The following is a 112,774-nucleotide window of genomic DNA, read 5'->3' as shown; positions in this document are numbered from 1 at the left end:
TTCACTCTTGGCGGTTGAGTCAGAGTTCGAATCAGAAATTGACGTACTTGCCGACTTGGACGCTGACTTTGAGCCAGAAGTTGAATCAGAAACCGAAACACTCGTTGAAGCCGATTGACTAGCAGAGTCTGAAATCGAAGTTGACTTGGATGAGCTGTTCGAAATTGAAGTACTCATCGAAGCCGTTGAAGCTGAGTTAGAAATTGACGTCGAAACTGATTCACTCTTGGCGGTTGAGTCAGAGTTCGAATCAGAAGTCGATGTACTTGCCGACTTGGAAGCTGATGTTGAACCAGAAGTTGAATCAGAAACCGATACACTCGTTGAAGCTGATTGACTAGCAGAGTCTGAAATCGAAGTTGACTTGGATGAGCTGTTCGAAATTGAAGTACTCATCGAAGCCGTTGAAGCTGAGTTAGAAATTGATGTCGAAACTGATTCACTCGCTGCCTTTGAATCAGCATCTGAAACTGATGTTGAGGTTGAAGCTGATTCACTCTTGGCGGTTGAGTCAGAGTTCGAATCAGAAATTGACGTACTTACCGACTTGGAAGCTGACGTTGAGCCAGAAACTGAATCAGAAACCGAAACACTCGTTGAGGCTGATTGACTCGCTGATTCCGAAGCCGAAGTTGACTTTGATGAACTGTTTGAAAGTGAAGTACTCATCGAAGCCGTTGAATCCGAGTTAGAAATTGACGTCGAAACGGATTCACTCCCTGCCCTTGAATCAGCATCTGAAACTGACGTTGAGGTTGAAACTGATTCACTCTTAGCTATTGAGTTGGAATCCGAATCAGAAATTGACGTACTTACCGACTTGGACGCTGACGTTGAGCCAGAAGTTAAATCAGAAACCGAAACACTCGTCGAAGCCGATTGACTAGCAGAGTCTGAAATCGAAGTTGACTTTGATGAACTGTTTGAAAGTGAAGTACTCATCGAAGCCGTTGAATCCGAGTTAGAAATTGACGTCGAAACGGATTCACTCCCTGCCCTTGAATCAGCATCTGAAACTGACGTTGAGGTTGAAACTGATTCACTCGCCGCCTTTGAATCAGCATCTGAAACTGATGTTGAGGTTGAAACTGATTCACTCTTAGCTATTGAGTCGGAGTCCGAATCAGAAATTGACGTACTCGTCGACTTGGACGCTGACGTTGAGTCAGAAGTTGAATCAGAAACCGAAACACTCGTCGAAGCCGATTGACTAGCAGAGTCTGAAATCGAAGTTGACTTGGATGAGCTGTTCAAAATTGAAGTACTCATCGAAGCCGTTGAAGCCGAGTTAGAAATCAAGGTTGAAACTGATTCACTCTTGGCGGTCGAGTCAGAGTTCGAATCAGAAATCGAAGTACTCGTTGAAGCCGAATTCGAAAGTGACGTCGAGACTGATTCACTAGATACCTTTGATTCAGAGCCAAAAATTGATGTTGAAGTACTTGCTGACTTCGAAGTATCAGCGGAAATAGAAGTTGAAATCGAATTACTTGCGGCCGTAGAACTTGAATTTATAAGTGATGTCGAAGTTGACTCACTTGCTGATTTTGACGCAGGAATTGATGTAGATGTTGAAAGCGAGGCAGAAGTTGACTGAGATTCCGCAATCGAGTAATAGACATAGGTGACCCTGTCAGCACCGTTTGTCATGGTAAAAGTGGTACCAACTGGCACTGTTTTACCATTCAAAACTACGTGGTCAAAGCCGTAATCCTTAACTAAAGGGGCCTCTGCAACGCTAGCTTGACCTCCCGTGATACCCGTAATAGTTATGCCTTCATTTGGCGTCAAGCTCCGACCATTTGTATCTTGATAAGTCGGCTTGATAGCTTGTGTATCACCGACAACATAAATAGTAATCAAAGGATTAGTTGTCGAAACTGTCGAAGTGGTTGCCTGACCATCAATATTAGCATCAAAATGATAGCCAGCTGGTACATTACTCTTCGTATAGTATGAATCGCGCCAATCAATTGTGTTACCAAAGTTCGCTGTCACAATATTATTGGCAATTGATTCGGTACCATTTTGACCTGATAGTACTGACGTAAGTACGTTACCGGTATTCTTATCCACATACTGATAAGTAACATCTTCAGGAACACCATAAACGTAAATATTATAGACATAATTAGTTCCTGCCATTGGAACAATAGCATAGTTTGCTTGTCCAAAAGTATCCCCATTATCACTATCGTTTGTCGGATCTCCACCGTCTTGAGCTTTGGCTTTAGCGCTTGGTGCTACTTGATTGCCAATTGCCCACATATAGCCACTAGGCATATTTACCTTAGCAAACTCAGATGTCTGTAAATTAAGTGTTTTTCCAATAAAATACTTATTTCTATCTGAAACATCGATGTTCATTGAACTTATAGTCTTACCGGTAAAATCAACATAATTAACTTTGATAGTGCCATTATCTAAGGATTGAGTTTGAAATTCTCGAATACTGCCATTAGAGGTTGTTACTTGCTGATTATCTTGAGATGTGTAAACGACATTATTCCCATTTACTTTCATACTAGTAACTGCATATTCAGCATTTCCAGTTGGAGTAGTAGCACTACTATCGGTGCCATTATTCCATACCCGAACATCAGAATTATTTAAGACGAAGCCATAGGGAACAGTGGAATTAGTATAAATGGTAAATACTGATCCTGCAGCCGGCTGTCCAGAAGTTGTTAAACGTGCAATTCGTAAACTTTTAGGTGAAATAAAGGTTACTTGTGAATACCAACCGACAAAAACAACTGACGTATTATTAGTCTGACCTAAATCAAGGGTTGTTCCTGCATTAAAGATTGCTTTCGTCTGTCCATTTAAATAGAACGAATTAGACCCAGTATTATCAGGAGCAATAACCGTCAAATTTTGTCCAAAAACTAACTTACGTCCATTACCACTACCATCTCCATTATAGTTAGCATCGGTAATAAAATTTTGAAAACGATGCTGCTCCCAATGAACATTATCACCAACAGTTATGCCATCATAGCGTGCATAAACCAGTGGATTTCGATTACTCGTATACCCCAACAACTCATTACCAGTGATCCAAGCTCCATCACCAACAGTAAATTGGTGAGCATACCCGGTAGAATTGGTCATTCTATTAGAATACTGTTGCCGTTCTGCTGAAAAGTAGAACATAGAATCACCAATCGTTCCAGAAGTACGATTCATAACTACCTGAGAGCCGTTGGCAATATTAACATTGCTAATTACAACCAGCTCTTCTTTAATATTGGCAGTAATATTTCCGGATAGATTAACTGCGCTTCCTTCGGCCCAGAGCAAACGTCGAGGCTGTGTAGTGGCATCCCCTGAAATACCCTTAGTGCCACTTAGTGAAACGTTATCAATATTATAAATCCAACTACCCATACCTCCAGATTGAGCCCGAGTTGTGATTACCCCTTCATAGTCAGTGGTACTCATACCCTCACCTGACCAGTTAGTTCCTGAAGTTGCTTGCAATAAATTAGCATTAGTAATGGTGAAAGTTGTGCCCACAGTGGTAGCACTGGTACCCGTCCGGAAAGCAGCTTTACCTAAGTTAAGTGTATGACCATTACCGTCGATGATAATGCCATTAGCACGCCAATTCAGGGCTTGGCTACCACTATTGTCTTGATTTGGATTTGAGACATCTTGCTGAACATCAATGTAAGTAATGTTGTTATCATTATAGGCCGATTGAAGACCTGCCCAATCATTAACAGCGGCATAAGTGTTGTTTTGTTGTGCAGTTGCTTTATAAGTCGCTTTATTAGCAACCTGATCAGCTACAGCCACTTTAACAGACGTTGGTGTCGTCTGATGATTCGGATCATCATTGTAAATAGTTTGGCTGTTTAACTGTGCTCGTCCTGTATCTGAATCAGGTGAAACCGTAATACTTTTAGTTGAGTCCTCTGTTGCCAAACGATCTACTAATAGATTTTGGCCAGCATAACTCGCAGCACTATTATTATCGGAACGCAGTAAGTTCGAGAATAATACAGCATCTGCAACAGATTTCGAGTTTACTTGACTAGTTGCCACGCTATTAGCCAAAGAACTTGCTTGACTTAAATCATTGGCCAACATATTACTTTCAGACTGTGAGCTGGCCTGGCTACCATCTTGACTAATTGAGGTACTATTGGCCTCCGAAACAGCCTGACTCAAATCCCGGCTATCTTGAACGTTGGCTGATTGAATTTCAACCTGACTATTAGCTTGACTAAGTGACGTACTGTTCGCCTGCGAAGTAGCCAGACTTAAATCCTGCGTAAATACCCCTTGGCTGTTAACCGCGCCACTAGTAGTTGCGTGAACAGTCTGACTAAATAAAGAACCGGCAGCAGTCGTTGAAGTCTCACTCTCTGAGGTTATTGCTTGTGAAATCGGAGTAGTTGAACTCTGAGGCTTGACCTGGCTATCACTTTGTTGGAGAGATGTATCGTCTCTAGGCTGTTGCGACTGTGAAGCAGTAAAGCTAGTACTTTGCTTCAATAAATCCTGCAAAGATGTCTCATTTTCTAGTTTGATTTCAGCCTGACTAGCACTTTGACTCAAATAATTGCTACCTGAAACAACCACTTGTTCAGATGTTGAATCAGTCTGATTGGTGGTGGAATTTTCTGATGAAAGTACAACCTGTCTTTGCTGTGGCAGAGTTGGATGGTCCTGAACAGCAGTTAAATTTTGGCCATCAGTTGTATCCGTCTTAGCTGTGTTGTCCGCAGCAACCGTTGTTGATCCACCTAGACCAAGTGTGAATAAACTAATCCCAGAAACAAACCAAATCTTTCCAGATTTATACATTTTAAAATGCGTTTTAATCAAATTACTATCAAATATGTTGTTCGATTTCATATAATATCTCCTAATTAGTACGACATACACTCACTACATTTTTTATTATATAATACTTACACAAAAATTAAACCAAAATATCCGCTAATATTATTCTAATATTTCTTATTATAAAAACTTATTTTGACAAATCAAAGAAGTTAAATAACCTGACCAATTTGAATTTTAAAGTTTACCTATTAACAATCTCATTATGTAGAATTTCTTACTGGTAAATTAGTACCTACTCAAGCAAAACTATCCTTACAAAATCAAGTTTTCCAGTAAAAATAATAGGTTTATATGTATACCAAATGAAACTTATTGTTAAAAAGTAAGGTAAACCAATTTATACTACCTTGTACAATTCCAAACTTATTTTTTACATAAAATAAATATAATTTCACGTAAAAAGCCTCATAAAACAATTACTTTAAGCCTTTGATGGTTATTGCTGGATTAACATTGTGCTATTAACAACTTAATCAAAAAACACAAAAAGCCATCCAAGCTAACTTGAATGGCTCTTATTTGTTACACGAAATCGTTGTCTCTCAACTGATAGTGTTTAACATCTTCAATCGTCTGTGTCCCGGCTAATTGCATGACCATCTTCAATTCTTCCGTTAATTTATCAAAGACTTGTTCCACACCACGGCTACCGCCTAAAGCCAAGCCATATATAGCAGGCCGACCGATAGCCACCAAATCCGCACCACTAGCTAAAGCTTTAAAGATATGCTGTCCACGACGAATACCAGAATCATAAACAATTGGTACGCGATGATTGACTGCCTTAGCCACATATTGCAGAGAATCAAAGGCGGCCGGTCCCCCGTCTAACTGGCGACCGCCATGATTACTAACCCAAATACCCGATGCACCAGCATCCAAAGAACGCTCAACGTCTTTAGCACTTTGGACACCCTTCACATAAACTGGCAAACCAGAATAAGCAGCAATAAATTCAACATCCGTAGCGGAAAGCTTTTGTTTGGCCGAACCGTAAACATAGTTCATTGACCTACCGACACCTTCTGGTAAATATTCCTGCACGATTGGCATATTCACAGGAAAAACGAAATGATTGCGAACATCAACTTCTCGATTACCACCAACCGTAGCATCGGCTGTTAAAACAATCTTTTTAACACCTAAGGCCTTTACTCGGTCAATAATATGTTTATTAATTTCGTTATCTTTACTGAAATAAAACTGGAACCATTCCGGCGATCCTGCTAAAGCTTCCGTAATATCGGGCAAATCAACCGAAGAGTAAGAACTAGTAGTATAAACAGTATTAAAGTTATGCACTCCCTGAGCACTGGCGATTTCTCCAGCATCATTGGCTAATTTATGAGCTGCAACCGGTGCCAAAATAATAGGCGCAGTAATTGTATGTCCATCGACCGTCGTGGCGGTATCCGGATTTTCCACATCAGCAAGTACCTGTGGAATAATCAATTTATGATTAAAAGCTCGATCATTTTCTGTTAGGGTAAATTCATCCCCCGCTCCACTGGAAATATAACCAAAGGCATCAGCTGGAATAACTTTTTGAGCCCGTCCTTCCAAATCATACGTATTCACGAAATCCGGAATAAAACCCTCGGCCTGACTAGTTTTAAACTCACTCACCATAAGATAACACCTCCCAAATCTATAACTCTTCACCTGAATTATAACACCGTTAGTTTATTTATAATTATTTCTTCGGGTTAGCTGAACTAACTATTTAAAATCCATTAAAGGATTGGCAAGTTGACAGTATCAGCCAGTTCAGAATGGTATCATCATCTTATTATGTCGTATCGTATTCTAAACATAAACTAAGGAGACATTTAATGCCGATTATCAAGAATAAAAGAATAGCCCTTTCATATGAAGCAATCTTAATTTTAATTGCCATCTACGGGGTCTTCATTAATACCGGACTAGACCCGCGGGCTTTTCTGTATTACACGACATTGAGCAATCTTTTGTGCATGCTGTATTTTGCCTATAATATAGTAAGAACTTTACAAAATAAACCCATTAATCATAATTTTAAAGGAGCCATTACTTTGGCAATTACAGTCACCATGCTTATTTATTGGTGCATTCTAGCTCCATATAATTTTGACGTCCACAATTTTAGCCAATTACTTGGAACCCTCTGTGTCCATCTCTTCGTACCCCTAATGGCCATTTTTGATTGGATTTTATTTGATAAAAAAGGACATTTTTCAAAGTGGGCCCCACTGTCATGGCTAGCAATTCCCTTGGTTTATTATGTTTTTGCAGTCATTGCTGCCTCATGTAATATTACTTTTGCTAACAGTAAACATTATCCTTACTTCTTTATTGATTCTAATCTCCTGGGCTGGGGGCCCGTATTATTAATTGTCTTGGCCTTAACCATCTTCTTTTTAATCTTTGGCTATCTCTTCTACTTTATTGATACGAAGTGGGGCGCTAAAGGTCACAAATAAACATTTAAGTGGCGACTATAGTACTATATTAGATAAATCTAATTTTAAGAGGAGCCATCATTATGTTTACACTATCAACTTTCACTACTGGTCAATTAAAAGTTAAATTAGCCCTAACCGATGAAAAATATGCCCCCGCCCTTTTCAACATCTTAAAACAAGATGCCAACCGACTAATTCCTTGGCTACCTTGGGTCGCTGATATGCAGTCGATTGATCAAGAGGTCGTCTTTATTCAGCAAAGCCGCCTGCAATTTGCCAAAACTACCGCCATTGTCTTAACTATCTTAGTCAATGATCAACCAGCTGGCATGATTGACCTTCATAAAATCGATTTGATGCAACAAAATGCTGAAGTTGGTTACTGGTTGGGGTCTCAATACCAAGGACAGGGCATCATGACGCAGGCTTTACAACAGGTCAGTCAGTACGCCCTAACAGAATTGGGCTTGCACAAACTTCTCCTACTGGCGGATGTGGATAATTATCCAAGTATTCAGGTTGCTCAAGGAGCCGGCTTTACCTTAGAAGCAACTCTTAAAGAACAAGTCCGTAATCATCAGGGCCAATACCGCGATATGCGCCTCTTTGCTCTTTTTAACCATAATTCATCACATCTAAAGGAAAATTAAATTTTATGATTAAATTGTTTACCAACCGTACCATGATTGTAATAGGTGCATTTTTAATTGCCCTCTTTATTTTTGTACTCGGTGATGTTACCAGTGGGATTGCCACTCAATTACTCATTCCCAATCTTCTCAGTAGTTCTACCGCAGCTGAAGACACGATTTCGCTCTGGGCAACAGCTATTACGCCCTTAATATTTATCGGCTGGTATGCCATTAATCGTAACCAGACTCAATTCCAACTTTATTTGCCCTTTCCACGGCAAAAAGTACTAAGTCGTTATCTATCTAGCTGGCTACTAGGAGCTTTGGCTATTATCATCATTTGGCTGATTGGCCTAATTTTTCAAGCTTTTACCATCACTACTGTTTGGCATAATACCAACGGATTTTGGATATTAGCCTTTCTAATCGGTTTTGGTTTCCAAGGGATGAGTGAGGAAATTGTTTGTCGAGGTTATCTGCAGGGAAAACTAACTCAAGCCATTGGTCCTAAAACTGCAATTATTATCTCAAGTATCTTCTTTGCTGCCCTTCATGGCGCCAACAACGGCGTCACTGTGGTTGCCTTATTCAATCTAATCTTATTCGGTCTATTAATGGCCTTAGTCCGTGATTTCACCAAAAATTTATGGCTCTGTGGAGCCTTTCACAGTGCTTGGAATTTTGTACAAGGACCTATTTTAGGCGTCCATGTATCTGGCACTTATCCTTCCGCCAATATCCTTCTATCCCAAGGAACCGCCCACTATACCTGGGCGAACGGTGGCGACTTTGGCATCGAAGGCTCCTTATTATGCTCTATAATTTATGTCATCATGATTGCCGGAGTTATCTATTGGCATAAACGTCAGCAAGCGTGACATAGATTGTCTAAGTGACGATAACTGTTGCTATACTGAGCATAGAGAGAAGTTCTCTTTAAGGAGAAACTTATGATATCAATGGCTCAGGCTTTCAAAAATTTTTGGCGTAATTATCTGAATTTTACTGGTACAGCCACGCGGGCTGAATACTGGTGGATGACGCTCTACCTGATAATCTTTTTCATTTTTTGGATACCAGCTACCACCATGATTATTATTGCATCCCCAGCTCACAGTAATATTAACTTCACCTCTTTTTGGCAAATATTTACTCATTCATCCTTGTTAACCATGATATGGATTTTTCTAACCGTTGCCGTCTTCGTTGCCCTTGCCATCCCTTCTTTATCACTAAATGTGCGTCGCTATCGTGATACGGGATTAAATGAAATTTTGGTCTGGTTAATCTTTATTCTGACAATCATCTTTCACTTCTATTCTCCTAATGATAATGCCTATGTCCGCGTCTTGCCCACGATTGTTACGGTTATTACGTTTATTTTAACTATCTTGCCCACTAAATTTCTTAGCAAGGTTAAAATTTTGGGCCGGACTCATTAAAATTTAAAAGCCCCTGAAAGCTTGGATACTTTCAAGGGCTTTTATAGATGAATTTCTGAAATAATTATTGAAAAAAAGTGAAGCCGAGCACATAATGTAAGCGTATACAGTAAGAAAAGGAGATTTACCGCATGATTGAAAAGTTTTTAATTGGTACCTACACTATTAATGACAGTGAGGGTATTTTTGAAATTGAACTAGACAACGATAAAAAAGTACTCCAAAATGCCCGTCTGGTGGCTAAAATCGATAGTCCAACCTATTTGGCCGAATCAAAAAAACATATAGTTTATGCCGTTGACCGTAACATGGCTCAACCTGATTTAAGGGGTGGCGTGGCAAGCTTTGATTTTAATCAAGAGCCCGCAGTGTTACTACAAGAAGAAATTGAAACTGGTACTTCAGATGCCTATGTCGCCATTGACGAAGGCCGTCAATTGGTTTACACAGCCAATTACCACATGGGGTATATCTCAGTTTATGCCATTCAAGCTGATGGTACTCTGTTACTCAAGGATCGGGTACAAAGCTTAGGCGAAGTTGGCCCTCGACCACAACAAGCCGACGGTGCTCATCCCCACTATGCTAATCTAACCCCCGATGGTCGTTTAATCGTCTGTGATTTAGGTACCGATCGGGTGCATGTTTATGACATTTCTGCCGAAGGTCAATTAAGCCAAGTATCCGAACTAAAAACCGAACCAGGTTTTGGTCCCCGCAACATTTCCTTTGTCAATGAAAAAAATATCGGTTATCTAGTCGGTGAGTTGGCTAGTCAAGTTTCCGTTGTTCGCTATCACCCTGTCGATGGTCAATTAGAAGTGCTGGAAACCTTATCAACCATTCCAACAGACTGGACTGAACACAATGGGGCTGCTGCCATTAAAATTTCTAGTGATCAACGCTTTGTCTACATCACTAACCGTGGTCACGATTCGATTGCCGTTTTTGAAATTCAAGCCGATGGTAGCTTGACTCTGCGTCAGTTAATTCCTAGTGAAGGAGAATTCCCTCGAGATTTCAACTTTAACGCCGACGAAAGCCTCTTGTTAGTTGCCAACCAAAACTCTGACAATATGTCCTTATACGAACGTGATGCCCATAGCGGTCAGCTAACCTTAATTCAAAAAGAGTTTGCTGTACCAGAAGGAACTTGTGTCATGCGTCGAATTTAAAATAATCAAAAAAGGATTCAGCTGCTAAAACAGTTGAATCCTTTTGCTTTTTACTTCTTTTCATCAGCTAAACTTTTACCAATTGCCTTACCTAAAACCACTGATTGTCCTAAGCTGTCAACTTCTTTACCGTTCACCACCACCAAATTACTATCTGATTGAGCTAAAGTAGCAAAGGCGTTAATTGACTGGTTATTGAAGTACTTTTCATCAGCACTGGCCAAGCCAGCTTGCACCGTGTCAATCCGGTAACGCTCGGCATCTGCCTGCGTCTTAGTGGCACTGGCTTGAGCTTGCGCCGTAGCAATCAAAGCATCGTTATTGGCCTTAGTCCGTAATTCGATTGCCTTAGCATCCCCTTCAGCTTTAGAAATTGCCGCTACTCGTTCACGGTCAGCCTTTAGTTGGGTATCCATGGCCTCTTGAATGGCACTACTTGGCTTTAATTCGTCAATGTTGATTCGATCAACATTAATGCCGTAGGTATTGGTCAAATCGCCAATGGCTTCTGCCAATTCTTTGTTAATCTTGGTTGTTGATCCCAACGCCTCGTTTAAATCCATCCGTCCGATAATATCACGTAAGTGTCCACGCACTAATTGCTGCATAGATTCCACAGAATCTGTGTTTTCGTACATATATTTAACAGCATCGGTTACATGAAAGTTCAATGTTACCGTTGTATTAATATCAGCATTATCCTTGGTAATGACCGAATATCCCTGCAAACGCAAAGGCTGCAAAGCTAGACTAACCACTCGAATGCGTTGAACAAAAGGCAAACAAAGATGTAAGCCGGACTGTTTGGTACTACTATATTTTCCAACCGTTTCCAATAAACCAACTTGGTTTTGCGGTACGATTTTAATTCCTAAAGCGATAACAATTATCACCAAAACCACAACAATCCCTAAAATCATAATCATTCTCTCCTATTTTGCTACGGTAGCAATGGTCAATAGATTCCCTTCGACCTGTGTTACCACGTATTCTTGTTCCGCTAAAACATTAACAGCTCCACTGAGAGTATAGCGATAGTAATTTCCCAGTAACTGAACCAAACCGCTTTTAGGATCAATATCTTTTAAAGACAGACGGCGACCGATTAAATTTCGCTGTTCAAAACTTTGTTCGACCTGCAAATTATTGTTCAGTAACTGATTAATGTAATCATCCACTGATCGACCCTCCTGATTTACTTTATTTAACAATAATTGATACAAATGTTCATCCAATTCAACAGAAAACGACATTTTTGATAATCTATCAACCATCGCTACCTCCTATCTTTATCATAGCATACTGACTCACCTGAAATTTCATACTTATATAGTAGAAAAAGTTAAACAAACTATTTTTATAACATTTTTCTTCATATTGTAATGGATAATAATTTTAATTTTAAAAATTACTCGATAAAATTTAGTAAGATAATCAGATTTTGTTCACTTTTAGAAAGCAAAAACGATTATTTTAACTGAAAATTAGATCAAAATTCCATAAATTTAATAAAAAAATTACCCGAATTGTTACATTATCAAATCGCCCATTAGTCAAAAGTTTAATTTTCTTATAAATCTATTCCAGTTGCCTTTACTTGGGAAATTAATGATTCCTAGTTTATCAAAAAAATTAAATTTAAAAAGGCTTTTTTTAGTCTTCAAAAATGAGCTTTGAAAACTTCGTAATATTTAGGAAACAATTACATAATCTCTACGTAATATTACCTTGTTAGTTTATGGGAGTGATATCGAAAGGAAAGACATCAAGCCCAATAAGCAAGATGTACAAATTCAGATGAATAAAACAATTAAGAACACTCTTATGGCTACTACTGCAGCAGCCGCGCTCCTAACTGTTGGTGCATCAACTCAGGCAAACGCCGATGATATTAACGACAATGATAACAACGTTTACACCGTTAAAGCCGGTGACACTTTGAGCGAAATCGCTCAAGCTCATAATACTAATGCTGTACTTCTAGCAAAGAACTCAGGCATCAAGAACATCGACTTAATTTTCATTGGTGAAAAGATTAAGTTTAGTTTTGATAACCAACGAGTTGAAGCCGTAACCACTCCAACTGGTGAAGTTCAAACTGCTAGCCAACCGGTTGCTAGCGCACCAGTTCAAACTGCTACGCCAGCCGTACAAAGCCAGCCAGTTATTTACCAGCCAGTAGCAACTGCTCAAGCAAGTACTACACCAGCTGCTACTCAAACTGTTAGCTACACTGGTCAAAGCTCTGCTGCTAAGGACTATATCGCCAGTGTTGAATCTGGTGGCTCATATGACGCCCGTAACGGTAACTATATTGGTAAATACCAACTTTCATCAAGTTACTTAAACGGTGACTATTCAGCCGAAAACCAAGAACGCGTTGCTGACCAATATGTTCAGTCACGTTACGGTTCATGGGAAAACGCTGCTAGCCACAGTCAACAATACGGTTGGTACTAAGATTTAAAACACCTACGGGTGTTTTTTTTATGCCCTTTTATCGTCAATTATGCCTAATCAACGGCGAGTAAAATAGAATAATGGTAAAATAAGAATGATATGTGTTAATTAACAGAAAGGATTTCCATGCCTCAATACAATTTCATTCTTGCCAGTGCTCGGGTTGAAACCGACGTTAAACTCCCTCAAGTCCCTCAAATTGGTGATGTGATTTCGATGAATTCTGATGTCGACTCACCTCACTACTTAGTTTGTCGGATTGAGTTATTTGCCAACAGCGATATCGTCAATGTCCATGTGCAGCGCTTTGCCAATCAATTATCAGCAAAACTAGCCATTGATGGTTTTCGCAATAATCGCAATTTCATTCAGTAATTCCATATCTACAAACTACGGGAGATTATTTTATGCGCAAAGCCTTCATCGCCCTTGCAGTTGTTATTGCTGGTTTACTGGTTGCTTTATTTCTCTTTAACCAAGAACCTAAATATGCTGGCGTTTCTCTTTCACAAAAGGACTACCAGCACGTTCAAAGCAGTAAAAAACAAGTAAAGGCCATATTATCCGATTTAAAGCTTTTTAATACCCACCAAGATAAAAGCTTAGCTGAACTAAAAAAAGACGCTGACACCTTATTAAAGAGCAATCAGCCGGACCTTGGCCCTCATGATTATGATAAGCTCAAGGAAGCTCTTTATGGTCCTTACGGGATTGTTACCTCGGCTGAAAATGCTAAAGCCCGAAATTATCAAATTGATGTCAGTGTTGCCTCTAGTTTACGTGGTAACTTTGAAACATTGATTGTTAAAAGCATCAGTAGTATTAATAAAAATTCAATCCAACGTGAAACTATCAGCAATCAGTTAATTAAAGATCTGAATTTAGACCAGGTTCTCTATCAAATTGGTAGTGCACAAGAATAATAAAAAAAGCTTACGACTAAGTCGTAAGCTTTTTACTTTAAAAATGAGCTTTAATTTTATAAATCGGTTGTCCTAAAGCTAGGAATTTTTCTTCATATTCAGTTTGAATATTACCGGCCACCTTGTCTTCATCAGCATGTAAATCCAAAGTAAAATCCTCTGGCTGCCAACGCATGCCATAGTCCATAAAACTTACAATCGAATATTCAAAAAGATGGCGATTATCCGTTTTAAATTCAACTTCTCCACCACTTGGTAACACCGCTTCGTAGGATTTTAAGAAACTTTTATAAGTTAATCGACGTGATTCATGACGCGTCTTGGGCCAGGGATCAGAAAAGTTCAAATAAATCTTTTGAATTTCTCCCGGTTCAAAATAGGTTTCGACTCCATTGCCGTTCCCGAACAAATACCGCAAGTTAGGTAATTTACCAAGACGATCAAAGCTTTTACGCGCCGCAATCGCTACCGCAGTTTCTTGAATCTCCATTCCGATATAATTAATGTCTGGATGAGATAAGGCCATTGCCATAATGAACTGCCCTTTTCCCGAGCCAATCTCGACATGAATTGGTTGATCTTGATCAAATTGTTGAGACCAGTGTCCCCGTAATTGCGTTGCTTGATCTTGGGGAATGACTAAATCAGTATGCTCAGCCAGCCAAGGAGCGGCCCAAGGTTTTGAACGTAAATGCATGATTTCCTCCAGTTATTGCCCTTTCTTCAAGAGCCGTGGTATATAAAAATAGTAACAAAAAATCGTCATTAGGCCAGCTCCAGTAATACCAGCCCGCAAAGCTGACCAAGTCGTTACGGTGGCCGCTACAATAATCACGATACTAACTAAGCTAAAGCCAAATAGTAAGCGATTAAAAACTTTTTCTTGATTCGCAAGCGTAATCGGTACTAGCTGCGTCCACAACACTTGGCGAGTTTGTAAGAAAAGTGGATAAATTTGAAAATTAACTAAATAGACCGTCATCGCGGCAATCACAGCAATAAGCCAAGTTGGTGCCGAGTGAACATTAATTAAAATAATGATTGCCACTAACCATAATCGTAATATTAAGGGTAGAATTTCATTATTACGAATCAGTTGCGTTAAATAAAGCCTTTGGATACCGCCCCGCCTAGGTGTCAGCCAAGCAATCAAAGGATCAAGGTAAGCCCGTCGTTTAATACTTTTAGCTTGTTGAGGCACTTCAGCAAATAAAGCATAAAAGTGTAAAACTGCTTGCTCGTGGGTTTGGGCCTGCTGAATCGCTAATGGCCAAGCCAGAGCAGCGCTAACTTGATTGGCCTGGGCATTTAACTTTCTACCAATAATCCATTCTAAGAATAAAGCCACTAGCATAATCCCTAAACCAACAAATAGCGGAAGCCAGAACAGGCTGGCTAAAATGATAATTGGTATCAAGATTTTTAATGTGATGTCATTAATCAGCGGCTTAGCGGTCGTCAAAAGCTGGTACCGCTCGACCACTAGTAAAAAAATCTTATACATCACAGTAAATAGTAAAACTAGCAGCAAACTAAAAATTTGGCGGAAACCAACAGCGATTAAAATTGGCCAAACACTGGCAAAAAAGATTATCTGCCAAACACTGGCAAAACTAGCTGATACTCCTAGGGCTTGCTTTAAATAGCGACTCATTAAAAAATGATCCTGCCCTAGCAAAAATAACCGATCAGCCGGACGAAAATAGGTTACCAGATGTCCTAATTGCAGGCCTATAGTTAACCAGGCTAAGATAGCAAATTTCCACCAAGGATTTTGCCAGATATCACTGCTAGCCGGCACCATTAATAAACTGTGGTAACCTAACACCACCCCGCCAAAGGCAATTAACAAAAATAAAACAAAATGTTCATTAAATAAAAGTCGTAGATATTTAATATTTCGCTGTTGCGCAGTGGCAAAACGTTGCCAAAATAACTTAGTTAGGACCATTGTTTTGTCCTTCCTGACTTAAGTCAAAAAAGTCATCTAAATTAGCTAAGCTAAGATTATGTTTTTGGGCTAGTGCCTCAGGTGAACCAATAAAATCAACCTGTCCGTCCTTTAGAACAACAAAGGTATCAACGTAATTAGCTGCCGATCCAAGCAAGTGGGTCGTTAAGAGTACACCATTACCCTGACGAGCTTGTTCTTCCATTAATCGGACCACATCTTTTTGCGCTAAAGTGTCAAGACCCAAAAAAGGCTCATCAACTACCAGCAGAGGCGCATTTAACATAAAGGCCGCTACAATCATGACTTTTTGTCGCATTCCCTTTGAAAAATGAATCGGTAGCCAGTGTAATTTATTATCCAAACGAAATTTAGCTAGCAAGACCAAAACCCGTTGCCAGTGCTGCTCATCATCTATATTATGACTGGCTAACATGAAGTGCAGATGCTCTTCTAAGGTTAGCTCATCGTATAAAATTGGTTGCTCTGGAATATAGGCAATTTGCTGTTTAAAAGCCGTTGGATCCTGACTAATATCAATATCATTTAACAGAATCGAGCCAGCATAAGGAGGTCGTTGCCCGATGACATGATTAATCGTTGTCGATTTTCCAGCACCGTTTAAACCAATTAAGGCTACAATTTTACCGTTTGGCACCTCAAAGGTGACATTTTTTAACACGTTATTACCAGCATAGCCGCCGGATAAATTATCAATTTTTAGTCCCATGGCTATTATTATAACAGTCGCCTTCGCATTTGTTATAATGAATGTTAGTGACTTTATCAAAGGAGAATGCAAAATGGCAGATGATATTTTTGATCTAATTATTAAAGGCGAAATTCCGTGCTATAAAGTTTATGAGGATGATGATGTACTCGCCTTTTTGGATATTTCACAGGTGACCCCCGGGCATACCCTTTTGGTACCTAAAGCCCATGTGAATGATATTTTTGACTATGATGAACAAATTGCTGAAAAAGTTTTGTTGAAATTACCGAAGTTAGCCCGCGCCATTAAAGCCAGCAACTCTAAAATTACGGGCATTAACATTCAATCTAACAACGGCCCATCAGCTGGTCAAACAGTAATTCACTCTCACTGGCATTTAATTCCTCGATTTGACGATGACAATCTTAATAGCCAACTGGCCCCTGCGATTGATCACAGTGCTGATTTTACCCCTGAGCGCTATCAGGCGATTGCCCAACAAATTGCTACCAATATAAAGGAAGTATAAATGAAATTTTTGGATAACTTGAAAGCCCTTTGGCAGGATGTCAAAACCATCCAGCAACAAAGTCAGCGTCTTTCAGACCAAGTCAATAAATTACAGACACAATTAAATATTCAAGAAAAAAAGCTGCGAGACTTAAACAACGGCGTCAAACGAATGAATTTTAAAAACAAACCACATTTAGATCGTATCCAAGCCACCTCCGAGCATCTTGAACAAGAGCTGGCAAAATATGGCACGAATAACCGCTAAATGTGCTAGAATGTTGTCTGTATCTATTTCGAATTAGAAGGGATTTATTATGCGTCGCAAAATCGTTTGGGGTTTGCTAATCGTCATTTTCTTAGGCGGATTGGTTTACCTATTCTTTAATTCATCCAAGACAGTCATGACATCAACCGCCGGTAAAATTACCGAAAAGGAATATTACGATGATGTCAAAAAATCAGCTGCTGGACAGCAAGAATTTGCAAATATGGTGATTAACAAGGTCTTGAACAAGGAATATGGCAAGGATGTTTCCAAGTCAGACTCCGATAAGGCCTTTGATACCCAAAAAGCGCAATACGGTTCACAGTTTAAGGAAGTGTTGGCTCAAAACAACATGACCGAAGAACAATTCAAAGAGTCAATCCGTAATAAGATGATTATGACTTATGCCGTTAAAGCCAACTATAAGATTAGTCAAAAGCAACTTGACGAGGCTTATAGTAACTACCAACCAGAAACTACGATTTCATTAATTACTGCTAAGAATCAAGATGATGCTCAGGCAGCTATCGATGATATCAACGCTGGTGATAGTTGGGCATCAGTATATAAGAAGTATTCAAGTGAAAACAAGAATGCTAGCGCCACTGGTCAGTTACCTGCTTTTGATTCCACTAACACTAGTGTGGATAGTGAAATCCGTAAAGCAGCCTTTAACATGAGTGGGGTTGGAGCTATTTCTGACTCACCAGTCAAGGGTACTAGTGGCAACTACCATGTCATCAAAATTGACAAGGTTAGTGATAAGCCAGCCCAAAGCAAGGTTGAAAAGAAGTTGAAGGATAAGATTGCTACTGACTTCCTCAACGATTCTAAGAATCAAACTGAAATCCAAAAGATTATCGGTTCAATCCTTCGTAAGGATGACGTATCAGTTAAGGATACTGATTTGAAGAACGCTTTGAGTGGTTACATGACTTCTGGCGTAACTGCTAACTCAAGTAGCTCTAAATAAGTCAATAAAAAACACGTAACTAATTATAGTTACGTGTTTTTTTAGGATTCCGATTCGGTTTTATAAAAGCGTCGATTATCTAAACCAAAAATTCGAGTAGAAAAGCTACCTGGAGCAGTTTTTTCTATGGCCCCAGTCATCATCTGCATGCTAGCATCTAAATTATCCAATTGATTCAACACCTGAGCTTCCATAACCATTGGACGCACCGGGGAACCGTATTCTAACAAACCGTGGTGAGCTAAGACAACATGTCGGAGCAAAATCATCTCTTCACTGTTTAAATCAAAGTGTAATTCATTAGCCGCTAATACGATTTGTTCATCAATTAAAGTAATGTGGCCGATTAAGTCGCCGGCCAAAGTGTATTCTGTGGCAATCGGACCACTCAATTCAATAACTTTCCCCAAATCATGTAAGAGTGCCCCTGCTAGTAAGAGGTCCGCATTCAATTGAGGATATTGCTGACTAACACTTTTAGCTAACTGGGCAATTGATAATGAATGAAAGGCCAAACCACCATTAAAAGCATGGTGGTTTTTTTTAGCCGCTGGAAATTGTAAAAACTGATCATGATATTGCTTAAATAATCGCCTTACCAGCCGATTCCATGTTGGTTGACTAATCATTAGTAAATAATCATTTAACTGGGCATCTAGATCAGCGGTCTTCACTGGAGCATGGGCCATGAAATCAGCTGGATTATTCGGTTCCCCCGCCTGAGTCAGGCGCAAACTAGTAATTTGTACTTGGGGCTGACTTTTAAAGGCCCCCCGTACTCCTTGGAGTTTGACAATTTTTCCTTGAATAAATTCATTAATCTGTTCCTGGCTCGCATCCCATAAATTTCCTGGTAAGTCACCAGATCGATCACTGAAAGTTAAACTAATATAATTTTTCCCAGTTTTAGTTAGCCGGACTTCTGCACTCGTAATTAAGGCAAAATTGTCAACGACATCATTATCCTGATACTGAGTTAATAAGCTTGTCATGATATTACTCCTCTGTTTAACCTAAAGTTAGACTATTTAGCACATCTCCATCAGACTGACTCGTCCAATAAATGATTTGATGCGTCTGGGCCAACTTTTGTAACAATGATAACATCTGTTGTCGCCGTTGTGGGTCAAAGTTAACTAAGGCATCATCAATTAAAATTGGTAGATCAACTACATCCTCCAAAACTTTAACCATTGCTAACCGTAAGGCTAAATATAGCTGTTCCTTAGTTCCCATTGATAGTTGATAGATTGGTAAACGCTGACCAGTCGCGTTAATCACCAATAATTCACCGCTAGTAAAAGAAATCTGTTGGTAGGCATCTAAAGTCATTTGACTAAAATACTCTTGCGCGATGGCCTGCATCCGCGGAAATCGATGGGCTGAATTTTCAGTTAGAACTTGTTCAATCCACTGACTACTTAGTTTTTGACTTAAATAGTCGATTAAGCCTTCAGTTAACTCACTTTGCTGACTAGCCAAATTTTGTTGCAGCGCCAAGTACTGATCACTAGTCACGCCAGCTTGATAATTTGCCTCTAATTGAGCTAATTCTTTTTGTCCCTGTTGAACTGCTGCAGTTAGGTTTTTAACCTCGGCTTGCCCCCTTTGCAACTGGTTATTTAAGCTGTTTTCATCTTTAATATTATGCAAAATAACCTGCAGCTGCTCCTGATCAATTTGCCCTTGAATATCTTGATAACGCTGTTGATAGCGCTGGTAGTTTTGATACTGAGCCAACCCCTGCATTAAATTAGCCATATTGGCAACTTGATAACGACTGAAAATAGCCGCTATTTCCTGATTTAAGGCTGCTAAACGTTCTTGGTAATTAGTTAACAAGGTTAGCTGTTGACTGGCCATATCTGACAAATGACCTTGAAGAATGTCTTGCGTTAAATGAGCTTGCTCTTTTAGCCTTTGATAAAGGACTGGCAATTCCTCCTGATAAGTAATGATACCTACTTTAGCTAATAGACTTTCAATAGTTGGCCTTAACTCGTTCTGTAATTGGCCTAACTCGCTGGTTTGAGTCAATATTTGTGCTTGTTGTCGTTGGGCATTTTGTAATTGATCTTGCTCAGCCAAAATGGCTGCCGGTAGCAAAGGTTGGTATCGAGCTAATAATTGCTGTCGTTGCTGGTATCGGTTAAAACAACGATAGTCTTGCCAGATAGCACCCGCTACTAACAAAACCATCAGCCAGATGGGAAAATGTAAAATTAGGCCAAGAATTATCGCACCATTTAGTCCCAAGGTGATGCCCAGCATTTTATTGTAGTCAATTAAAAGACTGCGTTCATGGGCTTGCAGTGGTGTTGGAATCCACCCCTCAAATTTAGCTTGGATTTGAGCGAGTTCCGCCTTAGTTTCTGACAAACTAAGCTTCAAATAGCTAATGCGCTGAACAGTATCTGCCATCTGATAGACTTGCTGAGCCTCAGTTGCACTTAAGGTTGGGGGGGCAGAGGCTTGACTTTGTTCTTGATTTAACTGATTAATACTAGTCTGCAAGGCTTCAATTTCTAGCGATAATTTTTGTGCCTGCTGATAATCCTGCTGGTCGATTGGCTTAACAGTGACTTGTAAATGCTTTTGTTGAATTTGTTGAGCTTCCTGGTAAAGGCCATACTGCTTTTGAGCTTGACTCAGTTGATTAAGCCCTTCTTCTTGCTTTTGTAAGTCTAATCTTTGTGCTTGTAACTGGTCTTTTTTTTGTTGAATTTGTTGTTCTTGATTGACAAAATCAGCCACCTGCCCAGCCAGACTTTGGAGGGCTTGTTCATCTTGCTGATAAGCATTTAAAGCCCGATTAATAGGGCGTCGACCGGTGGTGCTGACAGTATATTTTTGATTAGCTTGGCGGTCCAATTGTTGTGCATATTGAAACCACCCCTCCCCTTGTCCAGTGCCTAAATTTAGGAGTAGACGTTCTAAATCCTGAGCTGATAATTTTTTAATTTTCTCTAGGGCCAGTAAATCAAAACTATAAATCGCCTGGTACTCTGATACTGACATCTTTCCCAGCTGATTTTCTAACCAAGCACTTGGATTTTCAATTTGACTATGATTATCCAAATTTTCCACGGTTAGTTGAGAACTAGTTCGATCTAAGCGGGTAATTTTATAATGTTGCTTAGCAATACTAACAGTTAAACTACCGCCATAACGGCTACCATCGACTGGTTCATAAAGATTACGACCCTTGGCCTTACTGGGAAAACCAAATAACACCCCTAAAATAAAGGCGTTCAAGGTCGACTTTCCGGCTTCATTTGGGCCAGCAATAACCTGCCAATTTTTCAGGTTATTCAAACTAAATTGGGACCATTTTCCAAAACCTTGAATTGCTAAGGCTTCAATTTTCATGATGATTCTCCTCGAATAATCGGGCCTGCATGGCTTGCTTTAAAGTGGCTTGACCAGCCGGACTCAAAAAGAATTCCCGTAAGGCCACTGGCAAATCAATCCCAAGTAAACTGTTAATGTTATCTGGCTGTAAGACTTGGTTTAGGGCCTTTTGCCAAACACGGTCATCAATATTGACATCCCCCCGCGGCATCACATTGGGTAAATTAAGGATAATTTTAACCAGCCAAAGCTTTTGGCTGACTGCTTGACGAGCTTTATCGAGTAGCAGGCCAGAATTAAATGCCTCCTGTAATAACGCTGGTAATGGCCCTGGCAGGCGAATTGTTAGCAAGGTCGGCTGATCTGGTTGTAGCGTGTTCAATTGGTTCAATAAATCATCAATCTCAGTTAACTGCCCAACTGTTAATTCTTGCCATATAACCGGGGCAACTGCTTTAAACTCGGGAATTAATTGATTATTTTTAGTTTCTACCAGATAAAAGCCTTTCGGGCCAGTTTCTTTAGCATTTAAACCTTGCAGATTACCGGAATAAGCCACATAGGGATGTTCATGCAGAACTTGACGAACATGAATATGGCCTAACGCCCAATAGTCATAATTTTTAGCTAATAAATCACTTAATTTAAAAGCCGCATAGTTGCTCCCAGCACTCCCCAAACTACCATGATAAAGGCCAATCTGATAGTCATAGCTATTATCTTTTAGGGAAAAGTCGGCCATAATTGACGTGGTTTGGCGTTGATCCTGATAGGAAAAACCAGTTAGCCCAATTTTAAGACCCGCTTTGGTTAGTAAAGAATAAGTAGTAACAGCTTGCGGGAACACATGAACATTATCCGGCCAAGCTAAATGTGGTTGCTGATCAGCCTGAAAATCATGATTTCCAAAACTCAAATAAACTGGAATTTGGGCTGCTTGTAATTGCAAAAAAGCCGTCCGTAACTGATCTTGAACGATTGGACTGTTACGTTGTCCATGATAAAGATCCCCAGGGAACAAAACAAAATCTACCTGTTCAGTTAGCGCAACCTGAATCAGTTTTTGAAAGGCAGTTAAGGTCGCCGAACGGATTAATTGTTGAAAATCAGCCGGCATATTACTATCTAAACCAACAAAGGGATTGCCTAAATGGACATCCCCGGCATGAATAAATTTCATTAGAATCCTTTCCAAAGAGAACAAATGTTCGCAAAAATTATACCGAACTTCAGCTACCCCTGCAAGCTTTTAGGAATAAAAAAACTACCAAATGACTTGGTAGTTTCTATTATAAATATTTTTGTAAAAAGTTAGCTAGACTAGTATTAAAATCAACTGGATTTTCCAGATGAGGTACATGTCCAGTCTCTGAAATCATAGCTAACACCCCTTTTGTCAATAAAGCCACGGTTAACTGACCTTGGTCAGCTGGCCAGAGGGGCGAATACTGACCTGTAACGACTAAATGCGGTAATTCTTCCTGTTGAGCAACTGGCCTCCAATCCTGAGGCAAACTATCCAATAATAAAGGTACGTTAGCCATCCAATTAAAGGGCGTGGCCTTTTGGGCCAGAAAAACCTGCAATTCATGGGGTAGCGGCCGATAAGTTAAGGACTGATGTCGCAATTTTTCAATCGCAACAGCCAAATCTTCCTGATTAGCATCAAAGAGACCAATAGGCCAATCCAACGAACGTATGCATTTGGGTGGTAAATCCTCAGTCACCACGGCACTTATATTTTCTTGACCAAACTGGGATAAATAGGACCAGACGGTACTAGCCCCGAGGGAATGACCAATCAACACCGGATTGATTAAATGACAGTAGTCAATTAATTCTTTTAAGTCCTGGCCTTGCCGTTTAATCGTTAAATCTTCCAAAGCAACCTGACTCAATCCCTGGTTACGATGGTCATAGGTAATCACCCGGTACCCAGCGGTTGTAAAATAATCAACCTGTAATTGCCAATTGGCCTGATTAGCCCCAAAACCAGTGCTAAAAACTAGGGACTGTCCGTCATAGGCACCACTAATTTGATAATTAATTTTAACTTGGTCACTGGTTAAAAAGTAAGACACGTCAACCTCTTAAACGTGAATTGGCACACCATCAGCCAATTCAGCAGCATCCATAATCGCTTCACCCAAAGTTGGATGAGGATGAATCGTCAAGGCAATATCTTCAGTAGTTAAGCCGTTTTCAATCGCCAAGGACAATTCTGAAATCAAATCCGAAGCATTGGCTCCAACAATTTGTCCCCCAATCAAAGCCTTAGTTTGCTTATCTTGAATCAAGCGGATAAACCCAGTAGTCGCGTCCATGGATAAAGCCCGTCCGTTAGCAGCCAAGGGGAACTTAACAATGTTGACATCTAGATTATTTGCTTTAACACTATCAGGAGTTTCACCAACAGTCGCCAATTCATATTGAGTATAGGCAACAGCTGGCAAAGCATAGTGCAAATCATGCGCATCGGACTGACCAGCAATTGCGGCAGCCGCAATTTTAGCCTGGAAACTAGCCTTATGGGCTAACTGTGGACCAGGCGTAATATCCCCAATAGCATACACATGGGCTACACTGGTCTTCAATTGATCATCAACTTCAATTAAGCCACGATCAGTAAGCTTAATATCAGTATTATTCAAGCCTAATTGATCAGTATTTGGCCGGCGACCAACAGCAACTAGGAGATAATCCCCCGTCACGGTTTGGGTCTTACCATCAACTTCATATTCCAAGGTCACATCATCATCAGTTTGGCTAGCTTGTTTAGCGGAGGCATTGGTAATAACCTCACCACCGTGGGCCTTAAAGTCGGCCAAAACGGGTGCAACCATTTCCTGATCGAAACCATTTAAAATGTGGTCAGTTCCCTCAATGACGGTCACTTGACTACCCATATTGGCATAGGCACCACCCAATTCAAAGCCGATAACTCCACCACCAATAATCACTAATTTCTTAGGAATCTCGGGTAAGGACAAAGCACCGGTAGAATCAACGATTCGCTTAGAAAGTGGCATGGTAGGAATCACAAAGGGATGTGAACCAGTGGCAATAATTACATTGTTAAACTGTAACAGCTGATGGCCGTCTTCTTGGACAACATTCACCGTTTCATTATCAACAAAACTAGCATCACCCTCAATGACATCAACCTTATGCTTTTTCAAAAGGCTGGCTACTCCACCGGTCAAATGATTAACAACACCGTTTTGTTTCCAATCTTGGGTCTTTTCCCAGTCAAGGGTACTCTCCCCCATGGTTAAACCAAAGGGATTGCTAGCCCGACTTTCACGAACATGATGACCAACATTAATCAAGGCTTTAGAGGGAATACAACCAATATTTAAGCAAACACCGCCGATTTTATCGCGTTCAATCAAGGTTACTTTTTGACCCAATTCAGCAGCACGAATAGCGGCTACATAACCACCAGGGCCCGAACCAATCACAACTGTATCAACCTCTGTTGCTTGTGCACCAACAACCATCTTATACCTCCATCAACATGTATTCAGGATCACCAAGTAGCTGCTTTAGGTAATTCATACCACCTTGACCCAACATACCGTCAATCAAACGGTGATCGTAGGTCAAAGACAACTTCATGTTTTGTCCGGCTACCACGGCACCAGCTGCGTTAACGACTGGTTCAGTACTGATAGTACCCAATCCCAAAATCGCAACTTCATTGGCATTAATGATTGGCGTAAACCAAGAACCACGAGCAGAACCAAGGTTAGAGATTGTAATGGTAGCACCGTGCATTTGATTAGGCTTAATTGTTCCTTCCCGAACAGCTTGAGCCAAATCCTCAATTTCTTGAGCAATCGTCAAAATTGACTTACGATCAGCATCATGAATAACTGGCACAAACAAACCACTTGGTGCATTGACAGCTACACCGACGTTAACGGCTTGATGATAAACTACCGTTTCTTTTTGCATATCTAGGCTAGCATTAAATTCAGGGAATTTCTTAGCCATGGCAGCCAAAGCTTTAACGGCGTAAGCCAAGTAAGTCAAGTGAATATCTTGTTTCTTAGCAACTTCCTTAAAGTGTTGACGGTGAGCTACCAAATCAGAAACTTCCACTTGATCAAAATTAGTAACTGATGGAATTGTCAAGTTCTGGTTCGTCATGGCTTTGGCAATGGCCTTCCGGATACCAGACATTGGTTCAGTCCGATCTCCTTCAGTAGGCGCGATTGCTTGTGGTGCTGGCACACTTGGCGCAGCCGGTGCGACTGGAGTAGCTAGGGCTTCAACAGCTGGCGTAGCTGGAGCAACAGACCCATTAGCCGTAAAGTTACGTACATCTTGCAAGGTGATGTGTCCATGGCGACCGGTAGCTGGCACTTGGGTCAAATCAATATTATTTACCTTAGCAAACTGACGTACCATCGGCATAGCTAAAATATTGCCATTGCTGGCGACACTGGCACCGTTACTTGTAGCAACTGGTGCTGCTGGCGTAGCTGTGGGAGCTGGTTGAGCAGGGGCAGCCGGAGTGGGACTAGCTACTGGCGCAACACTTTGACTATCAGCACTACCAGAGCCATCGCCATCAAATTCAATCAAAGGATCACCAACTGCTACCGTTGTACCATCCGGTACATAAAGCTTAGTAATAGTACCAGAATAAGGCGATAAAATATCTTGCACCATCTTATCATTTTGCACTTCAGCGACTTCATCATCAGCCTTAATCGTATCACCAACTTTTACGAGCCAATGCGAAATCTCACCCTCGGCCATACCTTCACCGATATCGGGCATTTTAAAAATCTCAGTCATAATTCACTACCTCCACAGCCTTAGCCACGATGTCATCAGCCTTGACCATCCAGTCCCCTTCTGCTTGAGGGAAAGGATAAATTGAATCTGGTGCGGCAACAAAACCAATTGGGGCTGCCAAACTCAAGATAAAGCGCTCTGAAATTTCTGCCATTACCTTGCTGCCAACACCAGCTAAGCGTTGCGCTTCTTGGGCAACAACCACTCGACCGGTCTTTTGTACCGTTTTACCAATGGCTTCAATATCCAAAGGTGAAACAGTCCGCAAATCCAAGACTTCAGCATCAATCCCTTGTTCAGCCAAAGTATCAGCAGCCTTTAAGGCCAAAGGTACTGTACCACCATAGGCAATAATTGATACATCCTTCCCTTCACGGGCAACTGCAGCGGTATCCAAAGGTGTCGTGTAATAACCTTCTGGCACTTCACCCTTTAAAGAACGATACAAGTGCAAGTTTTCCAAGAAGATAACGGGGTCATTAGATTCAATCGAACTTAGCAACAATCCCTTGGCATCGGCTGGATTAGCTGGCATCACTACGCGAATACCAGGTACTTGGGCAACGATTCCTTCCAAGTTATCAGCGTGCATTTCTGGTGTCTTAGTCCCACCACCATAAGGAGAGCGGACAACGATTGGCATATGGCGCGTATTGTTGAAACGGAAACGATTACGTGACATTTGACCGGCAATTGAATCCATTACTTCAAAGATAAAACCAAAGAACTGAATTTCCATAATGGGCCGGTAATTTTGGGTAGTTAAACCAATAGCTAAACCACCAATGCCAGATTCAGCCAAAGGCGTGTTGAAAACTCGATCTTCGCCATATTTAGCCTGTAAACCATCGGTAGCACGGAAAACACCACCGTTTTGACCAACATCTTCACCAAAAATTAAGGTATCTGGATCTTTTTCCAAAGCTAAATCCAAGCCCTCACGAATGGCATCAATATAACTTTTAACAGCCATAATTACTTACCCTCCTCTTCAAACTTTTTAATCTGCTCCGTCATTGCGAAACTAGGTACTTCCAAAGTATGCTTCAAGAAATCACTAATCTTTTGCTTTTCAACATTGTCAGCCTTGGCGATATTCTCATCAATTTCTTTATTAACTTGTTCAACATAGGCTTGCTCAATCTCTTCACTCCAGATACCCAACTTTTCCATGTAAGCTCGCATCCGTAGCAAAGGTTCAAACTTCCAATGTTCGTCAATATCAGCTTGGGTCCGGTAACGCAAAGGATCATCTCCAGCCGTTGAGTGAGGTTCCAACCGATTAGTCAAAGTCTCGATGAAGACTGGACCATTACCAGCTACGGACCAAGCCCGGGCTTCTTTAGCTGCCAAGTACACGGCAATGGCATCATTTCCATCGACCACTACGCTTGGCAAACCAGCTGCCCAACCCTTAGCAGCTAAGTGAGGAGCTGCTGTTTGTAACTTACGTGGCGTTGAAATGGCAAAGCCATTGTTTTGTGAGAAGAAGACTGCATTAGCATGGTAAGCACCAGCAAAATCCATTCCTTCGTAAAAATCGCCCTGCGAAGTTCCACCATCACCAGTATAAGCATAGACAACGGCATCCTTTTTACGCTTCTTCAAGCCCAAAGCAATTCCAGCTGCTTCTACATACTGAGCGCCAATGATGATTTGGGGCATCCAAGAGTTAACTGGCTTACCATCTTCGGTTTCAAAGACATTTCCTAATTCATGGCCTCGTGACCAAAGAATTGCTTTCCAAATTGGCCAACCCTTGACCACGATTTCAGGAATATCACGATACCCAGGCATCAACCAATCATCATCGTTAAAGGCATAAGATGAAGCCATTTGAGAAGCTTCCTGGCCGGCAGTTGGGGCAAAGAAACCAAACCGACCCTGCTTAGCCAACTTCGTCGAACGAATATCTAACTGGCGGCTCATAACCATGCGCTTCATAATTTCTACCAAGTCGTCATTAGTTAAATTAGCCCGCTTTAAGGCTTCTTCATCAACAATTTCACCTTCGTTATTTAAAACAGACAAGGTTGGAAAACTTTCGTCTTGCTGCTGTAATTGATAGTCAAAATCTAAAATTTTCTTGTTTGTTTCTGTCGTTGTCATAACGTTTTTCCTATCCTTTCACTTTTCCTTTGTGGTCAAAAATCACTGACAACAATTGGTCATCGGTCACCGAACCAAAGTACTGGCCATCTCGATTTTTCGCTAATATTTGCTTCATGGCCGCTGGGGTATAAGCCTGTCCAATAAAGGAATCTTTAATATCACGCCAATCCCGCACACCTAAGAAATCACCCCGAAACTCAATGTCATCAATCTTACCCTGGTGAACATCAATGTAGACATCAACACTACCGCCATTAAATTTCTCGTGGTTGTGGTAAGTAAATTCAGGACTGTGCCCATAGTTCCAATCCCAAGTGGCAAACTTTTGATCACGCAAATCAAGAATTGATTGTTTTTGTTCGTCGGTTAGCTTGTACTCGCCATCTTTTCCTTCATCGGTTAAATAATAACGAAGCAAATCCATAAACTTCTCGATGCTCATGTTTTCTGGGGCATAGTTCCGAATATTACCAACTCGAGACCGAACTGACTTTGCTGCCTTGGAAATGAATTTTTCATCAGCAACATTAAGTGCCCGAACCATGGCATCAACATCCGTATCCCAAAGTAAGGTTCCATGATGCATCAAATATCCCTTAACATAACGCTGGGCATTCCCAGAAACCTTCTTATCATCAATGGTCAAATCATTACGACCAGAAATTTCCGTCTCAATTCCAATCGACCGAAGCGCATCACACATTGGTTGCACAAACTTCTTAAAGTCAACTTCGGCACTTGATTTAACCGGTACAAAGAAGGTAAAACAGATATTACCCAAATCATGATAGACGGCACCACCACCGGAAACACGGCGGACAACCTGAACATCATGCTCATCAATATACTTTTGGTTAATTTCAGCAAAAGTATTTTGGTTACGGCCGACAATCACTGCCCGTTTATTACGCCAAAGCGAAAAAACTGGTTCTGATAAATCTAAATTTTCTAATAACCAGGTGTCCATAGCAATGTTAGTATAGGCATCTGTTCCAAAATAATTAATGTACTGCACGCTAATCCTCCTTTGCATGTAAGCGTTATCATGTCTGACTTAATTATAACGCCAAATGGATCTTTTAGATAAAAAATTTACTAGATTGTCCAAAAAATAACAAAACAACATCCCCATCAGTTTAGGAATGTTGGTGATTGACAATTGAATTTTGAGCCTGATTAAAAATAACGGACAGTAGCTCCCCGTCGCTAATTGAACCAAAGTATTGACCATCATGATGTTCTTGCAATAGTTGCTTAACAACAGCTGGGCGATAGGCCTGTCCGATAAATTTGGGCTTAATTTCACGCCAATCCCGGACGCCTAAGAAATCACCCCGAAATTCAATATCACTAATTTTACCGGCTTCTACATTTAGATAGACATCGATACTACCGCCGGTAAATTTAGCGTGGTTGTGATAGGTAAACTCAGGACTGTGCCCGTAATTCCAATCCCAGGTGGCAAATTTTTGATTGCGAAGAGCCATAATGGCCGCTTTTTGCTCATCATTGAGCTGATACTCACCATCTTTTCTCTGATCAGTCAAGTGATAACGAAGTAATTCAATGAATTATCACTGGTTAAATCAGCTGGGGCATAGTCTTTAATATTACCAACTCGGGCCCGCACGGACTTAGCCGCCTTAGAAATAAACTTTTCATCAGCCACATTTAAAGCCTGCACCATGGCGTTAACATCCGTATCCCACAATAAGGTCCCGTGATGCGACAAATATCCTTTGCTGTAACGTTGGGCATTACCAGAAATTTTCTTGCCATCAATGGTCAAATCATTACGACCGGAAATTTCCGTTTCAATGCCAATCGACTGCAAGGCATCATACATCGGCCGGACAAATTTTTGAAAATCAACTTCAGCACTTGTCTTTACCGGCACAAAAAAGGTAAAACAAATATTACCCAAATCATCATAAACAGCCCCACCACCAGTCATCCGACGAACCACTTGGACATCATGGGCGTCAATGTAGGTTTGATTAACTTCAGCAAAGGTATTTTGATACTGGCCGACAATCACCGCCCGCTTATTTTGCCACAGAGCAAAAACCGGTTCCGTGGGATGCAGATTATCTAGTAGCCAAGTATCCATGGCAATGTTGGTATAAGCATCAGTGCCAAAATAATTAATGTACTGCACATAAACCTCCTTCAATAACTCTTTCTGTCCTGATTATAACCTTAAAAAATTTTTTAACCGGATTTTTTCTAAAAATTCAATAAAAAAACTAAGCCACCAAGGCTTAGTTTTTTTATTGAATTAATAATTATCTAGATAGTTGTCAATTTCCCATTTGGATACAAATTGACGGTATGAAGTATATTCAATCTTTTTAGCTTCAATGAACTTATCGGCAATGTGGTTACCAATGGCATTAATAACAATTGGATCTTCAGACAAATCTGAGACAGCTGCCAACAAAGTATCGGGTAGATTGGTAATACCAGCCCGCTTACGTTCATTTTCATCCATCAAGTAGATGTTCTTATCAACTGAAGCAGTTGGTTCAAGTTCACGATCAACCCCATCCAAACCGGCCATCAAAATAGCAGCCAAAGTAGTATAAGGGTTAGCGGTTGGATCAACGGTACGCAATTCCAAGCGAGTTGATTGACCACGTGAAGCTGGAATTCGAATCATTGGTGACCGGTTAGAAGCCGACCAAGCGACATAGACTGGCGCTTCAAATCCTGGTGTCAAACGCTTATAAGAGTTAACGGTTGGGTTAGCCAAAGCAGTAATAGCAGTGGCGTGAGCTAATAATCCACCTAGGAAATGATAAGCCGTTTGCGATAGACCCATTTCATCACTTTTATCCTCAAAAGCATTCCCCTTTTCAGTGAAAAGTGACATATTGGTATGCATTCCCGAACCATTAATCCCAGCGACAGGCTTAGGCATGAAAGTTGCATAATACCCATTTTTACGAGCAATGGTCTTAACCACCAACTTAAAGGTCTGAATCTTATCGGCTGCTTCCAAAGCATTCGTATACTTAAAATCAACTTCATGTTGTCCTTCAGCAACTTCGTGATGAGCCGCTTCAACTTCAAAATTCATCTTTTCCAAAGTTAAGACGATTTCCCGTCGAACATTTTCACCCATGTCCAAAGGAGCTAAATCAAAATAACCACCCTTATCATTTAATTCCATGGTTGGTTTGCCATTTTCATCCAATTTGAAGAGGAAGAATTCTGGTTCAGTTCCAACATTAAAGGCTGTAAAGCCTTCTTCTTTGGCCTTGGCCAAGGCTGAACGCAAGGCATGGCGGGGATCACCAGCAAAAGGTTCGCGATCAGCCGTATAAACATCAGCAATCAAGCGAGCCACTTTTCCACCATGTGAATCAGTTGCCCAAGGGAAAATCATAAAGGTTGAAAGGTCAGGATAGAGATACATATCTGATTCATTGATACGAACGAAACCTTCAATTGAGGAGCCGTCAAACATCAAATTGTTATCTAATACCTTATCCAACTGGGAAATTGGCACTTCCACATTCTTAATTGCTCCCAAGACATCGGTGAAAGTTACCCGAATGAACTCAACGTTTTCTTGAGCAACAATTGTCTTAATTTCCTCTTTACTGTAAGCCTTTCGTACCATTGTTTTCCACTCCTTTTTATTGCACCCTATTATCGGACATCAAAGCGACCAATCTTAGCAAACTCATCTTGCAAGGATCGGCGCAAGGCCTGATCAGTATTTTTACTTTGCTGGGCCTTACGTGCCTGTTTTTCAAAGATTTCCTTGATGTCCTTGGTTGAATCACCGGCATCTAAGTGATCTTTGATATTCAATAATTGATCGACATCATTTAAAGAAAAGCGGCGCTGTCCACCATCTCCGCGTTTGGGACTAATCAAACCGTGCTGCTCATAGTATCGAATTTGTCGGTCAGTTAACAAAGTTAACTCACGGACGGTTCCAATCGGTAAAATGGCCAAATTACGCCTTAACTCACGACCAGACATCCAAACCACCTCCCTTTAAACTTATCTAATATTGTAATGAAAAAAATACTAACTCGTTAATGTTGGTTAGTTTACCTAACATCTCACTTAGCTTCGTACCAAGTTGACCCGAAATGGCTATCAACTTTCAGCGGAATTTTTAATTTAATGGCAGAATCCATGACCTTAGGCACCAATTCTTGAATTTGCGCTAATTCATTAGCCGGTACTTCAAAAATAAGTTCATCGTGCACCTGTAAAAGCATCCGACTTTGTAAATGCTTTTCTTTCAACATCTGATTAACCTTAATCATGGCTACCTTGATAATATCAGCAGCCGAGCCTTGAATAGGTGAGTTCATAGCTGTTCGTTCAGCAAAGCTACGCAAATGGAAATTTTTGGCATGAATATCAGGTAGGTAGCGCCGTCGATGGGCAATTGTTTCCACATATCCCTGCTCATGGGCTTGCTTTTTAATCTGATTCATCCATTCATGCACCTGCGGGAATTCCTTAAAGTAAGTATCAATAAAGTTTTTCGCCTCGTTACGACTAATGCCCAAGTTGTTGGATAAACCATAGTCTGAAATACCGTAAACAATCCCAAAATTAACTGCCTTAGCCGTGCGACGCATTAGGGGATCAACCGGTGTATCATCAGCTAGACCATAAACTGCCCGGGCAGTTTCGGCGTGAATATCTTCGCCGGCCACAAAGGCCTTTTGTAAGTTCTGATCACCAGTCACATCGGCCAAAACTCGGAGTTCAATTTGTGAATAATCGGCACCAAAAATGACCCAATCTTTTTGGCTAGGAACAAAAGCATGCCGAATTTTACGCCCCTCTTCCGTTCGCATTGGAATATTTTGTAGATTAGGATCAACCGATGACAGTCGGCCGGTTTGAGTTAAGGTTTGCAAAAAACGGGTGTGAATTTTACTATCAGCCGGATTAATCACGGCTAATAGTCCATCCACATAGGTTGATTTAATCTTATTTAGCTGACGATATTGCAAAATAAAATCAACAATCGGTGCTTGTGGCGCTAATTGTTCTAAAACATCAACTGCCGTAGAATAACCGGTTTTTGTTTTCTTAATCACCGGTAAGCCCATCTTTTCAAAGAGGAGCACGCCCAGTTGTTTAGGAGAATTTAGATTGAATTCTTCACCGGCCAGGTGATAAATCTCACTAACCAACTCGTTAATCCGCCTATCTAAGTCAGCCCCCATTTCCTCTAATCGCTCTGGTTTAACCTTAAAACCTTGATATTCCATTTGGGCCAAGACAAAGGCCAATGGTAACTCAATATCAAAGTACAGGTGGTCTTGTTGGTGTTCCTTGAGTTCCTTAAAAGTTGGTTCCTTTAAGTGCCAAATTGCATCCGTCTGAGCGCCGATATGATTTAAGACAGCCTGTGTATCAGCGGGAATTTGATAATGAGTCCCTTTGCCATAAAAATTTTCATCGGCGTTCAAATAAATTTGAAAACGCTGAGCTAAAGTTGACAAAACATTATCATTACCAACCGTATCTAAGAGATAAGCAACTAACAAAAAGTCAAACTTAACCCCCTTTAGGTCAATCCCTAACCGCTTTAACAAGACCCATTGAGCTTTCACATGGAAAAGGTCTTTGTCAATTTGGTCATTTTCTAGCAGGTCTTTTAAGATTGTTTCTTGCAAGAGCTCAACCTGCCGACTACCAAAATAACCAATTTCTGGATTACCGATAACAAAACCAACACTGTCAGCCGTATGGTAATTTTCGCCGGCAAAATCTAAATGAAAGGCAACTTCATCTTTCACATTGGCTAATAAATCTAAATTATCAACCGTTAATTCCTGAACCATTACTTGTTTTGGGGCGGATTGTTTTTCCCCCGCAATTTGTCCTGAAGCTTGTAGGGCGTGTAATTTTGCCAATGCCTGGTTAAAGTCTAATTTTTCATAAAATTCAGTTAATTTTGGTACATTCAAACCAGTATAAGTTAAATCAGATAAATCAATTGACAAGTCAGCATCGGTAATAATGGTTGCTAGTTTCCGGGCTCGAAAAGCCAGCTCCCGATCATTAATCAAATTTTCCTTTAATTTAGATTGCTTCATCTCATCAACATGGGCATAAAGGTTATCTAAATCATGGTACTGGACGAGCAGTTTTAAAGCGGTTTTCTCCCCGACTTTGGTAACTCCCGGATAGTTGTCGGAAGTATCCCCCGTGAGGGCTTTTTTATCAATAATTTGGTCCGGTGTTAAATCATATTTTTCACGAATAAAGGCTGGCGTATAGGCATCAATCTCAGTGACACCCTTTTTAGTAACCTTGACTGTCACCTGGTCATTGGCCAATTGAATTAAATCTTGATCACCCGTTACCACTGTTACCTCATAACCGGCCGCCTGACCAAGCTTAGATAAGGTTCCAATGATGTCATCGGCTTCTAGTCCCTCTTGCTCATAATTATGAAGTCCGTGGTTAGCCACTAGCTTACGTAAGTACGGGAACTGTTCCTTAAATTCACTGGGCGTTTTTTGTCGACCGGCTTTGTATTGATCGTATAAATCACCACGAAATGTTTCTTTACCAGAAGTGGCATCCCAGGCTACCAAAGCTAAATCAGGCTGGCAATCTTCGGTCAACCAATCTAAAAAGTTGTTGAAAGCCACCAAGGCATTCGTATGTAACCCGTCATGGGTAATCATCCGTTCTAATTGATTGTACATGGCATAAAAGGCGCGAAAGGCCAAAGAGTTACCATCAATTAATAATAATTTTTTACTCATATATCCATCCTATCTTGGAAAACTAAGTTCAGTTTAACATAAAAAAAGCCCGCCTTAGCGAGCTTCAAAATCAAAATATTTTACTGACGACTATCACCAGTCAAACGAATCAAGGCGTAGAACATGTTAATGAAATCTAAGTAAAGCATCAAAGCCCCATTAACTGCTAAACCAGTCATATCGGTTTGGCCTTCGCCAGCCATTTGAACATACAAGTCCTTCAAACGATTATTGTCATAAGCTGTATAGATAGCAAAAACAATTACTGAAACAGCTGAAATAATCAATGATAGGGTGTTGCTAACAAAGAAAATATTCGCCAATGAAGCGATAATCAAACCAATCAAAGCCCCAAACAAAATTGAACCCAGACTATTTAGGGAACGATTAGTTAGATAACCATAAGCCGCCATGCTGGCAAAAACTGCTGCAGTTGAAACAAAAGCAATAATTACTGAAGCGGTAGTATAGACAGCTAGCAATAGCCCTAAAGTCAATCCTTGAATAACCGAAAAGGCCATCAACAAACCAAAAGCCCGAGCTGGATTTTGAACACTAGCTGAACGCATCATAAAGACGATAATGAACTCCAAGGCAAGAATGAATAGAAGACCAACAACACTACCAGCCAAAAGATGGACAATCTGTTGCAAAAAGAAACTTTGGACAATATATCCAGTCACCCCAGTAACCAAAAGGGCAATCGACATGTAAGAATACATCTTCTGGAAGAAAGCTTGCATCCCCTCATCACGACCGGTCACATCGCGACGGGTATTACTGTTAAAATTATTCATGAAAATCCTCCCGATTTATATAAAATCTCTATTAATTAATTATCATTATAGCTAATTTAGCTTAAGCCAAGATTAAACCAAGTCGGGGCGAACCTGTCCTAATAGCTTTTCATAGGCAAATTCATACTTTTGAATATCCCCAGCGCCCATGAAGACCATTACCGCGTTTTCGTAAGCAAGCAAGGCCGAGACATCATCCTCGGTGACAATTCCTCGGAAGTTATTAATCGCAGCGCCTAAATCTTGGGAACTAACGGCCCCTTTTTGTTCCCGAGCTGAACCAAAAATGTTAGCTAAATAAACTTGATCAGCAGCTGATAGGCTTTTAGCGAAGTCATCCTTATAGGCAATGACCCGTGAGAAGGTATGGGGCTGGAAAATAGCCACAATTTCCTTGTCAGGATATTTTTGCCGAGCAGCATCTAAAGTTGCTGTAATTTCAGTTGGATGGTGAGCATAATCATCAATGATGGTGATATCGGCTAATTGCTTTTGACTAAAGCGCCGTTTAACTCCTTGGTAGGTCAACAAGTGCTGCCGAACTGAATCTAAATCTACTCCTTCCGTGTAAGCCACGGCAATAACAGCTAAGGCATTTAAAATATTATGTTGGCCATATAGTGGAATGGAGAACTCACCCAAAGATTGCCCGTGGAAGACCACTTCAAAATGCGATCCAGCCGTTGATTTTCGAATAGCTTGAGCCACAAAATCATCTCGATCCGCATTGAGACCATAGTAATAAATCTCAGCACTGGCTGTTAATTGCCGAAGATGAACATCGTCCCCCCAGGCAAAAATTGCCTTTTTAACATGTTGGGCAAAGTCGGCAAAAGCCGAGGTAACATCGTCAATATCTTCGAAATAATCAGGATGATCAAAATCAATATTAGTCAAAATCGCATAGTCAGGAGTATAATCTGCAAAATGACGCCGATATTCATCAGCTTCAACGACAAAGAATCGTGAATCTGGCACCCCATGTCCACTACCATCCCCAATTAAATAAGAAGTAGGAGCCATGCTAGATAGTACATGGGCCAAGAGTCCCGTGGTTGAAGTTTTTCCATGAGCGCCGGCAACCGCAATGGAAGTATGGGCTTGAATTTGTTCTTCCACTAAGGCCGGATAAGTCACCATTGTTACGCCTAATTCTAATGCTCGCGCGACTTCAATCTGATCATCTTCAAAGGCATTTCCCCGCACAAAAGTATAGTCGCAGTACTGGTCAACATTTTTAGCTTCAAAGGGTAAAATTGGAATATTAGCTGCCTCTAAAGGCGCTTGAGTATAGGTAAAACTGTCAATATCAGAGCCAACCACCTGGTGTCCTTGATCATGTAAGATTTGGGCCAAGGCACCCATACCAGTTCCCTTAATCCCGATGAAATAGTATTTTTTACTCATGTGATAACTTCCCCTTTGAAAGTTTCATGTTTAATAATTTGTGTCAATTTTACCGTCTTGGTAAAGCTGACGACCAGCGTTAAAATTAAAAACTTCCCCGACTTCACCAAAATCATCGGGCAAAACCAAGGCGCCTGGTCGATTGGGAGCCCCCGGTAATTGTAATTCTCGCCCAGAAACGATCATTCCAGCAGAAGGGATACCCCGTAATTCACCGGCCCAAATAACATTACCCGAAGGCATCATGCTACCTGGTTGCGCCACAACAACCTTAATACCGGCCTTCATATTTGGTGAACCGGAAACAATTTGAAGGTTTTGATCTTGACCGACAGTAGTTTGGGTAATCTGTAAGTGATCAGAATCCGGATGGGGCGCAACGGATTCAACATAGCCAATCGTCAACTTCGATGGATTAGGGGCCAGTTGAGTTGTAAACCCGGCCTCATCCAAAATTTTATTTGCCTGATCAACCTGTTTTTGGTCTAAAAAAATTTGTCCACTTTGACCGTCAATACCTAATTCTTGGCCATAATCCAATATGTTAAAGGCCACTACCGCACCGGTATTACCATCAGTTATCCGCACCACCTGTCCCTGCTGGTTAACTTGTTCAACGCCGGTACTAGGGCCTAAAGTAATCATCAAAACATCCCCAGTTGCTTGGGGGTTATAGGTTGTTATCATTATTTAATCCTTTATTTTAAATCTATCACTGGTTAATATCATACAATAAAAAACGCATGTGATAAAGGTACAAAAAGGAACGAGTTTATCCTCGTTCCTTTATTTTTGTTGGTCTAAAAATGTTAATAAAAGTTGCGCCGAAGCACGGCCAGCTTCAACGACATATTCGTCAAAATCAATCCCTGAATCGCCGTTAGCTAAATCCGATACCCCCCGTAAAATGATAAAAGGAATGTTAAAACGTTCGGCCACTTGGGCCACGGCAGCTCCTTCCATCTCAGCTACTAGGGCCTGGGGAAAATGCTTTTTAATCTCGGCTTTTTGTGACTGTTGTACAAACTGATCGCCTGAAACAATCAAACCCACCGAACCGGTGGTCGTTAATTTGCTAAAAGTTTTAACTAGCATTTGATCTGCTTCAAAATAAGTGGGCTGACCAGGTAATTGACCATAATCATAACCAAAAACCGTTACATCAACATCACTATAAGCTAATTGACGGCCAATCACGGTGTCGCCGATTTGTAATTGTGGATCTAAAGCACCGGCCGAACCAGTATTAATAATAGCATCGGGATGATACTGCTGAATTAAAACGGTCGTCGCCGTTGCTGCTGCAACCTTGCCGATACCAGATTCCATCAAAATTACTTGATGATGACCATAGTCACCTAAAATAATTTCCATATCAACGATTAAAACAGTTTGCTTATTATCTAGGGCAGCTACTAAGCTCCCCTTTTCTTCGGGCATAGGGGTAATAATCCCAATTTTCATGTAAAGTTCCTCAATCTAATTGACAAAAAAGAAAAATAAATAAACAGCAATAATTAATAAGACTAACACCCAAATTGCCATATTATAACGATACGATAAGCGATCAGTTCGACCTTTGGTAGTCAGTTCTCCATCCGAGCCCATCTCAAATTTACCCTTATGGGTTAACCGCATTTCGGACCGAGTTTCGGGCTGGACTACTTCAATACGGGTAGGATGGGTTTTTGCATATTCTTTTTCAACCCGCTCACGTTCACGGATTCGTTGACGCTGGTGACGTTTTTCTTTTAAATTTTCAAACATCGGGCTTTAAAACTATCCCTTTCTTAAATTAGCCCAGTAAAGAAAGGCTAATAAGGTTTTTTGATCGTTAATTTTGCCTTGAGCAAACCACTGTGACAACTCATCAAAAGAAATCGTCAATATATCTAAACTTTCACCCTGATCACGGGGTAAAATCGCCTCTTGAGCCACTGGACTGAGCTGCTCTGCTGTGAATAAAGTCAGCTGGGCATCAGAAAAACCGACTGCTTGATAAAAGGTTAAAGCTGGCACCAATTTTTGAGCCTCTAGTCGTAACTCTTCATTTAACTCTCGAATCGCGGCTTGCCTTAAATTATCTTGATCGCGTTGATCAACCTTACCGGCCGGGATTTCCCAGGTGAAGTCTTGAATCGTAGCCCGCCATTGACGTTCAATTAAAATATGATCATCATCGATGAAAGCCAAAATCGCTACAGAAGGCTGGTGCAGAATAACATCCCGTTGGACTTGGGTTCCATCAGATAGGCTTACCTGCTGCTTTTCTACAGCAAAAATTGGTCCCTGATAAACGACTTGACCACTTAAATATTTTTCTTTATTGGCCATCTGAATCTTCGATTGGGTGTACTCGGGCAGCCTGCCAGTCTTGATAACCAGCGACTAACACATAGCCAACATGCTGACCGACTGTCAAAGCACGGAAACCGTCCCCTTCAATACCATTAAAGTGGACAAAAACGTCCGCACTACCATCATCAGGCGTTATATAACCATAACCCCGATCTTTTTGCCAAATTTTTACTGTACCTTTTTTCATGTTTCTTAGTATAACAGAGAAGCCGTCCTCGCTAAGCAATTTCTTGATTAGAATTCAAATAGACTCAACTGATTTTCCTCCGGTAGTCCATCAAGGACTGAATTTTGACTCATAAACTCAATAATACTCTGAGAAACCTTGCCCCGTTTTTTCAAATCTTCCTTACTGATAAAATCTTTTTCAGCTCGGGCAGCCACAATTTGTTTAGCAACGTTTTCACCTAAACCAGGGATTGTAACAAAGGGTGGAATCAACGTATTGCCATCGATCACCCAGTCCGTCGCCTGGGACTCAGCCAAATCTACCATCTTAAAATCAATTCCCCGTTCCAACGCCTCATTGGCCATTTCTAGAACAGTTTGTAAATTTCGATCCCCAACCGTGGCATCATTACCTAAGGCTCGTAATTTGGCCAGCGCATCTTTGGTAGCTTGTTTACCACGACTCATCACCACAATATCAAAGTTATCAGCACGCACTGATAAATAAGTAGCGTAATAAATCGTGGGGAAATAAACCTTAAAATAGGCAATCCGCAAAGCCATCAAAACGTAGGCCGCAGCGTGAGCTCGAGGAAACATATATTTGATTTTCAAACAGGATTCAATGTACCATTCTGGCACATCATGTTCGCGCATCAACTGCTGATATTCATCAGTAATACCCTTGCCCTTACGAACCTTTTCCATGATATTAAAGGAATCCGCTGCTGGTAATCCCCAATTGATTAAATCAGTCATAATCTTGTCACGAGTTCCAATCACGGTCCCAATCGTGGCCGTCCCGTCTTCAACTAGATCATGAGCATTACCCAACCACACATCAGTTCCATGCGATAGCCCTGAAATTTGAAGCAATTCAGAGTAATTTTTGGGCTGAGTATCTTCTAACATCCCCCGCACAAAGTTGGTACCAAATTCAGGCAAACCAAGAGTACCTGTTTTAGAGAAAATTTGTTCTGGGGTTACCCCAAGAGCATCGGTGGAAGTAAAGAGGCTCAAAACCCCCGGATCGTTAGCTGGAATTGATTGTGGATCAATCCCCGATAAATCTTTCAGGGTTCGAACCATCGTCGGATCATCATGACCTAATATATCCATTTTTAACAAATTATCGTGGATTGAATGATAATCCATGTGAGTTGTTTTCCACAAGGAATGTTGATCATCGGCCGGATATTGAACCGGAGTAAAGTCATAAACTTCGTATTCACGAGGGACAATCAAAATGCCACCCGGGTGTTGTCCGGTTGTTCGTTTAACCCCAGTAACTCCCTGAGCTAAACGCTCAACTTCAGCACCACGAAAACGTTCATCGTGGTCACGTTCATAAGCTTTAACATAACCAAAGGCCGTTTTTTCAGCCACGGTAGCAATTGTACCGGCCTTATACACATTATTCTCACCAAACATAACTTTCATATAGTTATGGGCGATTGGCTGATAATCTCCCGAGAAATTCAAGTCAATATCGGGCACCTTGTTTCCGGTATAACCCATAAATGTTTCAAAGGGAATATTTTGTCCATCCCCAATTAAAAGCTCTCCCGGGTGATTAGGATCTTCTTTATCCGGTAAATCATAGCCAGAGCCGTATTTTTTAGAATCAACTAACTCAAAATAATCCCCATGGGCAGAACGGTAATGCGGTGGTAAAGGATTAACCTCGGTAATTCCTGACATGGTGGCCACAAAGGAAGAACCAACTGACCCCCGCGAACCAACTAAGTAACCATCTTTGTTCGATTTAGCGACTAACTTCTGTGAAATCATGTAGTGCGGTGCAAAACCGTTCCCCACAATGGCTTTTAATTCTTTATCAATTCGTTCTTGAATTTCAACTGGCAATGGTGAACCATACGCCTTTTTAGCGGCTGCAATCGTTTTGTTACGTAATTCCTCACCAGCTCCTGGAATTTTAGGTGGATAGGAACCACTTTTTAGGGGTTCTAAATCTTCTAGTAAATCCGCAATTTTGTGAGTGTTGGTAATAACCACTTCCTTGGCCGTTTCTTCACCTAAGAAAGCAAATTCATCCAAGAGAGCTTGCGTAGTTTTAAAGTAAACTTCTGGCAAAACCGTACGATTTAATGGATTACCGGGTTGAGAACCAATTAGAATATCACGATAAATTTTATCTTCCGGATTGGTATATTTCACATCACCCGTGACCACAACCAACTTGTCTAGTTCCTGCCCCATCTTAACCATTTCCGTCAAAAGTTGCTTTAGTCGATCTTGACTTTCAATCAACTGCGTGGCTAACATTGGTGCATAATTTTCTAATGGTTGAATTTCCAGATAATCGTAGTACTGGGCCTTTTTACGGGCTGCCTCATATCCTTTTTCAATCAAGGTAATGATGACTTCCCCACTGGTATCACCACTACCTAAAAGTAGCCCTTCCCGATAGTGATCCATAACCGAACGTGGCAAACGTGGTACCTTGGCAAAAAAATCAATATTAGATCTTGAAACTAACTTATAGAGATTTTTTAATCCGACCTGATTTTTAACCAAAAGAGTCATATGACTGGGCCGTCCATGACGCCAAGCCGCTTCATCGGTCATATGGTCATTTAACTGCTGATGATTATCTAATTGGTGCCTTTCATAAGCCTCTTTAATCAACCGCCAGGCAATATGTCCAGTCGTCTCTGCATCGTAAATCGCCCGGTGAGCTTGCTCCAAATTAATATTAAAGCGTTTGGCAATCGTACCAAGTCGATAAGATTTATAGTCAGGATATAACCAACGGGTAAAGGGTAAGGTATCAATGACCGGATTAGTGATTGAATCTTCTTGATGCCGTGCGTAAGTTGCATTTAAAAAGTCAACATCAAAAGTAACGTTGTGCCCAACCATCACCGTACCGGCTGACCATTCCCGAAAAGCATCAATTACTTCTTTTTCTGGTTTGGCATTGGCCACCATAGCATCAGTAATTGAGGTTAAATTGGTTGTAAATTCAGACAGAGGAAAACCGGGGTTAATATATTCTGAAAACTTATCCACCACGTTTCCTAATTCCATTTTGACCGCTGATAATTCGATAATACGGTCACTAACCGCTGATAAACCAGTTGTTTCCAAGTCAAAAGCTACATAGGTTAGCTTTGAATCTAATAAATTAATATCTGCTAAATTAAAGGCAATCGGTTGGCCGTCTTCGACCAAATTAGCCTCCATTCCGTAAAGGATTTTCAGGCCGTATTTTTCTCCAGTTGCAATTGCCACTGGAAAGCCCTGGACGTTACCGTTATCAACCACTGCTAGGGCCGTTTGCCCCCATTTTTTTGCCAACGCCCCAACCTGGTCAAAATTAGTCACTGCATCCATCGCCGACATATTAGTGTGGGCCTGCAATTCAATCCGCTTTTCGTCCCCTTCGTAGGGTTCACTACGATCCTCATGATCAATAACTTCTAAATCATAGATATTCATCACCAATTCATGGGCATATTGGTCTTCTTGCACATTCCCGCTCATTTTGACCCACATACCAGTCTTAATTTCATCAAAAACTGCTTCATCAGTCTCGGTGTTGGAGAACTTTTTAGCTGAAATTGAACTAGAATAATCAGTTAATTTCAAGGTTAATAATTTACGTCCTGAACGCAACTCACGAATTTCCTGGTCAAAAATATAGCCTTCAATCACAATCCGATTTTCTTCGTTATCAATCGTATTTAAACGAGTAATTTCAGCATTTTTAGCAATTTTGCGTCCCAAACGAAGCGGCCCATGTCCACTGCCTGCACTGCTAACCTGACTTTCAGCTGCCACAATCGCCTTTTGAAGGTTTTCTTGTAACTGCTCATGATGACGAGCTACGTTATCTTGAATTTGTTGGGCTAAATCTTGATCTAACAACGGTTCAAAGCTTAATTGTGGAAATCCAAAATCCTGATAGCTAGCCCCAATTTGAGCAACAATATCAGTATTTAACTGATCAAACAAAACTGGTGCTGCTGTCTTAATGTTAACCACTGGCCCCGCCTCACTTAACGCCAATGATGAACTCTGGGTTAATTGTTCAATAGCAGCATGATTGAGTTCAGTTTGGTGTAAAACTAAAGGCCAGTATTGATTTAACAGTTGCTCATCAACAGCTGTTGTAGCCCCTTTGATTGATAAAGTTACCTGCGCAATATTGGCAAAGGACTTTTGTAAGCTCTTTTGAAAATGAACATAAAGGTCGAAAGGCAAAGCCTGTGGTAGCGTAATAACAAAGTGCCAACTTCCTTCAGCTGGATTAACTAAAACTTCTTGGATAGCACCGGCTTGAAAAGCTGATCGCATTTCATCTGCTATTTGGACATGATCTAACAATTTAACTAATTGCTGACTTGGATCTAAGGACATGCTAGTTCCTCCTAATTGTAAAAAAGCCGATAAAATCGGCTTTTTTTAGATTATTTTTAATCTTCTTGTCCATTTAACAAAACTTTGATGGAATCTTCAATTTCGCTAACCCGCATTTCAAAGTTAGTATGGCTGGCTCGAACCCTCACTTCAACAATGTCTTCAACTGCCTTTTTACCAACAGTGATTCGAACTGGAATACCAATCAAATCTGCATCCGCAAATTTAACTCCAGCTCGTTCTTTACGATCATCAACCAAAACATCAAGTCCCTGAGCCTTTAGATTTTCTTCCAAAGTGGCAGTCAACTTAGCCTGGTCTTCATCCTTGAGGTTAACCGGTACAATATGAACATCAAATGGCGCTACACTGGCTGGCCAATCCAAGCCCTCTTCATCTCCACGTTGTTCAACAATGGCGCTTAACAAACGGGATACCCCGATGCCGTATGACCCCATAATCATGTCGACATTGCGACCATTTTGATCAAGAACTTGTGCACCTAATTTAGCAGAGTAACGAGTACCTAATTTGAAAATATGGGCAATTTCAATTCCCTTAGTAAAGTGTAACTTACCCTTACCCTCAACGGCCAAATCGCCCTCACGAACCAAGCGGAAATCGCTAATCGCTTCGTCAGCTAGTTCAACATCGCGTTGCCAATTCACATTGATATAGTGCTTACCACTTTGATTAGCACCAGCAGCAAAATTAGCCAAATCAGCGGCACGTTCATCAACCAATAAGGTAACATCTTCTGGTAAATCAACGGGCCCTAATGAACCAAAACCAGCGCCAATTTTTTCTTCGACTAGGGCTTCATCAGCTAATTCAACAGCATTAACTCCTAAGAAGTTTTGAACTTTCACATCATTAACTTCAAAGTCACCAGTAGTTACCACCGCAACTAACCGATCATCATCGGTTTTCAACATAATGGTTTTAACCAGTTGATCAGCCGAACGGTCCAATAAATCGGACAACTCTGCAATTGTTTTAACTGTTGGGGTGTCAATTAAAGTCAATTCTTGATCAGGACTATCATCTGGTTGGCGTTCGTAGAAATCTTTAGCCATTTCCAAATTAGCAGCATAATCAGTCGCATCCGAATAAACAATCGTGTCTTCACCTGCAGCAGCTGGCGCCGAGAATTCCTTAGAATCCGAACCACCCATGGCACCGGCATCACCGACAATGATTCGATAGTCTAAGCCAATGCGATCAAAAATCTTCACGTAGGCGTCTTCCATACTTCTAAAGGCTTTATCTAAACCTTCTTGATCAGCACTAAAAGAATAAGCATCCTTCATGATGAACTCACGAGTGCGTAACAGACCAAAACGGGGACGATTTTCATCACGGAATTTAGTTTGAATTTGGTAAACCAAAAGTGGCAATTTTTTATAGGACTTAATTTCACTACCCATTAATTCGGTAAAAGTTTCCTCGTGAGTAGGTCCTAAGATAAAGTTACGGTTTTGCCGATTTTGGAACTTATACAAATCTGGTCCATAAGTAGCATAACGACCAGAACGCTCCCACAGCTCAGCCGGCAAAACTTCTGGTACTGACATTTCATTGGCATTAACTGCTGCCATTTCTTCTCGAATAATGGCTTCAATCTTGTTTAAAACACGTTGGGCTAATGGTAAATAAGAAAACATTCCCGCTGCAACTGGCCGAATATAACCAGCCTTTAATAGCAATTGATGACTCTTCACCTCGGCATCAGCAGGTATTTCCCGCAAAGTTGGCATAAATAGTAGTGATTGTTTCATAAAATTCCCTTCATTCTAATTATGTACAATGGCAATCGCCATTTTTAACGCAAAATATCATTAATTGTAACGGCAATCATTAAGAGCATCAACAAGCCTGCGCCCGTTAGACCGATTGCATTCTGGACTACTGGTGGCAAAGGACGCCCCAACACTCCTTCAATACTGTCAATTAATAATTTACCACCATCCAACGGTGGAATGGGCAACAAATTCATGATTCCCAAATTAATAGATAAGGCGGCCATCAAACCAATCACCGTTACTATACCAGCTTGGCTGGCTTGCGAAGTGACACGAGCCATCATCACTGGTCCGCCTAATTGGTTCAAGCTAAAATGACCAGTTACCATGTATTTCAAGGCGTTCAAAACCTGCATTGCTATATTAACTGTATTACTTATACCAAATTGTAAGCGTGACCACAAGTCCGTATAGACCTTGGGCGTAATGCCAATGTGAGCTTGTTTGGTTGAATCATCCTTGGTGCCCACTGGATCAACCGTAATCGTTTTTTGACCTTGATCTCTTTTTACGGTTATCTGTAATGAATGTTCCTGACTTTGACTAATCTGGGTGGCTATGTCATGCCACGTCTCTACTTTAATATTGTTAATTTTGACTACTTGATCCCCAGTCTTAATTCCTGCCTGCTGGGCTGGTTGTCCATTAATTACACCGCCAATAATCGGTTCGTTTAGATTAATTCCCGGTTGCATTAATCCGTAGACAATTGATAGTACGAGCGCCAAGACAAAATTCATTAAAGGACCAGCAAAATTAATTGCTAACCGTTTGGAAATTTTAGCACTTTGAACCCAGGTATCCCGAGGCGCAATTTGTAAGGATAGGCCATTCTTTTGAATGATATGGGCATCGTGGTTAACAGTATAGGTAACCAGTTCTTCAGAATCTAAGCCGTAACCACTTAGGGTTAATTGATCGGTTAAATCAAAGTTATCGACTCGGAAAACCATCCCCGCCTGTTCTTGATCAACCCGAGTATCCATTTTAATAATTTCTTGTTGATCATTAAAAGTTAACCGTAATTGTTGACCTGGCTCTAAATCTGCCTCTTCATCGGTACCAGCCATTCGAACGTAACCACCCACTGGTAACAAACGAATCACATAAGCAGTCCCATTTCGTTGCCAACTCAATAATTTAGGACCCATTCCAATCGCAAATTCACGGACCAAAACACCGGCCCGTTTAGCGACAATGAAGTGGCCAAACTCATGGACAGTGACTAAAATTCCAAAAACAAAAATAAAGGCAATGATGGTTGTAAATGACATCGCAATAACCCTTTCAGATTACGTTTACACGCTAATCTTAACGAAGCATACCCAAAATTGACATCAGGGGCATCACCACTAACATCGAATCAAAACGATCTAAAATACCGCCATGACCCGGTAAAATATTTCCTGAATCCTTGACCTTAAAGTAACGCTTCAAAGCCGATTCAATTAAATCTCCAATTTGACCACCAATTGACAAAACAATCGCTAAACCAAGAATTTCAATGTAGTTATAGCTAATTAAATGCATTGAAGCATAAATGGCCGGCACAATAATTGCTGCTAACAATGACCCGCCAATGGAACCTTCCCAAGTTTTATTAGGACTGATTTGAGGGGCTAATTTGTGCTTACCGATTTGACGACCAACCATGTAGGCTCCTGAATCGGTAATCCAAACAATTAACATACCAAACAATACTGTAGCTAAACTCTTACTATCGGCTTGGAAGAAGTAGTGAAAACCAGTCCCAATATAAATCATTGATAGGAACAAAACGCCGGCATCATCATAGTTGAAATGATTACGACTAAAAACCGTCCGAACTAAAAGCAAAAAACCAATCGTATACATAACGGTTTGGGCTGACATGGTTAGTGGTAAATCAGCTGAATGCCATAGATAGTTAGGAATAATAACTGCCATAACACCAACGTAAGAGATGATTGCTTCAAAAGAAATCAGATAACTATGAGTCATCCGTAAAATTTCACTCATAGCTACAATTCCTAAGCCAAGTGACAAAATTAAAAGCGGCATTTGGCCAATAATTAAAATCGGAATAAAAACGGCAAGGGCCACAATGGCCGTAATAACTCGTGTTTTCATAGAGCAATAACTCACTTTCTAACGTTTAAACCACCAAAACGCCGATCACGCTTGGTGTATGATTCAATGGCTTTTTGGAGATCTTGTTGATCAAAATCCGGCCAAAGAGTATCAGTAAAATAAAGTTCACTATAAGCAGATTGATAGGTTAAAAAGTTACTTAACCGTTGTTCCCCAGAAGTTCGAATAACTAAATCAGGATTAGCTAAATCCCCTAAGGAAGCAGTTTGCAAGGCCGCTTCAAAGTGTTCTTGATCAATCTGACTAGCATCTAATTGCCCAGTCTTTACCTGTTCGACTAGGCTTTGAGTCGCTTGAATAATATCAGCTTGACCACCATAATTAAGCGCAAAATTTAAAATCATCCCAGTATTTTTCTGCGTAGCTTGTACCGCATCAGCTACTGCTTTTTGGGTAGCCACTGGCAAGGCAGTTAAATCACCCATCGCCTGCATACGAACATTATTGGCAATTAAATCCGGTACAAATCGTTCAAAAAAAGAAATTGGTAATTTCATTAAGAAAGATACTTCGTCTTGTGGACGGGACCAATTTTCAGTCGAAAAAGCATAAAGACTTAAAACCTCTACCCCCATTGCTTGGGCCGCAATCGTGATTTTTTTAACCGCATCCACCCCAACCTTATGGCCAGCAACCCGATTGAGCAACCGTTTTTTAGCCCACCGACCATTGCCATCCATGATGATGGCTAGGTGGTGCGGAATTTTTAAATCAAGTGTTTGATCTGTATCGTCAATCTTTTTAGTAAAAAGCGCCAAAACGCTTTCCTCCTATCTATTTTTAAGAAGATACTTTCCCTTCCATTCTACCAGAAGCAACAATTTGGCACAAAAAACAGCCGGAATTTGTCCGACTGCCAAACTGTAGTTTATATAAGAGTTTATTGAACGGTCACGCTCTTGGCCAAGTTACGTGGTCGATCAACATCTAATCCACGAGCCAAGGTAGCATAATAGGCAATCAATTGCGCTGGAATGACAGCTAACAAGGGCATCAAGAGTTCATCAACTTCGGGCAAAACATAGGCATCGTCAGGGCGAGCCAAGCTCTTAGATGAAATCGTAATCGTATTAGCACCACGGGCAGCTACCTGGGCAACTTCTCCACGAAGCAAACCGGCAGTCTTAGCCTGCGTTAACAAGGCAAAAACAGGAGTTCCCTCTTCAATCAAAGAAATAGTACCGTGCTTTAATTCACCAGCAGCAAATCCTTCAGTTTGAATATAAGAAATTTCCTTTAACTTCAAAGCCGCCTCCAAAGCCACAGCTGCATCCATACCACGACCGATATAAAAGGCAGAATGTTGATTCTGCAAAGCACTTTCAGCAATTGCTTGAAAAGTCATTTTTTCATCAGTGATGGCCTGAATTTCGACAGCAACTTTAGCCAGCTCTTGTTTCAAATCCAGTTCAACATCACCTAATGAGTAGGCTAAAATTGCTTGAACAATAATTTGAGCGGTATACGCCTTAGTTGATGCTACCGCAATTTCTGGTCCAGCCAATACTGGCAAAGCAAAGTCTGCTTCACGTGTTAGAGTTGAGTTCATGACATTGGCGATGGTTAAGGTTGGGAAACCTTGGCGTTTAATATTATCCAAAACTTCACGTGAATCAGCGGTTTCACCAGATTGACTCAAGAAAATAAAGAAGGGATGCTCGCTAAGAAGCGGTTGATCATAAGCAAATTCAGAAGCGATATGCACTTCAGTTGGAATATTGGCCCAATTTTCAAAGTAACGCTTTCCCACCAATCCAGCATGATAAGAGGTTCCGGCCGCAATGATGTAAAGCCGATCAGCTTGCTTAATGGTATCGCCGATACCACAACCAATCCCAACAATTTCACCTTCGTCATTAAAATAATGACCGGCTAAAGTCCGAGCGACAACGGCTTGCTCGTCAATTTCTTTCAGCATATAGTAAGGATAAGCACCCTTATCAGTTTGAGCTGGGTCGATATCCAAGTGGAAAGGTTTGCGATCAACAGCCTGTCCGTCAGCCCCAAAAATTTCAACTGAATTAGGCTTAACTAGGGCAATATCACCATCCATTAATTCAATAAAATCAGCAGTCATATCCAACATAGCCGCTGCATCAGAAGTTACCGCATTGCCGTGATCAGAAACCCCAATTAATAAAGGACTCTTTTTCTTAGCCACATACAAGGTATCGGGCTCTTGACTATCCATCAGTAGGAAACCATAAGCTGAGTTACCATCCAAAAGACTAATCATCTTAGCAAAGGCATCTCGTGTGGAAAGTTGTTCTTCTTTGGCAAACTTATCCACTAATTGAACGGCAATTTCGGTATCAGTTTGTGAAGCAAAAGTAACATCGGCTAAATATTGTCCTTGTAATTCTTGATAGTTTTCAATTACGCCATTGTGCACCAAATGAAAGCGATGATCACTAGAAGCTTGAGGGTGCGCATTTTCAACGGATACGTTACCGTGAGTAGCCCAACGCGTGTGGGCAATACCAGCCGTCCCATAGACACCTTGAGCCTGTGCCTCAGCGACTAAAGCACTAACGCGACCCTTTTCTTTAACTAAAAAGTCGGTTCCATCAGGATTAGCTAAATATACCCCAGCGGAGTCATAACCACGGTATTCCAATTTTTCCAGTCCCCTTAGCAAATAAGGCAAGGCATTCCCGACACCAGTAACACCAACAATTCCACACATAATACTCGTTCTCACTTTCACACATATTGGTTTAACTTTTTAAAAATTCAACAGAGCCTATTTTAAAGGATATAAGGACGTTGGTCAACTTGTTTTTAATAATTGGTATAGACAACACGAGTCAACCTTTAAACCGAAACTATGATAAACTAAAAGCCAATTATAAGGAGGAAGATAGTCATGGGTACAACCATCAGCTGGAAGATTATTAACGGCCAGATTTTAGATGTTTTTAATCAAGAATTTATCAAAACCGATCTTTGGATTGACGGAGAAACAATCGTTTATTGTGGTAAACGAGATGATTGGCAAGCTCAACAAACCTATGATGCCCAAGGAGCCTATGTTGTACCGGGTTTTATCGACGGACACGTTCACATTGAAAGTTCCTTGTTAACGCCAAGTGAATTTGGGCGGCTGAGTTTACAAAATGGCGTCACTCGTATTTTTGCCGATCCTCACGAAATTGCTAGTGTAGCCGGCACAAAAGGTATTGATTACATGCTATCAACCAGCCAAAATACGCCGCTACATATTCACTATATGCTACCTTCCAGTGTGCCAGCAGCCCCCTTTGAACATGCCGGAGCAACATTAAGGGCCGCTGATTTAAAGCCTTTTTATGACAACCCACAGGTAAATGGTCTAGCTGAGGTAATGGATTATCCAGCTGTTGCTCACCAAGATGACGATATGTTAGCCAAGATTAAGGATGCCCAGAGAGCTGGTAAACATGCCGATGGTCATGGCGCTGGTCTAACTCCTGCTCAACTGGCTGTCTACCGTAAACACGGGATTGATACCGACCATGAGGCTAGTACTGCCCAAGAGGCGCTAGATAGAGTCCGTGCTGGTTTTAACGTCTTTGTCCGCGAAGGTACCGTCGAACGAGATGAGCTAGCCTTACTCCCAGCTATTAACGAAAAAAATGAAAGCCGGTTTTCCTTTGCTACTGATGATAAAACAGCTGGCGATATTCAAAACGAGGGTTCAATTAACTATAATGTTAAATTAGCTCTTCAGGCTGGTTTAAATCCAGCCCTAGTTTATAAAATGGCTTCTTATAATGCCGCTCAGGCCCAACATATTGACCAGGTTGGAGCCTTGGCACCCGGCTATGTGGCGGATTTATTAATCATTCAACCTGGAGATGAGGTTCAAATCAAAGATGTCATGGTCGCTGGTCAGTGGTTCGAAAATCAAGCCCAACCAATTTTGAGTTTAATCGATCGCCGGTTTGACTTTACTTTGGCCTTATCTGATTTAGCCTTGCCCTTACAAGCACAAAAGCCAGCCAACATAATCAAAATTATGCCTCATCACATCACCACCAAGCATTTACGCGTGCCGGTACCAGTTGAGGATGGCTATTTTGTACCAAATCAAGATTTTGCTAAGATTGTCGTGGTTGAACGCTATCATAATTTAGGCTACGGCCTGGGAATTATTCAAGGCTTAAAAATTCAGCAAGGAGCGATTGCCTCTAGTATTGCCCATGATTCGCATAATGTAATCGCTGCCGGTGATAACGATGCCGACATTTTCATAGCCATTCAAACCTTAAAAGAAATCGGTGGTGGCCAAGTTGTCGTTCACCAAGGACAAATCACGACACTACCACTGACTATTGGTGGCTTAATGTCTGATCAACCATTTGAAACTGTCATTAAAAAGCACCAAGAACTATTAACTGCTTTTGCAGCCTTGAGCGACCTGGACTTTGACCCATTCTTAACCCTCTCCTTTATGGCTTTGCCGGTTATTCCAAGTCTAAAAATTACCGATCAAGGACTCTTTGATTTTGAACAGTTCAAATTTATTAAAATTCAAGAGGTTTAAATATGCAAGCGATTACCGTTAGTCCCACGCAACTCCTGACTATTTTTCTAGGAAAAGAGGTCCAGCTCAATCAACTAGCCGATGGTTTATATCTGCTAGCTGCCCAGAAAAATGACAGTCCGCAACTGCCATCCGAAATGGCCGGTGCCATCGTAGCCATAACTGCCAGTCAAGTGACTTTAGTTAGTCTGGTCCACCCCTTTGCCGTCAATGATCAAGCGGGTATTTTCAACGTTGATGATGCCCAGATTCATCGAGAACCCTATAACTGGTTTGGCCCACAAGCCTTGGTAATTGAAAAAAAATTACAGGATTTTCTAAAAAACTATGACGGTCCCCGTGATGATCAACAGGGAGTTCCTCGCCAATATATTCCAGACGAAATTGCCCGGCCAGTGCTCTTATCTGATCAATACTGGCAAGACTATATCCCTTTTGTTAATGATTCAGATGGTCAATTTGCCGCTCAAATTAAACCTATTTTTACCAAATAAAAAAGGATAACCATTTAAAGTTATCCCTTCCAGCTCTATTTAAGACAGAGCTCTTGATCAGAAGTCAATCCTAATAGGATTCTGGCTTCTTTTTTTATTCTGCATTATTACTGCGACTAATATTAACTTGACGAGGACGAGCACCATCAGCTGGGCCGATATAACCAGCAGCTTCTAAATCATCAATTAAGCGAGCAGCACGGTTATAACCAATTCGGAACCGTCGTTGTAAGAGCGAAGTCGAGGCTTTTTGCTCCCCAATGACAAACTCAAGTGCTTCTTGGAAGAGTTCATCTTCACTCTGACCTTGATTGGTTCCCGTAGCATCTTGGGCAATTTCTTCATCGGTAACTGTCATACTATCAGAGTATTCTGCATCTTGTTGACTTTTTACAAATTCAACCACATTAGTTACATCTTGATTACTGATAAAGGCTCCCTGAACTCGCTGCATGGGTTTGCCAGGAGGAGCAAAAATCATATCTCCTCGGCCCAGTAATTTCTCAGCTCCATTACTATCTAAAATAGTTCGAGAATCAATTCCAGAGGCAGTTCTAAAGGCTATCCGTCCAGGAATATTACTCTTAATCGTACCATTAATCACTTTAACATCGGGCCGCTGAGTAGCCAAAATCATATGAATTCCGGCTGCACGAGCTTTAGCCCCTAATCGAGCAATGGAAACTTCAATTTCACTCCCCACTGTACTCATCAAATCGGCAAACTCATCCACAATCGCCACAATGTATGGCAAGCGATGCATGACTGCTTGTCCATTATCCTTAGCTGCCAGATTATGAGCGTCAACGGCAGCATTATACTCATTGACATTTCGTTTGCCAAATTCCGCCAATAGCTGATAACGATTTTCCATTTCATCTACTAACTTTTGTAAGGACTTGGCCGCCTTTCGTGGATCAGAAACCACGGACGTTAGCAAATGAGGAATCCCATTATAAATTGATAATTCGACCACTTTGGGATCAACCATCATCAATTTTACTTCACTAGGTTTGGCCTTTAATAGCAAAGAAACAATAATTCCATTTAGCCCAACCGATTTTCCTGATCCAGTTGATCCAGCAATTAGCAGGTGGGGCATGCTGGCTAAATCAGCGAAAACAATGTTTCCGGTTACATCCCGTCCCAGTGGTACGGTCAAAAGATGTTCATGGTCATTAGGAACTTGTTCCATCATATCGCGAAAACCAACTACTGACTGAGTCGCATTGGGGACTTCAATTCCTACAAAGGGTTTACCTGGAATAGGCGCTTCAATTCGAATTGATTTAGCCGCCAAGGCTAAGGCCAAGTCATCAGCCAGATTAGCAATTCGGTTTACCTTAACTCCTTGACCAGGCTTTAATTCATACTGAGTAACACTAGGCCCGAGGGCAACACTAGTCACCTCGGCTTCAACCCCAAAACTTTGCAAAGTATCATGCACTAAACGTGACTTTTCGGTTAAGGTCTGGTATTCCTTGGTTTGATCAGTCGGTTTAGTCTTAGTTAACAAATCGGTTGAAGGCAATTGATAATTTTCATCGATGGTATTTTTGGTGAAATCAGGTACCGCGCTACTCGTTTGACTGGTACTAACGTCTGCTTCAGTTCCAATCGTATCACTGGTTGGTTGATTCCACTTAATTTCTGGCTCAACTGGTTCTGAAGCTGGCATAACTGGCAATTGGTCAGTTACTGACTCTGACTGCGGTGCCACTGTCGGCTGGCTCTTATGTAAGCCCAAGGGATCATCACCATAATCAACAATGTCATGCCCCTCTTTTTTGGCTAATAAAGGCGTACGGTCCCGCCGTTGACCACGTTTTTTTTGTAACTCTTGAACCTGAGTCTGAGCCTGTACCATCCCTTTTTGGGCGATGTCTCGGGCTGGAATTTTAAATAAAATTACCGTTCCGGCCAGCAAACTTAAAACAATTAAAATAATAACACCAATGTTTGATAGCAGTTGGAAAGTTAATTGGTACAACCAAGCTCCGATTAAGCCGGCCCCCACCGGCGTTCCAGCAGCTTGGTTGGTAAAATCTTGCCCAATAATTCGTAACACCTGATTAGTATAGCCAGGTTCTGGAAAGCTTCCCTGACTAAAAAAAAGCATTGAAGAGCCTAAAAAGGCTGAAAAGGTGAGCAGACCACCACCTAGCCAAATTCGCCCACTAGGACAGTAAAGCTTTTGCATAATCAAATAATAAAGGGCCTGCATAACGGCTAAGCCGAGGACTACCTGGTATAGATCACCGACAAAGAATCGTAAACAGTTGGCCGCATAGATGCCAAACAAACCAATTTTAAAAATAGCAAAAATGCTAATGATAATAAAAACTAATAAGGTAATATTAGTTGATTGATCTTTTTTTACAGCCTTTTTACTCACCCCTTTTTTAGGGCGTGAACTTCTTTTTTTACTGGGCACAATAAGCCTCCCCTCTTCAAGCTTGCCAAATCATTTGTATTATAGGCTATTAAATTGAGAAAATAAAAAAGTTGCAACATAACGTTGCAACTTTTTTATAGCTCGTGAGAGAATCGAACTCTCGATTCCGCCGTGAAAGGGCAGCGTCTTAGCCACTTGACCAACGAGCCATGGTCAGTTGTTATTTCTTGTCCGAAACAACATAGATAATATTATCAAATAGTCAGCCAGCCGTCAACCCATTATTTTAATTTATCTTGTTCGTAATGATGACTACTTTCCAATCCCGGAAAGCCTTGCTGCCGCAAAGCTTCATAAAGTACAATCGCTACGGTATTAGACAAATTCAACGAACGAACATGTTGATCATCTTGTGGAATTCGAATTGCCTTGTCAGGATTTTGGCGCATAAAGACTTCTGGCAGACCAGTGGTTTCTTTACCAAATAGGAAGTAGCAATCTCCTCCCTGTTGATAATCAGCCTGACTATAATCACGGTTAGCAAATTTGGATACTAAAAATAATTGATCGTCTGCTTTTAAAGTTGCCAAAAATTCTGGTAAATTAGCATGGCGAACTAGTTGAACATGCTCCCAATAGTCTAAGCCAGCCCGTTTAACGTGCTTATCATCCAATTCAAAACCAAGTGGTTCAATTAAATGCAAAACAGCATCAGTTCCTGCGGTTGTGCGGGCAATATTACCAGTGTTAGCCGGCATCAAGGGTTCAAATAAAACAATGTGATTAGTCATTTACTACTCCGTATAATCCTTTGATAGGATTTTAATATTTTTTCTAACTTAAAAGCTATTCAGCTTTTAGGGAAATAACAAACGTATTCTACCACATTGCCACCTAAGTGCGGGCAAAAAGGCTATGTTATAATGTTAGTGTATTTGATAACTATTAAAAGGAGTCATTATTTAATTATGTCGATTCATAAATTGTTACTTGGAACCTACACTAAGCGCGCTTCAAAGGGTGTTTATGAGGTTGAATTAGATACTCAAAGCCAGCAACTACAAAATGCCACTTTGGTATTTGAACTAACTAATCCAACCTATCTAGCTCTTTCTAAGGCTAATAAGGTCTATGCTGTTGAAAATCGTGATGGTCAAGGTGGTGTCGTAACTTTAGACAACACACCACGGCCCATGGTTGAATTAGATGCCCAGTTAAGTGACGGATCAGCCCCAGCTTATATCGGTGTGGATGAAGCTCGTCAGTTAGTCTTTGCCGGTTATTACCACCGTGGCCTAGTTGAAGTCTATAAAATTCAGGCCAATGGTGGTTTGCAACTGGCCGATAGCTTTGAAAACAAAGGTTCCGGCCCACGTCCAGAGCAAAGTGCAGCACACATTCACTTTTGTAATTTAACACCAGACAATCGCTTAGTCGCGGTGGATTTAGGTGCTGATCAAGTTATTACTTTTGACGTTAGTGATGATGGCCAGTTAACTGAACTTAACCGTTATCAGGCTGATGCTGGCTTTGGTCCTCGCCATATTCGTTTTTCTCCTGATGGCCAGTATGCCTACCTACTAGGTGAGCTTTCTAGTCTACTCAGTGTATTAAAGTACAATCAAGAAGATAGTTCTTTTGAACATCTCATGACCACTTCTACAATTCCAGATGATTGGAGTGAACATAACGGGGCCGCTGCGATTCGAGTCTCAGCCGATGGTCGTTTTATTTACACATCTAATCGCGGCCATGATTCAGTTAGTGTCTTTGAATGTACTAATCTAGGTGCTGAAATCGAACTAATCCAATTAATCAGCACTGAAGGAAGCTTCCCTCGGGATATGGCTCTTGACCCTAGTGAAAACTACCTAGTGATTGCTAATCAAGAAACAGACAACCTTTCCCTATATGCTCGTGATGAACAAACTGGTGAACTAAGTCTCTTGCAAAAAGACTTTGTCCTACCCGAAGGTGTCCGAGTAACTTTTGAAAATTAATGGTACCTAAAAAGAGCCCTGCTGATTAGCAGGGCTCTTTTTTTAACGGTGTATTCGACTTTCTATAAATCCTAAGCAACGACTAATTGTAAAGGTCAAAGTGAAGTAAATCAATGAGGCAATTACGAGCGGGATAAAGGGCTCAAACGAAGCGCCTTGAACCACACCAGTTTCATACATCAATTCACCAACACCAATAACCGAAACAACAGAACCTTCCTTAATAACCGAAACGAATTCGTTACCTAAGGCCGGTAGGATGTTACGGACAGCCTGTGGCAAAATTACCAAGCGCATGGCCTTAGAATGCGTCAAACCAAGCGAACGAGCCGCCTCCATTTGACCCCCATCGACCGAAGTAATTCCCGAACGAATAATTTCAGCGACATAGGCAGCCGAATTCAAGCCCATGGACAGGGCGCCGGCCGCAAAGGCTGATAAATTCAAGCCAAGGGCTTGAGAACCGAAGAAAACCATAAAGGCCTGCACTAGTAATGGTGTCCCCCGGACATACTCAACATAGATATTACCAATTGCTTTAAAGACAAATACTGAAGACAACTTCATCAAGGCAAAGAAAATACCCAGAGTTACGCCCAAAAACACGCCCACAACTGCTAAAGCAAGGGTAATGCCGGTTCCAGTCACAAAATAATGACCGTACTTTTGCCAATAGCTGTCATTTTGATTAGCAAACATTTGCTGATTGGCTTTCTTTTGCCACTTAGTAAACTGACCATCGGTTGTCACCTTATGAATCACTTCGTTTACCTTGGCTTTAAAGACCGGAGAATCCTTGGATAAGGCTACAGCACTTTGGGTACTACCATCCGCGGAATAAGTTGGATAAATCACCTTAAAGTTCTTATTTTGTTGCTCATAAGCTTGAGCAATCGTTTTTTCAGCAACAATTCCACTGATAACACCCTGACTTAATTGGGAAATCAAGTTAGGATACTTTTGCAAGCTAACCACGCTAGCGCCATTAATGCTCTTGGCAATCTCTTCTTGGGTCGTTTGCGTCTGAGCACCAACCTTGGTACCCGCAAAAGTTGATAAGTCAGTAGTGTATTTATGCTGATTTTTTTTCAAAATCAACATTGCCTGTGGCGAACGTAGGTAAACATCAGAAAAATCAACCTGTTCTTCACGTTCTGGTGTAGCCGACATTCCTGAAGCAATCATGTCAATCTTACCGGTTTTTAAGGCACCTAAGAGCGCATCAAAGCCCATATCTTCAACTTCTAATTTAACACCCAGTTTATCGGCAATGGCCTGAGCCAAAGAAACGTCAAAACCAACAATTTCATCTTTACCATTAATCTTAGTATGAAATTCGTAAGGAGCATAATCAGCTGACAATCCAACCGTTAACTTACCCTTTTTTTGAATTCTAGCTAAAGTTGAATCAGTTTCATCGGCCGCAACCGAAGCTCCAGCGCTAAAAAAAAATGGTATGATTAACAATCCCAAAAGAGACCAAGTCAATCCTTTAAATATTCTTTTCATATTCACTCCTGCAAAGCTCTATTAAATACGTACCTCATCATTATAGCCAGAATATCAAACTATGTCAGTAAAGAATATCAACGTCTTTAAAATAAAAAAATCCGCTTACGCGGATTCCTGTTGCAGATGCCTATAGGCCATGTTTTGTTCCAGTATAAGTCAGGAGCTTATACCTTCAGTAATCATCTATCTAAGTTCACACAGAACCATACCGACCATCGTTTCATTTCACTAGGTCAGCCGCCCCTACCAAAGTTTGGGTTGCCCGCTTGTGGGGTTTACCTCGTCTCAAATACTAACTTTCATTAGCATATTCGTTTCTATAGCACTTTCAAACCTATTCATACATAGCGTAAACGCCTTAGCACTTTCAGTTGCCGTAATGGTGTGAACACCACCCCTGGGTTTATTTTTTATCCCAGCACAAACACTACATCCATCTCAGAATGTGCGAGCATGGACCTTCCTCACATAAGAAATATTATGCGCAATTACTCAGCACCTGCAATTGTTGAGTATTAACGGTTACGATTAGTACCGCTCTGATTCTTATCGGAGCGTTCCCGACCAAAGACCGCTAACTCCAAGTTAGCCACACGCTTTAACAATTCAGTATCAACCGAATTAACCACCGCAGCTTCTGGCTGAGCTTGGATCGTACTTTCTTCAGCAACTACGCTACGAGGACGCTCTACTTCAGATTCCTGCGGTGCAGTTACGGCCGAAATATGACCAGAATTCTGGTAAGTCACTAGTTGCTTTTGAGCAGCCCGTAAGGCATCTTGCAACTTAGTGACTTCACCTTGAAGTTGTTCGATTTGGTCATTAAAAACACCATAATCACTAATAACGCCATCCAAGAAGTCATCAACATCTTGAGGATCGTAACCAACCCCCATCCGTCGTTGCTTAAAGACACGTTCATAAATATCTTTTTGGGTATATTTAACTTGAGCCACAGATATTACTCCTTATAGTTCACTACTACCATCTTAACAGGAAGCCAATCGAATCGCAATTAATCCAGATTATTTTCTCGTTGTTCTTGTAAATCTAAAGCTGCCGCCTGCAAATTATCCATGTCAAGTAATTGTAATGGATACGGATGTTTAGCTTGGTAGGCCAAAATTTTTTGATAATCGTACTGGGTTTTACCTTCAAATTCTGCATCGTATACTAAAGCCGCTTGATCGGTATGACCTAGCAAAAAATCTTGATATTGCTGCAGTTGACTCGGATTTTGATATTTTTGATTTGAAACCGTACCAAAAAAATCGACTTGGCTTTTTAATTGAGCTAGTGTTGCTTGTTTAGCCGGCTGCCAATTACCCCCAAAATCCGCAAAGGGTAAAATCATGGCAATTTTCAGGCCCGGATAGTCTGCTTTTAATTCTTGAACCACTTGAATTGCCCACTGTTCAATACCCAACTGTCCGCCGGTAATAACCCACTCCAGTCCTAAATCAATTTGTTCAATGAAAAAGGTCCGCAAAGCATAATGGATTACTTGGATTTTAGGATCATTATCTTTAAAGACACCTAATTCATAGCTACGGTAGCCACTGACCCACATTCTCATCAGTTTCATCTCCTGACTACTCTACAGTAAAAGCCCCGTTCAAGACAGGGCTTTTACTTTAAGTTTTTTTAGATTCACCTGAAGATGATGATGCCTGACTGCTACTACTTGATGATGCAGGGGTAGAACTAGCCGATGAAGAAGAACTAGCCACATCGCCCCCATTGTTAGTCGTTGCCGGTTGCTCCTCTTCAGCTTCCCGCCGTTGATACTGCGAAGAAGCATAGCTACTAGTACTGTAACTAGAAGTGCTATAGCTTGAACCAGTACTATATGATGAACTATCTGAACTATCATCACTATCAAAGTCGCCGGTTCCATTCATGGAAGCCACACTTGGCAAACCACCATTACTCCAGTTAGCGCCTTTCACTTCATACTCCGCGATATTGTTACGTACCGTCTTAGTCACCGTACTTGGGGCATGCCAATCCGTATTATTACGATAACGCATGGCATAAGACATAACTTCCTTGTAGTACTTTGATGGTAGGTCCTGCTTATCCCAAGGAATGTAATGACCAGTCTGGTTAGGTTGATCATAACCCATCCAAACTGACAAAACATACGAACGGGTATAACCAGTAAACCAAGCATCTGAAATCGCTTGATCAGGCATTCCAGCCCGTTCATCATAGGCAACCAAACCAGATTTACCAGCCTGATGAAGACCAGGAATCATAGCTTCTGAAGCAGTTCCAACATAACTAATAACACCCTTCATCATGTCAGTTAGCATAAAGGCCGTACTTTCCTTCATTGCTTGCTTTCCGTTGACTTTATTTTTATGGGTAGTACCGTCGCTAGTAATAACATCTTTAATGTAACTAGGCTTGTAGTAGGTTCCACCATTGGCAATGGCGCCAAAGGCGCCAGCCTCCTGTTCGGAAGAAATCGGAATACCCAAGGCAGCCGAACCCTCTGGCAAATTAGCTGTGGTGATGCCTAAGCCAGTTAAGAACTTAGATGAGCGCTTAGCCCCCACATTATCCAGCGTTTTGATGGCCGGAATATTACGAGACAAGGCTAGGGCCGAACGCATCGTCATGTTACCCATGAAGTTATTATCCCAGTCATTTACTGAAATATCAGTACCAGGATACTTATACTTCTTATCTTCAACCGTCCGATAAGTTGGCCAGTTTAAATACTCAATCGCTGGACCATAATCAACCAAAGGCTTAACCGATGATCCACCCGAACGCATCGTTTGGGTAGCACGATTAATACCAAAGGTGGTCTTAAGGTTACGACCACCAATCTGGGCAATTACGCGGCCGTTATCCGGATTAGTCATGGTTGCACCCAGTTGCAAATCCTTACTACCATAATCAATCGCAGAAGAATCGTTAGCTTGTTCATAAAGCTTTTTTTGCAACTTATAATCCATGTCGGTATGGATCTTTAGACCACCCTGAGTGGTATCATAGCCCATTTCTTTGGCTTCTGAAATGGTTGAGCTGACATAGCCATCAACCAACTTACGCTTATCATCGGTATCTTGAGCTTTTTGGCTGATATCTTGCAAACCATCATTAACTGAGACATTCATGGCCTGATTAGCATCATCTTGACTAAGGGCTCCGTACTTAACCATTGCCTGCAGTACCAAATTCCGACGTTTTGTAGTGATATCCGTATCACTAGCATATGGATCGTAGTTAGTAGGTGATTGTGGAATACCAGCCAAAAGTGCCAATTGGGCCGTTGACAGCTCTTTGAGTGACTTACCGTAGTAATAATCAGCGGCAGTCTTCATCCCGTAAATTCCATGGCCCATGTAGACCTTATTAATATAGAAATCTAAAATTTGATCCTTCGTGTAATTTTTTTCAACCTGAGTGGCCAAATAAATCTCTTGGGTCTTACGCTTAAGTGTCTGGTCTGCACTGGAAGTACTAAAAACTGACAACTTAACAAGTTGTTGGGTCAAAGTAGAACCACCCTGCATTCCTAACGAAGAGCCGGCCAAATTACTAGCCAAGGCACCACCAACACGAATTGGATCAACACCATGATGCTTATAAAAACGACGATCTTCAATCGAAACAATTGCTTGTTTAAGACCATCAGGGATATCATCCTGACTGGCATATTCACGGTTTTTAGTGGCAGTTGACCAAACGATATTGTCGTCTTTGTCATAAATACGGGTCGCATTTTCAGCTGACAAACTCGATTCTGTAATCTTAGGTGCAGTAATAAGATAGTAACTAAACAAAGCAGTGGCACATAAGACTAAGGCCAACATGATTAGTCCTAACCATCGGAAAAACCGCATCACCGGTCCTCTGGGTTTAGTTCGCTTCTGCGAGGCTGAACTTTCGGACTGAGAACTAGCTTCAGGGGTTGATGGTTGAGCTTGATTATCCTTTGACATAAAAAAAACTCCTAGTAACTAGGTCAAATCTGACAACATTGAATCCAAGGCCTGTAAATAATCAAGACTGGGATTCAAACTAGTAGGTATTTGATAGCTATGTTCAACGATTGCCGCATAGGTAATCGAGCGTGCCTGTGATCTATCCTGCCATTGGGCAATCAACCGGCTAGCCGGATAAATGTAGCTTTCATTGAACTTGGTAAACTTAATAATGATAAAACCAATTCCGCCTTGCGATAGAACATTTGCTAAATGGCGAATCTGATGTTCGTGCAGATTTTTAAGTGGAAATGAGGTTTTATTACTGGTCTCTTTGGCATCAAAATCAATATAACGGCCTTGATAGACACCATTATAATCTGTTGTGGACGGTTTTTGGAAGTAGGCTTCAGTTATTTTAGCAGCAGCACGCATGGGATAGTCTACCCCAACAATCGTCACCGGGGTAGGCTTTTTGTGAATAACGGCCAAATGATTCTCTAGATAGTAGTCATTAGCTTGGTTAATCTCATCTTCAAGCCCCATTCCCCGCCGACTATAAAGCGAAACGCGTTGCGTTTTTTGACTACGGGTAAGCGCATTACTAACCTTTTCCTGCCGATGAGTTCCCTTCGGATAGTTAATCATTCATACTCCAAATTTTGTACTCAAAATGTGATTACTAGTATTCTACCATAATTTTTAAATTGAACCCTTAATTGGCAAAGTAGGTTAATGAATTTTCAATTAAAAAACGGTTAAATCCATGAGTTTAACCGTTTTAACAAATTTAATGAAGACCTAAAGCCATTTTAGCGTATCGGCTCATCCGATCGATACTCCATGCCGGTTCCCAGACAAAGTCCACCATCACTTCTGTCACATTGGGAAGTTCTCGCAAGCTATTTTTCACCATATGCTCTAACTCTCCCATGATTGGACACCCCATTGTTGTCAAAGTCATCTGAACAGTAACAGTTCCTTTATTGAAGTCCAAGCCGTATATTAAACCTAAATTCACAATGTCACACTGTAATTCGGGATCAATGACCTTTTCTAAACAGGCTAACATTTGTTGGTCAAAATTTTCAGTGTTATCCATGTGAATTCTCCTTTAAAAACAATTTATTGTTTAGGATTTTTAAAATACAAGATACCGGCCAATATCAACGCCCCACTAATCATACCAAAACCAGCGCCCATTCTTATTGATGAATTATGCCAATAAATAATTATCAATAGTCCGCCTACAATGAAAATAATAGGGACAATTAAGGCATACTTTAAACCATGTTGACCGCTAGTATACTCCTGCCAGCGCCATTTGAGACCTAAGTGGTAACTTTCATCAAATTTATTTAGTTGGTTTAAGGCAAGCAATAACAAAATAAACATCGGCCACATAAAGAACCCAGCGATCGAGGATGGTCTGGAACCATTTATCATGGAAAATATCAACCAAATTAATATAATGAAATCCATCCCCAACAGGGAACGGCGAATTGGTTTTAGATTCTTAACCACTTCTTTGCGCTGTAGGGCTTCCCGCATCCCAGTATCTTCCTTTAGTAGCGTATCCAAAGAAATCTGATAATAATCACTAAGCTGAACCAGACTAGCCACATCTGGATAGTTTTTTTCATTCTCCCAACTTGAAATTGTCTGCCGGGACACATGGAAGTACTGGGCCACTTCATCTTGGGTTAATCCCTTGTTTGTTCTAGTTATTTTCAATCGATCACCAAACCGCATCGCTTTTCCTCCTTGATATGCTCCTATCTTAGCCAATTTTTTACAAAAAAGTTAGCAATGATTCCTTGCAGGCCTGATTTAAGTGGGTTTGATAGCAAAATTATAGCTTGGCCGACCAAGCGCGGTTAGCGATTAGGAAACTAATTCCCAACCCAGCAGCAACCCACATGCTGACAATTTCTAAGGCGGGACGATGCATTTGATTTAAACGATTTATTCATCGGGCAACTGGTATTCCACCCGTCGCCCCATAAGGATGACCAATAGGCATTTTAAGTAGTAACTCCTTAGCAAATACCGGATAATTCCCGGAAGAAATTACTACTAGAAAATGTAAAATAAATGCTTCGGCATCCCCTAACTAATTGTAAGTGTATGTCTGATTTGGAAATTTCAAAGCCGTTTTTATGGTATTTAGCTACTAATTTTTGAAATTGAAACGCCACAACTTTTTCCTTGTAATTTAATATATACTTTTATTGTAAACCACATATTAATACTTCGGTTACAAAAATTACGCCAAATAAAAGGACAGCAAATCTTGCTGTCTTTTTATCCCATCAAAGCTACTTGCTCCAGAAACCATTGATTAAACTCAGTAGCATCAATATCATAACCAACTTGGGCATTGTAAAAATCGGCTGGATGCCAGCGATGTTGGAAATCCGAAACTGTCGCACCAACCGCCGGACCATCGACCGCCACCTCAATTGCCTGGGCATGGGTTTTAATTTTGTCCGGTGCTAACGCATATAAAATCGTATTAACATCATGCATTGGTTTACCACCCACATGGACATCCCCATAAGCAGTAATCATGCCATACAACATCTTTCCCGCCTCGCCCAACTTTTGCAAGGCATTGGTTGTTTCTGGTGTAATTAGGGCCTTCAAGGTAACATCTAAGCCAATCATCACGATGGGCAAGCCACTTTTAAATACAATTTGAGCTGCATCAGGATCAGTGAAAACATTAAATTCAGCCACCGAACTAACATTTCCTCCGCTAAGCGATCCACCCATCAAGATTAACTCTTTAATATTTTTTAAATCTTCGGGATACTGCTGAATCAAACGGGCAATATTGGTGTAAGCACCAGTAGCAATCAGGGTAATTGGTTCGGCTTGAGCCTGCAATTCATTATGAATCGCGGTTACGGCGTCAACCTCTAATGCTTGACGGCTAGGCTGAGGAAAATCATAGCCAGGCATCCCTGATTCCCCATGAATATAGGAGGCATCCTTAAAATCTCGTTTCAAAGGTCCTTTAGCACCAGCAGCAACGGGAATATCTTTGTTAAAAAATTCTAATAATTTCAAAGCATTATTGGTCGTCTTATCAACACTAACATTACCGGCTACGGTGGTAATTAAGGGAACATCCAAAGCTGGATTATTGACGGCAACCGCCAAAGCGGCTGCATCATCTACACCAGGATCCATATCTAAAATAATTTTCTTTACCATTCTTCACTCCACTTTTTAATCATTAGGTAGTCGCCTACATTGTAGCTGATTTGACTGCGGATTGCTGAAATTTTCTATTAAAAAAAACTAGAAATAATCTAGTGTTTTTTAACATTAATGCTTACGATTACGACCAAAACTAATACCAAATACTGAAGCCGCCATAAGGGATAAAGCCCCTACTATACTTGTATTTTTCACAGCATGTCGACTAGCTCGCGTAGCAGTGGCTGGCACAGTGCCTGCTTGCTTAGAACCGACGTTACTGCTAAATAATGAACTCGAATTATAGTTTGATTCAGTAACAGCCCTACTCATTGGCATTCCAGTCCGATTAGACGTAGAACTAAGAACTAATTGGGCATCGCTAGTGGAATCCGAAGTAGCGCCATTGTGTGTGTCACCTGTAAATTGAGTTGCCGATTTTGAATCTGGTCTAGCTGATTCAGAAGTCGAAGTTAAGGTAGATTCAGTTATTAAAGCACTCCTAGAATCCGATTTAGTCGTGGACGTAGACTCACTGCTTGACTGAAATTCTGATTGAGAAGCACGATCTGACTGTGCTTTAGACTTCGAGGTCAATGCACTAGCAGAATCAGATATTGAAGTCGAATCGCTTTCCGATTTCGACTCTGAGGCTGAGGCCGATGACGACATGCTCTCGAAAGTTGAAATACTTGTTGATTCAGAATCAAATGCAGAAGTCGACGTGGATTTTGAAGTGGAGGTCGACGTAGAATCACTTGCTGACTCAGATTCTAAAGTCGAAGTCGATGTACTTGTTGCCGACTCAGCAGCAGAGATAGAAGATGAGATTGAGCTGCTCATCGATTCAGATGTTGAGGTTGACTGACTATTTTGATCAATATGATACACAACCGTAATATGCGTATCACCCGTTAGCGCAGTAGTCGTTTCTGATGGAATGTTATTTTTATCAGCAACATAGCCATTAATAACCGGTGAAGTAACTGCCTCAAAAATAGCCTTATTAGTCATCCAAGGCGTGTAATCAACCGCCTTGTCAATGTCAACCAAATCAAAAGTTCCCTTCCGACTATATTCAACACTTTGATCAACAGTCGGTGCAACAATCCGACCATCATCATAAATATAATTGATTACCCGATGAACCTGTTTAACTAAGCTATGAATATCCGTACCCTGCGGATATTTAGGCCCATTAGGATTACTCGGATCAACTGGCCGTCCCGGCGTCCCAGGAGTTTGTTGTGTTACCGTCCTGGTTCCATGTTTAAATTCAACAACAAATGTTAGTTTATCAGCCCCAACAATGGGTTCTTTTGGATATTCATCCTTCACGAAGACAAAGCCCCGCTTTTCCAAGGCAGCAATTCGATCAACGGTGCTATATTCAGCGGTGTCGTTGTAGGCGCTAGTCACTTGATCTGAAAGGACAACGACATTATGATCATCAATATCAATATAGTTAACTGTCATATACTCCTCGTTGCCTCAATATTCATATAATAAATAGCCTGAGTTGAAATCATTCGCAAACTGACTATTTCTTACTGTAAGAAAACTGCAAAAGCTGACAATAACATCAAGAACTAACGCTTTCTTACCTTATCCCCCAAAAATCACTAATGAAATTAAGCAATCATTATTTTCCCAGAAGAATAATTAATTTGAGTGTCTTTTAACATAGTGGATTTCTTTATGTCCAAATTGTACATGTTAAGATAGTTTTTTTCCACTAAAAAAGCATTAGACTCAATTGATCTAGTGCTTTTCTGTTATTAATAACTTAATTAATCTTTGTACTTTTTATAACCAAAGAACGCTGAACTGGCTACCATTACTGACAGGCCAACCAAGGCTAATGCCTGACTATTACTACGAGTTTGACTAGCAGTTTGTGGTAATTTAGCCAAATTAGCAGTTACCGTACTGTTACTAACAGCTGTTTTAACCGGCGCTCCAGTTGAATTAAAGGCAACTGTCGAACCGCCATTATTATTGGCAGTTTGCTTATCAGTTGCAACATTAGCTGTCGGTATTATCTCATCCTGAGCTTGGTTAGCAAGCTTTTGAGCTTTTTGTTGCTCATACTGATAAGCCATTACTACATCATGATAACGACTGGCAGCGGCTTGATACTTCCCTTGCGCTTGATTAACTTCTTGTTGAGCAGCTTGGCTTTTTGCTTCCAATTGCTTTAACAAAGTTTGAGCATCAGCCAAGGCTTGAGTAGTTTCAGCAACCTTTTTGGCTGCTGTTTGCTGATCAGCCGGCGCATTTTTATCCTTAGCTAATTTATCTTGGGCCTGCTTCAAGTTATTGGCTAATTCGTTAGCATACTTTTGAGCTGCATTCAAAACCGTGATTTGCTTAACCAAATTGGCTTGTCCATCTGAAACAGCTTGCTTTGCAGTGACTAAGTTCTGTTGCGCAGTGGCTTGAATTCCTTTGGCATTTTTAGCTTGTTCAACTAATTTTGGTAAATTCGTTTCCAACTCTTGAACTTGCTTTTGCCCATGAGCAATCGCATCGTTTAGCTGAGTGATTTCAGCTTGTAGCGTCTTGATGTCTTCCTTACCCTGGCTACCCACCTTGGCTACTTGGTCTTGAGCAGTCTGAAGAGCTGCTTGGCGATTGGCCAAGTCTTTTTTAGCATTATCCAAAATGGTCTGAGCATCAATTAAGGTCTGTGATGGCTTAGTTGTACCGATTGGCACAGTTGCTCCAGCGGCATTAAAGGCTGAATTAGTATCAGCCACTAAGCCACTAAAGTAATGAGAAGCGCCCATTTTATCAAAAGCAACCGCCGAATACGCTTTAGCAGACTTACCATGGACATCTTGCCCATAAACCATTAAGAAGTTTTTAGCATGATCCCAACGACTATCACTATCGTTGTTGATCATAGCCAAAACAGTATTATAAATTTGTTCCTGGGCGGCATCTAAGGTAGTGTGCCCATCAAAACCGGCCTTGTTTCCTTGATCAAAGGATGAACCCCAGTTCTCCGACATCGAATTTAGATGGTTATCAGTATAAGCCTGCTGCAAGACTTTTTTGTTATGATCCGCATGACTCCAGATATCCCAATTATCATTGGAATAGCCATCTGCAACCTGCTTGACACCAGCTAACATGCCGGCAGCATTAACCGCAATTGGTTGTTGACCAGCTTGCTTGAGTAGCTGATTTAGTAAATCGCCATAGTAGTTTTGGAGGGCTTGATTTTGCTCCGTCGTTAGGTTGTTCAAATCAATATTTTGCGCCTGAGCGGCGGTATCGTGAACATACCCAGCTGCTTTAATTTGTTGTGCCCATTGAGTCCATTGACCGTCTGACCAATTAATCATATCGGTAGCTTTAGTGCCAGCTGGTAAAGTAATAGCATAACTTGTTTGCTGATTTAAACTATCGACTTGTTTTTGAGCTGCATCAACTTTAGCTTGCGCCTGATCAACTGCTACTTGCGCTTTTTGTTGATTAGCTAAAGCAGCTTGATGGTCTTGAGAATCCGCCTGTTCCCCTTGCCCAGCTTGGGCTACCTTTAATTGAGATTCTTTAGCAGTTAGACTGGTCTGCTTATCAGCTAAATCTTTTTTAGTAGTATTCAAGGTGGCTTGACCTTGGTCTAATACTGTTTGGGCCTTATTGCTAGCTGCTTTTGCGAAGTCTAAATCAGCTTGGATTTTATCAACTTGTTTTTGTTGCTCATCATGTTGATTTTGAGCCTGTTGTACTGCTCCTTGAGCAACTTGGACATCCTTTTGAGCCTGATTAGTATCAGCTTGAGCTTTTGTTACAGCTTGTTGATTTTTATCTTTATTTTCAGTTGCAGTCTGCGTATTAGCTGTCGCTGTTTTCAAATCAGCTTGGGCTTGCTTTTGATTATTTTGAGCTAACTGAACTTGTTTAGTCTGATCAGTAACCGCTGCCTTAGCTAAATCAGCTGCCTGCTGAGCATTTTGAACCTCTTGCTCAGCCGCTTGTTTATCATTTTGAGCAGTTTGCACATTAGCTGCGGTAGTGGCGCTATTATCTGTTGCTTGGGCTGCTCGATCTAAATCACCTTGATTACTGGTGGTAATATCATCAGCTTGAGCGGTATTAATCCCCAAAGTCACTGCTGCTGTTGTTGCGGCAGTAACGACCAAAGTTTGTTTAGTTAGTTTTTCAGTCATACTATTCCCATTTCTCTACTTCAAATTTATGAACTACTGTAATAGTAGCAAAAATGAGCTATTACAACAATGTACGCATAAGGAAAACTGATTTAATAAAAAATAAACTATAATAAAATTAAAAAACGAGGACTATTATGACGACATTTCTCATTAGGCCAGCTGAACAACAAGACAGTCGAGACCTTTGGCAATTAAATAGTCAACAACTCGGCTATGACTACCCTTTAGATAAAAGCCACAATCGCTTAGCTGAACTATTAGAAGATGCCAGACATCACTTAATCTTGGTGGCAATTGATCCCCAAACGCAACAATTATTAGGATATATCCATGCTGAATACTATGCGACTTTATATACTGAACTAAAATTTAACATTCTGGGGCTAGCGGTAAAGCAAAATCGTCAAGGACAAGGAATTGGGACTGCTTTAATCAACCGTATCATTAAGGAAGGACAAGCCCATGGTGTAACCGCAATTCGTCTTAACTCCGGTAGCGAGCGCACCAGTGCCCACCAATTTTATCAAGCACTTGGTTTTAAATTTGTTAAAACTCAAAAAAGTTTTTTGAAGAACATATAATCAATCAAAAAGGACCCGCCATTTAGCGAGTCCTTATTTTTATCTTAATCAAAAATTGTCTTTTCCCGTTCAAAGAAATAAATTAAGACAATCATGACTACCAACATCAAAATAAAAATAATATTTTGTGCATACCAATTTTGCGTCATACCAAATATTAATCCGTATAACCAAGGTATCAAGCAAGCTATTAAGTAACCACCAGATTGAGCCATCCCCGACAAAGCAGCACTTTCCTGAGGATTTTTTGTCCGAGTAGCATAAGAAGTGATTACATAAATAAACATAATCGAACCTACAGCACCTAAAACACTACTAATGACTAACCATAAAACAAAAGAAATATGGTGATTATTCATCATAGCCAAACCAAGAATCCACAAAACGCAGGCAAAAATCATGGCATTTCGGCGAGTTTTAAAGGAAGAATTTGAAATAAAGTTTGGAATAATCATACCAAAGGGAATCCCAACCATTGACAATAAACCAACCAACAGACCGGATTGAGATCCAGATACGCCTGTGCGTTGAGCAATCACACTCATCCAGGCAATTAAGGAGTAGAAAATGGCAGATTGGAGACCGGCAATAATCAAGAGCATCCAAGCATATTTATTAGTCCAAGGATTAATCGTTACTGGCTTATGCTCATGTGCTTGTGGTTGACTAGGCGCAACGGTGACATTAATTTTAATATTTAACAACCAAGTAACTAGGGACAGCAAAACCACAACGGTTACAAGTAACACCAAACCTTGCCAATTAACCTTATTGGCCACAGGGACAGCTATAATTTGGAAAGCCGAAGTCATAATCATTAATAGGGTACTGTAAATTCCCGTGTAAGGACCAATTTTATCGGGAGCATATTCAAAAATTGCTGCGGGCAAGAGGACGTTAATAAAGGCAATTCCCACCCCAATTAGGGCTGTCCCTAACATTAATGAGGGGGCATTGAAAATCCGCACAAAAGAACCTAGCAAAACCGCCACTAAAGCAAAGGCCAAGGTTTTTTCAATTGAAAATTTATCAGTAATTTTACTAACAAAGGGTGATACCAAGGCAAAGGCTACCAAGGGAATCGAAGTCAAAAGACCCAACTGATCAAGTGGAATATGTAGGCTATTAGCAATATCATTAGCCACGACCGGCAAGGTCGTGAAGGTTGATCGCATAATCGTTCCAAAGAAGATAATGCTAATAATGAAGATCCATTTATTTTTCATTGATTCATCTCTTTCTCTTTTCACTAAAAAATCAAGCATTTTTTATTATAGAGGAATTTTCAAATTAAGTACATGTAGATGTTTAACGAGCACTGACAAAGATTCACTACGATAGCCCCTTAAAATTGGTATTATGTTATTAATACGTAGTAAACGCTAAAAATTTTCACTGGAGGACGACCATTAAATCTTTAAATAAGACACTATCTCATTACCTTGTTTTTCTCGGCGCCTTATTTTTAATTGCAATGAGCATCAATTTCTTCTTTTCGCCCCACAATATTGCAGCTGGAGGGGCGACTGGACTAGCTATCTTAGCTCAGGAACTCTTTGGCTGGCCACTGTTTCTAACAACTTTAGGGGTTAACATCATTATGTTAATCTTGGCAGCTATTTTTCTAGCGCGAGAAACGGTTATGCGAATTCTCTTTGGGAGTTTCATGTTGCCAGTTATGCTGGCCATTATTCCCCAAACAAAGGTTGTTAACGACACTTTATTTGCGGTCATTGTTGGCAGTGCCATTTTTGCTGCTGGGGTCGCCTTGCTTTATAACATTGACGCTTCCAGTGGTGGTACTACCGTTCCCCCATTAATTTTTAAAAAATACTTCAATTTAAAAGCCCCGGTCGGCTTACTGATTATCGATATTTGCGTGTCTTTTGGTAATATTTTCACCGCTGGCCTTGAAGCCTTTGTCTACGCTGTTTTTTCGATTGTGATTACTAGCTTAATTATGAATTACATTGAAAGTGGTTTTAACCGTAAAAAGACCCTCTTCATTAGTAGCAATGTCAGTACTACTGAGTTAAAAGATGCCCTAGGTCATGATCTATCTTATGGTCTAACCGTCATCCCCTCTCGTGGTGGCTTTCAGAATTCTGAACAAGAACTTTTGATGATTGTCGTAGATACTCAGGACTATCCCCGCTTTGTCCGTAAAGTATTAGCGGCCGATCCCGAGGTTTTCATTACAGTTTCCGATACAGCCAGTGTCCACGGTGGTTTCTTCAATCGCCAGCAAATATAAAAAGCATGCCAGATAATTTCTGACATGCTTTTTTATTTAATAAATTACTCCCACTCAACTGTTGCTGGTGGCTTAGCCGTGATGTCATAGACAATACGGTTAACATGGTCAACTTCATTGACAATTCGAGAGGAAATCTTTTGCAAGAGTTCCCACGGCAACCGAGCAAAGTCAGCTGTCATACCATCAACTGACGTAATCGCCCGAATGGCAACCGTGTGATCATAGGTCCGGTAATCACCCATGACACCCACCGAACGCACATTAGTTAGGATAGTGAAGTACTGCCAGACATCCCCTTCCAAACCAGCTTTAGCGATTTCGTCTCGCAAAATCCAATCGGAATCACGAACAATCTTGAGCTTATCTTCGGTAATATCACCCATGATTCGGATACCCAAACCAGGACCTGGGAAAGGCTGACGCCAAACCATTTCATGTGGCATCCCTAATTTTTCACCGAGTTCACGTACTTCATCTTTGAAGAGCGTGTTCAACGGTTCAATCAATTGGAACTGCATGTCTTCTGGCAAACCACCCACATTATGATGGGACTTAATCGTTTGAGCCGTATCAGTTCCTGACTCAATGACATCAGTATACAGCGTTCCTTGTGCTAAGAAATCAATCCCGTTAAGCTTCGTCGCTTCATCGTTGAAGACTTGGATAAATTCATTACCAATAATCTTACGTTTTTGCTCTGGATCCGTCACCCCAGCTAACTTGCCAAGGAAACGATCCTGCGCATCAACCTTGATGATATTTAGGCCAAACTTACCGCCCAACATTTCCATGACTTGTTGGGCTTCATTTTTACGGAGCAAACCATGATCAACAAAAATTGAAGTCAACTGATCGCCAATGGCGCGATGCAACAAAACACCGACCACGGAAGAATCAACCCCACCAGACAAGCCCAATAAGACCTTGCGATCACCGACTTGAGCACGAATGTTAGCAATTTGTTCATCAATAAAGCCATCCATGGTCCAGTTAGCCTGAGCCCCGGCAATATTAATCACAAAATTCTTTAAAATTTGCTTACCGTATTCAGACAAAGTGGTTTCGGAGTGGAACTGAACCCCATACAAACGGTCAGCATCGTTAGCAATGGCGGCAATTGGTGTCTTTTGTGAACCAGCAGCCACGACAAAATTATCGGGTAACTGGGTCACATTATCAGAATGACTCATCAAAATAATCTGTTGTTTAGGCGTATCAGCAAACAAAGCACTACTATCGTCACTCAAAGTGATTTCAGTCTGGCCAAATTCACCGTTACCGGGATTCGCTTCAACTTTTCCACCTAAATCTTGAGCCATTAACTGCATCCCATAGCAGACACCCAAAACCGGAATGCCTAACTTAAAAATTTCAGGATCAATGGTGAAGGCATCTTCGTCATAAACTGACTTAGGTCCCCCCGATAAAATAATGGCCTTAGGTTGGTAGGCCTTAACTTCATCCAAAGTCATTTTACTGGACTTTAATTCAGAAAAAACACCCATTTCACGAATTCGGCGGGTAATTAACTGGTTATATTGACTACCATAGTCAAGTACTAAAACCTTATCAAGTGTGTCTTGAACCATGTTTACTCACTTTCTTCTTTTAAATAGTTAGGGGCTTGCTTGGTGATTTCAACATCGTGAGGATGGGATTCACGCAAACCATTATCAGTGATTTGAACAAACTGAGCCGCCTGCTTTAAGGCGGGTACATCCTTGGAACCAGTATATCCCATGCCGGCCCGCAAACCACCATCAATTTGGAAGATAGCATCGGCTGGTGCTTCATCGCCCGCCAAGTAGTCAGTAATCAAAACGGCATCAGCACCACCAGCTAAGGCCTTAACAACATCACCGGAGTAATGCACGCCACTACCGGCTACCACAGCCTTATCCAAATCAGCAGCTACCTCAGCAATGCCCATTGTAACGGTTAAGAAAGGATAATGACTGTTGTTAGGCAACTGAGAATCAACCGAACGACCGGCAATCACGCCGTCCATGCCGGCTTCATATAACTGACGGGCCGCTTTAGGATCTTCAATGACGCCTACCAGCCACAAAACCTCTGGCGCTTGCGCATGTAGGGACTTTATTTCAGTCAACATTTCAGTCGTTAGGGTTTGATTTAGATACAAAACTACAGCATCTACCCCAGCAGCAACTAACGCTTGTAACCTTTGACTAGCATCACTGGCCAACCATAACTCAGCCGCTACTTGTAATTTACCATCATCACCGACCAAGGCCTCAGCCGCTTGGTCAGTAGCAACAACGTATTCCTTAACTGTCTCAATGGCTTTCACCTGCTGGCTAACATCATCGGTAGCGGTAATTACACTCAAACCACCGGCCAAAGCCATTGGCAATACGTAATCATTAGCGCCATCAGCTTGCCCATTTGCCATCAAAGGTGTTTTTAATCCAAATTGATTTAGTTTAGTAGCCAATGAAACCGTATGGGGCAAAACGTTGGAAGCGGCTGGTACCAAAAGGACTTCGTCATAGCCCAATCCTGGCTGATTTTCCTGTGTCATATTTTCTCCTAATTAATGTGATTGTTTCGTTTTAACTAAAAATCTAGGATTTACAGACTAGCCTGGTAGTCATGTTCTATGGTTGTTCGCTTAATATCATTATCTTGGCGAACTTCGGCTAAGTTCTGAGTGCCCATTGCCGCCATACTTTGACGAACGTGGTCAACAATTGGCGTTAAAATTTCAGCCAACGTACCCTTGTAATTCACGCGGGCCTCAATGCCTTCAGGTACCATCTTTTTGGCCTCATTAACTTCACCTTGGAAGTAACGATCCTTGGAACCATTTTCCATGGCTGCAATGGAGCCCATCCCACGATAGAACTTATATTGCTGATCACCATCAGTAAAGACTTCGCCAGGTGTTTCCGCTGTACCAGAAAACATTGAGCCCAACATAACCGCATTGCCACCCATTGCCATTGCCTTCATAACGTCGTCAGCAGTCTTAGCACCACCATCAGCAATAATTACCTTACCACGCTTTTTAGCTTCTTTAGCAGCATCACGAATGGCTGATAATTGTGGCACACCAATCCCGGCTACAATTCGCGTTGTACAGATTGAACCTGGTCCAATACCGACCTTGACTACATCAGCTCCCGCGTCATACAAAGCAGCTGCACCGGCTTGAGTAGCAATGTTACCGGCAATAATATTTAACTCCGGAAAGGCTTGACGCACTTCTTGAACTTTCCGTAATACCCCTTCTGAGTGTCCATGCGCAGAATCTAAAACAATAGCATCAGCACCAGCTTCAGCCATGGCTGCCACCCGTTTAACTGTGTCGTTCGTTACGCCGACTGCTCCAGCGACTAGTAAATGTCCTTGCGCATCAACAGCTGCTTGAGGATAGGTATTGGCATCAAAACTAGCTTGTTTCACCTGACGGATTTGGTCAGCTTGTTGATCAATGGTCATATTTTTATGAATTACACCCAAACCACCAAATTGCGCCAAAGCCTGGGCAAAGGGAGCTTCAGTAACAGTGTCCATAGCTGCTGATAAAAGTGGAATGTTTAATTTCAAGGTTGGCGTCAAACTAGTTGTAATATCAACTGTTTGGGGATCAATTGACCCGCTTGACTGGGGCACAATCGCCATATCCTCAAAGGTCAAACCCATTGGAATAAACTTATTTTTGATGCGAAACGTTGCCATAAATTCTCCTCTTCTGATGGACTATCTTAGTAACTACCGGCAGACGCTATCAAACAAAAAAAGCACTCGTAGGAACACAGATCCGACAAATGCTTTCACCAAAAAAACGATTTACAGCATTTACGGATAGTCACGGCTTTTGGTGCGTGGTAGAGACTGCTGGCCATTTTCCAGCGATATATCTGCAAATAATAATTAAGTTATTGGTAACACTTTACCGACTTTTATTAAAAAAATCAAGTTGCAGTAATCGATTAAACAAACTCAATTACTGCAACTTGATTTTTAAAATTAACGGTCGCTGGCTAGGACACCACCAACCGCATAGTGATCCTTGGGCATTTCCCGTAGAATGATGTGAACTGCCTCACGCTGGGCACCGGTATTTTTAACAATTGCCGCCGTGACATCCTCTACCATCTTGGCTAATTGTTCTTTACTACGACCTTCTAATAATTCAACTTGTACAACTGGCATTATTTTTCTCCTTTTTCGATTCGTTCATTTTCCAACTGCTGCAATTGCTCTTCTAAACTCTTTTCGGCTTGCAACTGAGCATCAATTGTCGTCGGTTTAGGCGACAATGATTTACGCATTTGCAACTGGCGATCAGCATCTAAGAACTCTCCAGCCACGTTAACCGTACTTAAGAAGGTAATGAAAGCCTTTGGATCAACTTGGCGGACCGCCTCTTGCATTTCAAACAGCTCATATCGTGATAAAACCATCATTAAAGTGGTCGAATCTCGTTTAGTGTAAGCCCCTTGAGAAGGCAAGATGGTAATGCCACGGATTAGGTCACGATGTAAGACGTCCACCACCTCACTTCCCTTACTGGTCACGATTAAGGCGGTTAGCTTTTGATAACCAGTATACATGGTATCTACCACTCGTCCAGTGGCATAAATGCCAATTAAAGTGTATAAAGCATTTTGCCAACCAATGAAAGAACCAGCAATCAAGACGATTACAAAGTTAACCGCATTCATGAAGACTCCAATTGATTTACCAGTTCGCTTTTGAATGACCATGGCAATAATATCCAAACCACCGGTGGAAAATCCATAACGCAGAGCCACCCCTACTGAAGCTCCAACCAGCAAGCCCCCAAATAACGAAGCTAATAGTGGCTGAGTGGTAAAAGGATGGGCTGGTACAAAAATCATGGCTAATGATACTGCCACTGAATTGAGGAAACTTAAAATAGTAAACTTGCCACCAATTAACTTCCAACCAATAACACCAATCGGAATGTTAAATAGTAACAAGAACAAACCCGTATCAATGTGTAAGTGAAAGAAAGTACGGGCAAAAATAGACATCAGCTGGGAAACCCCGTTAATTCCAACTGAGAAAATATCATTTGGAATTAAGAAGTAGTTCAATCCCATAACTTGCAAAATAACACTTATCACAAAAAAGAAAATTGTCAGCGCAACTTTACGCCAACTCGTTTTAATTAGATCCACCAATTGCCCGAACCTACCCTTATAAATTTCTAGATAAACTACTGAGTCTATCGTATCATAATCAATCTTTAATTTTAGTTTTTGCTTTTTTGATCGGAATAAATTTCGCAAAACGCGAACCCAAGAGATTATCAGCCAAACCATAATGGGCATACAAGAGAATTAATATCACTGCCCCAACAAGGACACCCACGCCGGTTTCAAGAGCAACATGTAACTTAGTATCGACTACAAAAATGTAGGTTTGCATTATCCAAATCGATAAGTAAGCAACCACCGCCATAACAACTGAAGACCAAAAACTGCGACCCAAATCCTCACTAATACTGGTTAAACCAACTTGATATTTTTTTTGGAGATAAATTAACATCCAGGCCACCGAAATTCCCATACCGATGGTGCTGGCTAACAAAGCCCCCAACCCTTGGAAAGCATATACCAAAGGCAATTGTAGGACAATTTTAACCACTAAACCAAGTCCAAAGGCATACATGACAATTTTAGTGTCGGATAAGGCCTGCAAAACTAATGACAACAGCATAAAGAAACTAAAGACAATCGTCATAATGGTTGAAAATTGTAGGAGATAGATACCGGCCTGGCTAGTTTCATCAATTGTATAAAAAAGCTTATACAAAGGATTAGCCACGGCAAACATCCCCAAAGCACTTGGCAATAGGACCAAGGTTGATAAACGTAATACCTGATCCAATTGACGTTGAATCACACCAGGCTCTTGCCCCTCCTTACTACCAGACAAGAGTGGCAAGGCAGTAGTGGCAATACTAATAGCAAAGGAAATGACAATCATAATCAACTTATTAGGATTGGCACTAAACAGGGCAAAATCAATTTGTAATTGATCACTTGAGTAATCAAAAAAGGTCTTCATAATGTTAAAGAAGGTATACTGATCAACAAACAAGAACAAATTCGTTGCCGAACCGATTACAACAAAGGGCCATGATTCTTTTAAAATATGGCCGACCATTGATAAAATCCTATTTTCACTTCCCTTACTTTTCGGAGCGGGAGGCATAATAGTTGCGCGATATTTAATCCAGCCCCACAAGAGCACGACCATGCTAAAGAGGGCACCAATAAAGGCAGCAAAAGTAGCTTGAACAACAGCACCAACCCAATTATTAGGATCCAAATTCAAAACCACAATAGTCATCACTAACAAATACACAATGCGAGCGATTTGTTCCACAATGTCAGAGATTGCTGAAATGTGCATCAACTGATGCCCTTGAAAGACGCCACGCATCATCGACATTAAAGGAAAAATTAAGACCGCTGGTGCCAGTGAATGTAAAACTGGAATAACATTAGGATTGCCATTGGATAAAAAGGGCGCGCCCACATAAAGCAATAGGCCAAAGACCAGGCCTAAAATAACACCGACCCACAAAGATTGTCGGGTTAAACGCCGAGTTTCAATCCAATCTTTTTTAGCCATCAACTGAGCTAAAACCTTAGAAATCGCTGATGGAAAACCAAAGGTTGCAATTGCTAATAAAATGCCATAAATGGTATATCCTTGTGAGAATAAGGCATTGGAACGATTAGCATTTACTCCCAACATAGCTAACCAGGGCAATATAAAGGCGGCACCTAAGAGACGGGAAATAATATTCCCAACTGATAACCAAATCGAGCCCTTTACCAAAATCTGGTTATCAGTTTGTGCTTGCTTTAACTCTTGGTCGTCGCTAGCAGTACTACCCTTGGACTGAATCGCTGTTTCCAACAAATGATGGTCGCTAATTTTGACTGCCTTTTGTTTTTTCTTACGGCGATGAACTTTCTTAAAAATATTTTTATATTTCATATCGGTTGTATGTTGACCTGTTTCTTGTTCTTCATTAGTTGGTTGAACATATTTTTTGCCAATTTCAAACAAATCGGAATCGAGTTGAGACAGTAATTCTGTCTCAGTCAGTACTCGGCCATTGACATTAACACCTTTCTTCCAAGGACGGCGATTGAATTTTTTTTCTGATGAATCCTTGCGGGTCATGCCACTCTTCCTTTATGATATGTACCCCGTAAAATTACGGGTTAAAAAATTTTTACTTAACAACCATATTAACAAAACGACCTGGAACGGCAATAACCTTAACCATTTCTTTACCAGCGATAAAGTTTTGAACATTATCATCGGCTTGAGCAGCAGCAATCATGGCATCACGGTCAGCATTACGATCCATGCTTGCCTTACCACGAACCTTTCCGTTAACTTGGAAAATAATTTCAATCGTATCATCCACCAAGGCTTCTGGATTGTATTGTGGCCAATCAACATATGAAATTGACTGATTTTCATGGCCCAAGCGTTGCCAAAGTTCTTCGGCCAAATGGGGCGCAAATGGGGCCAACATTTGAACAAAACCGTTCATGTACTGAATTGGTAAACCATCAACCTTATATGCTTCGTTAATAAAGACCATTAACTGGGAAATAGCCGTGTTGAAACGCAAGTTTTCCAAATCCTCTGTGACCTTCTTAACAGTCATGTTGTAGATTTTATCCAACTTACCATCGTTATAAGTCGTTACGTGATCACGTACCCGACCCTCGTCATCAATTAACAAACGCCATACACGATCTAACCAGCGACGAGAACCAGTCACGCCTTCATCAGACCAAGGCTTACTTTGGGTCAAAGGTCCCATGAACATTTCATAAATGCGCAATGTATCGGCACCATATTCGGCCACGATTTCATCGGGGTTCACTACATTCCCCTTCGATTTAGACATCTTTTCATGGTTTTCACCCAAAATCATGCCTTGGTTAACTAACTTATGGAAAGGTTCCTTATCTGGTACAACACCCAAATCGTACAAGAACTTATTCCAAAAACGAGCATATAGTAGGTGCAAAACAGCATGCTCAGCCCCACCAACATACAAATCGATATTGCTCCAGTAGGCCAGCTTCTCTGGGTCAGCTAACATTTGACGGTTCTTAGGATCAATATAGCGCAAGTAATACCATGATGATCCAGCCCACTGTGGCATAGTGTTGGTTTCGCGACGGCCCTTTACACCATCAGCCCGAGTAACATTTAACCAATCGGTCGCATTAGCCAAAGGAGATTCTCCAGTACCAGATGGCTTCATTTGCTCTTGTTTCATTTCTGGCAAACGTAGTGGTAATTCGTCTTCTGGTACCAAAGACTGCGTACCATCTTCCCAATGAATAACTGGAATTGGCTCACCCCAATAACGTTGGCGGGAGAAAATCCAGTCTCGCAAACGGTAATTAACACGCTTGGTACCGGCCTTGTGCTCCGTTAACCAATCAATAATGGTATCAATAGCAGCTTGCTTTTCTTGACCATTCAAGAAATCAGAATTAATGTGAAGGCCATCCCCCGTATAGGCCTCCTGAGTCACATCGCCCCCTTCAATCACAGGAACAATTGGTAAGTCAAACTTCGTAGCAAAATCCCAATCACGCTGATCATGAGCGGGAACACCCATAACTGCTCCTGTTCCGTAAGAAGCCAAAACATAATCAGCAATCCAAATTGGTAACTTATCTCCATTAACGGGATTAATTGCATAAGCACCAGTAAAGGCCCCTGACTTTTCCTTATTTAAATCAGTCCGTTCTAGATCGGACTTAGCCGCAATCTTTTCTCGATAAGCTTCTACGACCGCCTTTTGATCAGCGGTTACAATGTGGTCAACCAATTCGTGCTCTGGTGCCAAAACTAAGTAAGATGCTCCGAATAAGGTATCCGGACGAGTTGAGAAAACTTCTACAGTTTGATTGGCATGATCTTGCACATCAAATACCACTGCAGCCCCAATCGAACGGCCAATCCAGTTCCGTTGCTGTTCTTTAATAGCATCAGGCCAATCCAAGTCATCCAAATCATCCAACAAGCGGTCAGCATAAGCCGTGATTTTTAATACCCATTGCCGCATTGGCACGCGGTAAACTGGATAACCACCACGCTCAGTCTTACCATCAATTACTTCTTCATTGGCAACTACGATTCCTCCACCAGGAAAATCTGGTGCCCAATTAACCATGATTTCATCTTCATAAGCTAAGCCTTTTTCATAGAGCTTTTCAAAGATCCATTGGGTCCACTTATAGTAATTGGAATCGGTTGTATTAATTTCACGTGACCAATCGTAAGAAAAGCCTAACGATTTAATTTGTTTTTTAAAAACCTGAATATTTTCATTAGTGAAGGTGGCCGGATTGTTACCAGTTTTAATCGCGTACTGTTCGGCTGGTAAACCAAAGGCATCCCAACCCATTGGATGCAAAACATTAAATCCTTGAGCCCGCTTATAACGGCTAACAATATCAGTTGCAGTATAACCTTCCGGATGCCCAACGTGAAGCCCCTGACCAGAAGGATAAGGGAACATATCTAGGGCATAATACTTAGGCTTATCAGACTTGTCTTGTGCTTGAAAAGTTTTATGCTGATCCCAATATTCCTGCCATTTTTTTTCAATTTGCTGATGATTAAAATCCATTCTCTGCCATCCTCCTTATAATTGTACCTTTAATAAAAAACCTGTGATAAACCCACTGGGTCTATCACAGGGCGAATGAATCGCGGTACCACCTATGTTTACGTACATTACTACGTCTTAATCACCTTAACGCGGTGGAAACGTCATTAGCTACTGCCTTAGGTTCACCAATAATGGCATTCAACCGAGTTCACCAAGCGACTTGATAGGCTTTCATCGCCGCCTATTTGCTGTTGACCATTGCTAAGCTACTAGTGTTGAAATGTGCCCCTATTATAACATAAAGCGCCTTAAATCCGATATAATCTAAGAAGGAATACTAGCTAAAATAAAGAGGAAATCATGATTTTAAATAGCAATACTTTTTGTCATCAAATGATTGAAGATCAAGTTCAAGTCGGTGATTTAGTCATCGATGCTACGACCGGCAATGGCAATAACACCCGCTTTCTGGCTAGTCGGGTCGGTTCAGAGGGAATTGTCTTTAGTTATCATCAATCCCAGCAAGCTGCCAATGACACCGCAGCTTCCCTACTACTAACTGGACTTAATGAACGGGTTATTGTTTACAACAACTCATTTGCTAATCAAATTCAGACTTCCGAACATTTTAAAAAACAACGAGCTAGTTTAGCTATCTTTGATTACTCCAGTGATGCCGATAATCATGATCAGCTCGAACTTAATTATCTTCATGGCATTCAAAGAGCTTTAAACTTGCTAAAACATCAAGGACTCCTATTAGCTAAATTCAATACCATTCCTAACGACTGGGAGGCGTTTATAGATAGCCTTTTTGTTGAAGATTATCAACAAGCCCGTTACCAAACCAACGGTATCACCACTTTTTTGATTGAGCGAATTTAAGTTGATTTAAACTACCATGATATAATTAATATCAATAATAAAGGAGATTTGACATGGCCAAAATTGTAAACCGTGAAGAACGAATGAGTAGCCCAATTGATGATTTAATTCAATTACCAGATCAAGCCCCAGCGGATACAAAATCCACCCGGGATGCTGCTTTGGGCAATAAAAAATCTAAATAACTCTACTGAAAAAAGCGACCGTTTGGCCGCTTTTTGTTTTATTTTCACACAAAGAAAAAAGCATTCCAGCAGAATGCTTTTTTAAAGGATATTAACCTTCGATTTCAGTAACAGTTCCGGCACCAACAGTGTGGCCACCTTCACGAACAGTAAACTTCAATCCCTTTTCAATGGCAACAGGTGCAATCAATTCAACATCGAAAGTCACTTGGTCACCAGGCATAACCATTTCTACGCCTTCAGGCAATTCCACAACACCAGTAACATCAGTTGTGTGGAAGTAGAACTGTGGACGGTAGTTAGTGAAGAATGGAGTATGACGTCCACCTTCTTCCTTAGTCAAAACATAAACTTCGGCCTTGAACTTCTTGTGAGTCTTAATTGAGCCAGGAGCAGCCAAAACTTGACCACGCTCAACTTCATTACGATCAACACCACGAAGCAAAGCACCGATGTTATCACCAGCTTGAGCCTCTTCCAAAGTCTTACGGAACATTTCGATTCCAGTAACAGTAGTCTTTGTAACTTCAGGCTTCAAACCAACGATTTCAACTTCAGTACCAGTAGTCAAAACACCACGGTCAACACGACCAGATGCAACAGTACCACGACCAGTAATAGTGAAGACATCTTCGACAGGCATCAAGAATGGCTTGTCATCTTCACGGGCTGGAGTTGGGATGTATTCATCGACAGCATCCATCAATTCCATGATAACCTTTTCTTGCTCTGGATCACCTTCAAGAGCCTTCAAAGCTGAACCCTTAATAACAGGGATATCATCGCCTGGGAAATCATATTCAGACAACAATTCACGAACTTCCATTTCAACCAAGTCAACCAATTCTTCATCGTCAACAAGATCAGTCTTGTTCAAGAAGACTACCAAGTGTTCAACACCAACCTGGCGAGCCAACAAGATGTGCTCACGAGTCTGTGGCATAGGACCATCAGTTGCGGCAACAACAAGGATAGCACCGTCCATTTGAGCGGCACCAGTGATCATGTTTTTAACGTAATCCGCGTGACCAGGGGCATCGATGTGGGCGTAATGACGCTTTTCAGTCTCATACTCGATGTGAGAAGTGTTGATAGTGATTCCACGTTCCTTTTCTTCAGGAGCGTTATCGATTTCGGCGAAGTCAGTGGCAACACCACCGTCTTTTTCAGCCAATACCTTTGAGATAGCGGCAGTCAAAGTAGTCTTTCCGTGATCGACGTGTCCAATAGTACCAATGTTAACGTGGGGCTTGTTACGAACGTAAGTTTCCTTAGCCAATTTAGTTTCCTCCAATTTTTATTTTTTCAGTAAACTGAAAAAATCGTATAACTATATTTTACAACGCAAGCTGCTTAAACACAAGCTATCTTTACGTTTTTATGGCATCTGAGCCGAGCTTTATTATACTAAGTTCCCCTTCAATTGTAAATAAATATATTCTCCACAATTGATTAAGAGGAAAGCTGATCTAATAATTGATTAACTTTTTGATGAATTTGTGCTTGAGAAGCGGATTCTAATCTACTTTGCAGCTGTTGATAACGCTGAATGTCAGCTTGAGCCCAAGCCTTTGAATCAGTGATGCTTCCTGTTATTTTTGGAAACAGCATCGAAACTTCTAATCGAACTTGTTCTAATAACGTCTGAAAGGCAATCGGATCTTGATTGGCCATTTGGTCATGCAGTTCAGCCTTAACTGCTTGATAGGGTTGACTATCCAACGGTAAATCCACTTGACCTAGATCAATTTCATACTTTTCATCATCAATCCAATAGTAGCTAACTGTTTCTTCAAACCCTAATTTTTTTAAATCGACCAAGAGGCTCGCACGCATGACTGGTGAACAAAAAGGATCCAAGAGTAAGTAACGGGCACCAGCTTGGAATAACTTGACCGGTAATTGGTAAGCCTCTTGGTACCGTTGTTCTTGACTAATCAAATCATAGTCACTGAGATGATAAAAATGCCGCGCTACTGTTTGAAAAGTTGTACCCATTGTTTGTTGCGCTTCATCTTCGGCTAGTCGAATATCACTTACTAGCTTCTGCCGCTGATTTTCATCAGTAACTAACAAGGCTAGTTGCTGGGCATAGACAAACTCTTGATTTTTCACTGCCAAACTGATGAATAATTTTTGTAAATCACTATCAGTTAGATAGTCATCTAAATATTCAGTAGCGATATCAAAAGCTAGCCGATACTGTTCATTCATGAAGAGCGCCATGACTAAACGATAGTTAACTTCAAAAGTATTTAAACTTTCGTACAATTCAGACCAAATCAAAGCTGCTTTAGACCAATCTTCCTGACGATTAGCTGCTAGTCCTTGATCCCAGAGCGATTTAAGCTGATCAGGTAAGTTTTCTGTCACACTATCTCCTTAATAATTACTGTGGAGCAGTTTCTTTATTTTCTTGGTGATCCTTTTTAAGAGCTACTTTTTTAGGATTATTATTCTTCTTGTTGGAATGAGCGTTCTTTTTATTATTAGTATTAGCCTTATGCTTAGGTCGGCGGTTCTGGTTAACTTCCATTACCACTGGCATAATCATTGGGCGACGACGAGTTTCATTGAAAAGGTAACGTGATAATCCTTCCCGTACACTTCCCTTTAATTCGTTCCAGTCAAAATCCTTGACATTAGCCAAATAATCCTCAATTCGCTCCACGGTAATGTTAGAAGCTTCCTTCATCAGATCGCGATTAGCCTTAACAAAGACAAAACCTCGTGAAGTTAATTTAGGCTTAGAAACAACCTTACGCTTTTTTCGGTCAATAGTGACAACTGAAACAAAAACACCATCTTCTGACAGGATGCGCCGATCTCGCAAAACCAAATTACCAATATCGCTAACACCAGAACCGTCAATCATAGTATCGCCAACAGTAAAGGAACCTTCTAGTACAAATTGACCATTATCCCATTGATACTGATCACCCTTTTGAGCCATTAAAATATGATCAGTCTGAATCTTAACCCCTTCAGCTGCTTGTTGTGCAGTTACCATCACCCGGTATTCACCTTGAACTGGAATGAAATACTGTGGACGAATGAAATTCAACATTAACTGCAAATCATCGTAGGAGGCATGTCCACTCGAACGCAAATCCGAGCTAATTAATTTAACATCAGCTCCCCGTTGGAACAACATATTACGCGTATGAGCAACGTAGGATTCCATGGCAAAAGCCGGGGTCGTTGTAATGAAAACAAAATCACCATCGCCAATGTTAATATGACGGTCTTCCCCACTAGCCATTCGATTAAGATGCTTAATTGGTTCGCCCATCCGGCCAGTTTCCAAAATAACGGTCTGTTCAGCCGGTACCTTACTCATATTTTTAATATTAGTAAAAAGTTGATTTTGAGGAATGGGCAAATGTAACTTACCCAATTCCAAGGCCGTTTTAACAATGCTTTCAATATCATTGCCAGATAGAATTAAACGGCGCTTAGTGGCCGCTGTAGCATCAATTACCTGCTGAATCCGTTGAATATTAGAAGCTACAGCTGCGACGATAATCCGCTTGCCCTTGTTTTCCACAAAGGTATCGTGCACGTATTGATGAATTTCACGTTCACTAGCAGTAGGCCCACTATCTTCAGTACCAGCAGCATCACCTAACAGAGCCAAAACAGGCTTAGAACCAATTTCGACTAGACGACGATAGTCAGTTTGATAGGCTGGTTCAGCAGTTTGGTCAAACTTAAAGTCACCGGTATAGACAACCTGACCATACTCAGTTTCCAAGACAATCCCCATTGATTCAGGAATTGAATGCGTCGTGTTAAAGAAAGAAACCTTAACATCGTTAAAGTCGATTTCAGTTTTGGCATTAACGATGTGGTAATCGTCGTAATCAACTAATTCCTGGGTCTCTTGAATAGCTAACTTAGCCAAAGCCATGGTCATTTCTGAACCAAAAATTGGTACACTAACCTGCTGCAAGAAATATGGTAAAGCACCAATGGCATCGGCATGCCCGTGACTCAAAAAGATTCCCGCAATTTGATCTTGGTGATTTAATAAATACTCAAAATCAGGAATAACGACATCAATTCCTAATTGTTCACTTTCCGGATACTTTAATCCGGCATCTAAAATAAAAATCTTATCATGTACAGTAACTGCATACATGTTCTTACCGTTTTCCCGCACTCCCCCGAAGGGAATAATACTTAAATTGGTCATAATCCATCCTTTATATACTGAAATTTAATATTAATAATTTGACTTGGATGGGCTTCGTCAAGTACGCTAACTGGCCCTTAAATCTTGTCTCGAATTACAATTGATACTATTCTATCATATTTCGGTAGTTGTTGGCAGGTATACAACCTTTGGACACAAAAAAAGCCCCCGAATGGGGACTAAGTAAAATTAACGCTCAACCTTAACAGTTGTTTCTGTTGTAGCAGCAGTGCGCTCTTGAACCAAAACTTGATCCTTAGCAAGTGCAGCCTTAGCTTGATCAGCAATCTTACCAAAAGTTTCGAAATCAGAAACTGCTAAATCGGCCAACATCTTACGGTTTAATTCAACACCAGCAAGAGTCAAACCATGCATCAACTTTGAGTATGACAAACCGTTCATCCGAGCGGCTGCGTTGATACGAGCAATCCATAACTTACGGAAGTTACGCTTGCGGTTCTTACGATCGCGGTAAGCGTATAGGTATGACTTATATACCTGTTGCTTAGCAACCTTATAGTTGATGCGACGTTGTCCACGGTAACCCTTGGCCAACTTAATAAACTTTTTACGACGTGCGCGTGAAACTGTACCACCCTTAACTCGCATGGGTATTCCTCCTAGAAATTTTAAATTCGATTAACCCTAAAATTAGAGTGTACTCAACAACTTAGCGTAAGTCTTTACGGTTGTCTTATTCATCATCCGCGTACCACGCAATTGGCGACGTTGCTTCTTTGTCTTACCATGGAAACGGTGAGATGTGTAGGCTGAAGCGGACTTAAATCCACCATTAGCAGTCTTCTTAAAGCGCTTTGCAGAAGCGCGGTGTGTCTTCATCTTTGGCATGTGGACCAATCTCCTATCGTTTTGTGCTAGCTCGAGCAGTGCTCAAATTAGTTACTAGTATCACTTAGCCTTCCGAGGGGCCAAAACCAAAAACATTTGGCGACCATCCATCTTGGCACGTTGCTCAACCTTGGCAATGTCGTCTAATTCTTCGGCCATTCGTTCAAGAACTTCCCGTCCAATATCTTGGTGGGTAATCATCCGACCACGAAAACGCAAATTAAGCTTAACTTTATTCCCCTTTTCAAGGAACTTAATTGCTGCTTTTTTACGTGTCTCAAAATCACCAGAATCAATTACGGGTGACATACGGACTTCTTTGACTTGAACAATCTTTTGGTTCTTACGTTGTTCTTTTTGTCGCTTTTGCGACTCAAACTTGGCCTTACCCCAGTCCATAATCTTAGCAACTGGTGGATTACCATTAGCCTGAACCAAAACCAAATCTTGCCCTTGGTCGTCAGCAATCTTTTGAGCATCGCGAGTGGACATTTCCTCTTGCTTACCATCATTGATGAGTAAAACACGGGGTGCCCGAATGTTGTCGTTGACTAAATCAACTTGTCTTGGTTGACGTGCTATAGCCAGATACCTCCAAAATAATTTTTGTGAACAAAGAAAAAGTAGATGAAACTAATGTTCCACCCACTCCACATTGGCATACCTTTCGGTATAACTTGTATCTGCCAAGCAACGTACTTATCACTTGGCGAGAAGCGGGTGCTTCTACTTGTTCAACGGGTTTAATAGTACTACAAATCAGTCTAACTTGTCAAGCGTTAAGTTTGTCAGGAGTTGTCCGCCATAATGATAGACAATTAACAGAGCAAGTTGTACTCCGGCAAACAAAACCACAAAGGTCAGCATATGTGAGCCCAATGAATTCTGTACGCTTTGCCAAACAAAATCAGCCCTAGTAAAGACATCCCAGGAGTTGAGTCGTAGAAACCGTCCTAAATAAATACCTAAAGCCGATATTAGCGAAAAGGCCATCATAAATAATAACTTCAAAAAGTCTTTGTTGGGATCAAAGAACCGCCGAATAATAACCTCTAGACTCAAAACTCCCAAAGTTACCCCAATAAAAATTCCAGCTGCTAGTACCGAATAATTAAAGTACTGATAACGCACATCAATGGCGGTACTAATGTATTGCAAATGGATAAAGTCCGTAATCATGTACATGGTATTAGGGAAAAACAGTAGCCATAAAATTCCCGTTGGAATACTAAAAATCGGTTTTGAATGAGCTGTTATTAGAGCAAAATCAAGTGGCAAGAGGGCCAAAAAGACATTCCAAATTAGAAATGTAAAATGAGTCGGTGTAAAGAAAACAAATAACATAAATAGGAAAACAACTAAGTGGATAATGACAATATTTTTAACGTTATGACCCATACAGCACTCTCTCAATCTAATTAGCTTGCTACTGACAAGCATTCATTCCTAATTTTAACATCTATTTATCCTTAGGCAACTGTAACACCCAATTTTCATCAAAGAAACGTTTGTAAGCTGCATAACTGGCATACACACTAGACAGAGCCGTGGAAGACAAAATCATAAAGGTCACCATGATTTGGTATTTAATGGCCAGAACAGGTTCAACCCCAGCCATAATTAATCCCGACATCATCCCTGGTAGGGAAACTAGGCCAAGGGTTTTAATGGAGTCAATGGTTGGTTGCATCCCAAATTTAATGGCCTGTTTGATGATGTCCCCACTAGCTTCTTTAGGGTTAGCTCCTAAGGCCAAGCGTTCAAAAACCTGATTTTTTTGATCGGTATACATTTGTCCCAAACTACGGTAAACCAAACCAACAGCAATCATAGCGTTATTCATCACCATTCCTGTAACCGGTACTAGTTGCCAAGGAACCGGTTTAATTGCTCCTGTCAACACTAGCAATAACATGGTCGTGCCACCACCAAGTAACAAGGCAATAAAAGAAATTCGAAGAGAATGTGAAATTCCCCGAGCTCTTTTTTCACCATTATATGAAGCATTAAATAAAATAAAAGCCATCATGGTAATCGTCAAAACCAGATTATTCACATGAAAAACAAAACGCAGTAGATACCCTACCACGATTAATTGCACAATGGCTCGAGCGACGCTAATTAAAGTTTCTTTTTCTAGTCCTAATTTTTGCTGGTAAGAGATTACTAAGGAAATCACCACCATCACAAAAGCTAGTCCCAATGAAAGATTGGAAATTTCAACAGTCTTATTAATCATCTAAATTCCCTCCAATCACCTGCAAAGTTTTTTTAGCATTTTGAATTTCTTGTTGGTCATGCGTCACACTTAAAATTGCAAAATGATGTTTGCTTTGTTCTTCATTAATAAAATGCCAAACAACTTGTTTAGTTGTTGCATCTAAACCGGTGGTAATTTCGTCTAACAAGAGGATCTTGGGCGGAAAAATCAAATTACGTAAAACCGCTACTCGCTGACGTTGTCCACCCGACAAATCAGCAACTTGCTTATCTAAAAAAGTTAAATCTAAATCAACCGCTGCTAGCATCGTCTTTTGTAAGTCCTCATCAATGGACTTTTGCCGAACATTAAAAGGTAAATCTAAATTATCTCGCACGGTTTGACCAAATAAATTGGCACTTTGGACAGCATAAGAGACCAACTGCCGATAACGACCAATGGGGTAGCTGGTGGCTGGTTTGTCTAGTAAATTGATTTCACCACTAACATGATTTTCTAAACGAGCTAGGGCTTTAAGGAGAGTACTTTTCCCACTCCCAGATGGTCCAAAAATTGTGACCGTCTCATTTTGATCAACAGTCAAATTAATATTACTTAAAATATTGTTGACCGATAAATTTTGGACAGTTAATAACATATATTCCTCCGTCGTTCTAATTCTCAATAAATCATATTTTATCAAATTAAGCTGGTTAATCACTTGATTAATTCTGAAAAATGCGGTTTGCTTTATTTTCTTTGGTTGACAGTGACGGCCTTTTTTTGTAAACTAAAAAAGTTGATAATCTGAAGCGAAAGGAGGTGCCTTCATGGCTACCCCATCAAACAAAAATTCTAAGTCACATAAGCGTAACCGTCGTGGACACATCGGTTTGAACGTTCCAAACATCGTTTTGGACCAAGCAACTGGTGAATACCGCGTTTCTCACCGTGTCTCACCATCAGGTGCATACAACGGTAAGCAAGTTACTGAAAATAAGTAATTCATGACAAATCCCCACTGTTTAAGGTGGGTTTTTTGTTGTAAGAAAAGGAGTTTATCACGCATGGGTCAAAAAAAATCCAAGAATAGCGGCATCCCCAATGAACATTTCTTTCAAAAGCCTTGGTTTTGGATGCTACTCGTTTTAATTGGCTTGATTGTTGCCAGTGTGTTTGCCTTTAATACTTTCCGCCATCAAAAAGCAACCATTACTGCTAACAATGCTGCGCGCTCCAGCTTAGCCAACAAAGATGAAAAACAACAATTAAACGATAATGCCAAATACTTTGGTGAGTTATCGGTTCAAGATTTACAAGCCCAACCACAAAAGTATCTACAACAGCAAGGTAATGAAAACGCCACTCTTTATATTTGGCGGATTGATAGTTCAACTACCCTAGTTCGAGTTGATACCAATGATGGTCAGGTTACGATTTATCAATATGATTCTGATCCCGAAAAGATGATGAAAAATCAGCTTTTCCAAACTTCTAAATAATGAATTGATTAACGGTGCCTAGGCATCGTTTTTTTAATAAGAAAATACTTCCCTTACGGGCTTTAGTATATAATTAATAGCGATTGTAATATCTAGAAAGGAATGCCTATGCCCCTTGATGGTCTCTTTACCCATGCCCTCGTGCATGAACTTCAACCTACTTTAGTTGGAGGACGGATTACTAAGGTTCACCAACCCTATCCCAACGAAATTATTTTAGTCATTCGGCAGAATGGAAAGAATTACCCTCTTTTACTTAGTGCCCATCCAGCCTTTGCTCGGATGCAAATCACCAAAATTCCTTACGAAAATCCTCAAACTGCGCCAGCCTTTGCAATGTTTTTACGACGCAATCTCGAAGGTGCGCGGTTAACTGGAATTGAACAGATTAATAATGATCGAATCGTGAATTTATTAGTTCAAACTTTTGATGAATTGGGCGACCGCCAAACCCTGTCTCTAACCTTAGAAATGATGGGGCGGCACTCCAATTTGTTTTTGATTCGTCAAAAAGACCAACGAATTTTAGAATTAATTAAGCATGTGCCGGTTGATCAAAATCGGGTTCGATCCCTTTTTCCAGGAGCCACTTACCAATTCCCACCTGCTCAAAATAAAATTAATCCCTTTGAACAGGACTTTGCTCAGTTAGCACCGATGATTTTAGACCAAGAACCAAGCCAATGGCCTAAAATCATCATGTCCACCTATGAAGGCGTCAGTCGACAGTCAGCTGACTCCTTAACCTTAGCCATTCAAACTGCTGATGATGCACTGGCTGGTGCTCAAAATTGGCTAGCCCAATTTGATGATTTACGGCCCACTTTACTTCGAGCCCCTGATGGTGAATTAAACTTTGCGCCCTTTGATTGGCCCAGCCCCCTCACTGATCGTCAGACATTTGATTCTCTAGGAGAACTTTTAGATGCTTACTATTTAGGCAAGGCTGAACGGGAACGAGTTAACCAACAAGCCGGCTCCTTGGTACGTTTGGTAAAAAATGAGCTGAAAAAAAATCATAATAAGCTAAAAAAACTCAACCAAACCCTATTAGATAGTCAAAATGCTGACCAATACAAAGTTATGGGCGATTTATTAATTACCTATCCCCATCTAGTCCAAAAAGGAATGCAATCGGTTCAAATTGAAAATTATTACGATAATAATACCTTGTTAACGATTCCTCTTGACCCACGGCTAGATGGTTTAAAAAACGCTGAAAAATATTTCCGTAAGTATCGTAAACTACGGACGGCTAAGGATTTTGTTGACCAGCAAATTATCTTAACTCAAGCTGAGGTGGATTATTTTGACCAAATTACGGCTCAACTAGCAGTTGCCTCTCCTAAAGATGTCGCCGATATCAAGCTCGAACTCATTCATGGTGGCTATCTGCGAACTAAAGGGAAGAACAAACAAAAGCCTAAAGTTTCACAACCCGATCAATTTACTGCCAGTGATGGTACTTTAATTGAAGTGGGTAAAAACAATTTACAAAATGAACGTTTATCCTTAAAAAAAGCCAATCGTTCTTATATTTGGCTCCACGTTCAAAATATCCCCGGTTCACACGTTATTATTCATAGCAATGATCCCAGTGAACAAACTTTACAGGAAGCTGCCGAACTAGCAGCCTACTATAGTAAGGCCCGCGACTCAGCCAATGTGGCGGTCGACTATTTGCCAGCTGGTAAATTACGAAAACCTAACGGCGCTAAACCTGGTTATGTGATTTTTGAAGGGCAGCAAACCATGTATGTCACACCAACAAGCCAAGTAATTAATCAATTAAAAAATAAATAAGTATCCAGTCATTAAGGAAGGAAGTAACCATGCGTAATTTTCTAACAGAATTTAAAGCCTTTATTAATCGGGGCAATATTATTGATTTAGCTATCGGTGTCATTATTGGTGGCGCCTTTACTGGGTTGGTAAAATCAATCACCAGTAATTTAATTAATCCTCTAATTGGTCTGTTCACTGGCAAATCATCGAGTTTAAGTAATCTCAAGCTAGTAGTTAATAAAAATTTAGTCTTCACCTATGGTGAATTTTTAAATGATTTAATTAATTTTTTGATTACCGCCCTAGTGGTCTTTATCTTAGTTAAATTCATCAGTCGTTTTTTGGTTAAGCCTGAACCTAAAAAAACGCAACCAGATCCACAATTGGAAGTTTTGCAAGAAATTAAAACCCTACTAGAAAAAAATAACTAAAAAAGAATTCCTACTAAGTAGGAATTCTTTTTTGTTAGCGCTTGGCCAAAGCAGCATCAATTTGATTCAAAATAATCTTTTGATTTTCAGCTTTTTCTAAATCGTATTTTTGCAAATCAACTTTAATTTTAGGTGAAACATCGTAGTCTTCAAACCATTGTTGATAAGCCTGCCACATCTTAAAGTAGTAATCCTTTAAGGCTTCATTATTATCAAATTGCTCATAATCCCGACCACGCTTCTTGATTCGGTACAAAATGGTTTCAAAATCGGTCTGCGCATATACCAGTAAATCAGGAGCTTTTTTTGGTAACTGCTTTAATTCATCCATCATGTGCCCCATCAGATCATGATAAACGGCCATTTCCATGTCGGTAATATTACCGTCCTTATGGTTTTCTTCGGTAAAAAGTTCATCCTCATAGATTGAACGATCCAAAACATTATTATCATTAACTAAGGCTTTTTTAATCATATCAAAACGTCGATTCAAAAAGAAGATTTGGAGTAAAAAGCCGTACTGCTTAGGATCAGAATAATAAAGTGGCAAAACTGGATTGTCCCCTACCGGTTCGTAGAATGCCTGACTGCCTAGATGGTCAGCAATCAAACCCGTTAATGTTGTTTTCCCAACCCCAATCATCCCTGCTGTAATAATCACCATGTATTCCTCCTTTTTTGACATTATGCAATTTGTTGCTTAAGACTTTACTAATAATTTTAACGCCAAAGCAATATAATCTTGCGTACTGGTTAAATTTGCTGCTAATAACTGCCTTTTAATACGACTAATATCTCGACTACTATAGCCCAAAGTTAGTAAAGCTTCTAGGGCATCTTCCAAAGCCCCAGTTGCAGCTAGTCGGCCAGCTGGTTGAACATCTAAGGTTTGATTTTCAGCAATTAAGTCGTCCAATTTACCCTTCAAATCTAAAATAATTTGTTGCGCAGTTTTTTTACCGATTCCGGGAAACTGCACCAAATAATCGACATTATCCTGGGCGACGGCACTGGCTAGACCAGTTACCGCCCCACCGGCAATAATGGCCAAAGCACTTTTAGGACCGATACCTGAGACACCCAAGAGTTTATTGAACAAAATCTTTTCACTCTCTTGACTAAAGCCATACAGACTAATTTCATTCTCACGAACAATTTGTTGGACATAAACACGACTTTGCTGCCCCTCTTCAAAATGATAGGGATTGCCGACAAAGAGATAATAACCGATGCCATCTTTGCTTTCAAGAACAATATGACTCGGCCGGACCATACTAATTAGGCCCTGGAGATATTCATACATTTTTTAACCTCATCACTTAGATTATGTAATAGAAAAAGGCAACCTTCGTTGCCATTTACTTAGGGAGTAATATTTGTCTTATGCTTACTGGTATCAAATTGACTCACTAACTTACTTGGGGCTGATTGCCAGCTATCAAAGTCAGTATATTCGGCATTAGTAATAATTCGATAATCGGTATTTGGAAAGAGGCAGGTGATAATTGTCAACTTAGCCTTATTATTCAAGCGAGCATCGACATCCAAAACTGAAACATCATTTTGGTCAACTGTGGTTTGATTTTTAACCGTATAAGTATAAATTCCCTTGGCATTGGCGAGATAAATCTGTTTGCCATTTAACCAATCGCTACCACCCATTTTACCATCTACTAGATAGGGCGCGTCTTGATTAATATGCTGTTGCATGGCTGAAAAACCAGTATATCCATTATCCCAATTATGGGCCGCCAAGGTATAATTTCCCTCCCCCATGGTTGGCACAGGTGTCCCTTTATTAGCCGTGTTAGCACCTAAATCAAGGGCCGCCAAACTATAAGCATTATCATAAACTGGCATCAGGATGCTTAAATTGGGCATGGCTACAAAGCCCTGCTTATTTAAATTAGCACCCTTTTGATCATCTTTCATAACTGCTTGAGCAATTTTATCGCGCTGACTTTTATTAAGGGAATTATTATCACCAGTCGTTGTCAATTGTTTGGAAAATTGCTTGACTGGACTCATGGCTGGCTGATGTTCAATCCAAATACCAGCGCAAACCAAGGCCACGACTAGTAAAAGCAGAGCAATTACCCAGCGTAACCATTTGCTCATAAACTTTTTCATTAATTTACTCTTTTCAATTAGATTCAGACAATTGAGCCACAATTGTTTTTAAGACACCGTCATGATTATTATCAACCAAAGCTTGCGGGTAACCCCTTTCTAATAGTAAAGAATCACTATTAGGCATGGCAATTGGCTGACCAACATAATTTAACATCTCAGCATCATTTAAACCATCACCAAAGGCCATCATGTCTTGCGGATTAATTTTCCAAATTTCAGCTAATTTTGTCAAGGCAGCTCCCTTATTAACTTGACTGTTAACAATATCAACTGAGCCATAACCTGACGTGGTTACGTGGACTTGATTACCTAATAAATGTCGGACATCAGCCATGAAAACATGCTCTTTAACTGGAATTTCAATCGTTATTTTAGCAATAGGTTGCTTAATTTCAGCCACATCATCAATTACTTTTAAATTTTGAAAATAGCCTCGGGCGGTAGTTAAACTATCACCAATTTGAGTCTGATCGGTTAGCATGTAGGATTCACTTTGCCCAGTGAAAACCATCCCCATTCGAATATCATGCCGATAAGTATGTGCCAGTTGGCTAAGTGGTGCAAATACCTGAGGAGGGATTGCGGCTACTGCCTCTAAATGTCCATCCACGATAATCTGAGCGCCATTATTGGCAATTAATTGGTACTGCCCTAGAAAATTTTTAAAGTAACGCGCGACTTTGTCGGGATGATTTCCCGTTGCAATCACGAACTGAATGCCCTGCTCTTTTAATGTTTTTAAAACTTGGGTAAAGAGTGCTTCATCAAAATGCTTATCATCATGTAAAAAAGTTGCATCTAAATCAGTTGCAATTAATTTTATTGCCATTTATATCCACCATTATTATCGATCCAATAACCAGCTAATATGAATTAACGCTTACCACGCTTTTTCTTCAACTTTTTCATTCGACGGGCTGCTTGTTTCATAGCAAAACCTTGAACTTTTTGTCCAAAGTTACCACTTGGCATGCCGCCACCCATCATGGCCCCCATATCCATGCCAGTGCCGCCCATCATTTTCTCCAAACCACCAAAATTACCGTTGGTAGCCTGGTTCATCATCTTACGCATCTGATCAAATTGCTTAATCATTCGGTTGACTTCGACAATCGGCCGCCCTGCTCCAGCAGCTAAACGTCGCCGGCGGGAAGGATTAATCAATTCTGGATCTTCACGTTCAGCAGGAGTCATTGATTGGACAATAGCTTCTAAATGCTTAAACTGCTTTTCATCCAAGTTTAGATTGGCCAAGGCGGGATTATTAGCCATTCCTGGAATCATTTTTAACAAATCTTCCATCGGTCCCATGTTTTGAACCTGTTGTAACTGAGCCACAAAATCATTGAAGTCAAAGGTATTTTGCCGCATCTTTTCTAGTTGAGCAGCTTGTTCCTTTTCATCAACTTCGCGTTGTGTTTTTTCAATCAGGGTTAAGATGTCACCCATCCCCAAAATTCGAGAAGCCATTCGGTCTGGATAAAAGACATCTAAGTCAGTTGGCTTTTCACCCTGACCGACAAACTTAATCGGCTTACCAGTCACATCTCGAATTGATAGGGCAGCTCCACCACGGGTATCCCCGTCGAGCTTGGTCAAAACTACTCCGGTAATATCCAAGGCATCCGCAAAACCTTGAGCAGTTTCAGTGGCATTTTGACCAGTCATGGCATCAACCGTCAGCAAGATTTCATCTGGATTTGCAATGACCTCAATATCCTTTAATTCTTGCATCAGGGTTTGATCAATTTGCAAACGTCCGGCCGTATCGATGAAGACGTAGTCGTTTTTATCTTGGGCTGCTTTAGCTAAACCAGCTTTAACGATTTCACGCGGATCAACATCTGTTCCCATCGAAAAAACTGGGATTTCCAAATCACGGCCTAAAATCTCTAACTGATCAATGGCCGCTGGCCGGTAAACATCGGCAGCAATTAGCAAAGGACGAGCATGATCTTCCCGCTTTAATTTATAAGCTAGTTTAGCAACCGTAGTCGTTTTACCGGCTCCTTGTAATCCAGCCATCATGATAACAGTTGGAATTTTATCAGATTTGTTAAGTGGCACAGCCTCTTCGCCCATTGTTGCTGTTAATTCATCATTAACAATCTTAACAATTTGCTGAGCGGCGTTTAAGCCGGACATGATGTCAGCTCCTTTAGCCTTTTGGCGCACGTTGTTAACAAATTTTTTAACGGTCGTATAGTTAACATCGGCTTCCAACAGGGCCAATCGGATTTCACGCATGGTCGCCTGAAGATCTTCATCGTTAATCCGACCACGACCGGTCAAATTTTTCATTGCCTTGGAAAGGCGTTCAGTTAAATTTTCAAAAGCCATAAACTGTTTATAATTGGACTAACCAATTATTTCCTTTCTAATTAATTTCTTGATTACGTAAGCGTTCTACTAAAAGCGTTAACTGCCGATCCTGTTGATAGTGTTGCTGCACATACTCCGCTAAATCAGCTTCTAGTCCCTGCCGGGATTGGAAATCACAATACAGGTGTAAGGCCTGTTCGTAATGTTCCAACTGCTCCACTGTTCGTTTTAAATTATCAGAAATTGCCTGACGACTAACGTTTTCAGCCTTGGCAATTTCAATAATCGAATAATCACCTTCAAAATAATCTCGGAGGTACTCCGCCTGCTTGGTTGTCAGCAAGGCTCCATAACAATCAAAGAGCGCATTGACTTTCGTCTTTTTGGCTAAATCCATCATTACTCCGTTATCAGATCTTTGAACAGACCATAAATAAATTCCTCTGAGTTAAAGACCCGCAAATCACTGGCTTTTTCACCAAAGCCAATCCACTTAACTGGCAAATGCATCTGACTCCGAATGGCAAAAACAATTCCACCCTTAGCTGTACCATCAACCTTGGTTAAGACAATACCCGTTACATCGGAAGAATCTTTGAACAACTTCGCCTGCTGTAAGGCGTTTTGTCCAGTCGTAGCATCTAGGACTAGCAAAACTTCTTGCGGAGCTGCTGGCAATTCACGTTGAATAATTCGCTTCATCTTTGCTAATTCTTGCATCAAATTAACATTGTTTTGCAAACGACCCGCCGTATCAACCATTAATATATCATAATTTTCATTTTTGGCGCGTTGAAGCGCCTCATAAACAACCGAAGCCGGATCAGCTTTTTCTTTGCCGGCTATAACCGGAACTTGACTACGCTGACCCCATTCCTGCAGCTGCTTGGTAGCACCAGCACGGAAAGTATCCGCAGCAGCTAGTAAGACCGAGCGCCCTTCTTGACGAAAACGGTCGGCCATTTTACCAATCGTTGTCGTTTTTCCAACACCGTTGACTCCAACCATCAAAATCACAGTTGGCTCACCCGCAGGGGCAAAGTGCATCTGGCTATCCTCATTCAAACCATCAGCTTCATATAGATCGACCATCTTTTGAATGATAACCGCCTGAACATCTTCCTTACGCTTAGCGTTTTGGAGCTTAACTTCTTCCCGCAATTCATCACTAATCCGCAAGGCCAAATCAAAACCAACATCAGCGCCGATTAAAGTTTCTTCTAAATCTTCAAAGAAATTTTCATCTACTGAACGAAAATTAGATAAAAAGCGATTAAATCGGTCAGCAAAGCCAGATCGACTCTTCTTCAGACCACGGTCGTAAACGACTTGATCAGCATCTTCTTCTACTAACTCTGAGTTAGCCTGACTCATTGCCTCAGTCGAACTAGATTCTGACTGACTTTGCTCTGCGATTAACCGAGATTCAGATTGCCTACCATCCTCAACTGCTACCTTCGATTCCAATTCCGACTGACTGTGAGCTAAGACTGAACTAGATTCAGACTGGCTATAAGCTTGCGTTGACTGAGATTCAGACTGACTAGCCCGGTCAACAGCTGAATGTTCACTTGCGAAAGGCTGCGCTTGAGCACTTTGACTCTCCTCATTAGCCATTGGGCGTTCAGTCACAATTGGCGTAACCGAACTAGGTTGGCTGGCAGGCGTCTGATTATCCAACGCCTCCTGCCAGATGGCTGCCTCGCTATCAGTAACCAACTCAACTTTTTCACTTAATGGGCGTTGTAACTTACTCTGAGAGGCTGGCTCAGTAGTTGAAGTTGACTGACTCGCACTTGTAGGGGCAACTGACTCCGAACTACTTGTACTGATTGTTTGTGACCGTTCTTGCTCATTTTCAATTTTTTTCTTCTTACGGAAAATATCAAATAGTCCCATAAATTAACCTCTCCTAGACTTATTTTATTGGTGAATCTGGTCTAAATCAACGGCTACCATTTTAGAAACGCCTGCTTCTTGCATGGTCACACCATACAAGATATTGGCATTAGCCATGGTTCCCTTTCGGTGGGTAATCGTTATAAACTGGGTCCTCCCACCAAAATTCTTTAAATAATGGGCAAACCGATCGACGTTGGCTTCATCTAAAGCCGCCTCAGCTTCATCCAGTACCACAAAAGGAACCGGTCGAACTTGTAAAATGGCAAACAGTAAAGAAATTGCTGTGAGGGCTTTTTCGCCACCGGAAAGTAAACTCATATGCTGAAATTTTTTCCCTGGTGGCTGGGCAGTAATATCAATCCCAGTTGTCAACAATTCCTTTGGATCCGTTAAGCTAATTTTGGCTTGCCCCCCGCCAAAAATTTGTTTAAAGACCACTTCAAAATGCTCAGCAACCGTTTCAAAGGTTGCTTTAAAGCGGCTTTCAACCTCATGATCCATCTCACTAATTGTCGCTTTTAAGGTTGCCTGGGCACTTTGTAAATCATCACGTTGCTGGGTCAAAAAATCATATCGTTCTTGGATGCTTTGATATTCGTCAATTGCACCAATGTTGACTGATCCTAATTGATTTAAGGCACTTTTTAACCCATGTAACTGATCCTTGAGTTGTCCCAACGATTGATTTGTTTGATAGACAGTTAAATCTTGGCTAGCTTGAATACCATATTGGCTAAGTAAATCACTAGCTAAACCTTCGCGATATCGTTGCGTTTGTTTTAAGGCTAGATCCATTTGACTAACTTGACTCATCTTTTGATTGAGTTGGTCTTGTTGCTGTCTTAATTGTTCCTCTAAATGCTTAATCTGCTTTAAAAGTTGCGCCCAAGCTTGTTGTTTAATTTGAATTGCTGCTTGAACCTGTTCGAGTTCTTTTTGAATCGCTGCTAACTCAGCTTCAACTTGAAGTGCATTTTGACTGTGATCAACATCCGTTTTAAGTTGCGCCTGGCGTTGTTGTAACACCGTTTGACTTTCCTGAATCTGACTTAGTTCAACCTGTAAACGCTGACTGTCGTTTTGAGCACTTTCTAAGCGCGTTTGAACAGCTACCAATTCATTTTGATACTGATTACGTTGTTGATTAACCCCCTCTAAATCTTGATTTAGTTGGGCTAACTGTTGATTAAGCTTTTCAGTGGCTACTTCCTGATTAGTTTGCTGAGTCTGAGCACTCTGCCAATCAGTTTGACTGACTTGAATTTGCTCTGTTAACTGATTTTGTTGCTCTTTTAAATCAGCTAGTTCTTGTTCCAGCCCATGCACCAGTCGCTGATGTTGTTGGCAGGCGTCTTCCTTACGGCTTAGCTCATAATCAGTCTGATTGACCTGATTTTCCTGCTCTTGTTGTGCTTGTTTAGCGTCGGCTAAGGTCTGTTGGGCCTGAATGCCGGCTTGCTGACAAGCATCTCGTTGAGCAGTTAATTGCTCAAATTTATCCTGCTCATTTTCTAAAGATTGAGTTAATTCCTGGAGTTGAGCCTGCCGGCTTAAGAGCGTATGCCCTTGGCGTTGATTCGCTCCTCCAGTAATAGAACCACCAGCATTGACTAGCTGCCCATCCAGGGAAACAACCCGAAATCGATGCTGTCCCTTTTGCGCAATCTTAGTTGCTGCATCCAGATTTTCAGCTACTACTGTCGTCCCTAGCAAGGATGATTTAATATTGTCCATCCCACTGGGCATAGTCACCAAATCGGCAGCCAAACCCACAAAACCATCGAGCTGACTAACTGCTTGTAAATCACGAATTTGACGACTACGAATAGTATCCAAAGGTAAAATTGTAACCCGTCCCAATCGTTTTTGGGTTAAATAGCGAACAATTTCCTTGGCTGTTCCCGTTGAATCGACCACAATCTGCTGTAAAGCCCCGCCTAAGACAGTCTCAACCGCTAAGGTATAGCGGCTAGGAACTGTCATTAATTCGGCCACAGCACCCTTAATTCCGATAAATTGTTGCCGAACATTAGGGTTCATTAGGTTGCGAACCCCTTGATAAAAGCCAGCATAATCATCCAAGGCTTTCATCGCTTCATAACGACTTTGCTTAGTTTCTAATTGACGCTGAGCCAACCGCCATTGATCAGTTAGGGTTTGATATTTGTTTTGCAGGTCTTGTAAAGTTTGGGTTAATTGCTGAATTTTTTCATCCCAATTTTTCCGAGGCTGTTCTGTCTGACTAGGATGATCAGCTTGATATTGTGCCAGTACCGCTTGAGCCTGGGCTAACTGATCTTTGGCAACTTTAATATCTTTACTTTGCTGGCTAATTTGATGGGCTAGTTGGGTTTGATTTTTAACCTGGTAGTTATAATTATTATGTAAATTAGCTACATTTTGTAGGGTTTGAATATAAGTACGACGATGATTTTCAAGCTGAATTTCTAAATCTTTAAGACGATTAGCACCATAAGTTTGATCAATTTCAGCAATTTTAGCACTGAGGTTCGCTTTTTGATCTTGCCAAACTGACATTTGTTGCTGTAAAGCATTTAAATCAGTTTGCTTACTTTGAAGCGTTTGGCTAAGTTGCTGAGCTTGGCTGGTTAATTGTTGATTTTCTCGCTCCAAGCTGCCTAACTTCTGTTCAGCTAACTGCTGACTAGCAATTAATCGCTCTTTACCTTGCGTACCAGCCACCAGTTTAGTTTGGAGATTATCTCGCTCTTGCTGTAAGTTTAATTGCTCCTGCCGGCTATGTTCCAACTCAGATTGACGATTGGCTAACTGCCCTTTATCCTTGTCTAGGTCTTGATTTTGCTCGCTTAAAGCCACTTGTCGTTGTTGTAATTGATCATTAACCTGCTTTAATTCTAGGCACAATCGCTGCTGATCTAATTTTTCATACTGTTCGCGCTGCTTTAAATACTGGTGGGCAACCGTGGCTTGTTTTTCCAACGGTTCCAACTGATTTTGTACCTCAGTAATAATATCGTAGAGTCGGTCTAAATTCAGTTGGGTTTGGGCTAAATCTTGCTGAGCTTTATGTTTATTTTGTTTATATTTATAAACCCCGGCCACTTCTTCAATAATACCGCGACGATCTTCTGGCTTAGCATTAAAAATACTTTCAACCCGCCCTTGGGAAATGATTGAAAAGCCTTCCCGACCTAAACCAGTATCCATAAATAATTCATGAATATCACGCAGGCGGCAGTCACTCCCATTGAGCTGGTAAACACTTTCCCCTGTACGATATAGGCGACGGGTGATCCGAATTTCAGTGTAATCGGACTTAACGTAGTGATCACTATTATCAAACGTAATCGCCACTTCAGCACGATTTAGGGCCCGGCGTTTTTTAGTTCCCGCAAAAATGACGTCACTCATTTTATTACCACGCAGGTCTTTAGCACTTTGTTCACCCATGACCCAGCGAATAGCTTCAATGATATTGGACTTACCAGATCCATTGGGTCCAACAATACCAGTCATTCCCGGCATAAAATCAATCACAGTTTTATCGGCAAAAGATTTAAATCCACTAATTTCTAGCGTTTTTAACTTCATAGACTACTTCTTATTATCCAATTCCTGAAGGGCCAAACGGGCAGCCGCTTTTTCAGCGTCTTTAATTGATCGACCACTTCCTTGGGCTAACTCCTGACCATCCACGGAAACACTGACTTCAAAACGTTGAATGTGATCCGGTAGTAATTCTTCCTTAAGGGTTACATATTCAATTGCGACAGCGCCTTTAACTTGTAACCGTTCCTGTAAACGACTTTTAAAATCAATAAATTGATCAAAGAAGTTATCATCAATTGCAGCAAATAAAGTCTTTTCTAATAATTGACGTAACACTTGACTACCTTGATCCAAATACAAGGCTCCGATAAAGGCCTCCCAAACATCCTCTAAGAGGCTGTCACGATTACGAGCACCATTCATCTCTTCGCCTTTACCCAAACGAATTCCCTCATCAAGATGAATCAAACGGGCAAAATGAGCAAAAGAGCGCGTTTGAACCATTGTGATTCGCATTTCAGTCAGCTGACCTTCATGCCAATTAGGATAACGCTTAAATAAGTATTCAGTCACGGCCTCTTGCATCACCGCATCCCCCAAAAACTCCAAGCGTTGGTAATCACGACCACGCTCTTGCGGATGTTCATTAAGATAATTCCGCTGGGTAAGAGCCTCTTGCAATAATTCTTGATTCTTAAAAGCAATCTGATAGTTCTTCCACAAAAATTCTTTGAAACTAGCCTGTGACACGTTAAATTCCTTTCAAAACTGATTTACAACCATTATACCAAATATTAAAAGTAGCTTGATCATTATAAAAAAGGACTGATTCTTATCAGTCCTTTTTTGGCTGGGCTTGCTCTTCCACAACCTTGACAATATCTTCTACATAGCGGTCAACTAATTCAACCGTTGGTGCTTCAGCCATTACTCGCAGTAATGATTCCGTTCCCGAAGGACGAACCAAAACTCGGCCGTCCCCAGCCATAGTTTCTTCCACAGCCTTAATCTCAGCCTGAATAGCTGGATTTTCTAACATTTCGGCCTTGTTTTCAACCGGAACGTTAACCAATTTTTGCGGATAAAGGGTCACTTCAGCTGCCAATTCAGACAACTTTTTACCGCTTTCCTTCATCACAAACAGCAGCTGTAAGGCCGTCAAGAGTCCGTCCCCAGTCTTGGCCCAATCTCTAAAAATAATGTGTCCAGATTGTTCCCCACCTAGATTGTAATCATCTGCAATCATTTCTTCCATAACGTAACGATCACCAACCGCAGTTTGTACGCTTTCAATACCATTTTGAGCTAAGGCCTTATAAAAACCAATGTTACTCATCACAGTCGAAACAACCGTACTATGCTTTAGCAAACCCTGTTCATTCAAAAACTTAGCAGTGATAAACATAATTTTATCGCCATCAACAATCTGACCAGTCTCATCAACGGCAATCAAACGATCACCATCACCATCAAAGGCTAAACCAGCATCATAGTCACCTTCAGTGACCATTTGAGCCAGTGCTTGCGGATGGGTAGATCCCACCTGATCATTGATGTTTAAACCGTCCGGTTTGGTCCCCATCGTATTAAAATCAAGATCCAAATCAGCACACAACCGCGGAATCAAGAAACTTGTTGCGCCGTTGGCACCATCCAAAGCTACATGTAAACCACTTAAATTGGTAGGGATGGTCTTTTGCAAAAAGGCTAAATACTTCTGAGCCCCTTCAGGATAATTATTCACTACTCCCAAACCAGTAGCCGTTGGCCGAGGCAACTGATCTTGGCTGGCATCTAGCAACTTTTCGATTTCATATTCTAACTCATCGGATAACTTAAAACCATCGTTACCAAAGAACTTAATGCCATTATCACGAGCTGGGTTATGGGAAGCGGTAATTTGAATCCCAGCATCAGCCTGCAGACTTTCAACCAAGTAAGCTACGGCGGGCGTCGTAATAACACCTAATCGTAAAACATCCACGCCGACGGATAGTAAACCAGAAATAATGGATTCTTCCAACATTTCGCCCGAAATTCGAGTGTCGCGACCAACAATCACGACCGGCTTTTTAGTTGCGTCATCGTTGTGACGAGTTAAAACTGTTCCACCCGTACGACCCAGCCGAAAGGCTAATTCAGGGCTTAAAGTCTGATTAGCAATGCCACGGACACCGTCCGTACCAAAATACTTTAACTTAAAATCTGTCATGAAATTTCTACTCCCAACTGGCAAATTTAAAATTACCAGTTCTCCTTATTTAGGTGTAACTGTCACCTCAACTGTTGATTCACTATAACGATTAATCCCTTGTTGCTTGGGTAAATCGACATGTAAGATTGTTTTTTCAGTAATCTGGCTTAAATCCACCGGCACCTTAATCTGATCAATATTAGACAAGGCATCACTTGCTCCGAAAATTGTGACCGTCTTTGCGCCTAAAGTAATATTGAAGTTATTAGCATCTCCATCGCTAGGATCAGCCACCAAATCAACCTTCTTGCTAGCATCACTATTATTCACCGTTAAATTAATTTCAGCCGTTCGATTACTTAATTGGACTTCTACCGGCGTGCCATTACGATCATAGGCGACTAATTTTACGGTTTGGTTAACATTAGCCTTAGTATCTTTGGCTAATTCAACCTCAGCCGTAACATGGTCAACGGCATCCACGTTTGATTTTGGACCCGATACAGTAACCGTTTTAGGATTAATAACACTATTAACAACTGAATATCCCTGGGCTAGCTTACTCTCGTCATAGTTTATCTTTATTTTACATTTCTCTAAGGTTTTCTTAGCGATCGTAACATTAACCGTCTGCGGGCTAACTGTTGAGGTTAACGCCGAATTAACGCCCTTAACGGCCAATTTCACTGTGTGCTGTCCCACACCCAAATCGCGCAAATCAGCAACGGCCTGAATATCATTATGACTTTGCGTCGTAGTCACTAAAGCCGCTGGTCCATGCACCGCCAAACTTACCGAAGTCGGTGCGCCCACCACAACGTATTCGTCATTATTATATTGCAGATTAAGCGGAACTGTTAGGTTTATTTTTTTCTCAGGCAAAATTGAAGTAAATTCATTGTTACCATTGCGACTAGCCGATTGGGTACTCAATACATATGCAGAGAGCAAAATTGCTAGCAACAACGAGAAAATCAGGTTTAAAATCTTTGAATTCGTCCATTTATTCATTGACCAAACCTCCCCATAAATTTACGATACCAAGGTTGTTTAACCGTTGCCTCCACTCTAATAAACTGCTTTTCAAAGAAGTTCGTATAAGTCTCTGAATTCATATTACGTAACATCTCGCCATTTTGTGTAATGGTAATTTCACCAGTCTCTTCAGAAACCACAATTGTCAAGGCATCCGTGGCTTCAGAAATCCCTACCGCAGCCCGGTGACGGGTTCCCAGTTCCTTTGGAATACGACTACTCTCTGATAGCGGTAAATATGCTGCGGCAACCGCAATTCGGCCATTATTAATAATCACGGCACCATCATGTAATGGTGTATTGGGAATAAAAATATTAACCAGTAATTGTCCACTGACATCAGCATCTAAAGCAATCCCAGTTTTAATATATTCTTCTAAACTTTCCTTGCGATTAATGGTTATTAACGCCCCAATGCGCCGTTTAGACATATATTGCAAGGCCATATCCAAAGATTGAATTAACTCATGAGCCTGCGCATTATCTAAATGCCGTCGCCGAACGGTCATCCGCCGTCCTAAACTTTCCAGTCCCCGTCGAATTTCTTGCTGGAAAATAACTACAAGCGCAATTGGCGCCCAAGTAATTAATTGATCCATCAACCAAGAAACCGTGGTTAAACCGGTATACCAGCTCATGACCTTGATTAAAATGATGGCTCCGATTCCTAACAAAATTTGCAGGGCTCGCGTTCCTTCAACAAAGGTAATCACCTTGTAAAGTAAAAACCAAATGATAAGAATATCTAGCAAATGAACTAGATTATTACCAGTTACATATGACAAAAAATCCATCTTCTACTCCTCATTGCGACCCACCAAGGCCTTTGTTTCTGCATAGTTAATGAATTGGCGTAAGTTAATACTGGTTTGTCGGTTAATCCGTCCCTGTTCGTACAACTGCTGAGTCATATCACGTTCAGCATTTAAAGCCTTCAACTCCAATTCCAAACGCCAACGATCGTCGAGGTCACGTTGGGAAATCGAATCACTGTGTTTAGCCTGCTCAATTTGATAACGATAAACAACAATCAAATTATAAGCTGACTGACGGTAAATTCGCTGACTAACCGTATCTCCCACTTGTTCACTAGCTAAATCAGATAAACATTTTATAGCAGCCTTGGACATTTCCCGAACTACTAAATCACTTTCTTCTCTAACTTTATCACTTGATTGGCCTGACAACCAAATATGAATAGCTACGCGTGCTTTATGTAGCAGTGGCTTCAAACCGCGCTGGGCACGGTAACGATGGTGACTTTCCAAACTATCAGCTACTTGATCCAAATGACGGGCTTGAATTGAATAGGTCATTGGTGAAATTTTTTCAGTAACTAATAGCTGTTGTAAGGCATCTCGTTCAGCTTGAACAGCACTATCTAGTAATTCTTGTTCCTGTTCAGAAATTAAATCATACTGGTTGGAATCATCACCAATTTCTTGACGTAATTGGCGAATCGTTTTTTGGCGTCGGGTAACTAGTTCAAAGATAATCCGCCGATTTTCATCATTTTGTGAATCACGTAGCTGTTGAATGCCAATCCGTACAATCCAAATTCGAGCCTGAACTTCATCTAACTGTTTAGTCTTCTTATCCGTTGGATCATCGTCGCCATCAATTTCTACGTCCATTTCCGGCTGAGTGAAATCATGTCGAGTTTTTTGCTTCGTCACAATTGGCAACATAATCGAAGCCACTAACAAACTTAAAATAACCACCATCGCTGCTAAGAAAATCACCAAATCTCGGCCTGGAAAAACCTGGCCGCTGGCAGTCATAGTTGGAATCGTTAGGACCGCCGCCATGGTAACCGCCCCACGAACCCCGGTTAAACCGGAAATAATCGCAGTACGAAACGAAGGAACTCCCTTATGATGGCGCCAATAATGTCCCCATTGAATACCATAGGCCCATAGGGAACGAAGACTAAAGATAATCAACCACACCATAAAACCATAATAAATCGCCGTAAAGTTATGAATTTGGTTACTTTCAAAAATATTATGGGTAGCAGACGGCAGAATGATCCCCAATAAGACAAAGATCAGACCATTTAGTAAGTAGACCCATACTTCCCAAATATGAACCGACATAATTGAAGCTTCCGGAGATTGGAGCCCTTGATGGCGATCATTAAGCAACTTAGCCACAATTCCAGCAGTCACCACGGCAATCAAGCCCGATGAATGCACCGGCACTTCGGCATCCCAATATACAATAAAGGGAATTAACAAGGTAATCACAGTGTAAAACACAATATCATTTAGGCCAAAACGGGCAATCGAATCACGAACCCACACAATTAGGGCTCCAAGCAAACCGCCAACGATGACACCGGCAATTGTCATCCAGGCAAAGTTAATCAAAGCCTCCCCAATCATAAAACTACCAACTACTGTCGCCTTAACCGCCGTATTAAAACTAACCAAGCCAGTGGCATCATTAACTAAACTCTCCCCAGTAACCACGTGCATGACGTTTTCGGGTAATTTTACTCGTTTAGCAATTGCTTGGACAGCCACTGGATCAGTCGGAGAAATCACCGCAGCCAAGGCCAAAGCGACTGAAATTGGTAACTGAGGTACCACAATATGTATTAAAAAACCACCGACCAGCGTAGTAATCAACACCAGTAAAATGGCATTTCCTAAAATCGGTCCCCGGAGCTCCCAAAGTTCTCTTTTTGGAAAACGCCAAGCATCGTTAAATAGCAAGGGCGCGACAAAAAGCAGCATAAACCAATGACTATCAACTTTAATATCAACTCCCGCTACCAAAGCTAAGGCTAACCCAATTGAAATTTGAAATAGACTAATTGGTATGAAGGGAATGAAGTGCGAGATAATATTTGAAACAGTAACGCCAATCACTAATACAATGATCAGTTCAATAATTCCCATAGTTTAACGTTCTCCCATAATACGGACTTCAGTTTCCAAGTCTAATCCATCTTGGTCTTTAATGGTTGCTTGAACATAATGAATTAAGTCTTCATAATCATTTCCATTGCCCCGGTCGACGTTGACCATAAAGCCCGCATGTTTTTTAGAAACTTCTACGCCACCCCGTCGACTCCCCTGCAAACCGGCATCCATAATTAACTTGCCGGCAAAATGACCGACCGGTCGCTTAAAGACTGACCCATTTGATGGGTAACTAAGGGGTTGTTTACTAGCTCTTCGATAATTATTTTCATCCATTTGAGCCAGAATTAAAGCTGGATCGGCTGGTTTAAGGGCAAAATCAGCGCTAACAATCACGCCCCCATTAGCTTGGAACACCGATTGACGGTAACCAAAAGCTAATTGGTCTTTGGTAAAGGTCACTAACTGCCCATCGGGCATTAAGGCGGTTACTTGCTGCACCACCATGTCGGCCTGTCCGCCGTAAGCACCAGCATTCATAAAGACTGCTCCACCAACACTACCGGGAATTCCAGCGCCCCATTCCAAGCCACTTAAGCGCCATGCTAAGGCTTGATTAGCGGCCCAAATTAAGTCGCAACCAGCTTGAGCGCGAATGGTGTTTGCATCAATTTGCTCAATGGTCTTTAAATTCGACAATAAAATTACTAAACCTTTAAGACCGCCATTACGTACAACAATATTTGAAAGACGACCAAAGGCAAAAATTGGTAATTCTCGCTCCTGTGCCCAATTTAAAAGACTGCGTAGTTCTTCAATCGTCTCTGGCTGAGCTAAAAAATCCGCTGGGCCACCAGCTTGGGTATAAGCATATGGTGCAAGAGGTTCATTTTCTAAAATTTCCATTTTTCCTAAGTACATCGCTTTCAACTCCTGTTGAATATCTCATTACCTCTATAGTACCAAATCAAAAATTTTTAACAGCTAAAATCAACTTGACCGATATTTAAGGGCCATCCCCTTTAAAATTTTACGCAGATAGCGATCACCGGCTGGTCGATAGTTACGATGATCAGGCCGTCGCAAGACCGCACTTAATTCACCCTTTGAAATTTGATCGCCAGCTAGTTCCATTAATTCTTGTAAATCTTCACTAGTATAGTGCAAAGCGATTTTAATCTTTTTGATGGCCACGTTATTAATCATCGCCGGTTCAGTAATATCAAAACTAGGTTTAACTTCCTGTCCCCGAGCATTCTTTTTAATACCACGTTTATAGACCACTAAACCATTTAAAAAGGCTTCTAAATCATGGGTTGTCAGGTGTTGATCAAAGGACGCTTCAGCGTCCTGTTTAGTCATTATTTTATCTAAAGTAGCCCCCGAAATTTCCAGATTCCCTAAACTAAAAATATGACGCAAATCGGTACTACTTAAATTAAGTGCATAACGCAAGCGAATTACAATATCATTATTATTCATTATTTACCTTTCAATTAATTAGAAGGGATGGGTGTCATAAGTTTGCCAAGCTTGATGGGCATCTTGAATCCGTTTAAACATCTTTTCCATGTCACCAAGGCTAAAAGAAATC

The 112,774-nt window shown here is 41.0% G+C and carries 99 protein-coding genes, 1 tRNA gene, 1 other RNA gene, 1 pseudogene and 1 riboswitch (1 of these 103 cut by a window edge); of the genes and pseudogenes, 22 read left to right on the top strand and 80 right to left on the bottom strand.

Features of this window, described 5'->3' with window-relative positions:
* On the bottom strand, positions 1 to 4,866 hold a 4,866-nt coding region (locus M4974_RS01610), incomplete at its 3' end, for a KxYKxGKxW signal peptide domain-containing protein (RefSeq protein ID WP_248715721.1).
* A 513-nt stretch (positions 4,867 to 5,379) separates the two neighbouring features.
* Positions 5,380 to 6,486, bottom strand: a complete 1,107-nt coding sequence (locus tag M4974_RS01605; RefSeq protein WP_248705484.1) for an alpha-hydroxy-acid oxidizing protein — start codon at positions 6,484 to 6,486, stop codon at positions 5,380 to 5,382.
* 203 nt (positions 6,487 to 6,689) lie between these two features.
* Between M4974_RS01605 and M4974_RS01600 the strand changes: the two genes are divergently transcribed.
* From M4974_RS01600 to M4974_RS01580, 5 genes are all read left to right on the top strand, one after another.
* Positions 6,690 to 7,316, top strand: a complete 627-nt coding sequence (locus tag M4974_RS01600) for a Pr6Pr family membrane protein (RefSeq protein WP_248705485.1) — start codon at positions 6,690 to 6,692, stop codon at positions 7,314 to 7,316.
* A gap of 62 nt (positions 7,317 to 7,378) precedes the next feature.
* Entirely contained in the window at positions 7,379 to 7,948 is a 570-nt protein-coding gene (locus M4974_RS01595) for a GNAT family N-acetyltransferase (protein ID WP_248705486.1), read from the top strand.
* Between the two features lie 5 nt (positions 7,949 to 7,953).
* Positions 7,954 to 8,808, top strand: a complete 855-nt coding sequence (locus M4974_RS01590; RefSeq protein WP_248705487.1) for a CPBP family intramembrane glutamic endopeptidase — start codon at positions 7,954 to 7,956, stop codon at positions 8,806 to 8,808.
* A 72-nt stretch (positions 8,809 to 8,880) separates the two neighbouring features.
* Positions 8,881 to 9,372, top strand: a complete 492-nt coding sequence (locus M4974_RS01585) for a DUF805 domain-containing protein (protein ID WP_248705488.1) — start codon at positions 8,881 to 8,883, stop codon at positions 9,370 to 9,372.
* 131 nt (positions 9,373 to 9,503) lie between these two features.
* On the top strand, positions 9,504 to 10,547 hold the full coding sequence (locus tag M4974_RS01580; RefSeq protein ID WP_248705489.1) for a lactonase family protein: 1,044 nt from the start codon (positions 9,504 to 9,506) through the stop codon (positions 10,545 to 10,547).
* Positions 10,548 to 10,597: 50 nt separating this feature from the next.
* On the opposite strand, the gene M4974_RS01575 is transcribed toward M4974_RS01580, so the two are convergent.
* Entirely contained in the window at positions 10,598 to 11,473 is an 876-nt protein-coding gene (locus M4974_RS01575) for an SPFH domain-containing protein (protein ID WP_248705490.1), read from the bottom strand.
* 6 nt (positions 11,474 to 11,479) lie between these two features.
* Entirely contained in the window at positions 11,480 to 11,821 is a 342-nt protein-coding gene (locus tag M4974_RS01570) for a hypothetical protein (protein ID WP_248705491.1), read from the bottom strand.
* Between the two features lie 550 nt (positions 11,822 to 12,371).
* Between M4974_RS01570 and apf the strand changes: the two genes are divergently transcribed.
* The 3 genes from apf to M4974_RS01555 all read left to right on the top strand — a co-directional run bounded on the left by apf (position 12,372) and on the right by M4974_RS01555 (position 13,930).
* A complete protein-coding gene (apf, locus tag M4974_RS01565) occupies positions 12,372 to 13,007 on the top strand; it encodes an aggregation-promoting factor (RefSeq protein ID WP_248715720.1) in 636 nt (211 codons plus the stop codon).
* Between the two features lie 126 nt (positions 13,008 to 13,133).
* A complete protein-coding gene (locus M4974_RS01560) occupies positions 13,134 to 13,382 on the top strand; it encodes a hypothetical protein (protein WP_248705493.1) in 249 nt (82 codons plus the stop codon).
* 32 nt (positions 13,383 to 13,414) lie between these two features.
* Positions 13,415 to 13,930: a molecular chaperone gene (locus M4974_RS01555; protein ID WP_248705494.1), complete on the top strand. Its 516-nt coding sequence runs from the start codon at positions 13,415 to 13,417 to the stop codon at positions 13,928 to 13,930.
* A 37-nt stretch (positions 13,931 to 13,967) separates the two neighbouring features.
* Here M4974_RS01555 and trmB read toward each other — a convergent pair whose 3' ends face one another.
* Genes trmB through M4974_RS01540 form a run of 3 tightly spaced genes read right to left on the bottom strand, consistent with a single transcriptional unit; the run spans position 13,968 to position 16,611 of the window.
* Positions 13,968 to 14,627 (bottom strand): tRNA (guanosine(46)-N7)-methyltransferase TrmB, encoded by a 660-nt coding sequence (gene trmB, locus M4974_RS01550; protein WP_248705495.1) that lies wholly within the window; start codon positions 14,625 to 14,627, stop codon positions 13,968 to 13,970.
* A 12-nt stretch (positions 14,628 to 14,639) separates the two neighbouring features.
* Positions 14,640 to 15,881: an ABC transporter permease gene (locus tag M4974_RS01545; RefSeq protein ID WP_248705496.1), complete on the bottom strand. Its 1,242-nt coding sequence runs from the start codon at positions 15,879 to 15,881 to the stop codon at positions 14,640 to 14,642.
* The gene (locus tag M4974_RS01540) at positions 15,868 to 16,611 is read right to left on the bottom strand and encodes an ABC transporter ATP-binding protein (RefSeq protein WP_248705497.1); all 744 of its coding nucleotides are present in this window, start codon (positions 16,609 to 16,611) and stop codon (positions 15,868 to 15,870) included. Before M4974_RS01540 ends, M4974_RS01545 begins: the two co-directional genes overlap by 14 nt.
* 73 nt (positions 16,612 to 16,684) lie before the next feature.
* Between M4974_RS01540 and M4974_RS01535 the strand changes: the two genes are divergently transcribed.
* Genes M4974_RS01535 through M4974_RS01525 form a run of 3 tightly spaced genes read left to right on the top strand, consistent with a single transcriptional unit; the run spans position 16,685 to position 18,344 of the window.
* A complete protein-coding gene (locus M4974_RS01535; protein WP_248705498.1) occupies positions 16,685 to 17,122 on the top strand; it encodes an HIT family protein in 438 nt (145 codons plus the stop codon).
* Positions 17,123 to 17,371 carry a hypothetical protein gene (locus M4974_RS01530; RefSeq protein WP_248705499.1) on the top strand — a complete coding sequence of 83 codons (249 nt, stop codon included), beginning with the start codon at positions 17,123 to 17,125 and terminating at the stop codon, positions 17,369 to 17,371.
* A 49-nt stretch (positions 17,372 to 17,420) separates the two neighbouring features.
* On the top strand, positions 17,421 to 18,344 hold the full coding sequence (locus M4974_RS01525; RefSeq protein WP_248705500.1) for a peptidylprolyl isomerase: 924 nt from the start codon (positions 17,421 to 17,423) through the stop codon (positions 18,342 to 18,344).
* Positions 18,345 to 18,385: 41 nt separating this feature from the next.
* Here M4974_RS01525 and M4974_RS01520 read toward each other — a convergent pair whose 3' ends face one another.
* From M4974_RS01520 to glmS, 26 genes and pseudogenes are all read right to left on the bottom strand, one after another.
* On the bottom strand, positions 18,386 to 19,336 hold the full coding sequence (locus tag M4974_RS01520) for a 3'-5' exoribonuclease YhaM family protein (RefSeq protein WP_248705501.1): 951 nt from the start codon (positions 19,334 to 19,336) through the stop codon (positions 18,386 to 18,388).
* A gap of 16 nt (positions 19,337 to 19,352) precedes the next feature.
* Positions 19,353 to 21,713, bottom strand: coding sequence for an ATP-binding protein (locus M4974_RS01515; RefSeq protein ID WP_248715719.1), 2,361 nt, complete (start codon positions 21,711 to 21,713; stop codon positions 19,353 to 19,355).
* On the bottom strand, positions 21,703 to 22,875 hold the full coding sequence (locus M4974_RS01510) for a metallophosphoesterase family protein (protein ID WP_248705503.1): 1,173 nt from the start codon (positions 22,873 to 22,875) through the stop codon (positions 21,703 to 21,705). Before M4974_RS01510 ends, M4974_RS01515 begins: the two co-directional genes overlap by 11 nt.
* A gap of 109 nt (positions 22,876 to 22,984) precedes the next feature.
* Positions 22,985 to 23,776, bottom strand: coding sequence for an alpha/beta fold hydrolase (locus M4974_RS01505; protein WP_248705504.1), 792 nt, complete (start codon positions 23,774 to 23,776; stop codon positions 22,985 to 22,987).
* Between the two features lie 9 nt (positions 23,777 to 23,785).
* Positions 23,786 to 25,195, bottom strand: a complete 1,410-nt coding sequence (gene lpdA / locus M4974_RS01500) for a dihydrolipoyl dehydrogenase (RefSeq protein ID WP_248705505.1) — start codon at positions 25,193 to 25,195, stop codon at positions 23,786 to 23,788.
* 1 nt (position 25,196) lies between these two features.
* Positions 25,197 to 26,501, bottom strand: a complete 1,305-nt coding sequence (locus M4974_RS01495; protein ID WP_248705506.1) for a dihydrolipoamide acetyltransferase family protein — start codon at positions 26,499 to 26,501, stop codon at positions 25,197 to 25,199.
* Entirely contained in the window at positions 26,494 to 27,474 is a 981-nt protein-coding gene (locus M4974_RS01490) for an alpha-ketoacid dehydrogenase subunit beta (RefSeq protein WP_248705507.1), read from the bottom strand. Before M4974_RS01490 ends, M4974_RS01495 begins: the two co-directional genes overlap by 8 nt.
* 2 nt (positions 27,475 to 27,476) lie before the next feature.
* Entirely contained in the window at positions 27,477 to 28,610 is a 1,134-nt protein-coding gene (locus tag M4974_RS01485; protein ID WP_248705508.1) for a thiamine pyrophosphate-dependent dehydrogenase E1 component subunit alpha, read from the bottom strand.
* A gap of 10 nt (positions 28,611 to 28,620) precedes the next feature.
* Entirely contained in the window at positions 28,621 to 29,628 is a 1,008-nt protein-coding gene (locus tag M4974_RS01480) for a lipoate--protein ligase (protein WP_248705509.1), read from the bottom strand.
* A gap of 121 nt (positions 29,629 to 29,749) precedes the next feature.
* Positions 29,750 to 30,771: pseudogene (locus M4974_RS01475) on the bottom strand (lipoate--protein ligase).
* A 120-nt stretch (positions 30,772 to 30,891) separates the two neighbouring features.
* Positions 30,892 to 32,238 carry a type I glutamate--ammonia ligase gene (gene glnA / locus M4974_RS01470; protein WP_248705510.1) on the bottom strand — a complete coding sequence of 449 codons (1,347 nt, stop codon included), beginning with the start codon at positions 32,236 to 32,238 and terminating at the stop codon, positions 30,892 to 30,894.
* Positions 32,239 to 32,267: 29 nt separating this feature from the next.
* On the bottom strand, positions 32,268 to 32,606 hold the full coding sequence (locus tag M4974_RS01465; RefSeq protein ID WP_248705511.1) for a MerR family transcriptional regulator: 339 nt from the start codon (positions 32,604 to 32,606) through the stop codon (positions 32,268 to 32,270).
* An 83-nt stretch (positions 32,607 to 32,689) separates the two neighbouring features.
* Positions 32,690 to 35,371: a DNA polymerase I gene (gene polA, locus M4974_RS01460; RefSeq protein ID WP_248705512.1), complete on the bottom strand. Its 2,682-nt coding sequence runs from the start codon at positions 35,369 to 35,371 to the stop codon at positions 32,690 to 32,692.
* A gap of 80 nt (positions 35,372 to 35,451) precedes the next feature.
* On the bottom strand, positions 35,452 to 36,168 hold the full coding sequence (locus M4974_RS01455; protein ID WP_248705513.1) for a Bax inhibitor-1/YccA family protein: 717 nt from the start codon (positions 36,166 to 36,168) through the stop codon (positions 35,452 to 35,454).
* Between the two features lie 72 nt (positions 36,169 to 36,240).
* Positions 36,241 to 37,575 carry a UDP-N-acetylmuramate--L-alanine ligase gene (gene murC, locus M4974_RS01450; protein ID WP_248705514.1) on the bottom strand — a complete coding sequence of 445 codons (1,335 nt, stop codon included), beginning with the start codon at positions 37,573 to 37,575 and terminating at the stop codon, positions 36,241 to 36,243.
* 30 nt (positions 37,576 to 37,605) lie between these two features.
* Complete coding sequence (gene ytpR / locus M4974_RS01445) at positions 37,606 to 38,262, bottom strand: YtpR family tRNA-binding protein (RefSeq protein WP_248705515.1); 657 nt, start codon at positions 38,260 to 38,262, stop codon at positions 37,606 to 37,608.
* A gap of 99 nt (positions 38,263 to 38,361) precedes the next feature.
* Positions 38,362 to 39,039 (bottom strand): 5'-methylthioadenosine/adenosylhomocysteine nucleosidase, encoded by a 678-nt coding sequence (locus tag M4974_RS01440; RefSeq protein WP_248705516.1) that lies wholly within the window; start codon positions 39,037 to 39,039, stop codon positions 38,362 to 38,364.
* 15 nt (positions 39,040 to 39,054) lie between these two features.
* Positions 39,055 to 39,342 carry a hypothetical protein gene (locus M4974_RS01435; protein WP_248705517.1) on the bottom strand — a complete coding sequence of 96 codons (288 nt, stop codon included), beginning with the start codon at positions 39,340 to 39,342 and terminating at the stop codon, positions 39,055 to 39,057.
* A 12-nt stretch (positions 39,343 to 39,354) separates the two neighbouring features.
* On the bottom strand, positions 39,355 to 39,909 hold the full coding sequence (locus tag M4974_RS01430; RefSeq protein WP_248705518.1) for an NUDIX hydrolase: 555 nt from the start codon (positions 39,907 to 39,909) through the stop codon (positions 39,355 to 39,357).
* Positions 39,899 to 40,120 (bottom strand): cold-shock protein, encoded by a 222-nt coding sequence (locus M4974_RS01425; protein ID WP_248705519.1) that lies wholly within the window; start codon positions 40,118 to 40,120, stop codon positions 39,899 to 39,901. The genes M4974_RS01430 and M4974_RS01425 overlap by 11 nt, the downstream gene beginning before the upstream one ends.
* 47 nt (positions 40,121 to 40,167) lie before the next feature.
* Positions 40,168 to 44,484 (bottom strand): PolC-type DNA polymerase III, encoded by a 4,317-nt coding sequence (locus tag M4974_RS01420; protein ID WP_248705520.1) that lies wholly within the window; start codon positions 44,482 to 44,484, stop codon positions 40,168 to 40,170.
* A gap of 56 nt (positions 44,485 to 44,540) precedes the next feature.
* Entirely contained in the window at positions 44,541 to 46,262 is a 1,722-nt protein-coding gene (locus M4974_RS01415; protein WP_248705521.1) for a proline--tRNA ligase, read from the bottom strand.
* Positions 46,263 to 46,306: 44 nt separating this feature from the next.
* Positions 46,307 to 47,560 carry an RIP metalloprotease RseP gene (gene rseP, locus M4974_RS01410; protein WP_248705522.1) on the bottom strand — a complete coding sequence of 418 codons (1,254 nt, stop codon included), beginning with the start codon at positions 47,558 to 47,560 and terminating at the stop codon, positions 46,307 to 46,309.
* A 37-nt stretch (positions 47,561 to 47,597) separates the two neighbouring features.
* The gene (locus tag M4974_RS01405; RefSeq protein ID WP_248705523.1) at positions 47,598 to 48,395 is read right to left on the bottom strand and encodes a phosphatidate cytidylyltransferase; all 798 of its coding nucleotides are present in this window, start codon (positions 48,393 to 48,395) and stop codon (positions 47,598 to 47,600) included.
* A gap of 11 nt (positions 48,396 to 48,406) precedes the next feature.
* Positions 48,407 to 49,174, bottom strand: coding sequence for an isoprenyl transferase (locus M4974_RS01400; protein WP_256465498.1), 768 nt, complete (start codon positions 49,172 to 49,174; stop codon positions 48,407 to 48,409).
* Positions 49,175 to 49,296: 122 nt separating this feature from the next.
* The gene (gene glmS / locus M4974_RS01395) at positions 49,297 to 51,102 is read right to left on the bottom strand and encodes a glutamine--fructose-6-phosphate transaminase (isomerizing) (RefSeq protein WP_248705524.1); all 1,806 of its coding nucleotides are present in this window, start codon (positions 51,100 to 51,102) and stop codon (positions 49,297 to 49,299) included.
* 180 nt (positions 51,103 to 51,282) lie between these two features.
* Between glmS and ade the strand changes: the two genes are divergently transcribed.
* The gene (ade, locus tag M4974_RS01390) at positions 51,283 to 52,941 is read left to right on the top strand and encodes an adenine deaminase (RefSeq protein ID WP_248705525.1); all 1,659 of its coding nucleotides are present in this window, start codon (positions 51,283 to 51,285) and stop codon (positions 52,939 to 52,941) included.
* Positions 52,942 to 52,943: 2 nt separating this feature from the next.
* Positions 52,944 to 53,435: a hypothetical protein gene (locus tag M4974_RS01385; protein ID WP_248705526.1), complete on the top strand. Its 492-nt coding sequence runs from the start codon at positions 52,944 to 52,946 to the stop codon at positions 53,433 to 53,435.
* A gap of 94 nt (positions 53,436 to 53,529) precedes the next feature.
* Here the strand turns inward: M4974_RS01385 and M4974_RS01380 are convergent, their stop codons facing one another.
* The 3 genes from M4974_RS01380 to M4974_RS01370 form a co-directional block, all read right to left on the bottom strand.
* Positions 53,530 to 55,869, bottom strand: a complete 2,340-nt coding sequence (locus M4974_RS01380; protein WP_371831382.1) for a DNA translocase FtsK — start codon at positions 55,867 to 55,869, stop codon at positions 53,530 to 53,532.
* A 98-nt stretch (positions 55,870 to 55,967) separates the two neighbouring features.
* Positions 55,968 to 56,039: transfer RNA gene (locus M4974_RS01375), tRNA-Glu, on the bottom strand.
* A 72-nt stretch (positions 56,040 to 56,111) separates the two neighbouring features.
* Positions 56,112 to 56,621, bottom strand: a complete 510-nt coding sequence (locus tag M4974_RS01370; protein WP_248705527.1) for a tRNA (cytidine(34)-2'-O)-methyltransferase — start codon at positions 56,619 to 56,621, stop codon at positions 56,112 to 56,114.
* A 177-nt stretch (positions 56,622 to 56,798) separates the two neighbouring features.
* On the opposite strand from M4974_RS01370, the gene M4974_RS01365 reads away from it, so the two are divergent.
* The gene (locus M4974_RS01365; RefSeq protein ID WP_248705528.1) at positions 56,799 to 57,830 is read left to right on the top strand and encodes a lactonase family protein; all 1,032 of its coding nucleotides are present in this window, start codon (positions 56,799 to 56,801) and stop codon (positions 57,828 to 57,830) included.
* 42 nt (positions 57,831 to 57,872) lie between these two features.
* Here M4974_RS01365 and M4974_RS01360 read toward each other — a convergent pair whose 3' ends face one another.
* The 11 genes from M4974_RS01360 to M4974_RS01310 all read right to left on the bottom strand — a co-directional run bounded on the left by M4974_RS01360 (position 57,873) and on the right by M4974_RS01310 (position 70,662).
* Positions 57,873 to 59,339 carry an ABC transporter substrate-binding protein/permease gene (locus tag M4974_RS01360; protein WP_248715718.1) on the bottom strand — a complete coding sequence of 489 codons (1,467 nt, stop codon included), beginning with the start codon at positions 59,337 to 59,339 and terminating at the stop codon, positions 57,873 to 57,875.
* 128 nt (positions 59,340 to 59,467) lie between these two features.
* Positions 59,468 to 59,842: RNase P RNA component class B (gene rnpB, locus M4974_RS01355), an RNA gene on the bottom strand.
* Positions 59,843 to 59,857: 15 nt separating this feature from the next.
* Positions 59,858 to 60,298 (bottom strand): DivIVA domain-containing protein, encoded by a 441-nt coding sequence (locus M4974_RS01350; RefSeq protein WP_248705530.1) that lies wholly within the window; start codon positions 60,296 to 60,298, stop codon positions 59,858 to 59,860.
* Positions 60,299 to 60,357: 59 nt separating this feature from the next.
* Positions 60,358 to 60,918, bottom strand: a complete 561-nt coding sequence (locus M4974_RS01345; RefSeq protein ID WP_248705531.1) for a DUF1273 domain-containing protein — start codon at positions 60,916 to 60,918, stop codon at positions 60,358 to 60,360.
* 58 nt (positions 60,919 to 60,976) lie between these two features.
* Positions 60,977 to 63,298 (bottom strand): transglycosylase domain-containing protein, encoded by a 2,322-nt coding sequence (locus M4974_RS01340; protein WP_371831383.1) that lies wholly within the window; start codon positions 63,296 to 63,298, stop codon positions 60,977 to 60,979.
* Between the two features lie 18 nt (positions 63,299 to 63,316).
* Positions 63,317 to 63,928, bottom strand: a complete 612-nt coding sequence (recU, locus tag M4974_RS01335; RefSeq protein ID WP_248705532.1) for a Holliday junction resolvase RecU — start codon at positions 63,926 to 63,928, stop codon at positions 63,317 to 63,319.
* Positions 63,929 to 64,070: 142 nt separating this feature from the next.
* A complete protein-coding gene (locus M4974_RS01330) occupies positions 64,071 to 64,382 on the bottom strand; it encodes a metal-sulfur cluster assembly factor (protein WP_248705533.1) in 312 nt (103 codons plus the stop codon).
* 23 nt (positions 64,383 to 64,405) lie between these two features.
* Entirely contained in the window at positions 64,406 to 65,032 is a 627-nt protein-coding gene (locus tag M4974_RS01325) for a helix-turn-helix domain-containing protein (RefSeq protein WP_248705534.1), read from the bottom strand.
* Between the two features lie 552 nt (positions 65,033 to 65,584).
* Entirely contained in the window at positions 65,585 to 66,499 is a 915-nt protein-coding gene (gene rihC, locus M4974_RS01320; RefSeq protein WP_248705535.1) for a ribonucleoside hydrolase RihC, read from the bottom strand.
* Between the two features lie 114 nt (positions 66,500 to 66,613).
* Positions 66,614 to 67,960: a mucin-binding protein gene (locus M4974_RS01315; RefSeq protein WP_248705536.1), complete on the bottom strand. Its 1,347-nt coding sequence runs from the start codon at positions 67,958 to 67,960 to the stop codon at positions 66,614 to 66,616.
* A gap of 314 nt (positions 67,961 to 68,274) precedes the next feature.
* On the bottom strand, positions 68,275 to 70,662 hold the full coding sequence (locus M4974_RS01310; protein ID WP_248705537.1) for an SEC10/PgrA surface exclusion domain-containing protein: 2,388 nt from the start codon (positions 70,660 to 70,662) through the stop codon (positions 68,275 to 68,277).
* A 137-nt stretch (positions 70,663 to 70,799) separates the two neighbouring features.
* Here M4974_RS01310 and M4974_RS01305 point away from each other — a divergent pair, with 137 nt between their 5' ends.
* Positions 70,800 to 71,246 (top strand): GNAT family N-acetyltransferase, encoded by a 447-nt coding sequence (locus M4974_RS01305; RefSeq protein WP_248705538.1) that lies wholly within the window; start codon positions 70,800 to 70,802, stop codon positions 71,244 to 71,246.
* Between the two features lie 44 nt (positions 71,247 to 71,290).
* Here M4974_RS01305 and M4974_RS01300 read toward each other — a convergent pair whose 3' ends face one another.
* A complete protein-coding gene (locus M4974_RS01300) occupies positions 71,291 to 72,472 on the bottom strand; it encodes an MFS transporter (RefSeq protein ID WP_248705539.1) in 1,182 nt (393 codons plus the stop codon).
* A gap of 182 nt (positions 72,473 to 72,654) precedes the next feature.
* On the opposite strand from M4974_RS01300, the gene M4974_RS01295 reads away from it, so the two are divergent.
* Positions 72,655 to 73,500, top strand: a complete 846-nt coding sequence (locus M4974_RS01295) for a YitT family protein (protein ID WP_256465506.1) — start codon at positions 72,655 to 72,657, stop codon at positions 73,498 to 73,500.
* A gap of 44 nt (positions 73,501 to 73,544) precedes the next feature.
* Here M4974_RS01295 and guaA read toward each other — a convergent pair whose 3' ends face one another.
* From guaA to leuS, 7 genes are all read right to left on the bottom strand, one after another.
* Positions 73,545 to 75,092, bottom strand: a complete 1,548-nt coding sequence (gene guaA, locus M4974_RS01290; RefSeq protein WP_248705541.1) for a glutamine-hydrolyzing GMP synthase — start codon at positions 75,090 to 75,092, stop codon at positions 73,545 to 73,547.
* A 2-nt stretch (positions 75,093 to 75,094) separates the two neighbouring features.
* Positions 75,095 to 76,045: an IMP dehydrogenase gene (locus M4974_RS01285; RefSeq protein ID WP_248705542.1), complete on the bottom strand. Its 951-nt coding sequence runs from the start codon at positions 76,043 to 76,045 to the stop codon at positions 75,095 to 75,097.
* Between the two features lie 50 nt (positions 76,046 to 76,095).
* The gene (gene guaB / locus M4974_RS01280; RefSeq protein ID WP_248705543.1) at positions 76,096 to 77,205 is read right to left on the bottom strand and encodes an IMP dehydrogenase; all 1,110 of its coding nucleotides are present in this window, start codon (positions 77,203 to 77,205) and stop codon (positions 76,096 to 76,098) included.
* A 107-nt stretch (positions 77,206 to 77,312) separates the two neighbouring features.
* A riboswitch (purine riboswitch) is annotated at positions 77,313 to 77,409 on the bottom strand.
* An 87-nt stretch (positions 77,410 to 77,496) separates the two neighbouring features.
* Positions 77,497 to 77,682: a 2-hydroxymuconate tautomerase gene (locus M4974_RS01275; protein ID WP_089938310.1), complete on the bottom strand. Its 186-nt coding sequence runs from the start codon at positions 77,680 to 77,682 to the stop codon at positions 77,497 to 77,499.
* On the bottom strand, positions 77,682 to 78,674 hold the full coding sequence (locus tag M4974_RS01270) for a YitT family protein (RefSeq protein ID WP_248705773.1): 993 nt from the start codon (positions 78,672 to 78,674) through the stop codon (positions 77,682 to 77,684). The genes M4974_RS01275 and M4974_RS01270 overlap by 1 nt, the downstream gene beginning before the upstream one ends.
* 61 nt (positions 78,675 to 78,735) lie before the next feature.
* Positions 78,736 to 80,697: a putative polysaccharide biosynthesis protein gene (locus M4974_RS01265; protein WP_248705544.1), complete on the bottom strand. Its 1,962-nt coding sequence runs from the start codon at positions 80,695 to 80,697 to the stop codon at positions 78,736 to 78,738.
* 52 nt (positions 80,698 to 80,749) lie between these two features.
* Positions 80,750 to 83,182 carry a leucine--tRNA ligase gene (leuS, locus tag M4974_RS01260; protein WP_248715717.1) on the bottom strand — a complete coding sequence of 811 codons (2,433 nt, stop codon included), beginning with the start codon at positions 83,180 to 83,182 and terminating at the stop codon, positions 80,750 to 80,752.
* A gap of 342 nt (positions 83,183 to 83,524) precedes the next feature.
* On the opposite strand from leuS, the gene M4974_RS01255 reads away from it, so the two are divergent.
* Complete coding sequence (locus tag M4974_RS01255) at positions 83,525 to 84,049, top strand: SAM-dependent methyltransferase (protein WP_248705546.1); 525 nt, start codon at positions 83,525 to 83,527, stop codon at positions 84,047 to 84,049.
* Positions 84,050 to 84,102: 53 nt separating this feature from the next.
* Entirely contained in the window at positions 84,103 to 84,234 is a 132-nt protein-coding gene (locus tag M4974_RS07865) for a hypothetical protein (RefSeq protein ID WP_256465499.1), read from the top strand.
* Between the two features lie 91 nt (positions 84,235 to 84,325).
* On the opposite strand, the gene tuf is transcribed toward M4974_RS07865, so the two are convergent.
* From tuf to M4974_RS01210, 9 genes are all read right to left on the bottom strand, one after another.
* Complete coding sequence (tuf, locus tag M4974_RS01250; RefSeq protein ID WP_248705547.1) at positions 84,326 to 85,513, bottom strand: elongation factor Tu; 1,188 nt, start codon at positions 85,511 to 85,513, stop codon at positions 84,326 to 84,328.
* 173 nt (positions 85,514 to 85,686) lie between these two features.
* Positions 85,687 to 86,607 (bottom strand): type I restriction endonuclease subunit R, encoded by a 921-nt coding sequence (locus M4974_RS01245; protein WP_248705548.1) that lies wholly within the window; start codon positions 86,605 to 86,607, stop codon positions 85,687 to 85,689.
* A 16-nt stretch (positions 86,608 to 86,623) separates the two neighbouring features.
* On the bottom strand, positions 86,624 to 88,429 hold the full coding sequence (locus M4974_RS01240; protein ID WP_248705549.1) for a ribonuclease J: 1,806 nt from the start codon (positions 88,427 to 88,429) through the stop codon (positions 86,624 to 86,626).
* A 189-nt stretch (positions 88,430 to 88,618) separates the two neighbouring features.
* Positions 88,619 to 89,038 carry a 50S ribosomal protein L20 gene (gene rplT / locus M4974_RS01235; RefSeq protein ID WP_248705550.1) on the bottom strand — a complete coding sequence of 140 codons (420 nt, stop codon included), beginning with the start codon at positions 89,036 to 89,038 and terminating at the stop codon, positions 88,619 to 88,621.
* Positions 89,039 to 89,080: 42 nt separating this feature from the next.
* Positions 89,081 to 89,278 carry a 50S ribosomal protein L35 gene (gene rpmI, locus M4974_RS01230; protein WP_248705551.1) on the bottom strand — a complete coding sequence of 66 codons (198 nt, stop codon included), beginning with the start codon at positions 89,276 to 89,278 and terminating at the stop codon, positions 89,081 to 89,083.
* A gap of 60 nt (positions 89,279 to 89,338) precedes the next feature.
* Positions 89,339 to 89,866 (bottom strand): translation initiation factor IF-3, encoded by a 528-nt coding sequence (infC, locus tag M4974_RS01225; protein ID WP_243400708.1) that lies wholly within the window; start codon positions 89,864 to 89,866, stop codon positions 89,339 to 89,341.
* Positions 89,867 to 90,037: 171 nt separating this feature from the next.
* Complete coding sequence (locus M4974_RS01220; protein WP_248705552.1) at positions 90,038 to 90,676, bottom strand: DUF1361 domain-containing protein; 639 nt, start codon at positions 90,674 to 90,676, stop codon at positions 90,038 to 90,040.
* A 61-nt stretch (positions 90,677 to 90,737) separates the two neighbouring features.
* Entirely contained in the window at positions 90,738 to 91,517 is a 780-nt protein-coding gene (locus M4974_RS01215; protein ID WP_248705553.1) for an ABC transporter permease, read from the bottom strand.
* Entirely contained in the window at positions 91,510 to 92,136 is a 627-nt protein-coding gene (locus tag M4974_RS01210; protein WP_248705554.1) for an ABC transporter ATP-binding protein, read from the bottom strand. Before M4974_RS01210 ends, M4974_RS01215 begins: the two co-directional genes overlap by 8 nt.
* Positions 92,137 to 92,308: 172 nt before the next feature.
* Here M4974_RS01210 and rpmF point away from each other — a divergent pair, with 172 nt between their 5' ends.
* From rpmF to mscL, 4 genes are all read left to right on the top strand, one after another.
* Positions 92,309 to 92,482, top strand: a complete 174-nt coding sequence (gene rpmF / locus M4974_RS01205) for a 50S ribosomal protein L32 (RefSeq protein ID WP_248705555.1) — start codon at positions 92,309 to 92,311, stop codon at positions 92,480 to 92,482.
* A 63-nt stretch (positions 92,483 to 92,545) separates the two neighbouring features.
* On the top strand, positions 92,546 to 92,980 hold the full coding sequence (locus tag M4974_RS01200; RefSeq protein ID WP_248705556.1) for a hypothetical protein: 435 nt from the start codon (positions 92,546 to 92,548) through the stop codon (positions 92,978 to 92,980).
* A 108-nt stretch (positions 92,981 to 93,088) separates the two neighbouring features.
* Positions 93,089 to 94,783, top strand: a complete 1,695-nt coding sequence (locus tag M4974_RS01195) for an NFACT RNA binding domain-containing protein (RefSeq protein ID WP_248705557.1) — start codon at positions 93,089 to 93,091, stop codon at positions 94,781 to 94,783.
* 29 nt (positions 94,784 to 94,812) lie between these two features.
* The gene (mscL, locus tag M4974_RS01190; RefSeq protein ID WP_248705558.1) at positions 94,813 to 95,196 is read left to right on the top strand and encodes a large conductance mechanosensitive channel protein MscL; all 384 of its coding nucleotides are present in this window, start codon (positions 94,813 to 94,815) and stop codon (positions 95,194 to 95,196) included.
* 34 nt (positions 95,197 to 95,230) lie between these two features.
* Here mscL and M4974_RS01185 read toward each other — a convergent pair whose 3' ends face one another.
* From M4974_RS01185 to mutL, 16 genes are all read right to left on the bottom strand, one after another.
* Entirely contained in the window at positions 95,231 to 95,860 is a 630-nt protein-coding gene (locus M4974_RS01185; RefSeq protein ID WP_248705559.1) for a deoxynucleoside kinase, read from the bottom strand.
* Positions 95,861 to 95,896: 36 nt separating this feature from the next.
* Positions 95,897 to 96,499, bottom strand: coding sequence for a Holliday junction branch migration protein RuvA (ruvA, locus tag M4974_RS01180; RefSeq protein ID WP_248705560.1), 603 nt, complete (start codon positions 96,497 to 96,499; stop codon positions 95,897 to 95,899).
* A gap of 59 nt (positions 96,500 to 96,558) precedes the next feature.
* Positions 96,559 to 97,326: a class A sortase gene (locus M4974_RS01175; protein WP_248705561.1), complete on the bottom strand. Its 768-nt coding sequence runs from the start codon at positions 97,324 to 97,326 to the stop codon at positions 96,559 to 96,561.
* 13 nt (positions 97,327 to 97,339) lie between these two features.
* Positions 97,340 to 98,158, bottom strand: coding sequence for an HAD-IIB family hydrolase (locus tag M4974_RS01170; protein WP_248705562.1), 819 nt, complete (start codon positions 98,156 to 98,158; stop codon positions 97,340 to 97,342).
* A gap of 44 nt (positions 98,159 to 98,202) precedes the next feature.
* Positions 98,203 to 99,669: a signal recognition particle protein gene (gene ffh / locus M4974_RS01165; protein ID WP_248705563.1), complete on the bottom strand. Its 1,467-nt coding sequence runs from the start codon at positions 99,667 to 99,669 to the stop codon at positions 98,203 to 98,205.
* Between the two features lie 37 nt (positions 99,670 to 99,706).
* Positions 99,707 to 100,048: a YlxM family DNA-binding protein gene (gene ylxM / locus M4974_RS01160; RefSeq protein WP_248705564.1), complete on the bottom strand. Its 342-nt coding sequence runs from the start codon at positions 100,046 to 100,048 to the stop codon at positions 99,707 to 99,709.
* A gap of 2 nt (positions 100,049 to 100,050) precedes the next feature.
* On the bottom strand, positions 100,051 to 101,550 hold the full coding sequence (gene ftsY / locus M4974_RS01155) for a signal recognition particle-docking protein FtsY (RefSeq protein WP_248705565.1): 1,500 nt from the start codon (positions 101,548 to 101,550) through the stop codon (positions 100,051 to 100,053).
* Between the two features lie 24 nt (positions 101,551 to 101,574).
* Complete coding sequence (smc, locus tag M4974_RS01150; protein ID WP_248705566.1) at positions 101,575 to 105,126, bottom strand: chromosome segregation protein SMC; 3,552 nt, start codon at positions 105,124 to 105,126, stop codon at positions 101,575 to 101,577.
* A gap of 3 nt (positions 105,127 to 105,129) precedes the next feature.
* On the bottom strand, positions 105,130 to 105,834 hold the full coding sequence (rnc, locus tag M4974_RS01145; protein WP_248705567.1) for a ribonuclease III: 705 nt from the start codon (positions 105,832 to 105,834) through the stop codon (positions 105,130 to 105,132).
* A gap of 85 nt (positions 105,835 to 105,919) precedes the next feature.
* Complete coding sequence (gene glmM / locus M4974_RS01140) at positions 105,920 to 107,296, bottom strand: phosphoglucosamine mutase (RefSeq protein ID WP_248705568.1); 1,377 nt, start codon at positions 107,294 to 107,296, stop codon at positions 105,920 to 105,922.
* A gap of 45 nt (positions 107,297 to 107,341) precedes the next feature.
* Positions 107,342 to 108,289 (bottom strand): CdaR family protein, encoded by a 948-nt coding sequence (locus tag M4974_RS01135; protein WP_248705569.1) that lies wholly within the window; start codon positions 108,287 to 108,289, stop codon positions 107,342 to 107,344.
* Positions 108,286 to 109,107: a diadenylate cyclase CdaA gene (cdaA, locus tag M4974_RS01130; RefSeq protein ID WP_248705570.1), complete on the bottom strand. Its 822-nt coding sequence runs from the start codon at positions 109,105 to 109,107 to the stop codon at positions 108,286 to 108,288. The genes M4974_RS01135 and cdaA overlap by 4 nt, the downstream gene beginning before the upstream one ends.
* 3 nt (positions 109,108 to 109,110) lie before the next feature.
* The gene (locus tag M4974_RS01125) at positions 109,111 to 111,216 is read right to left on the bottom strand and encodes a cation:proton antiporter (RefSeq protein ID WP_248705571.1); all 2,106 of its coding nucleotides are present in this window, start codon (positions 111,214 to 111,216) and stop codon (positions 109,111 to 109,113) included.
* Between the two features lie 3 nt (positions 111,217 to 111,219).
* A complete protein-coding gene (gene murB, locus M4974_RS01120) occupies positions 111,220 to 112,101 on the bottom strand; it encodes a UDP-N-acetylmuramate dehydrogenase (protein WP_248705572.1) in 882 nt (293 codons plus the stop codon).
* 69 nt (positions 112,102 to 112,170) lie between these two features.
* Positions 112,171 to 112,662 carry a YehS family protein gene (locus tag M4974_RS01115; protein WP_248715716.1) on the bottom strand — a complete coding sequence of 164 codons (492 nt, stop codon included), beginning with the start codon at positions 112,660 to 112,662 and terminating at the stop codon, positions 112,171 to 112,173.
* 18 nt (positions 112,663 to 112,680) lie between these two features.
* Positions 112,681 to 112,774, bottom strand: the end of a protein-coding gene (mutL, locus tag M4974_RS01110) for a DNA mismatch repair endonuclease MutL (protein WP_248705574.1). The gene runs 1,865 nt beyond the window's last position; 94 of the gene's 1,959 nt are visible here — the last part of the coding sequence; its start codon lies beyond the right edge, outside the window — the gene reads right to left on this strand; the stop codon is at positions 112,681 to 112,683.

Origin of the sequence: Convivina praedatoris (assembly GCF_933208495.1) — a bacterium.
Taxonomy (GTDB): Bacteria; Bacillota; Bacilli; order Lactobacillales; family Lactobacillaceae; genus Convivina; species Convivina praedatoris.
Note: the sequence above shows the minus strand (reverse complement) of the source record. Positions and strands in the feature narration are given on the sequence as shown.

Excerpts from the sequence above, each read along its gene's own strand:
- M4974_RS01540 (WP_248705497.1), bottom strand. The coding sequence starts at position 16,611 with ATGGGACTAAAAATTGATAATTTATCCGGCGGCTATGCTGGTAATAAC.
- murB (WP_248705572.1), bottom strand. The coding sequence starts at position 112,101 with ATGTACTTAGGAAAAATGGAAATTTTAGAAAATGAACCTCTTGCACCA.
- cdaA (WP_248705570.1), bottom strand. The coding sequence starts at position 109,107 with ATGGATTTTTTGTCATATGTAACTGGTAATAATCTAGTTCATTTGCTA.
- M4974_RS01275 (WP_089938310.1), bottom strand. The coding sequence starts at position 77,682 with ATGCCAGTTGTACAAGTTGAATTATTAGAAGGTCGTAGTAAAGAACAA.
- M4974_RS01510 (WP_248705503.1), bottom strand. The coding sequence starts at position 22,875 with ATGAAATTTATTCATGCCGGGGATGTCCATTTAGGCAATCCCTTTGTT.
- recU (WP_248705532.1), bottom strand. The coding sequence starts at position 63,928 with ATGATTAACTATCCGAAGGGAACTCATCGGCAGGAAAAGGTTAGTAAT.
- M4974_RS01440 (WP_248705516.1), bottom strand. The coding sequence starts at position 39,039 with ATGAAAATTGGGATTATTACCCCTATGCCCGAAGAAAAGGGGAGCTTA.
- M4974_RS01430 (WP_248705518.1), bottom strand. The coding sequence starts at position 39,909 with ATGGCCAATAAAGAAAAATATTTAAGTGGTCAAGTCGTTTATCAGGGA.
- M4974_RS07865 (WP_256465499.1), top strand. The coding sequence starts at position 84,103 with ATGGCCAAAATTGTAAACCGTGAAGAACGAATGAGTAGCCCAATTGAT.
- M4974_RS01175 (WP_248705561.1), bottom strand. The coding sequence starts at position 97,326 with ATGAAAAAGTTTATGAGCAAATGGTTACGCTGGGTAATTGCTCTGCTT.
- M4974_RS01455 (WP_248705513.1), bottom strand. The coding sequence starts at position 36,168 with ATGAATAATTTTAACAGTAATACCCGTCGCGATGTGACCGGTCGTGAT.
- lpdA (WP_248705505.1), bottom strand. The coding sequence starts at position 25,195 with ATGGTTGTTGGTGCACAAGCAACAGAGGTTGATACAGTTGTGATTGGT.
- M4974_RS01135 (WP_248705569.1), bottom strand. The coding sequence starts at position 108,289 with ATGAATAAATGGACGAATTCAAAGATTTTAAACCTGATTTTCTCGTTG.
- M4974_RS01490 (WP_248705507.1), bottom strand. The coding sequence starts at position 27,474 with ATGGCTGTTAAAAGTTATATTGATGCCATTCGTGAGGGCTTGGATTTA.
- M4974_RS01345 (WP_248705531.1), bottom strand. The coding sequence starts at position 60,918 with ATGAGAATGTGGGTCAGTGGCTACCGTAGCTATGAATTAGGTGTCTTT.
- M4974_RS01220 (WP_248705552.1), bottom strand. The coding sequence starts at position 90,676 with ATGGGTCATAACGTTAAAAATATTGTCATTATCCACTTAGTTGTTTTC.
- M4974_RS01185 (WP_248705559.1), bottom strand. The coding sequence starts at position 95,860 with ATGGTGATTATTACAGCAGGGATGATTGGGGTTGGGAAAACAACATTA.
- polA (WP_248705512.1), bottom strand. The coding sequence starts at position 35,371 with ATGAGTAAAAAATTATTATTAATTGATGGTAACTCTTTGGCCTTTCGC.
- M4974_RS01200 (WP_248705556.1), top strand. The coding sequence starts at position 92,546 with ATGGGTCAAAAAAAATCCAAGAATAGCGGCATCCCCAATGAACATTTC.
- ylxM (WP_248705564.1), bottom strand. The coding sequence starts at position 100,048 with ATGGATTTAGCCAAAAAGACGAAAGTCAATGCGCTCTTTGATTGTTAT.
- M4974_RS01525 (WP_248705500.1), top strand. The coding sequence starts at position 17,421 with ATGCGTCGCAAAATCGTTTGGGGTTTGCTAATCGTCATTTTCTTAGGC.
- murC (WP_248705514.1), bottom strand. The coding sequence starts at position 37,575 with ATGAGTAAAAAATACTATTTCATCGGGATTAAGGGAACTGGTATGGGT.
- ftsY (WP_248705565.1), bottom strand. The coding sequence starts at position 101,550 with ATGGGACTATTTGATATTTTCCGTAAGAAGAAAAAAATTGAAAATGAG.
- M4974_RS01465 (WP_248705511.1), bottom strand. The coding sequence starts at position 32,606 with ATGTCTGGTCGTGAGTTAAGGCGTAATTTGGCCATTTTACCGATTGGA.
- M4974_RS01595 (WP_248705486.1), top strand. The coding sequence starts at position 7,379 with ATGTTTACACTATCAACTTTCACTACTGGTCAATTAAAAGTTAAATTA.
- M4974_RS01415 (WP_248705521.1), bottom strand. The coding sequence starts at position 46,262 with ATGAAACAATCACTACTATTTATGCCAACTTTGCGGGAAATACCTGCT.
- glnA (WP_248705510.1), bottom strand. The coding sequence starts at position 32,238 with ATGGTACGAAAGGCTTACAGTAAAGAGGAAATTAAGACAATTGTTGCT.
- M4974_RS01240 (WP_248705549.1), bottom strand. The coding sequence starts at position 88,429 with ATGACCAATTTAAGTATTATTCCCTTCGGGGGAGTGCGGGAAAACGGT.
- M4974_RS01575 (WP_248705490.1), bottom strand. The coding sequence starts at position 11,473 with ATGATTATGATTTTAGGGATTGTTGTGGTTTTGGTGATAATTGTTATC.
- M4974_RS01385 (WP_248705526.1), top strand. The coding sequence starts at position 52,944 with ATGCAAGCGATTACCGTTAGTCCCACGCAACTCCTGACTATTTTTCTA.
- rihC (WP_248705535.1), bottom strand. The coding sequence starts at position 66,499 with ATGGTAAAGAAAATTATTTTAGATATGGATCCTGGTGTAGATGATGCA.
- ade (WP_248705525.1), top strand. The coding sequence starts at position 51,283 with ATGGGTACAACCATCAGCTGGAAGATTATTAACGGCCAGATTTTAGAT.
- M4974_RS01425 (WP_248705519.1), bottom strand. The coding sequence starts at position 40,120 with ATGAAAAAAGGTACAGTAAAAATTTGGCAAAAAGATCGGGGTTATGGT.
- glmS (WP_248705524.1), bottom strand. The coding sequence starts at position 51,102 with ATGTGTGGAATTGTTGGTGTTACTGGTGTCGGGAATGCCTTGCCTTAT.
- M4974_RS01340 (WP_371831383.1), bottom strand. The coding sequence starts at position 63,298 with ATGTCAAAGGATAATCAAGCTCAACCATCAACCCCTGAAGCTAGTTCT.
- apf (WP_248715720.1), top strand. The coding sequence starts at position 12,372 with ATGGCTACTACTGCAGCAGCCGCGCTCCTAACTGTTGGTGCATCAACT.
- rplT (WP_248705550.1), bottom strand. The coding sequence starts at position 89,038 with ATGCGAGTTAAGGGTGGTACAGTTTCACGCGCACGTCGTAAAAAGTTT.
- M4974_RS01420 (WP_248705520.1), bottom strand. The coding sequence starts at position 44,484 with ATGTCCTTAGATCCAAGTCAGCAATTAGTTAAATTGTTAGATCATGTC.
- rseP (WP_248705522.1), bottom strand. The coding sequence starts at position 47,560 with ATGTCATTTACAACCATCATTGCCTTTATTTTTGTTTTTGGAATTTTA.
- M4974_RS01310 (WP_248705537.1), bottom strand. The coding sequence starts at position 70,662 with ATGACTGAAAAACTAACTAAACAAACTTTGGTCGTTACTGCCGCAACA.
- M4974_RS01555 (WP_248705494.1), top strand. The coding sequence starts at position 13,415 with ATGCGCAAAGCCTTCATCGCCCTTGCAGTTGTTATTGCTGGTTTACTG.
- ffh (WP_248705563.1), bottom strand. The coding sequence starts at position 99,669 with ATGGCTTTTGAAAATTTAACTGAACGCCTTTCCAAGGCAATGAAAAAT.
- M4974_RS01325 (WP_248705534.1), bottom strand. The coding sequence starts at position 65,032 with ATGCGGTTTGGTGATCGATTGAAAATAACTAGAACAAACAAGGGATTA.
- M4974_RS01485 (WP_248705508.1), bottom strand. The coding sequence starts at position 28,610 with ATGACAACGACAGAAACAAACAAGAAAATTTTAGATTTTGACTATCAA.
- M4974_RS01520 (WP_248705501.1), bottom strand. The coding sequence starts at position 19,336 with ATGACAAGCTTATTAACTCAGTATCAGGATAATGATGTCGTTGACAAT.
- M4974_RS01125 (WP_248705571.1), bottom strand. The coding sequence starts at position 111,216 with ATGGGAATTATTGAACTGATCATTGTATTAGTGATTGGCGTTACTGTT.
- rpmF (WP_248705555.1), top strand. The coding sequence starts at position 92,309 with ATGGCTACCCCATCAAACAAAAATTCTAAGTCACATAAGCGTAACCGT.
- M4974_RS01435 (WP_248705517.1), bottom strand. The coding sequence starts at position 39,342 with ATGTTTGAAAATTTAAAAGAAAAACGTCACCAGCGTCAACGAATCCGT.
- M4974_RS01285 (WP_248705542.1), bottom strand. The coding sequence starts at position 76,045 with ATGACACAGGAAAATCAGCCAGGATTGGGCTATGACGAAGTCCTTTTG.
- M4974_RS01255 (WP_248705546.1), top strand. The coding sequence starts at position 83,525 with ATGATTTTAAATAGCAATACTTTTTGTCATCAAATGATTGAAGATCAA.
- M4974_RS01580 (WP_248705489.1), top strand. The coding sequence starts at position 9,504 with ATGATTGAAAAGTTTTTAATTGGTACCTACACTATTAATGACAGTGAG.
- smc (WP_248705566.1), bottom strand. The coding sequence starts at position 105,126 with ATGAAGTTAAAAACGCTAGAAATTAGTGGATTTAAATCTTTTGCCGAT.
- M4974_RS01215 (WP_248705553.1), bottom strand. The coding sequence starts at position 91,517 with ATGATTAATAAGACTGTTGAAATTTCCAATCTTTCATTGGGACTAGCT.
- M4974_RS01365 (WP_248705528.1), top strand. The coding sequence starts at position 56,799 with ATGTCGATTCATAAATTGTTACTTGGAACCTACACTAAGCGCGCTTCA.
- M4974_RS01495 (WP_248705506.1), bottom strand. The coding sequence starts at position 26,501 with ATGACTGAGATTTTTAAAATGCCCGATATCGGTGAAGGTATGGCCGAG.
- M4974_RS01530 (WP_248705499.1), top strand. The coding sequence starts at position 17,123 with ATGAAATTTTTGGATAACTTGAAAGCCCTTTGGCAGGATGTCAAAACC.
- M4974_RS01405 (WP_248705523.1), bottom strand. The coding sequence starts at position 48,395 with ATGAAAACACGAGTTATTACGGCCATTGTGGCCCTTGCCGTTTTTATT.
- M4974_RS01370 (WP_248705527.1), bottom strand. The coding sequence starts at position 56,621 with ATGACTAATCACATTGTTTTATTTGAACCCTTGATGCCGGCTAACACT.
- guaA (WP_248705541.1), bottom strand. The coding sequence starts at position 75,092 with ATGGTTCAAGACACACTTGATAAGGTTTTAGTACTTGACTATGGTAGT.
- rpmI (WP_248705551.1), bottom strand. The coding sequence starts at position 89,278 with ATGCCAAAGATGAAGACACACCGCGCTTCTGCAAAGCGCTTTAAGAAG.
- M4974_RS01115 (WP_248715716.1), bottom strand. The coding sequence starts at position 112,662 with ATGAATAATAATGATATTGTAATTCGCTTGCGTTATGCACTTAATTTA.
- M4974_RS01515 (WP_248715719.1), bottom strand. The coding sequence starts at position 21,713 with ATGAAAATTGAAGCCTTAGCAATTCAAGGTTTTGGAAAATGGTCCCAA.
- M4974_RS01570 (WP_248705491.1), bottom strand. The coding sequence starts at position 11,821 with ATGGTTGATAGATTATCAAAAATGTCGTTTTCTGTTGAATTGGATGAA.
- M4974_RS01590 (WP_248705487.1), top strand. The coding sequence starts at position 7,954 with ATGATTAAATTGTTTACCAACCGTACCATGATTGTAATAGGTGCATTT.
- glmM (WP_248705568.1), bottom strand. The coding sequence starts at position 107,296 with ATGACAGATTTTAAGTTAAAGTATTTTGGTACGGACGGTGTCCGTGGC.
- M4974_RS01265 (WP_248705544.1), bottom strand. The coding sequence starts at position 80,697 with ATGACCCGCAAGGATTCATCAGAAAAAAAATTCAATCGCCGTCCTTGG.
- M4974_RS01600 (WP_248705485.1), top strand. The coding sequence starts at position 6,690 with ATGCCGATTATCAAGAATAAAAGAATAGCCCTTTCATATGAAGCAATC.
- guaB (WP_248705543.1), bottom strand. The coding sequence starts at position 77,205 with ATGGCAACGTTTCGCATCAAAAATAAGTTTATTCCAATGGGTTTGACC.
- mscL (WP_248705558.1), top strand. The coding sequence starts at position 94,813 with ATGCGTAATTTTCTAACAGAATTTAAAGCCTTTATTAATCGGGGCAAT.
- M4974_RS01560 (WP_248705493.1), top strand. The coding sequence starts at position 13,134 with ATGCCTCAATACAATTTCATTCTTGCCAGTGCTCGGGTTGAAACCGAC.
- M4974_RS01605 (WP_248705484.1), bottom strand. The coding sequence starts at position 6,486 with ATGGTGAGTGAGTTTAAAACTAGTCAGGCCGAGGGTTTTATTCCGGAT.
- M4974_RS01545 (WP_248705496.1), bottom strand. The coding sequence starts at position 15,881 with ATGGTCCTAACTAAGTTATTTTGGCAACGTTTTGCCACTGCGCAACAG.
- M4974_RS01585 (WP_248705488.1), top strand. The coding sequence starts at position 8,881 with ATGATATCAATGGCTCAGGCTTTCAAAAATTTTTGGCGTAATTATCTG.
- M4974_RS01360 (WP_248715718.1), bottom strand. The coding sequence starts at position 59,339 with ATGAAAAGAATATTTAAAGGATTGACTTGGTCTCTTTTGGGATTGTTA.
- M4974_RS01315 (WP_248705536.1), bottom strand. The coding sequence starts at position 67,960 with ATGACAGTTAACTATATTGATATTGATGATCATAATGTCGTTGTCCTT.
- M4974_RS01535 (WP_248705498.1), top strand. The coding sequence starts at position 16,685 with ATGGCAGATGATATTTTTGATCTAATTATTAAAGGCGAAATTCCGTGC.
- M4974_RS01195 (WP_248705557.1), top strand. The coding sequence starts at position 93,089 with ATGCCCCTTGATGGTCTCTTTACCCATGCCCTCGTGCATGAACTTCAA.
- M4974_RS01305 (WP_248705538.1), top strand. The coding sequence starts at position 70,800 with ATGACGACATTTCTCATTAGGCCAGCTGAACAACAAGACAGTCGAGAC.
- trmB (WP_248705495.1), bottom strand. The coding sequence starts at position 14,627 with ATGCATTTACGTTCAAAACCTTGGGCCGCTCCTTGGCTGGCTGAGCAT.
- M4974_RS01330 (WP_248705533.1), bottom strand. The coding sequence starts at position 64,382 with ATGGATAACACTGAAAATTTTGACCAACAAATGTTAGCCTGTTTAGAA.
- M4974_RS01170 (WP_248705562.1), bottom strand. The coding sequence starts at position 98,158 with ATGGCAATAAAATTAATTGCAACTGATTTAGATGCAACTTTTTTACAT.
- M4974_RS01210 (WP_248705554.1), bottom strand. The coding sequence starts at position 92,136 with ATGTTATTAACTGTCCAAAATTTATCGGTCAACAATATTTTAAGTAAT.
- ruvA (WP_248705560.1), bottom strand. The coding sequence starts at position 96,499 with ATGTATGAATATCTCCAGGGCCTAATTAGTATGGTCCGGCCGAGTCAT.
- leuS (WP_248715717.1), bottom strand. The coding sequence starts at position 83,182 with ATGGATTTTAATCATCAGCAAATTGAAAAAAAATGGCAGGAATATTGG.
- ytpR (WP_248705515.1), bottom strand. The coding sequence starts at position 38,262 with ATGATAACAACCTATAACCCCCAAGCAACTGGGGATGTTTTGATGATT.
- M4974_RS01300 (WP_248705539.1), bottom strand. The coding sequence starts at position 72,472 with ATGAAAAATAAATGGATCTTCATTATTAGCATTATCTTCTTTGGAACG.